Below are 115,343 nucleotides of genomic sequence, written 5' to 3' on the forward strand. Positions count from 1 at the left end.
CTCCGGATGTTTTTTCTCAAGGAGGGCAAACATATTTTGATGGATGTTTGATCGCATACGATTCGTTTGCCAGCAAAATTATTGGACGTTAAAACCGAGGCATAGACGTGGTTGGCTGAATGCTTACGTTAGCGGGGAAGAAATGAGCTTACCCCTGGTGAGAGTTGTTCGTTCTTCTGTTAATGGCTGAATAATATGTCTTACCAATGGTATCAACCAAAGGCAGATTATAGGATGGCTTCTTTATCACACCTGTATTTCGAAGGTCTTCCAACAGGGCTTCAAAATCGTTGAATCTGTTTTTTTCAGTAGGTTTTGATAACTCTTTGGACTTAACTTCAGAAAGCTTTTGAATTAATAATTCCATCAGATGAAATTAAATAAATTTACGAGAATGAAGAAAGACCTCAGAGCCACTTCGTAAGATGTATTGGCAAATCAAATCATTGTACTGTCTTATTAATGGTTTAAGGATCAAGTCGTTAGAGTAATCTTCAATTTCCAGCTTTAAAATGTTTTTTAAGGCAAATAGACCTATTGACCGTCCATGAGAATGCCAGATCTTGTTATTACCTAAATCTCTGGCTATTTCTGTAGCTCGTTTTTCTTTTTCATCCTGGGTTACTGGTTGTCCTTTTTTTAAGGGGTTGGTCCGGTGGAAATTCCAGTTTTTGAATTTGTATTTTACAAGCCATTCTTTTAGTAAGGCTACAGTGAGGTCTCTTGCTTGTTCATGTCGCCTTAACATAGCAAGGTCTTGCTGCGTTAACATAACTAACTCCGCCTGCGATAGTCTGTTATTTATGGATTTTTCAATAAGCTCTTCAACTTTATCAAGATAGCCTAAGGCTGGTACCCAGGTTGTTCCGTTAAACACCTGGGGGTCTATTGGTCCTAATGAGGATGAATAATCCATGAATATTTTATCTCCCGACATACAAAATATGGTCCCCGCAGAATATGCTGAATCTGGAATAATAAAGAAAACCTCCTTATAGTGATGCCTTGTGATTTTTACTAATTTTTCAACAGTTTCTGCACTTCCACCTGGCGTATTTAACATGATGCAAAGTGTGTCATTTTTTATTTCGTCTGACTTTAAGTCTTCGATGAAATCTCTAAATGGCTTTTCTAATGAATCTGCAATTGGTCCATAGTAAAATATTACATCAGCATGTAAGTGTTTTTCTAGTTTGTCAAGTCGCTCATTTAGAATTTCATGTAATGTTGAATCAAATATTGGTTTCATTAGTTCATTTTAATAAAACTAATGAGCTGCTTTATTTTAATCCACCGTGAAAACGCCCTAATTGAATTTGTTTTTTATCCCCTCATTCGCATTAACTTAGTACCTCAACCTGTTCAACTACCTGCATTATGGATATCTTCCTTGAAAAGGATTACAATACACTTTCCACCGCCGCTGCCAAACACTTATTAACCCTGGCGCGCAAGAAGCAAACACCCCTGCTCTGCGTGGCTTCGGGTGATAGTCCGGCCGGATTGTACCGCGAAATCATTGTTCAAAAAAATGGCACTGAAACAGACTCCTGGAACTTTGTCGGACTTGATGAATGGCAGGGCATGAATGCTTCGGATGAAGGTTCCTGCCAATGGCATCTTCACCAGCAATTGTTTCTGCCGCTGAATGTGGAGGCCAGTAGGATCTGCTTTTTCGATGGCAGAGCTGCTTCGCTCGAAGAAGAATGCCAGCGCGTTGATCAGTTTATAGCCGACCACGATGGTATTGATATCGCAGTGATCGGCCTGGGCTCCAATGGACATATCGGGATGAATGAACCGCAGCGTAATCCAACCTTAACCGCACATATTGCTGAACTGGATACTTCCACCATCAAAACTGCGCAGAAGTATTTTTCTACAGAAACAATCATCACGGGCGGACTCACGCTTGGCATCGCCTCCATTCTTTCCGCCAAGCATATTTTTCTGATCGTTTCGGGTACGCATAAAGCTGCTATCATCAAACAGCTGATGGAATCCGAACCCACCCCCGCATTGCCGGTTACCTGGTTGAAGAACCATCCCAATGTGTACCTCTACCTCGATGAAGCCGCAGCCAGTGAATGGAAAAAATAACCCCATGCGCAACCGACAAATTGGAATCGATATTGGTGGTACCGGCATGAAAGCCGGCATCGTGGAAAATGGCCGCCTGCTTCAAAAGATCGAAGAGAAGGTGCTGGCAAATGGCAGCGCAGATGAAGTAGTGGATCAAGTGAAAGGTTTGATTCTTCGGTTAGGCCTGGACGATATATCAGGTATCGGTATTGGAATTCCCGGATTGGTGAATCCTGTTACAGGTGTTGTTTATGATGTGATGAATATTCCGGCCTGGACAGAACTCGATCTCAAAGGCCTGCTTGAAAAAGAACTCGGAAAACCAGTAGCTCTGAACAATGATGCCAACTGTTTTGCTGCCGCGGCCTTTACCCTGCGTACACTCCGGGAGCGGACCTCTTTATTAGGTGTTACCATTGGTACCGGGATGGGCACCGGCATTATTTGGGAAGGCAAACTGATATCCGGACTGCACGGTGGTGCAGGAGAATTCGGACTGATTGAATACCGCGATCAGAATATTGAATACTATGCCAGCGGCCGGTTTTTTGAAAACGTATACGGACTAAACGGCCTGGAGGTTTATCAGAAAGCTATGCAGGGGGATCAGCGTTCACTGGATATGTATGCCGAACTTGGTTTTCATTTTGGCAATGCTGTCAAAACCCTGCTCTACGCACTGGATATAAATTATATTATTTTGGGAGGCTCTGTAAGCGCTGCCTGGCCCTTGTTCCGGGAAGCCACTCTGCAACAGGTGGGCGATTTTGCCTACCGCCAGGCCAGGGAAAGCCTGGTGATTGAAACTGTGCAGGAGATGGATGCCGGTATCATTGGCGCAGCCGCCCTGGTTACTTTATAACATACACATACATGCGAAACGTACTTTTTATTCTGCTCTGCCTGCCTTTCGGCTTACTGGCACAGCAGCCAACCAGCAGTGAATTGTCCCGATGGGAAAAACAGGCTGATAACACCACTATCATCCGCGATAAGATGGGCATTCCGCATATCTATGGAAAGTCGGATGCCGATGCTGTATTTGGATTGCTCTACGCCCAATGCGAAGATGATTTTGCACGGGTGGAAATGAATTATATTGAAAAGCTTGGGCGATTGGCAGAGGTGCAGGGAGAGAGCAAACTCTATGATGATCTGTTAATCCGGCTGGTGATTGATGCCGAAGCAGCGCAACGTGATTATGCGAAAGCACCGGCCTGGTTGAAAAAACTCTGTGTCGCGTTTGCGGATGGGATCAACTATTATCTCTATAAAAACCCCCAGGTAAAACCGGCCCTGCTAACCCGCTTTGAACCCTGGTTCCCCATGCTGTGGACAGATGGCAGTATTGGTGCGATTACTACGGCTGATATCACGCTGAAAGAGCTGGCCAGTTTTTACGGTGATGCATCTCCGTTAGTTGCTGCAAATTCGGAACCCCATCGCGATATAACAGTTAATCAAACCTTCGAACCATTCGAAGAACCCCTTCCCACCGGCTCGAATGGATTTGCTATTGCGCCTGCCAAATCCGCCAGTGGCAAAGCAATGCTCTATATCAATCCGCATGTGAGTTTTTATTTCCGTCCCGAAGTGCATATGGTTTCCGAAGAAGGCTTGAATGCTTATGGGGCGGTTACATGGGGACAGTTTTTCATCTACCAGGGCTTTAATGAATACGCAGGCTGGATGCATACTTCCTGTTATGTGGATGCCGCAGATTCCTATATTGAACAAGTGGAAAAGCGTCCGTATGGATATGCATATCGCTATGAAGGAAAACTTCGTCCTGTCAAAACCAAACCGATTACCATTCGCTATAAAACAGCTGCGGGATCAGCAGAGAAAATTATCACGGCCTACTTCACGCACCATGGTCCTATTATGGCGAAGCGCAACAATCAGCTCCTCAGTATGAAAGCGGATAACCGCCTGCTTGAAGGAGTGATTCAATGCTGGCAACGTACCAAGGTGAAGGGACTGAAAGATTTTACCAAAACACTGGATCTGAAAGGAAATCTCTCCAACAGTACGGTATATGCTGATCGGGAAGGGAATATCGCCTACTGGCATGGGAACCGGATTCCGAAAAGAGATCCTGCTATCGACTGGACAAAACCTGTTGATGGCACAACAAAAGCAACCGAATGGAAAGGATATCATTCCATCAATGAAACCGTGCACATGGTGAATCCTTCGAATGGCTGGCTGCAACACTGCAATAGCACTGCTTTCCAGATTGCGGGTAGCAATAGTCCGGATCCAACACGCTTCCCTGCCTATATGGCCCCTGATGGTGATAATTTTCGTGGAGTCAATGCCGTTAGGGTGCTTTCCAATCTTGACAAACTTGATATGGATGCACTCATCAAAGCAGGTTATGATCCCCGTCTCGCTGCATTTGAGGAATTGATCCCGGAATTGGTGAAGGCATTTGATGCACAACTGAAACCTGCTGATACCTTATATGCCTGGCTGGCCGGACCAATCGCTGTGCTGCGCAACTGGAATTACCAGGTGGATACTGCATCTATTGCTACTACAATGGCCGTGGAATGGGGACAGCGATTGCTGCCTGCCATCATGCGTGCAGGTCCTCAGGATGGCAAACCCCTGGACCTGGTACAAAAGACCCGTGCCTATATTTCGGGTACTCCTCAGCGTGAGATGCTGCAGGCGCTTTACCTGACCCTACAGGATCTTCAGCAGCGATACGGCAAATGGCAGCTCGCCTGGGGGAATATCAATCGCTTCCAGCGCATTTCGCCGGCGATCGATTTACAGTTTGATGATAGCAAAACCAGTTTCCCGGTTGCCTTTGCTTCCGGAACCTGGGGAATGTTGCCATCTTATAACAGCCGGGTTTTCCCAGGCACCCGGAAGCGCTATGGGGTTCATGGCAACAGTTTTATCTGTGCGGTAGAGTTTGGTGAGAAAGTGCGCGCCAAAGCCCTGCTTGCAGGTGGTCAAAGTGGTGATCCGGCCTCCCCGCACTTCAGCGACCAGGTGGAAGCTTACAGCAAGGGCCAGTTCCGGGAAGTGTTGTTCTATAAGGAAGATGTGGAAAGGAACGCTGAAAGGAGCTATAAGCCGGGGAGGAGGTGAGACGTCAGATGTGAGACGTGAGAATGGAAGAATGGAGACGGGAAACAGGAGACGGGAGGCGGGAAGCTGGAGGCAGGAGAAGGGAAGAAAGGAAACAGGAAACGGGAAACTCTGGGCTGAATTCACACCGTTTGGGGGCGACGGAGCGGTGAGAATGGTTAAGGCTAAAAATAAATTTAGGCTCATCTAATTATTCTGGATGATTTCTATTATTTTTATACGCCATGAAGCAACTAGAACAATTCCTAACCGAAATCGGGCCTGTATGGGCGGCCCTTATAGCAACTACTTTTACCTGGCTGGTGACTGCCGCCGGCGCCTCCCTGGTATTCTTTTTCAAAACGATCAAACGCAGTGTATTTGATGCCATGCTCGGCTTTACGGGCGGGGTGATGGTGGCTGCCAGCTTTTGGTCCCTCCTGGCCCCCAGCATTGAATATTCAGAGAAGCTCTACCCCGATTTTCCCTGGATGCCCGCTGCAGTTGGCTTCCTGGCAGGAGCCCTCTTTATCTTTTCGCTCGATAAATTCATGCCCCACCTCCATATCAATTTTGGAGAGGATGAATCAGAGGGGATGAAAACCAAATGGCATAAAACCACCCTGCTGTTATTGGCCATCACCCTACACAATATCCCAGAGGGACTTGCTGTTGGTGTGCTTTTTGGGGCGGCTTCCATAGGAGTTGGAGAACACCTGATTCCTGCTGCCATCGCCCTGGCTTTTGGTATCGGTTTGCAGAACTTCCCGGAAGGCATGGCGGTTGCAATGCCCCTGCGCAGACATGGAGTGAGCAGGGCCAAGAGTTTCTGGTATGGCCAGCTCTCCGCAATCGTTGAACCGGTTGCCGGTGTCCTGGGTGCTGTTGCTGTGATTTATATGCAACCCGTTTTGCCCTTCGCCCTGGCTTTTGCAGCCGGCGCCATGATCTATGTGGTAGTAGAAGAAGTGATCCCTGAAACCCAGCGCGATAAATTCACTGATGTAGCAGTTCTTGGGTTTATCGGTGGCTTTGTGGTGATGATGGTGCTGGATGTGGCCCTTGGGTAACATTTATCACGCAACCGCGACTCCCAATTCCTGAACTTTGGCTAAATTCAGTCGCTATGATCAAATCTTTTATTCAAAGAAACAAGCTGATGTTATTGGGAGTTCTCCTCGGAGGAATCGCAGGATATCTCTACTATCATTTTATCGGGTGTGTGACCGGCACCTGTGCCATCACTTCCAAACCAGTGAACAGCACGGTTTATTTTGCAGTGATGGGAGGGTTGTTGTTTAGTATGCTGAAGAAAAGTGAGAAGTCAGACGTGAGAAGTGAAAAGTGAGACGTCAGATGTGAGACGTGAGACGCATGGAAGGCGAACCACCGGAAGACGAACCACTGGAAGACCAAACACTGGAAGACCAAACACTGGAAGACCAAACACTGAAAGAATAATCACTGAAAGAATAACTAAGTATGAAACAACTCACTATACTGGCATTCCTGCTGCTATCAGTTTTTACTAGTGCCATAGCACAAACAGGAGAGCCGAAGCATAAGCTGGTGATGCAACTAAATACCAGTGATACCCTCATCTGGAAGGGACTTATGAACAACCTCAAAAACCTCAAAGCAGGTTGGGGTGATTCGGTGAAAGTGGAAGTGGTGGTGCACGGTCCGGGTGTGCAGTTTATGATGAAGGATAAAACTACCCAGGCCGATAAGATCGCACAATTCAAAAAAATGGGTATTGACTTCGTAGTGTGCGAAAACACCCTCCGAGAACGCAAGGTTTCCAAAGATCAACTCCTACCCGAAGCAGGGTTTGTAAAAATGGGAGTAGGTGAAATAATTTTGAAACAGGAGGCGGGCTGGAGCTATATAAAGCTGTGAAAGGTGAAAGGTGAAAGGTGAAAAGTGAAAGATCGTGAAACGTGAAAGGTGAGAAGTGAAAGGAGAGACCCTTCTTTCACTTTCTCACCTTTCACAATTTTTCACCTTTCACTTTTCACCTTTCACTTTTCACCTTTCACTTCAAACGAGCATCGTTGAATGTATCCCCCTGCCTGATATCCCCCGACTCATATCCTCTCTTAAACCAATACATGCGTTGCTCCGATGTGCCATGTGTAAAAGACTCGGGAACGATATAACCCTGGGCCTGTTTCTGTAACCGGTCGTCTCCAATTGCATTCGCAGCGCGTATGGCTTCCTCAATATCATCGGCATCCAGCAGATTCTTATTAGCTGTATGATGCGCCCATACCCCCGCCAAAAAATCAGCCTGCAATTCCAGCATCACCGAATACTTGTTGTACTCCTCCTGGCTCACCTGCTGACGAATTTGCGCCAGCTTCTGTGTAGTGCCCAATAAGGTCTGGATATGATGCCCCACTTCATGCGATACCACATAGGCCATCGCAAAATCACCTGGCGCCCCAAAACGCTGGGAGAGTTCATCGTAAAAGGAGAGATCAATGTATAATTTCTGATCACCCGGACAATAAAATGGTCCACTCGCCGCACTCGCAGATCCGCAGGCCGATTGTACGGCACCACTAAAGAGCACCAGGGTCGGCTCCCGGTACTGTGATCCATTTTCAGCAAACACTTTATTCCACACATCCTCGGTTTCTGCCAGCACCACTTTTACAAATCCGGCCAGCTCATCCTCCCGCGCCTTGGCCTCTGCACTCATCGGTGCACTGCTGCCCCCCGGTGCCTGCAATTGTGAAACATCCACATCGCCACCCAAAAACAAGTTGAAAAGCAGAGCAATGATGCCCAGGATTCCACCTCCAATGGCTACCGGTCCGGCCATGCCGCGACGATCTTCTACATTTCCGCTTTCGCGTCTTCCTTGCCAGCGCATAGATTGTTTTTTACGAACAAATTAAGGAGAAATCGCATACGAATTGTGACGAGCTTTGAATATTTTATAACGCATTTCAACGAAGGCGTTTGGTTACAATTGAATATTTTTAGCACTTTTTAGAAAGAACCAACATGAAACAACTGAAATGGTATTTTGCCCTTTCGATGTGCCTGTTTGCATCGATTGCCACTGCCCAGCCCCTTCAACCTGTAGAGTATGTGAACCCGTTGATGGGCACCCAATCGCTGTTTAGCCTCTCCAATGGGAATACCTATCCCGCTATCTCACGCCCCTGGGGCATGAATTTCTGGACCCCTCAAACCGGGAAAATGGGCGATGGATGGGCCTATGTGTACACCGCTGATAAAATTCGTGGCTTCAAACAAACCCATCAGCCTTCTCCCTGGATGAACGACTATGGTCAGTTTGCCATCATGCCGGTTACCGGATCACTGGTCTTTGATCAGAATAAAAGAGCCAGCTGGTTCTCGCATAAAGCAGAAACCGTATCTCCTGATTATTACAGCGTTTACCTGGCTGATTATGATGTGACGACCGAAATCACTGCCACCGAAAGAGCTGCACAGTTTCGGTTCACGTTTCCCAAATCAGATAGCTCTTTCCTCGTGATTGATGCGTTTGATAAAGGCTCCTACGTGAAAATTCTCCCCAACGAAAAAAGAATCATCGGTTATACAACCAAAAATAGCGGGGGAGTGCCCGCTAATTTCAAGAACTACTTTGTACTCGAGTTCGATCAACCCTTCACGTTAGCTTATACCTGGCACGATTCGGTACTGGTGAAAAATCAGTTGGAGATGAAAGCCGATCATGCCGGCGCAGTGGTTGGTTTTAAAACCTTAAAGGGACAAAAAATCAATCTGAAAGTAGCGTCTTCTTTCATCAGTGAGGAGCAGGCCCTGCTCAACCTGCAGCGTGAAGTTGGAAAGGAATCCTTTGATCAAACGCGCCAGGCATCCCGCAAAATCTGGAATGAAACACTTGGTAAAGTGAAAGTTGAAGGTGGTACCGATGAACAACTGCGCACCTTTTATTCCTGCCTCTATCGCACGGTTTGTTTCCCGCAGAAACATTATGAATACGATGCGAACAATAAGATCGTGCATTATAGTCCGTATAATGGAGAAGTGTTGCCCGGCTACATGTATGCCGGTACTGGTTTCTGGGATACGTTCCGCGCACTCTATCCCTTGCTGAATTTGCTCTATCCTTCTATCAATAAGGAAATGCAGGAGGGACTCATCAACGATTTCAAAGAAGGTGGTTTCCTGCCTGAGTGGAGCAGTCCGGGTTTCAGAAATGTAATGGTGGGCAATAACTCTGCTTCTGTTGTTTCCGATGCCTACATGAAAGGACTTCGCGGATACGATATCAATAAATTGTACGAAGCACTTTTGCATGGTGCGAATAATGAAGGTCCGTTGGATGCAGTGGGCAGAAAGGGAGTAAGCTATTACAATGAACTCGGTTATGTTCCCTATGATGTAAAGATCAATGAGAATGCAGCCCGCACGCTGGAATATGCTTACGATGATTTTACTATCTGGCAACTGGCAAAAGCATTGAACCGTCCGAAAGAAGAAATCGCCTTGTATGAAAAGCGTATGCTGAATTATCGCAATCTTTTTGATCCTGAAACCAAACTGATGCGCGGTAAAAACAAGGATGGCAAATTCCAGGCGCCATTCAATCCCTTAAAATGGGGCGATGCGTTCACTGAAGGAAATAGCTGGCATTATAGCTGGAGTGTGTTTCATGATATACAGGGACTCATCAACCTCATGGGAGGCGCCAATACCTTTGTCAACATGCTCGACTCCGTATTTGTGATGCCACCCCTGTTTGATGACAGCTATTATGGATTTCCGATTCATGAAATCCGCGAAATGCAGATAATGAATATGGGACAGTATGCACATGGCAACCAGCCCATCCAGCACATGCCTTATCTCTACAATTATGCCGGTCAGCCCTGGAAAACACAGTATTGGGTGCGCGAAGTAATGAACCGCATGTACAAACCAACTCCGGATGGTTATTGCGGTGATGAAGACAATGGTCAGACTTCCGCCTGGTATGTTTTCTCCGCGATGGGATTTTATCCTGTTTGTCCGGGTACCGATCAGTATGTGTTGGGAACTCCCTTATTTAAAAAGATGACCCTCCAATTGGAAAATGGAAAGCAGTTAACGATACAGGCTCCTGCCAATTCCGCTTCCAACAAATATGTTCGCGAAATCAAATGGAATGGAATCATCAATCCAAATACCTACCTGAAACACGGAGACCTGATGAAAGGTGGATCACTGCAGTTCAGCATGCAGGCAACTCCGGATAAAAAAAGAGGAACAGATAAAAAGACCTTCCCTTATTCTTATTCTTCAAACTAACAAACATGGCAAGCAGAAGAAAATTTATACAACAGAGTGCGGTAGCAGCAGCAGGATGGGCCCTCTTGCCCTCCACCTCCTGGGCGATTGGCAGCAATGGGTTTGAAAGCAAACGGCCACCCCTGGCCGAACGTAAGTTTAGCAGCGAGGCAGTAGAAGCAACGATCCAGCGCGTGAAGAAGCAAATAGCAGATCCGGAACTGGCCTGGTTATTTGAAAACTGTTTCCCTAATACGTTGGACACTACCGTTGAGTTGGAAATCATAAATGGCAAACCTGATACTTATGTGATCACCGGTGATATTGATGCCATGTGGCTGCGCGATAGCACTGCGCAGGTGTGGCCTTATCTGCCTTTAATCAAAGAAGATAAAAAACTGCAGACCCTGATCGCAGGTGTGATCAACCGACAGAAACATTGCATTCAACTTGATCCGTATGCGAATGCTTTTTATAAGGATGTAACCAAGGAGAGTGAGTGGAAATCTGATATCACAGCCATGAAACCGGGTATTCATGAACGTAAGTGGGAGATCGACAGCCTTTGTTATCCCATCCGGCTAGCTTATCATTATTGGAAACTTTCAGGTGATACTTCCGTGCTGGATGCGGAATGGGTGAATATTATTCGCCTCACTGTGAAAACGTTTAAAGAGCAGCAGCGTAAAAATGGGGATGGCCCGTATACCTTCCAGCGTACTACTTCCTGGGCTACGGATGGGGTGCCACTCAGCGGTTATGGATACCCGGTAAAACCAGTCGGACTGATCTGCTCTACGTTTCGTCCCAGTGATGATGCTACTTTATTTCAGTTCCTGATCCCTTCCAATTTCTTTGCAGTGATCAGTTTGAAGCAGGCGGCTGAGATCCTGAACACCTTAAAGCTGAATGCAGCGCTGGCAGCAGAATGCACGGCGCTTGCTGCTGAAGTAGAGAAAGCCTTACAGCAATATGCGGTGGTGAGTCACGCGAAATTTGGAAAAGTTTATGCATTTGAAGTGAATGGATATGGAAGTTTTCATTTGATGGATGATGCCAATGTGCCGAGTCTCTTATCGCTTCCTTACCTGGGTGCAGTGAAGTCGGGTGATCCGGTGTATGCAGCTACCCGCAGGTATATCTTATCAACCGAGAATCCCTTCTTCTTCAAAGGCAAGGCGGCAGAAGGAATTGGCGGTCCGCATGGTGGGAATTATACCATATGGCCGATGAGTATCATCATGCGCGGAATCACTTCCAATGATCCGGCTGAAGTGAAAAAATGTCTGCAGATGTTGAAAGCTACGCATGCGGATACCGGTTTTATGCATGAAGCTTTCCATAAAGATGATCCCACCAAATTCACACGTAGGTGGTTTGCCTGGGCGAATACCTTATTTGGAGAACTGGTATTGCATACGCATAAAAAATATCCGGCTATTCTGGCTGCTAAACTCTAACTCAGCTGTCCAGCAAATCGGGCCTTTTTTGTTCGGTTCGTTGGACAGCCTGTTCATACCTCCATTCATCTACTTTTTTCAGATCACCGCTGAGCAGGATTTCGGGCACTTTCCAGCCCCTGAAATCTGCGGGTCTTGTATATACAGGAGAGGCCAGCAGGTTATCCTGGAAGGAATCTGTGAGGGCGGAGGTTTCATCGTTCAGCACCCCGGGAAGCAATCTTCCAACAGCATCTACCACTACTGCTGCTGCAAGCTCTCCACCACTGAGTACATAATCGCCGATGGAAATTTCCATGGTTACAAAATGATCCCGGATACGCTGGTCGATACCTTTATAATGTCCGCATATGATTATTAGGTTGCCCATCAGGGAAAGGCGATTGGCGATTTTTTGAGAAAATCGTTCACCATCCGGGGTCATGTAGATTACCTGTTCATAGGGGCGTTCGGCTTTTAATTGTTCAATTGCTTTGGCCAGGGGCTCGCACATCATCACCATTCCGGCTCCTCCACCGTATTGATAATCATCCACTTGTCCGTATTCATTCACTGCCCACTGGCGCAGGTGATGCACTTTCACTTCCAGGATGCCCTTGGTTTGGGCCCTTTTCATGATAGAGTGATTCAACGGACTTTCCAGCAATTCCGGCACTACCGATATGATGTCAATTCGCATTTGGCAAAGATATTGGTTACATTTATCAACTTTGCGGCAACGAAGCTGAGGGACCCAAGATTATGCATCGAATACTATTCATTTTATTGTTGGTGGCATGCGGACTGGCTTGTAACAGAGCAGATGATCCGCTGCCCAAAATCAGGCTCACTTACAGTGATTCCTTGTATTTCAAAGTGCCCGGTACGGCACTGTCCACCGATCCTGTTACCAGGCCTGCGGAAGCCGGCTATTTTAAAGCCATTCCATTGGGATTGGATATCGACAGTTTAACCGGTCGTATTAATATCACTGAAAGTGAAGGTGGTATCCGTTATAAAATATTCTATATCAGCGACGACCAGGAAACCGTGCTTGATAGCGCCAAACTGGTAGTTTCGGGTATTGATTACCGGGATAGTATTTACAATCTGTCTACAGCCGGCCTCTTATTTGCAACGCCTATTTACAATGCAGACCCTACGGCTGTTTTGCCTTGTGCGGATGATGACGATGACGATGATGATGATCCAACCAACCCGGATGATGACGATAACGATTGTGAGTTTGATGAAAAAGATACCGATGATGATGGTGATGATGATCTGCCCGGGGTTAATGGAGATGGCTGCAAGGTAGATGTGGACAATGGTGTGATCGACCTGGCAGGCAGTTTTGCTGATGGGTTCCTGGGTAACAACCCAACCAATGGAACCACCCGCGATTTTGAATTCTTCTATCGTATAACGGATGCCAGTAACCGAAACCTGCAGGCTATCACCGTACGCTTTTATTATTACAATACAGCTGCTGATATCCCTGCCAGTCTGAGATCTGAACTGGGTAACAGAGATGCTCAGGCGCGGGATGTACTGATGCGCAATCGGGATCGCTTTATTCAGGCTTCCCTGATGGCCACTACCGGATTTAATAGGAGTGAAGACCTGATGCGCCTGGCCCGCGATATTACGAGTCGCCCTAAAAGACCCCCAATCATTATACTGGTAGGCCGGTAAGCCGGGAGATTTTGTAGTTTCGGGACTCCGAAGAAACATGTCAAGACGTTTCCAGTTATTTGGAGTCCTGTTGTTGTTGCTGCTGATCTGGAAGGGATTTTCCCAGTCGAATCTGCAGGCAGATGAGCCTGCGTACTGGTATAAGGAGGCTGAAAAAAACTATGCAGCCGAAAATCCTACCCGTACTACTGATAGTATCGCATTGGCTGCCTACGAAAAGGCGATTCAGTTGTTCCTGCCAACTGCACCACGCGATGCAAAAACCGGTGATGCCATCATCAAGCGAGGCAATATCTTCCAGGGGCAGCGTGAATATGCCAATGCACAGAAAGAGTATCATCGGGCAATGGACTGGTTCCGCAGTTATGGTGCTGATAGCCTGTTGTTTTACCAGGCCAGTTTACACCTGGGTTCCAATTTTTACTATACCTATACGATTGATAGTGCCCGTTATTACCTGGAGCAGGCAGCACGATTGGCGTTGAATCATGCTGATTACCCCGACCAGGATGTACTCTATAATTCCCTGGGTGCGCTGTATTTTCAAAGTTCCAATTTCCTGCAGGCAGCTAATTATTTTGAAAAAGCCAGGATGCTGCTGGATCCGGCTGCTCCTGAATACCGGGAGACCTTTCATGGGTTCTCCAATAATATCGCCTTCTGTGAGTCGGCATTGGGAAATTATGAAGAAGCACTTTCGATTTACCGGCCCCTGTTGAAAGATGCCTATCTTAAAAACCGGGTTATTCAAAATATCGGGCATCTCTATTATGAGAAGAATGAACCGGATAGCGCACTTAGGTATTTTCAACAGGTGGTTCCCAATGCCACCAATGCCACGGTTCGGATGTACCAGGAGATGGCAAGAATTTACCTGGACAAGAACCAACCTGATCAGAGTCGGGGTTTACTTGATAAAGCGGATAGCCTAAACCGTTTGCTGGGTGAAAGTCCCAGGGAGAAAGCAGTTAACCTGCTGCTCAGAAGCCGGCTTTTGGTAAGCAGGCAAAATTACCCGGAGGCACTGCAGTACCTCGAAAAAGCAGCCGCCGGAATCAATGAAGACCTGGCTCCGCTTGTTTTGTTTGAGATCCAGGAACAAAAAAGCGGGATTTACCTGGTGCGGCATAAGCAGACAAAAACGACAGAAGACCTGAAAGCCGGTGCTCTTGCTTTACTGAAAGCCATTCGCCTAGCTTCCTATATCCGCAGCAACTACGATAATGATGAGGCGAAATTATTTTTTAACCGAAGCAGGGAAGCGATTTACTGGAAAGCAGCTGAAGCTGTGTACAACTGGTATGCACAAACGAAAGAGCAGGAAGCGCTGGAATCTTTTTTCGAACTGGAAGAAGCATACAAAGGTTCTGTTTTGAATGACCAGTTGCGCCAGGCGAGGGAACGTACTGCTATCAATCCGGCGCAATCGCCTCTGCTTGCCAGGGAATTTGAATTGAGGCAAACCCTGGCATATTATTCCTCGCTGCTCAATACCTTGACGGAGCCGGATGAAAAGCAGCGGATTGAGCAAGAGCTGATTTCTACCAAAGTTGCATTATCCCGTGTGCAGCAGGAGTTGAATGCAGGTTTCAATGAAAGGAGCCTGGAGGATTCGGTATATAGTCTTTCTGTTTTTCAAAAGCGATTAGCAGGCAAGCAGGCTGTGCTGAGTTTTCTGCAGACGGATGCTGCTTTATTCCGCTTTTTGATAAGACCTGGCACTATACAATTGGATCGGGTACCGGTAACAGTAGGGCTAAGAGAGAAAGTACAACATTTCATCAGTTCCCTGCATAGCCAGCAGGAAGGAGTGCGTTACCAGGGAAACCAGGATGGTTATTATTTATACCAGGTATTAATGCAGCCACTGGAAGGAGAGCTGAAAAAACTGGAATCCTGTACTATCCTAGCGGATGGCTTTCTGCACCTGGTTCCATTTGAAGCCTTGCCGGTAACGGAGGCGACTAACCACTATTTGTTGCAGGACCTTACCATCAGTTATCATCTTTCCTTTGACCAGGTATATCAACAGCGTAAACCTGCAATAGCGAATGGGAAGGATAGTTCCTGGATGAGTTTTGCGCCCTACGCGGAGGAGGATCCCTTAATCAGAAAAACCGGGTTGGCGGTGCTGCCTTTTTCTGCCAGTGAAACGGGAAAGTCGGACAGTGAATTGACAATTGTAAAATCGGAAGCTACCAAAGCAGCTTTTCTGAACTTGGGAGGCAGTAAAAAGATACTGCATATTGCGAGTCATGCTGCAGCCAACAGGGAAGGCAATGGAGATTCCTGGATCAAGTTTTATCCGGAGCAACCGGATTCAGTTTTAGGGTACACCCTGTTTCTGCCTGAGATCTATCCGTTACCACTCAAAAATACAGAGCTGGTCATCCTGAGTGCCTGTGAATCGGCCAGCGGCATTGCTGCTTCCGGTGAAGGATTGCTGAGTTTGTCGCGGGCCTTTTTATATGCTGGTTCCAATGGAGTAATTGCTTCTCTTTGGAAATCGGAGGACCTGGTAACGGCCTACCTTATCCGAAAATTCAGGGAAGGCATCAGTGCCGGACTACCGGTAGAAAGGGCCCTGCAGGAAGCCAAATTGCAATTGTTATCCGATCCTGAAATACCGGTTCAGTTTAAACAACCCAATTATTGGGCGCACCTGGTTTATATTGGTAATTGTTCTCCTGCTAAATCAATGGCGACCTTTTTCTGGTGGCTGTTGGGAGGAGCAGGAGCAGTTGTGCTATTGGTTTATTTTTTACGCAAAAGAGCTTCCAGGTCTTCCAGCTGAGCTGCCTGCACTTTTTCAAAATACAGGTGTTGCTGATCCTGTTTGATGGCCCTGAACAATTCCAAAGCTTTGTCAGTAGCTCCTGCTTTCAGGTAGGCGAGTGCTCCGTAAAACTGGGCTTCATCGCGAAAAGCAGGTGATGCTGTATTATCCTGGATGCGTTGAAAGCTCAGAGAAGCAGCCGTCCATTTTTTCAGCTCCATATAACTGAGGCCTGCATAAAAATGAGCACTGTTATCAACTGGTTTGGTAGCTTCATAGGCAGTAACTAATTCCTGGTAAGCGCCTTTTTTGTAAAGTGCAGTCAGGTCATCAACACTTTCCTGTGACCGGAAAACCGGTGCCTGGTAAGGCTGATACATATCAGCATAGAGCTGGTCTGCATTCATCGTATTGCCGGACTGCCAGAAATAGATACCCACCGCCAGCAACAGGGAAGCTGCCATACCAATCCATTTGAGCCGGCCCATCCAAATCAGTTTCTTGTCGGCATGAATGGAGTTGTTTTCATTCAGGAACTGCTCGTGCAAGATTCCTACCTGCGCAAGGATAGGGGCCCTTTCAAGAAAGGACTGGGCAGCGCGGTGGAGCTGGATTTCCTTCTCCAGTTCCTGCTCATTTAATGCGGGTACCTGCTTTTGAAGCCAGTCGCGGGTAATGGTACCTGCAGTATACTCATCCAGCAAATGATCTATGTGTAAATCAGGATTCATGGGCATCCAGGTTTTTGAGGTGTTGAATTATGGTTGGGTTTTTTGAGAGCATTTCTTTCAATGCTTTCATGCATTTGGATTTTTTATTTCGTAAAGCCTGCTCACTTGCAAAGGATACTTTATCCAATAACTCGCGCATCGATAGTTTTTCATAATAGAAACCCATCAGGATGGCTTTACATACAGAACCGATTGAATTAAAGAGCTGTAGCCAGGTTTTCTGCATTTCCTTATTGAAGATCCTGGCTTCGGTTGACTCAATGGTAGGGGAAGCCTGGTGAAATACCTGCTGCCGCCTGTTCCTGCGTTCGCTGCTCCGGATCTCCTCCAGCCAGAGGTTTTTGGCTATACCGAACAGGTAGGATTTGATACTGCTATCGCCCTTGAATTTACCTGCCCTTGCCGCCTCTATAAATACCAGGATGGATTCCTGGAAAATATCTGCCGCTTCCTCCTGTGCTGCCCCCTTGGTTCTCAAAAAGGCGGTCAGCATTTCAAAATAGCTGTTATACAGTTCCTTCACCGGCCGGTTGATATCTGCCTGCTGTAAGGCGATCACCAGTTCCATATCTGGTGTTCGCTGTTCATTTCCTCCCGATTTATACGCTATCTGCATCTTGATCCTGCTTTTTAATCTAACAACATGCTTTTACAATGGTTGAAAGAAGAGGCTGACTGTGCCAGCCTCCCGGGTTCTTTATAAGGATATAGGAGCGTGGACTGTTTTATATTGGTTGTTGCAGCCTTGGAAAATGTAACCGCTTTTGGAAAAAAATTATTGCCGTATGATTCTGCCATCCTCCATTTCGATGATCCGGTTGGTCCTTTCCGCAAATTCCGGGTCATGGGTTACGATGAGCAGGCTCTGATTGAACTCCTGGGCCAGCTGCTGAAAAGTGGAGAATACGATTTCGCTATTGCGCTTGTCCAGGTTACCTGTGGGCTCATCTCCCATAATGATGGCAGGCTCATTGATCATGGCGCGCGCGATGGCAACCCGCTGTTTTTCACCTCCTGATAATTGCCGGGGGTTCTTTTCGGCCAGTTTGCTGATATCAAGGGTTTTTAGGAGAAAATGTGCCCGGTCTTTCAATGCTGCTTCCGGCTTTTTGGCCAGCTTCCTGGCTGGCAGTAAAATGTTTTCCAGCACCGTGAATTCATTGAGCAGGTAATGGAACTGGAATACAAAGCCGATTTTTTCATTTCTTACCGCAGCCAGTTCTTTTTCTTTCAGGCCTGTCATCTTTTTTCCGTCGACATACAATTCTCCCTGGTAATCGGTATCCATAGTTGAGAGGATATAAAGCAGGGTGGATTTTCCGCAACCCGACTTGCCAATTACCGATACAAATTCCCCCGCCTTTACCTGGAAATTGATGTCTTTCAGTACATCAAATTTTACCGGGTCGTAAAACTGTTTGTAAATATGTTTTGCTTCTAGTATGACGGAGTTCATGTTATTTGCCTCTGATGATTACAACCGGATCCACTCTGCTGGCTTTTTTCGCAGGAAAGTATCCGGCCAGATACGTAGTGATCAGTGAAAATGCACTGCCTATGAAATAATAGACCGGATTATAATTGATGGGATAGGTTGTTACAGTTGGTAAGGCTGCTGTATTGAAAGGGATCTGATCAATCAGCGAGGATAATAAATAGCCCATGAGCAAGCCCGTTAGTCCGCCAAAAATGCCTATACCTAATGCAATCATGATAAAGATCCGGTTTACATACTTTCCGGAAAATCCGGTTGCTTTCAGTATGGCAATGGAGTCCATCTTTTCATAGATCATCATGTTCAGGATATTGTAAATGCCAAAGCCGGCCACCACCAGCAGCGTGATGCCTACTGCATACGAGATGATATTCCGAACAGAGGTTCCTGTTTCAAATTGCGAATTGGCGGTTTGAATATCTTCTGCGTCGATCTCAAATACTTTATTGAATTCTTTCGCCAGTTTGGGCGCCTGGTTGATATCGTTCAGCTTCACCTGGATATCTGTCACATAGCTATTGGGTTTACCCATGATCTTCTGCACTGTATTGAGGGACGCAAAACTTTGTGTCTTATCCAGCTCCTGCAAACCGGATTGAAAATGTCCTACAACTTTTAAGCGGAACTGTTCTCCCGATGAGGTGGTTAACTGCACCACATCTCCGACATCAGCCAGGAGTTTATCAGCCAGGCCTTTCCCCAGGATAATGCTGTTCGCCACATTTTTCAGATCGGATGCCTGTCCCTTTACAACATAATCAGTAAAGAAAAACAGGCGGGTTTCTGCTTCCACATCAATACCGTACACAACGCCTGTGATTTCAAGGTTGCCTTCATTGAAGAATACCTGGCTGGTTATTTTGGGTGCAATTCCCAATACGCGGGGGTCCTGGGTTATGCGTTGCATGATGGCTCCGCTGTTATAAATTTCCTGGCGACTTTTACCGGACTTTACAGAATGTATGATGTGGTAATGCGACTTATATTCAGCAGCCTGCTGCACGGGTTGTATGCTATCCGGCCGAATCTCATTAAACAGGCGCACATGCGGTGTGCGGTTGAGAACTAGTCCATCCAGTAATTTATTCAGTCCCGTCATAAAACTTAGCAGCGCGATGAACATGGTGATGCTGAAGGTTACGCCAATGGCAGCCACCAGGGTTTGCTTCCATCGCGCCATCAGCAATGCATAGGCAATTTTTATGACGAGTGGCTTACTCATTGTAAGGGATCAACCAGTTTATCAGATGCAGTAATACCTTCCAGTATTTCAACTTTCTTGTAATCTTTCAGTCCGGTTACCACTTTTCTTTTTTCCTTATTTTCCAGTAACACAAAGGAGTCCTGCACCAGGTAATTTCTTGGTATGGTCAGGGTCTTTGCTTTGGTTTGAATTACGATATTCGCTTCGGCCGACAGGTTGGGATAGAGTTGCTCCGGTGCTTTTTCAAATGTTGCTTCTACGAGGAAACTCCGGGTTCTTTCATCCATGATGGGATCAATTCTCGTAAGGGTTGCTTCAAATACGGCTCCTTTGTAACTGTCCAGTGTCACAATTATTTTTTGACCGGTTTTGATTTTGGCAATATCATATTCATCCACCAGTAATTCGAGTATGAAATTGTCTGCATCTCCCATTGTGGCGATGGCCTGCTGCGGGTTGACGGTTTCTCCTTTTTCTTTCAGCAGTTTGTAAACTTTACCGTCCGACTCGCTTTTGATGATATAATCATTCTGCTGGGTGTTGCTGATCTGTACTTGTTTTCTTGCCTGTTGCGCATTGAACCGGATCTGTCTTTCCAGTTCCTCATAACGGCGCCGGGTTGCTTCCAGGTTACTGGCTGAATTTTCCATATTGAGCTCCCGTTGGTCCAGTTCATTCCGGGTGCCAATACCCTGGTTCCACAATTCCTGCTGGCGTTTGTAAAGAGAGGAGTCTGTTTTGAATTTGCTGAGGGCATAATCAAGCGAAGCTTTCAGTTCCTTTAGCCGGTTGCGATTGTTTTCCTCAGCTGAATAATTGGCCGCCAATTGGGCATTTTCTGTGTTGAGTCGTACCAGTTCGTTGTTGATTTTGTAAATGGGACTCCCTTTCTTCACCAGGTCTCCCTCTTTTACAAGCACTTCTTCAATGATTCCACTAACAGTGGAGTACAACTGGTACTGGTTTTGAGTTTTTATGGTGCCGGATGCATACACCGATTCAGTAATACCTTCCTCTGTTGCTTGAATCAGGTTTTCCTGATTGGAGCAACTGGAAAATACTGGTAATAACAGAAGTAGAAGTGCCGGAAAAGGAGTTAGTTTCATGCTATCCGGGAAATTTGTGTCGGATAAAATTAGGTTTCCTTTCTAAATGATCCTTATGTTTTTACCGAATCTCATCCTGTTTAGTGTGTTTTTTTCTGATCCACAGGTAACACAGCAGGTGCTGGACAACAAAATTAATACAGCTGCATATGAACGCGACCTGGCTATTTCTCCGGATGGGCGGGAAGTTTTTTTTACCAGGCAGGGGACTGACTGGAAGGATCAAACGATCTGGCATTTATCGAAGTTGAAAGATGGCAGCTGGACAGAAGCAAAGCCTGCATCCTTTAGTGGGAGGTTTCGTGATTTGGAACCATTTTTCGCACCTGATGGAAAACGCCTGTTTTTTGCTTCGGGGCGCCCAAAGCCTGGTAGAACAGGAGAAGATGTGGATATCTGGATGGTAGAGCGATTAGTAACTGGCTGGTCGGAGCCCATCCATCTTGGACCTGCTATCAATTCTGAAAAAGATGAGTATTATCCTTCCGTAACAAAAGAAGGGCATCTGTATTTTACCTCGGAAAGAGCAGGTGGCCCGGGTAAGGAAGATATATACAGGGCGGAATACAGGAATGGTAATTGGTTACCAGCCAAAGCACTGGATACAGGAGTAAATTCTGCCTATTATGAATTCAATGCCTATGTTTCACCGGATGAGTCCCTGTTGATTTTTACCTCCTATGGAAGAGCCGATGACAAGGGCAGGGGAGATCTCTATATCAGTATCCGGAATGCAGCTGGTTATTGGGAGCCGGCTAAAAATATGAAAGAAGTGAATTCTGCAGACCTGGATTATTGCCCTTTTGTATCCCCGGATGGAAAAACACTCTATTATACGAGTGAAAAAGCAGGCAAAAAAAATGGCAACATTTTCATGTTGCCCTTCGAGACCCTGAAATTTCAACTTATAAACTCTCTGACTGAATCAGGTACTGAGTAGAATACTGCTTTCCACAAGTGAAACGCACTACATATACACCAGCAGCCAGCGTTTTGGTGTTCAGGTCCATCTGAACGCCATTGGAAGTATCGTTAATTTTTTTGATCAGCTCACCTTTCTCGTTGAAGATCTCAACGGAGATCTGCTTTTGCTGCCAGGCCAGGGGAGTCAGCAATACAGTAGAACCTGTTTGAGGATCGATGCTCAGTTCGGTAGGGATAAAATCATCTTTCTTATCCATGGCTACCATCTTAACTGAAGAGTATTCAAAGTTACCCTCCATGTCGCGGGTGCGAAGGCGATAGAATACTGCACCCATGGTAGTAGCAGTTTTGCTTTCATCTTTGAACTGGTACAATCCACCTTTTGGCATGTTAGCACGATTGAAGCGAGAAACTTCACGGAACACTTCACCATCCACACTCTTCTCAATACTGATATCCTGCAGTTTTTCCTGAGTAGGGCAAGACCAGGCCAACTCAATGATATCGGTTTGCATACGAGCCTGGAAACCTACGATATGAGGCATGTAAACAGTAGCCAGATCAGGAGTAGAATTCTTCAGTTCAATTTTGTACTGAGCGCGACCAGCCCACTCATTGTTATTGCGGTTAACACCCAGCTTAACACGAATGGTAGTAATGTTTTTGTTTACGATGCTGATTTTTTCGCTGCTGGTATTTTGCTTACCCCATCTGTTCTCAGCGCGGTAACCACTGTTAGCAGCAGAGATCATCAGGGAAGTGATTTCATTGTCATACACCACTTTGCTTCCATATCCAAGGTAACATTCAGCAAATTCGTGTGCAGCACCGTAGTTATTCAAACCAGAAACGGAAGTAGTGATTTCCGGCATGCTATAACCATTGGGCTGATCCAGGGGTTGGTTGTTATTTACGAAAGTAAAGCTGAACTCGATCCAGGAAGGACCATTGATACCTGCGTATTCAACTTCCGGCTGAAAAATGGAAGAGTTATTATTTGTATTGTGATGCAGTTGCTTCAGCACTACACCTGGAGTGATATTTTCAATCTTAACGATGCAATCCGCTTCTGCTTTTCCGAATGCATTCTTGGTAACAGAAGAAAACCGGTACATGGCTCCACGCTGTCCGGCTGCACCGCTTTCCAGCTTATAATTGGTGAAAGAGATATCCTGTGCGGATACTTCAGTTGTGAAGAGACTTGTCAGGAAAGCCAGCAAAAAAAGGTACGAAGTTTTCATAATTCTACTTTGGGATGATGCTGGTTTTCTTAGGATCTTGATTTTTGTTTGCTAAGTGGTTTTTTGTAGGCATCCTGGATTTTCGATCAACAATACAAAGATCATCACGGACTTCGGAAAATACAAGTGGGCATGGGGTTTTTTCGATAAATGGGCGAAAAACGCAAGTGTTTGTCCTCGAATCACGCTTTTTTGGAAGATATTGTCGTAGAATCCCTATGCGGGTTTAGGAGTTTTCCGGAATTTTGGAACAATATCGCACTCCATAAAAACACTTAGAGGTAAAATTACGGGGTGTATCAGTAAACCACTTAGCAGCTAAGTATTTGCCTTATTTTCGAGTATGTTCAAAGAGAACCCGCTTCCAATTATACTTTTTAGTATCGCCGTAATTGGTGCTACTGCCTTTATGCAGTACCAGCAGCCGGAGTATAGTTTTTTTGATGGCGGATACATCATCGCCATCCTGTTGACTATCTTTTTAAAGGATGATCTGTATACCCGCATCTTTGGTGTTACAGGATTGGTATTTACGATTATCTCAGTTTATTATCCCAATGCAGCAGAGCCGGATGTTCAAATCTGGTTGCAACATATTTTTTCGGCTGTGGTCATTGTGATGACCATGACCCTCGTCATCTATCTGAAGCGCTTATACCGCAGCCTCGAAAGAGAAGAACGCCAGGTGAATGCGCTTTTTGAATATGCTACAGAAGGCATTATTCTTACCAATGGCAAGGGGCATATCATTTTGGTGAATCCGGAAGCGGAACGTTTGTTTGGCTATCAAAAACATGAGTTGCTTGGCCAAACGATTGAATTACTGATACCCAAGCGCCTGCATAGCCGGCACGAACATAGCAGGGCTGAATTCTATAAAAACCCAGGCAACCGGAAAATGGGACAAGGCCGTGATCTTTTTGCCAGGCGGAAAGATGCATCTGAATTTCCGGTGGAAATCAGTCTGAGTCATTTCAGTGATAAAAAAGGACAGTATGTAATTGCTTTTATCATTGATATTACGCAACGTAAAGAGGCAGAGAAAAAATTATTACAGCAAAAAGAGCAACTGGAAAGTATTACCAATGACGTGCGCAAACTGAATACAGAACTGGAAACTAAAGTGGAAGAGCGAACGCTGATTCTTAAAGAAGCTTTACATGAACTGGAACGCTCGCAGTTGGAATTGGAAGAGGCGCTTAACAAAGAAAAAGAGCTGAACGAGATCAAATCCAGGTTTGTATCAATGGCATCACATGAATTCAGAACGCCTCTCAGCACCATTCTTTCATCTGCCACGCTGATCAGTCGCTATCAGCAGGGAGAGGAACAACCGCAAAGAGAAAAACATGTGAAGCGGGTAAAAGATGCCGTAAAACATCTGAACGATCTGCTGGAAGACTTTTTGTCTTTTGGAAAACTGGAAGAAGGAAAAGTGGAAACCAAAATGGAGCCGGTAAAAATGTCCCAATTGCTGGAAGAAGTGGAAGATGAATTGAAGCCTTCCATGAAAGAGGGGCAGGTATTCAACCAGGATATACCGGAAACCATCACCTGCACCACGGATAAACGATTGATGAAACATACCTTGATCAACATCCTGAGTAACGCGATCAAATTTTCTGATCCCGGTAAATCCATTCATGTGCGAATGGTACAGGATAACGGGCGTTTAACCATTTCCGTGAAAGATGAAGGAATTGGTGTGGCCAAAGAAGACCAGGAATATTTGTTTGATAGTTTTTTCCGGGCCAAAAATGCATTCAATATTCAGGGAACCGGTTTAGGCCTTCACATTGTAAAACGGTACATGAACCTGCTCGGTGGTGATATCCGGTTTGAAAGTGAATTGAATCAGGGTACTACTGTTTCTGTTTCTGTACCCTGTGCTACTATTAGTGGCAATCAATAGCGGCGCCCCTGGCTGATTCTAAAACCGGACTGATATAGGGAATACCTAGGTTCAGTCCACGGAGAATTAATAATACACCCATTACAGCAATTACATAAGGTGTGAGTTGTTTCATCCGGTTGCGAAGACTGATGCTGGCAAGGTGTCCAAACCAGTTCAGTGCCAGCAGGGCAGGCAGTGTCCCAAATCCAAATGCTGCCATAAAGAATACACCATCCGTTAATTGGTTGGTACTGAGTGCACCGGCTATGGCCAGGTACACCATGCCACAGGGTAATAATCCGTTTGCCATTCCTAACAGGAAAAAACTGCCTGATCGCTGATCTTTCAACAACCTGCTCATGGTATTCAGGAGCCGGGTCTGTAATCGTGTGATCCAGCCGGGTTGTATCCTGGATTTCTGCTGCATGTATTGGATCAGCAGAAATAAAACCAATACGCCGAGAATGATGGAGAACCATCGCTGAAAACCTGCCAGGTAAACCTGTCTGCCTAACAATCCGAAGATGGCACCGAGTGCACTGTAAGTGGTGATTCTACCCAGGTGATAACTTAATGTTGATCCCATCCGGAGAATGGGAGAGAGGTGTTGTACAGGTAGCGCAAATGCAATAGGACCACACATCCCTACGCAGTGAAAACTGCTGATAAGGCCGAGGCTTAGTGCTCCTATGATCAGTTCCGATGTCATTACTGCAGGTTCATAAAGTTTTCCTGGTAATATCCCGTGTCATTCGCCTGCCATTTGAATTTAAGTTTATAGGCGGCAGGCAGGATGCTTTTACCAATTTCAATTGACTGCTGTCCGGTTGCATCAGGTTGCAGGTCAAGTACGGTGTCTTTATCAGCATCAGCCGGACAATAAAAAATAATCTGTCCGGATTGAACTTTGCCAACCATCTCAGCGGGTAGCTGAATCTTCAACATTTTATCGCGATAGCTTAGCTGAATCGCAGCTGTTAAATTGGCTGCATTGTTTCGTGCATCAATAACCTGCTGATAAGCCAGTTCCTCTTTATAATAATCCTTGGAAACCAGTTCGAATTCTGTTTTCACGCTCATATAAATCAGGGTACCCATGAGCAATCCGAAAGCGATGAAAACAAGTACCAGTTTATGTCCAAAATTGAGTGCCATAGTTTTATTGGGTTACAGGTCCTAAAAAAGTTGTTTTTACCTGGTCGATCCGTTCATTGCCTCTGTACAATCCAAGTTGCAAAACATTTTTACGATCGTGGATAGTAGTGCGCGGTAATATGATGAAGAAGGATCCGGATCCCTGTCCTTCTTTTTTCACCATAATGGGTCCGCCTCCAATGATTTCTACTTTGCCCTGCTGCCCTTCCAGCCTGATGGTAAGTGGCACTTCCTCCATGGTTTTATTCGCTACCTTGATATTATAGAGATTCGAAACACTGTCTGTTCCTCTTTCCTGGAATAACATTCCGGGTGTTCTCATGATGGTGGCATCCACATCTTTTCTCGTAATCAGCAGGGTGGATAAAATTACCACTAATACCAGCAATAAAGCAGTATATAATTTCATCCGGGTGGTGTACTTCAATGGCTCCCGGTTCGCAATTCCATTTTCAGATGCATACCGGATCAGCCCCCTGGGACGGCCAATCTTATCCATGATATTATCACAGGCATCAATACAGGCGGTACAGTTAACACATTCCAATTGAGTGCCATTGCGGATGTCAATACCAGTGGGACAAACCTTCACACATTGCAAACAATCAATACAATCTCCGAGGGACAGTTCTTCCTTGTCTTTCAGTTTTCCCCTGGGTTCACCTCTTTTGTAGTCATAGGCAACAATCATGGAGTTGCGGTCGAGCAAAACGCCCTGGAGTCGGCCATACGGACAAACGACCGTACACACCTGCTCCCTGAAAAATGCATATACACCATAAAAAACAGCGGAGAAGAGCATCAGGGAAAGCAGTCCGAGGAAGTGTTCAGACACCGGTTCGGTAATGATTTTCCAGAGTTCTTTAATACCGATGATATAAGCCAGGAAAAAATTGGCAATGATAAAAGACATCAAAAAGAATACTACATGTTTGGTTGTCTTTTTGACGATTTTTTCTGAAGTCCAGGGGGCTTTTGCGAGCAGGCGCTGCTCAGATGCATCTCCTTCGATCAGGTATTCAATTTTCCGGAATACCATCTCCATGAAAATGGTCTGCGGGCAAATCCATCCGCAAAACAGCCTGCCAAATGCTGCGGTGAAAAGAACAATGAAGATAACAAAGCTCACCATTGTAAGGCCAAAGATGAAAAAGTCCTGCGGCCAGAAAACAACTCCAAACAAAATGAACTTTGCTTCCGGAATATTAAAGAGAATGAGGGGCCGTCCATTCACCTGAATGAAGGGTATGATAAGGAAAACAGCAAAGAATACCCAGCTTACATAGTTTCTCCAACTGGTAAACCTGCCTTTAGGTTTTTGTGCAAAAACCCATTTGCGTTTACCGGATTTATCAACAGTCGCAATTCGGTCGCGAAAACTTTCTTCTTCTTCTTTTTCTTTTATCCCTTTTACCTCACTCATGAATAACGGATTTAGTTTGTTACGCTGGATACGGAAGTAGAATCAACAAGAGTTGCCGGCTTAACGGAGTCTCCGGCTGCCGGAGTTGCTTCCTTATACAATTCACCCTGTTTTTCCTTCGGATTTGGAGGATTGCTTCCATGAATGGATTTGATAAAGCTGCTGATTTGCGCCATCTTAACCGGACTCAGATCTTCCTGCCAGGAGCGCATGCCTTTTTCAGGTACACCATACTTAATAGTTTTGAAAATATCATTGATAGAACCTCCATGCAACCAGTAGTCATCAGTCAGGTTCGGACCTACGGTACCTTCACCCTGTTTACCATGACAGGCAGCGCAATTGGTGATATAAAGTGCCTGTCCTGCAGCAATTCCGGCTGCGTCCATCATCACTACAGAGTTCTCATCAATATTATTGGCTGCTTTTTTCAGGTATTCTTCTTTCTGCTTATCAGCGATAGCCATTGCCCGATTGAACTCTTCCACAGAAGACGGACCTGTATGGGTAACATGGAACCTCCACAGGTAAATGGCTGCAAACAGGATACACAGATAAAAACCGTATAACCACCAGGGTGGAAGCCGGTTGTCCAGTTCCCGGATGCCATCGTAATCGTGCCCCAGGTCTATATCTGCTTCCTGTTCCACAGGTTTGAATTTGTTGAATTTCGACCACCAGCTTTCTTTTGGTTTAGTTGGTGCCACAGCAACTTTGGTAATGCCTGAGTTTGCCAATTCAGCCCGGATCAGTAACCTCAGGTTATAGAGCAGATAGAGAATGGCAATCAGTTCTACAGCGATCACTCCGGTTAAAAAGTAGAAAGCAAGTGAATCCATGCCACCAATTTGACCTGAACCGGCTGCAGCTGCATCCTGGGCACCTGCGCTGTTGGATCCAAGTAAGAAGCCCAGAATCATTGCTGAAACGATACCAGATTTTGCTTTGCGGTAGCGACTGATGAATACATCAGCTGCGCCATTTACTACCCAGGCAAGCAGGATAATGATCAATGCCAGTACTGCAATAATTACCAAAAGGGTTACAGCCAGTGGATTCTCCATACTGCTGACAGGTGGTGGTCCGGCAGCTCCTTTTGCCAGCGCCGGAAGGGAAAAGGCCAGTAAGCCGGATAAGATCAGCAAGATGCTGCCGGCTTTGTGTTTATGTTGACGTATGCTTTGAAAAAAACACATAGTGATTGATTTAGCGGTTAGTCTAGTTTCTGTTATCAAGCGGAATCCGGCTTATTTCGTCGATCATATTTTTATCAGCTTTGATCGACCAGATCAAAACCAGTATAAAGAATACACCAAATATGAGCAGGGAAGCCAGTCCGTATACACTGATCCCTGATATCGACTCTAAATAGTTTATGAATTTCATATTCTTAATTTTTTAAATTTTGCTTCTCACTTCTGACGTCTCAGTTCTGACGTCTGACGTCTCACATCTCACTTCTTAATGTCCGTTCCCAGTCTCTGCAAATAAGCAATCAACGCCACAATCTCATCGTGCTTGCCTACCTCAATCTTTTCCATTTTCAAATTGATACGAATGGCATTGGCCTGGGTGTTGAGTTCCTTGTTGGCGATATTCGCATAATCTTTCTCGTAAGGAACGCCCAGGGTTTGCATGGCTTTGATCATTTTCGGAGTCAATGTGGTATCAATCTTATCCTCAAATAACCAGGGGTAGGCAGGCATGATAGAACCCGGACTCATACTGGTAGGATCCAGCATGTGGTTGTAGTGCCAGCTGTCGGGGTATTTTCCACCTTCACGTGCCAGATCGGGACCGGTCCTTTTTGATCCCCACTGGAAGGGGTGATCATATACAAACTCACCGGCTTTACTGTATTCGCCGTAACGGGCAACTTCATCACGGAAGGGGCGTATCATCTGGCTGTGACAGGTATAACAACCCTCGCGTACATAAATATCACGACCATGAAGTTCAAGTGGTGTATACGGTTTCACGCTGCTGATAGTTGGCACATTTGATTTCACCAGGAAGGCAGGTACAAATTCCAGCACACCACCAATGGCAACTGCTATAAAACTCCATACCAGCATCTGGATAGGGCGTTTTTCAATCCAGCGGTGCCAGTGTTCCTTACCATGAGTTTTAATCTCTTTGGGAAGCGGAGCAGCTTCTGCCGGTTCATTCGCAACAAAACTACCCGCCTTGATGGTTTTGTACAGGTTGTACACCATAATAAATGCCCCGGTCAGATAGAGGGTACCCCCAATACTTCGGGTGATATACATCGGGATAATATGTGTAACAGTTTCAAGGAACTGAAACTTCAGTTGTCCTTCTTCAGTGAATTGCTTCCACATCATGCTCTGTGCAAAACCTGCCCAGTACATTGGGATGGCATACAACACAATACCAATTGTTCCAATCCAGAAGTGAGTTCCCGCCAGTTTCTTGGAATAAAGCGGTGTGTTGTACATTCTGGGGATCAGCCAGTAGAGAACTCCAAAGGTCAGGAAGCCGTTCCAGCCAAGCGCACCTACGTGTACGTGCGCAATAATCCAGTCGCTGAAGTGTGCAATAGCATTTACGTTTTTCAAACTCAGCATGGGACCTTCAAAAGTGGCCATACCATAACAGGTTACTGCTACCACGAGGAACTTCAATACGGGTTCTTCTCTCACTTTATCCCAGGCACCACGAAGGGTAAACAAACCGTTCAGCATACCACCCCAGGAAGGAGCAATCAGCATAACGGAGAAGACTACCCCAAGAGATTGTGCCCAGTCGGGTAAGGCGGTATACAACAGGTGGTGCGGACCCGCCCAGATATAAATAAAGATCAGTGCCCAGAAGTGGATGATGGAAAGCCGGTAAGAGTATACCGGGCGATTCGCAGCTTTAGGCAGGAAGTAATACATGAGTCCGAGATAAGGCGTTGTCAGAAAGAAGGCCACCGCATTGTGACCATACCACCATTGTACCAATGCATCCTGAACACCTGCATACCAGCTATAGCTTTTAAACAGGCTGATGGGTAATTCAAAACTGTTTACAATATGCAGCATCGCAACGGTAACCCAGGTAGCGATATAAAACCAGATGGCTACGTAAAGATGACTTTCTCTTCTTTTAAGAATAGTACCGAACATGTTGATACCGAACACCACCCAAATCAGGGTAATGGCGATATCCATGGGCCATTCCAGCTCCGCATATTCCTTACCGGTAGTATAACCGGCCCAGAGTGTTAAAGCTCCAGCAAGGATAATACCCTGCCAGCCCCAGAAATGGATCTTGCTGAGCAGATCGCTGAACATTCTGGCCTTTACAAGGCGTTGTAAAGAATAATAAACACCCATAAAAATACCGTTGCCCACAAAGGCGAAAATCACGGCATTCGTGTGTACAGGGCGCATTCTTCCAAATGTGGTTGGTGCATAGTCAAGGTTGATGGCCGGATAATAAAGGGCAATGGCGGCCCATAATCCCGCCAGCATGCCTACAAGACCCCATGTAATGGTTGCAAAAGCAAACCATTTCACGATTTTGTTGTCGTAACTGAATTGTTCAATCTGCATACAGGTTGCTGTTTTTCGGTTTATTGTTCGGAACTTTTTTTAGCGGGTTTGTCATCAAATAAAATGCGCATGGGAGGCGAGTATTCATCTTCGTACTGTCCATTTTTCACACTCCAGATAAAGCCAAACAGAAAGAGCGCAGCTACTGCGATGCTTGCTATCAGGAGTAATATGATTACAGCCATTTGTAAAATTTTGGTAAAAGTAGCAGGTGACATTGCGGGTGATTATGATCACCCTCAGCGTTTTTTATGATTTTGATCACTATAACTTCAGTTTATGGGCATACAGGTTAGATGCACCGTAGGTCAGGAGTATAATACTGATAGAGCTGGAGGGCATGAGGATGGCGGCAATTAAAGGCGACAAATCCCCCTGCACGGCAAAATAGAGCCCTATTATATTATAGATGATACTCATAACAAAGCTTGCCATCACCACCTGCCTGTTTCCTTTGGCCAGTTGTAAAAACCGGTCAAGTTTTCCCAGGGAGGCAGCATCCAGGATTCCATCGCTGGCAGGGGTAAAGCTGTTGGAGTTTTCAGCTATCGCAATCCCCATATTGCTTTCCTGCAGGGCGATGGCATCATTCAGCCCGTCGCCCACCATCATCAGCTTTTTACCTTTTTCCTTTTCGATTTCTATATAGCGCAGTTTGTCCTGTGGCTGCTGGTTAAAAAGGAGGATGGTTTTCTTTCCGGCCATTCTTTCCAGTTCCGGTCTTTCTGCATCGTTATCGCCTGAAATGACTGCCAGTTCATAATCGGGCCGGATGCGCGCCAGTAAAGCATTTACTTCTTCCCGGTAGAAATTATGAAACTGGAAATAACCTTTTACCTGGTTATCCACGGATACATAAACCCGCGTTCCGGAACTCAGGTTTTTCATTCCGGTAATAAAGGACTGCGAACCAAGGGCGTATCGGGTTCCATAGATCCAGCCTTCCAGTCCCTTTCCAATTCTCTCCCTGAACTGATCAACCGGTTTACGATGTTGACCCAGGTGTTGTACCAGGGCCCTGCTCAGGGGATGGCGGCTACCATTGGCGAGGGAAGCCAGGGCAATGAGGTCGCTATCGCTTAAAGGATCTCCCTCATATTCCACCGCATGCCGGGTGGTGGTGGTGAGGGTACCTGTTTTATCAAAAACAATTTGGTCGATCGCCGCCATTTCTTCAATCGCCTGGGCATTGCGCAGGTAGAGCCCATTGCGTGAAAATATCCGCAAAATGGTTCCGTTGGTAAAGGTATTGGAGAGCAATAACGCACAGGGACAAGCGATAATTAAAATAGCTGTTACAGCCGGCCAGATTTTAGAGGGGTCCTGTACCCACCAGTAAAGGCCGGTAAGGATGGCAATCGTAAAAACGATATAAGTAAAATACCGGCTCAGCAGGTGCACAAAGGATACGCCTTTTTCTTCCGGCTGTTTTTCAGCCTGGTTCCAGAGTCGGGTGAGGTAACTCTGGGCTACTTCCTTGATAGTTAGCAGTTCAATAGTGCCGGCTGTCTGCTTTCCGCCGGCATAAATAATTTCGCCTACTTCCTTCAGTACAGGAATGGATTCACCGGTTACAAAGCTGTAATCGATATAGGCCCGGCCTCTTGTAAGGATACCATCAGCCGGAATCAATTCATCCTGGTGGATGAGCAGGGTATCGCCCGGTTTGATTTGAGGAAGTGCAGTCGGAACTTCCTTGTCTTCTTTTAAAACTGTTACCGCGATGGGGAAATAGGAAGTATAATCGCGCTCAAAGGAAAGCGACTGGTAGGTTTTGTCCTGCAGCACCCGTCCAATCAGCATGAAAAAAACAATGCCGGCAAAGGAGTCAAAATAACCTCCGCCAGTATCGGTCAATACTTCCACCACGCTCCGGAAGAAGGTTACCCAAATGGCGAGTACAATCGGTGCATCAATATTCAGGAACCGGTGCTTCAGGCTTTTCCAGGCGCTGTTGTAAAAGGGCTGGGCACTAAAAAGCAATATCGGCAGTGCGAGGATCAGGTTGAGATAGCGGAATGCATATTGCAGGTTTTTTTCTGCGTGTTCGAGTCCCAGGTACTCCGGGAAACTCATAAGCATGATATTGGCAAAACAAAAACCTGCCACACCCAATTGGTAGATCATGGTGCGCGGTATACGAGGCTTTGCCTTATTGAGTTGTTGCAGGGAAATATAGGGCTCGTAACCAATACTGGTCAGCAGTTCGGCTACCCCTCTCAGTGAAATCTTTGTATGGTCAAATATAACATCCACCTCTTTTCGGGTGAACTGCACCGTTACCTTGATTACACCAGTGTTTATTTTGTGCAGATTTTCCAGCAAGTACAGGCAGGAACTGCAATGGATATGCGGGAGATAGAAATTGACATGCGTATTGGTGGCATCCTTGAAATGGATCAGTTGCTGCTCAATACCCGGATCTTCCAGGAAGGCGAACTTGTCTTTGCGCACCTTGATACGCTGGCTCAGCCCGGGATTCTTGTTCAGATCATAGTACTCACAGAGTTCATGCTGGTTCAGCAACTGGTACACCATTTTGCAGCCTTCGCAGCAAAAGCTTTTGTCTTCAAAAGGGATAATGGTTTCAGCGCAGGTTTCACCACAGTGGTAACAGCTGATTTGTTCCTGTAATTTGGTAGCCAATTCTTTTCAGGTTTTGTGCGCTAAACTAATCCTGTCCAAACGGCCGGGAGTTGAGGTGGCTCACAATGGGAACTGATTTTTCTCAATGCCCGCATTTTCGTTTATTTGGGGAATCAACCAATGCTGGCATGAAACATATCTTAATCATTGATGATCATACCGAAATCAGGGAAAACATAGCAGAAATCCTGATGCTTGGGGGTTATAAAACCACCACTGCCGAAAATGGTAAAAAAGGGGTGGAGCTGGCGCTTCAGCTTAAGCCTGACCTGGTGGTATGTGATATCATGATGCCGGAACTGGATGGCTATGGAGTGCTGCACCTGCTGCGCAAAAACCCTGATACAGAGCATATTCCCTTCATTTTCCTGACTGCCAAGGTGGAAAGAAGTGATTTTCGTAAGGGTATGGAAATGGGCGCCGATGATTTTATCACCAAACCCTTTGATGATATTGAACTGTTGAATGCCATTGAAGTCAGGCTGAAAAAACAGGATATCCTGCACCAGAAATACGCAGGTGGTGAAGAAGGCGTGAATGAGCTGATGCAGGATCTGCAGGAGTCGGGCATGATCAAACTCGATCCCGCTGATTATGAAACGGTTCATTTTGCCAAACGCCAGCAGATCTATGCAGAAGGAAAGCGGCCCAAATACCTGTATTATGTGAAATCAGGAAAAGTAAAAGCTTACCGGCTGCATGAAGACGGTAAAGAATACATCACCAATCTATATAGTGCAGGTGATTTTTTTGGATACATCGCTTTGCTGGAAAATGGTTCCTATGAAGATCATGCGGAAGTGCTGGAAGATGCAGAGCTTGCCCTGATCCCAAAGGAAGATTTTATCCAGGCTGTTTATAATGATATGACCATTGCAGGAAAATTCATCCGGCTCATTTCACAAAATGTAAAAGAGAAAGAAGACCGGCTGCTGCACCTGGCTTATGATTCCCTGCGTAAGCGGGTAGCTAAAGCGCTGGTGGATATCCATCATAAATTCAATGGGGAAGAAGTCCCGACTCCGCTGGATATTCCCCGGGAAGATATTGCCCAATATGTGGGAACCGCTACAGAATCACTGATTCGCACCTTGAGTGATTTCAAGTCGGAGAAACTGATTGAAATAAAAGAAGGCAAGATCCGGATTACGGACCTTGCCAAATTGAGTAATCTATTGTACTGATTAATCCTCGCCGCGACTTAATTCAAAATCGGGTGTAGGGGACTTCGTACCGTTTTCAGAGGGCGTCGAGATTTCCCGTCCGTGTTCATTTTGTTGTCCCAGCGACCATTGGTCGGTCATGGTAGTTTCAAGCCACAGGTTTCCTGATTTCCTGAATACCTGGGCAGCGATTCCAAACCGGTTCATCAGAGTTTGCTCAAATGCTGCAACAGTCATGGATGGCTGAATCTCCAGCTGGCCTTCCTCCCGGATGTTTAACTCTTCCAGTAGCTGGCCGTTCTTGATCATTTTGCTGGCAGAAGAACCTTCTTCCACAGCATGGCCACGTTTGAAGAATTCAATTTTAAGAAAGGGGAACAGGGAGTTAAAGTCCTGCTGTAGTTCCTTAAAGCTTCGGGTTTTATTAATCCGGATGGTCATTGGGGTGATTTATTTAATTTCTTAATAGATGAACACATCTACTTCCCCGCTGTCGATGGCAGCTGTATTTCGGGGAATGTGTAAAACGAGTTCACCGTTTACATAACTGGCCTGGGCTAGAGCAGTGTCTGCATCTTCTGGTAATCCAAAGGTTCTTTCCCAGGCAGAGTAATTGTATTCATAGTCGGATTTTCCTGCTGCTTCCCGGGTTTCTTCTTTCTTTCCGCTAATAATCAGTTCTTTACCACTGGCATGAATCTGGAAGCAGGGGCGATCCATTCCAGGCACGGCCAGCCGGATTACATATTCCTCCGCATTTTCTGATACGTTGGCGGCGGGAACCCAACTGGTGGTTTTTCTTCTGCGCTCAGTTGTATTTTCCAGCGCAAAGAGAGGCCTGCTCAGGCGATGATTTCTTTTTGAGGTAGCTGCTGTCATAAACTGTGGTTTTTGATATGAGCGGAAATTATCATGCCACAAATCTAGCAGCTCAGATAAGTTTAGTTTATGACCTGTATTGGAGGAGAATATGACTTTGCTCAGTTGGGGTTGGTTTACTCACCCGTAAACTCATCCAGATCGCGGCGGTCTTTTTTGGTTGGACGGCCTGTTTTGCTCAGTCGTTTGCCAGTATAAAAACTGGCCGCCTGGAACTGGATTCTTTCCAGTTCCTCCGGCGGTGTCAGATCTTCATAATGTTTGATGGCTTCCGGGTAGGCAACCCGGTTTTCCAGCAGTGCAGTTACTTTTATTACCCATTTACGGGCTTCCGTCCGGATTTCATATTCATCACCCACAACTACTGAGCGTGAAGCTTTTACAGCTACTCCATTCAGTTTCACCCGCCCCTTGTCGAGCGCTTCAGCAGCAAGTCCGCGGGTCTTGAATAGCCGGATGGCCCAGAGGTATTTATCAATTCGAACCTTCATTGCTTACTTCAGACAAATACTGGTGGAAATAGGGAATGGTTTCAATGCCTTTGTAAAAATTCGCGAGATCGTATTTCTCATTGGGGGAGTGCAGATTATCACTGTCCAGCCCAAATCCCAGGAAAATAATTTTGAGTCCCAGTTCCTTTTCAAACAGGGCACAGATGGGAATACTTCCCCCACCGCGCACCGGGATCGGTGATTTGCCAAAAGTAGTTTCAATCGCTTTTGCTGCAGCCCGGTATTCCTTTGAATCAATCGGGGTCATATAAGGCTCACCTCCGTGGTGCAAACTCGCTTTTACGGTTACATAGGGTGGTGCAATAGTCTGCAGGTGGTTGATCAGCAGATCGGTTATTTTATTGGACTCCTGGTTGGGCACCAGGCGACAGGAGATTTTCGCAAAGGCTTTGGAAGGTAACACCGTTTTAGCTCCTTCACCAATATAACCTCCCCAGATGCCATTGAGTTCCAGGGTGGGACGAATACCCGTGCGTTCATTGGTGGTGAATCCTTTCTCGCCCCACACTTCAGCAATACCCAGGTCTTGTTTGAACTCCTGCTCATCAAAAGGAGCTTCAGCCATCAGGTTGCGCTCTGCAGGAGTAGCTTCTACCACATCATTGTAAAATCCGGGTATGGTGATATGATTGTTCTCATCATGCAGAGAGGCAATTATTTTTGCCAGGATGGTAATCGGATTGGCAACCGCACCGCCATAAACACCACTGTGCAGATCGCGATTCGGTCCGGTTACTTCTACTTCAATATAGGAGAGTCCGCGTACTCCAATATCAATGGAAGGTGTATCAAGACTGATCATGGCGGTATCAGAGATCAGGATCACATCCGCTTTTAACAGCTCTTTGTTTTCTTTTACAAAATTGGCGAGGTTGGGGGAGCCTACTTCCTCTTCGCCTTCAATCAGAAATTTGACATTGGTAGGAAGGGTGCCGGACTGAACCATCACTTCCAATGCTTTCACATGCATATAAAACTGGCCTTTATCATCGCAGGCACCACGTGCATAGATTTTTCCATCTTTGATAACCGGCTCAAAGGGACCGCTATGCCAAAGCTCCAGAGGATCGGGTGGCTGTACATCATAGTGGCCATATACCAGGACAGTAGGTTTTGAAGGATCCGTTATGAGCTCACCATACACAATGGGATGCCCATTGGTGGGATAGAGCTCCGCCCGCGAAGCGCCGGCTGCCAGCAAACTGGCTTTCACTGCTTCGGCGCAGGTAACCATATCTGCTTTGTTTTCTGAACGCGCACTGATACTGGGGATTCTCAACAGATCAAGCAGTTCCTGTAAAAAACGCTCTTTATGCTGGTCCTGGTAGTTTTTCCAATCTTTCATATGCTCCAATTTGCGCCACGAATTTAGGCGGTTTTGGGCAAAGCATCAGAACCCGTGGAAAGCTGGTGTTTTTGGTTGGAAAGGATATTACCCAGGGTCCACTCAACTTTTCGCTCAAAAGCATGCTTCCGAACCGGGCAATCGGTTTTGGTGCAGATGGGACAAGAGAAATCAAGGCAACCATCCGAGTGAACAAACAGTTCAATGCTGTCTCCCAATTCCATCCTGATTTTTTCACTGAGCGCGTCCACCTCCTTGTGTGCTTCATGCACATTGAGGTACCAGGGAACAGTAAGATGGCAATCCACATGCAGGATACTACCGTACTTGATCACACGAAGATTATGCAGATCAACCCAATTGGGCTGGCGGTGCTGGTTGAGATGGGTCACCATGGTGTTCAATAATGCCCTGTCTGCTTCGTCCATGATGCCTGCCAGGGAAGCCCGCAAAATTTTATAACCGGTATAGATGATAAAAAAACTGAACAGTAAGGCAACGATAGTATCCAGCAACTGCCAACCGGTAATCCAGATAAGCAGTATGCCCAACAGAATACCAATAGTTGAAAACGTATCGGATTGCAAATGTTTGCCACTTGCGATCAATGCAAGGGAATTGTTTTTCTTTCCCTTTTTTATGGCGATGGCCCCCATGAGAAAATTAACAGCGCCAGCAATGGCAACCAGCACCATACCCTTATCAAGGGAGTGCAGAGATGTAGGTTCGATAAACTGCTGAATACATTCGTAAATGATAAACAGGCCGGCTACCAGGATCAGGGTTCCTTCTACGGCTGCCGAAATAAACTCTGCTTTGCCATGGCCATAGGGATGATCCAGGTCCCGGGGTTTGGCTGCAACATAGAGACTGTACAATCCGATGAAACCGGAAATTACATTCACGGTGCTTTCCAGCGCATCTGTGAGGATGGCCACAGAATGGGTGATATAATAAGCAGTCATTTTTAGGCCGAAGAGGATCACTGCCACCAGTACCACCCACTGCTGAATCCGGAAATTTTCTTTTTGAAGCTGCATCCTGCGGTGTTTGATTGAATTCAGTCGCGATAAAGATAGACTTATTAATTCGGGACTTTCAGGCGGTTACATTTTTTTGATCAGGAACACGGGTTAGGGAATTATATGTAATTTGTTAAGCTAAATGATTGCGCCATGCCAGTTCTGAACTTTCCTTCTCTGGACAATGAAATACCTGTTGCTGCTGAGGATATTCTTTCTTTTCGCAAAAATGGACACCTGCATGTGAAAGGATTGCTGAATGCCGATGAACTCTCTGTTTACAGAACTGCTATCAATGATGCGGCCTATCGGTATAATACTGAAACAAGGGAAATGAAAGACCGGGATACCTATGGAAAGGCATTTCTCCAGATCATGAATTTATGGGAGGTGGATGAGGCCGTTAAAAGATTTACCCTGGCAAGGAGATTTGCAAAAATGGCGGCCAGTTTGTTGGGAGTAGAACGTGTTCGTATCTACCACGACCAGGCACTATATAAAGAAGCAGGAGGCGGACATACGCCCTGGCACCAGGATCAGTATTACTGGCCACTGGATACAACCAATACCATCACCATGTGGATGCCTTTGATTCCGATTTCAGAAGAGATGGGAATGCTCACATTTGCATCTGGTTCTCATACAGCCGGCGAAGTTGAAAACCTGGCGATCTCTGATGAATCTGACAAAGTACTTCAATCCTACATCAACGAAAAGAACTATCCGGTAACCAGGCCCTCCTTCATGGAAGGGGGTGATGCCAGCTGGCACTATGGCTGGACATTACATGCTGCTCCGGGAAATAATTCTGACGCAACCCGAGAAGTTATGACCATCATTTATTTCGCTGATGGAGCTACTGTTACTGCTCCCAAAAATCAGCACCAGGAAAATGACCGCCAACGATGGTTAGGGGGTATTGAGCCTGGAGAATTAGCCGCGTCTCCTTTGAATCCTGTCATACATTAACCCCATTATAACTAATTTGAAATGACCTTAAAACACTGGTTCAGTAGCCTGATCGGAATTGTATTTTTTTTAGTCGCAGCCGCGCAAGAGTCCTGGAAGCCGGCCGGTACCAAAATTAAAACTGACTGGTCGGAGAAAATAGCTGTTACTAATTCGCATGCTGAGTATCCCCGTCCTCAACTGGTTCGGAGCAACTGGACCAATTTGAATGGATTCTGGAACTATGCGCTGCAGGACAGAACAAAAGAGGCAAAACCAAGTTCCTTTGATGGAAAAATCCTTGTACCATTTGCCATTGAATCCAGTTTGTCGGGCGTTGGTAAAACAGTTGGAAAAGACAACCTGCTTTGGTATGAAAGAAGTTTTACACTCCCATCCTCTTTTAAAGGGAAAAAGGTGCTGCTTCATTTTGGAGCTGTTGACTGGCAATGCGAAGTTTTTGTAAACGATGTTAGTGTTGGTACACACCAGGGTGGATACGATCCCTTTAGTTTTGATATCTCAAAAGCATTGGCAAAAAAAGGAAATCAGCGCATCCTGGTAAAGGTGTGGGATCCAACTGATGATGGCCCTCAGCCAAGAGGTAAGCAGGTTAAAGTCCCGGAAGGCATCTGGTATACACCGGTAACAGGAATCTGGCAGACGGTTTGGCTGGAGGCAGTGCCGGAAACCTATATAACAGGAACCCGTCAAACCCCTGATATTGATGCCAAACAGGTTAAGGTAGAAACTTCGGTTGCAAATGCCCGTGCCGGAGATCAGGTCTTGGTTACTGCGTATGATGGTCAGACAAAACTGGCAGAACAACTCACAAATGCAGGTGGTGCTGTAACGCTTACTATTGAGAACCCACGTTTATGGTCACCCGAAAATCCGGTTCTGTATGATTTAAAGATATCACTGTTAAGAAAGGGCAAGCCGGTGGATGCTGTTAGCTCTTATTTTGCCATGCGTAAAATATCAATGGAAAAAGATGCAAGGGGCATTCAACGGATGTTGCTGAACAATGAGTTTGTATTTCAATACGGACCGCTTGACCAGGGCTGGTGGCCGGATGGTTTATATACTGCACCAACAGATGAGGCATTGAAATTTGATATCGTCAAAACCAAAGAGATGGGCTTCAACATGATCCGTAAACATGTGAAAGTGGAGCCTGCCCGCTGGTACTATCATTGTGATCAGCTAGGTATGCTGGTTTGGCAGGATATGCCCAGCGGCGATATGGGAAACAGTTGGGAAATGCGTCCGGGTATCTATGGAAAAGCAACTGATAAAAACAGGACACCCGAATCAGAAGCCATCTTTAAAACCGAGTGGAAGGAAATTATGCAGGACTTCTACAATTTTCCTTCCATTGTGGTATGGGTGCCATTTAACGAAGCATGGGGACAATTTAAGACTGCTGAAATTGTTAACTGGACCATGAAAGAAGATCCCTCTCGCCTGGTAAATACGGCAAGCGGTGGAAATTTCGAACCCGTTGGACATATTATTGATTTGCACAACTACCCCGAGCCCCTGATGCCGGAACCCTCCTTATTTGGGGCGGACAGAATTCTGGTATTGGGTGAATTTGGTGGCCTTGGCTTGCCGGTGGAAGGGCACACCTGGCAGGAAAAAAACAATTGGGGATATCAAAGCTTTAAGAATAAGGAAGACTTATATAAACGCTATGCGGAATTTATCTCTGTGATACCTCATTATATTGAAAAAGGACTTTCCGCTGCTGTTTATACCCAAACAACAGATGTGGAAATTGAAACGAACGGATTGATGACCTATGATCGGAAAATCATGAAGTTCTCACCAGAAGCATTGAAGAAACTTCATCAGCAACTGTATAATAAATCACTCGTAAGAATGAAATAATAAAAAAGGCCGGTTTTCAATAACCGGCCTTTTTTATTTATTTCATAGCTGTTTCGTATCGGGTTGCTACATAGTCCCAGTTCACCAGGCTCCACCAGTTGTCGACATAATCGGCACGTTTGTTCTGGTATTTCAGGTAATAGGCATGTTCCCAAACATCAAGGCCCAATAAGGGAGTTCCCTGGGTGCCTGCTACCGGCATCAATGGATTGTCCTGGTTCGGCGTGGATGTTACAATCAGTTGTTTGTCCTTCATGAGTATCAGCCATGCCCAACCGCTACCAAAGCGGGTTTTGGCAGCATCTGAAAACACCGATTTAAAGTTGGCGAAAGAATTGAATTTGCTTTCCAGTGCAGTCAGCAGCGCACCCTCCGGTTTGTTATCGGTTCTTGCAGCACGCATGGATTTCCAGAACAGTTCATGGTTATAATGCCCGCCGGCATTGTTGCGCATTTTTTCAGAATATTTTTTAATATTCATCAATACATCTTCAACCGGTTTACCTCTGTCTACTCCTTCTGCAACAGCTGCATCATTCAGATTTTTCGCATATCCGGCTGCGTGTTTTGTATGGTGAATCTCCATGGTGCGGGCATCAATGGCCGGCTCCAGTGCACTGTAGGAATAGGGGAGTGGAGCCTGCTCAAATCCGGTGCGGAAAGGATTGTTTCCATTGCTTTGGGAAGTTTTGCAGGAGCTCAATAATCCACTTCCAATGAAACTGCCACCAATGCCTAAAGCGAGAGAAGCTTTTGAAGTGGTGGTCAAAAATTCTCGGCGTGATTGGGAAATCTTTTTCATACCAGTGTTGTTTAATTTATTGCGGCTGGACAGCTCCGCTTTTTTTGTTGAACCGGCTGAGCAGGGGGCGCAACCGGCGAAATGTCCTGTAATAAAATTCTTTGTTGAACAATTGTGAATCCCGCATAGCCTTATACGTTAGAAACACTCCAATAGGCACCAGCACAAAGGTTGCCAGCCAGATACCCCATATGGGTGCCATCACATCTTCTTTCACAAACTTCTTACCGAAATTATTCAGCAGAAAGAAAACCACGAAAAATATAACCGCGAATACCAGCGGCGTACCGATTCCTCCTTTACGAATAATGGATCCAAGCGGGGCGCCGATCAGGAATAAGACAAAGCAGGCGATCGACATGGCAAATTTTTCATGCCAGGCCATTTTGTGCAACCGCAAACTCTTCATCCGGTTCTGGTAATCGGTTTTAGTGATTTCAAGTGAGCTTTTTACAATCGAGAGCTGAGATAAAACCCGGTCGTTCATGGAAGAATGCAGGCTGTCGGGGATGATATCCCGTAGGGAATCGGCAGTGGCTTTTGTAGTGAGTGGAGTATAGGCCGTATCCATGTATTTGTAAAACTGCACATAGGTGCCAATTTCATCCGATACCTTCTTTCTGAAAATCGTATGTACCTTACTGAGAGAATCTATGGCTCCGTCCAGTTGCCTTACACTCAGCATCTGGTAATTATCCTTGAACAGGCTGTCTTCGGTTTTATTAAAGGATAGGGAACTTAAATCAAACACTTTCTTAAATTCCTTAAAGCCCAAACGGATATATTCTGTATTCGTGTTTACCCTGCTTCCTCTTTCTGTATATCTCCATCCATCCATCAGTTTGAATTCCAGGAAACGTTTGTCATCAGACACCCGCATAATTCCTTTATTCGCAATGATGATATTATCCTGCAGGTTGTAGTCCTTTTCAAAGATGATGATTTCCCGAAGGGTACTATCATCTTTCTCCTTCTTGCCAACCTTAATGGAATAACCGGGAATATTGGTATAAAAAGAGCCTTCCCTTAAATCGAAAGCTGGTTTCTTATTGATGATATCATATTTCAACCGGTTCAGTTTCAGGTTGGATACCGGCAAGAGGTAGTTGTTAAACAGGAAGGCCACTCCACTCAGAATCAAGGCTACCACCATGATCGGACGCATAAAACGCAGGAGGGGAATACCGGCCGACTTGATGGCCACCAGTTCAAAGGTTTCACCCAGGTTGCCAAACGTCATAATAGAGGATAACAGAACAGCCAGTGGCAGCGCCAGGGGCACAACAGTTGCAGCTACGTAAAGAATAGCTTCCCCGATGGTTACAAGATCCAGTCCCTTTCCTACAAAATCATCAATGTACAACCAGAAAAACTGAAGTACGAGCACAAAAAGGGTGATAAAAAAAGTGGCAATAAAAGGCCCTACAAATGCCTTCAAAATGAGTTTATCTAGTTTTTTTATCACAGTTCTCCGGAAGATTTCTGACTACCTTTATTTTCTATGGACCGCGTAAAATTACAGTTTTCCAAAGAGGAATCGGTGCTGCTGACTGATCCTTCATTTATTTTAACGAAGAATAGGATCCTGGCCAGGATTTCAGAAATGATGGGAGCCATCAGTGAAGAAGAGGTGAAGATGGCTGGCTTGCTGCGGGAACAACTGCCTCCGGAAGTATTTCAGTTTCCGCCTAAGTTATCACGTGGGGAACAATATCAGCAACTGCCCTGGCTGATGCTGGATTTTCCGAGAGTTTTCCAGGAGCCTGATCAATTGGCGATCCGGCAGTTCTTCTGGTGGGGAAAACTGTTTTCTTCAACGCTGGTGGTTAGCGGCCGCCATAAGGAAGCGGTGCTTCATTCGGATCTGAAGCAATGGCCTGATCTGTATATCTGCGTACATGCATCTCCGTGGGAACATCATTTTGAAGCAGATAATGCACAACTGATAAGTTCCCTTTCAGATGAAAAATACCGGTCAATATGTAAAAAGGAATTCCTCAAGCTGGCCTTTCAACTTCCCGTGGAAAATTGGGAGCAGGCGCCTGAATTTTTTATCCAGTCTTATTCCAGGTGGATGCAGTTATTGGTTCGGTCTTAGTTACCCAGGCGGTGAAACAGGTCTTTTACCTGGTACCCCCAAAGCTGGCTTTGGTCTTTAATGTCCTTCTTCTCGGCAAAATCATTGATGACCAGTATTGTTTGGTTGGTTACTTCTGATTTCTCAATCCGAAATTCAAAAAACTCCTCCTTGGGTGCATGCAGCCAGTGAAAACGGATGAAACTATTCTCCTCACTTTCCAACACTTCAGCTTTATCTATGGAACCATTCCAAGAAAAACTGAATACCTGATCCCTTTCATCCACTTTATCCGCAAACCATTCCTGCAATCCGGCCGGGGTGCTCAAAAACTCATACAATATGGAAGGTGAACACCTGACAGGATATTCTAACGTATACATTTGTTTCTTACTCATCTCCAATTCAAATCTGTCTTTAGGAATACAATCACTGCAATGTTAGAAAATTAAATGACACAGTAAAATAATCCGCCAAGTATTTTTTGTTAAAGAGGAAGGGGGTTAAAATTGAACAGGCTACCCGTGAAAACACTGGGATTCAGCAATTTAACCTCCGGAATTTTGGAAATCGTATACCTCCACCCTAATTTCAGTCGTTCCAATAGTGAACGCAAGCTGAATTTTAATACAAGAAAATTCCTATTTGTACGTTTCTCTATTGCACTAAACCTCTTAACCTCTAGAAAAAAACCTAAAACCACACCTATGAGTATGCGGCAATTAAAGATTTCCAAGTCGATCACGAACAGGGAATCTCAGAGTCTGGAAAAATACCTCCAGGAGATTGGTAAGGTGGAACTTATCGGTCCTGAAGAAGAAGTACGGCTCGCCCGGCTTATCAAACAGGGTGATCAGCGCGCACTTGACCGCCTAACCAGGGCAAACCTGCGTTTCGTGGTTTCGGTATCCAAACAATACCAAAACCAGGGACTTTCCCTTCCAGACCTTATCAATGAAGGAAACCTGGGACTGATCAAAGCTGCCCAGCGTTTCGATGAAACACGTGGTTTTAAGTTTATTTCCTACGCGGTTTGGTGGATTCGTCAAAGTATTCTGCAGGCATTGGCTGAACAAAGCCGGATTGTACGTCTGCCGCTCAATAAGGTTGGACTGACCAATCGGATCCAGAAAGCCTTCTCTCACCTGGAGCAGGAATTCGAAAGAGAGCCTTCTGCTGAAGAGGTTGCTACTTTCCTGGAAATGGATACCGATGAAGTAGCTGCCAGTCTCAGTATGTCATCCCGCCATGTAAGCATGGATACCCCTCTCTCCGATGGGGAGGACAATACCATGATTGATGTGATGGAGAACCCCAATGCTGAGCGTACTGATAAATCCGTAGAGCACGATGAGAGCCTCCGGATGGAACTGGATCGCTCTATGCAGGTGCTGACCGAACGTCAGAAAGAGGTGATCTGTTATTTCTTTGGTATCGGGGTGGATCATCCCATGAGCCTGGAAGATATTGGCGAAAAATTTAATCTTACCCGCGAACGGGTTCGCCAGATCAAGGATAAAGCCATTACCAAACTCAAAACCAACTCCAGATCGCAACAGTTGCGCACTTACCTGGGCGCTTAATCAATTGCATCCAATATATTTGCATTCCGATTTAAGGTGAACAATATGTTCACCTTAATTTTTTGGGTGAAAATTGACCAATATGTTTGAATCATTAAGCGAACGGCTCGAATCAGCCTTTAAACAGATCAAAGGCGAAGGACGGATTACCGAACTCAATGTTGCGGCCACAGTGAAAGATATTCGCCGTGCCCTGGTGGATGCCGACGTAAACTATAAAATCGCCAAGGAATTTACTGATAAGATCAAGGATAAAGCCATGGGGGAAAAGGTACTCACAGCTGTGAGTCCTGGTCAACTCATGGTGAAAATCGTGAAGGATGAGCTGGCTGAACTGATGGGCGGTACAGAAGCTGAACTGAATGCAAAGGGTAATCCGGCAGTGATTCTGATTGCCGGTCTGCAGGGTTCCGGTAAAACCACGTTCAGTGGTAAACTGGCCAATTACCTGAAATCGAAGAAATTTTCTCCCCTCCTGGTGGCGGCAGATATCTACCGTCCGGCTGCGATTGACCAGTTAAAAGTGCTGGGTGGCCAAATCGGGGTGGAGGTGTTCAGCGAACCGGAGAACAAAGATGCGGTGGACATTGCCCGCAAGGCAGTTGCCCAGGCACGCACCCTCAATAAAAATGTAGTAATCATCGATACCGCCGGCCGTTTGGCTGTGGACGAGGCGATGATGACGGAGGTTAGTAATATCAAAGCGGCAGTGAATCCCCAGGAAATTCTTTTTGTGGTGGATTCCATGACCGGTCAGGATGCAGTTAATACTGCCAAGGCCTTCAATGATCGCCTGGATTTCTCGGGCGTGGTGCTCACCAAATTGGATGGTGATACCCGCGGTGGTGCTGCACTTTCGATCAAGTACACGGTTAACAAGCCGATTAAATTTATCTCCTCGGGAGAAAAACTGGATACCCTGGATGTCTTCTATCCCGAACGGATGGCCCAGCGAATCCTGGGGATGGGTGATATTACCACCCTGGTGGAACGTGCCCAGGCCCAGTTTGATGAAGCCGAAGCCAAAAAGCTGGAGAAGAAAATCCGGAAGAATCAGTTTGATTTTGAGGACTTTAAGCAGCAACTGGAGCAGATCAAGAAGATGGGTAATATCAAAGACCTGTTGGGCATGATCCCCGGTGTTGGAAAGGCCATTAAGGATATTGATATCAGCGATGATGCATTTAAAGGCATTGAAGCCATGATCAACTCGATGACTCCCTTCGAACGCGCTAACCCGGATGTGATTGATGGTAGCCGCCGCAAGCGCATAGCCAAAGGCAGTGGCAAGGACCTGACCGAAGTAAATGCCTTCATGAAGCAATTTGAGCAGATGAAGGAAATGATGAAGATGATGAATAAGATGCCCATGGGGCGGATGCCGGGATTGGGAGGTTTCGGTCGTCGTTAATCTTTTACAATTGCTTAATTATTATTAAGTTTGTTCATATCGTTCGGATTGTTAATTTTGCAGTCCGTTTATTTTTTGAAACCCTATTTGTTCACGCATTTAAATGTCTATTTACGATGCCAGTTAAAATGAGATTGCAGCGTCACGGCTCCAAGAAAAGACCCTTCTACTTTATAGTAGTGGCGGACGCCCGTGCACCAAGAGATGGTAAATTCATCCAGAAAATCGGTACTTACAATCCCCTCACTGTTCCTGCTACGATCCAGTTGGACCGTCAGCGTGCGCTTGATTGGTTGCACAAGGGAGCTGAGCCTACGGATACTGTACGCCGAATCCTGTCTTTCAAAGGAGTTCTGTACCTGAAGCACCTGCTGCGTGGAGTTAAACTGGGCTTGTTCGATGACGTGACTGCTATGCAGAAATTTGAAGTTTGGCATAAGGAGCACGAAGCACAATTGAAGAAGCGCAGTGACGAACACCGCAAGCAACGCCAGGTGCGTCGTTTCCCTAACCAGGGAGCACGCCGCCCACAGCCTCGTCAGCAGGAAGGTGGAGAATAATTGATTATTCCAGCTCATTCATATAAATCCCGGTAGTACCCCTACCGGGATTTTTTAAATTTTCACGTCTCACATCTGACGTCTCACGTCTCACATCTGACTATGAAATATAATTCCATCGGCAAACTCGTGGCCGCTCATGGCATCTCCGGCGAACTCATCCTCAAACACGCCCTGGGTAAAAAGACTTCCTTAAAGGGACTTGAAACAGTTTTTATTGAGTTGCGCAAGGGGGAATTACTGCCTTATTTTATTGTGACTGCCAAAGCCAAAAATGAGCAGGAGATAGTGCTGCAACTGGAAGGGATTAGTACCCGCGAAGCTGCACAAAAACTGGTGAGTAAGGAATGCTGGTTAACAGAAGAAACCTTTCAGGAATATGCGGCGGCGCATGCCTCCATCTCCTTCCTGGGCTTTACTATTTTCAATGGAAACGAAAACCTGGGTGAAGTGCTTGAGGTTATTGAGCAGCCACACCAGGTACTCTGTCGAATTGATTTAAATGGAAAGGAAGCCCTGCTGCCGGTGCATCAGGACAGCCTCCTGGAGGTAGATCCCCGGAAAAAAATCCTTCGTGTCCAGCTCCCGGATGGGCTCCTTGATATTTATCGTTGATTTTTATCCAATGGCAACTGGCAGTCGCCCCAGCAATTGCTCTATTTGAACCCAGTGGCGCTGGTTGTGGGCAGTGATGAACATCAGTACATCACCCAAACGCAACCGGATAAAGGATGCAATACTGATGGGGACCCGAATTGCCTGGATATCCTTCTGACGGGCTTTCTCCAGCATCAACAAAAACTTCCGTTGCCACTGTAAAAACTCACCTACCACTTTTTCTTTGTCAAGTTCGGCAGTTGGTGAATGTGCCTTCATCGCCTTCATTTTGTTTTTTACCTGTCCCTGTTGAGGTAACATAGTTTTGGTAAAATAACCACCCAGCCATCCTGGTTGAAAATGTGTGCGTGCAGGATCGGTTGATTTTTCCAGCAGCCTGTCAATCAGTGGAATATAATACCGGTAATAGGTGTTGAGGTGCTCCAGCACCTGCAGGGTGTTCCAACGCCCTGCGCCATCAGTTGCTTCCAGTAATTCAAGTGGTGTATGATTGCCAATGGCTTCCACTTCGTTCAGGAGATAAAGTCCCTCTTCTTTCAATGTCTGCAACAGTTCTGCTGCTATCAATGCTTTCATGTAGATTAATTTTTCACAAAACTATCTGCCTGCCATCACCTGAATCTTTGCCTGGACCAAGATTTTAGCCCAATCGGATCGTCCCCAGTAATTTACTGAATGTAGTGGCATCAATTCCAAGATAGGAAGCGAGGTATTTATGCGGAACCAGTTGTAAAATATGCGGACTCCTTTTTAGCAGGGTCCTGAATTTCTCTTCTGCAGAATACACCATTAGCTCAATCTGCCTTTCCAAAATGCCACTTGTGGTAAAGGCCAAGGCTTTGTACATCAGTTCTGCGATGGATGGATGTTGCAGCCGGCATTCTTCCACCTGCCGATAGGAGGCTCGTAAAAAATGACTGCTGGTGAGCGTTTCCAGGTAATAGCGGGAGGGTTGCTGCAGCAAAAAAGAATCAATGATACCAGAAAAGGATCCGGGGTACGTAAAGACTACTGTTGCTTCTTTCTGATCGTGCAGATGAAAGCCACGTTGTACACCTTCAACCACCCAATATAAATATCGTTCCACTTCTCCTGCAGCTGTTACTACTTCTTTTCGTTTATACGAAGCCGTTGTCCAGATTCCCTGAAAATCCTTCCAGGCAGTTTCCTCAATGGGATGGATAGCCGAAAGCTGCTGGTACATTTTTTCGAGTGCTGTAGCTGAATCTTTCATTTCATTTCAGATTGAATAAAGTCTGCAGCCAGTTTCAGGCGATAATATAAATTACTTAACATGAGTGCCGTATTGTTCCTAAGCTGACTTACGGTTCCTCCATTCATTTTTTGCAGGGTTCTTAATTCCTCCAGCTTTTCATCAATCTTGTCAAACAGTTGATCGAGGGTCCAGCCGATATATCGTTTGTTACGATCTTCTTTTACATGATAAGGTTCGATTTTGCCAGCTTTGAGCTTGCTGAATTTAAAATTTGCTTTGATAGCAGCTTTGATGGCTTCGTTGTTCAGGTACTGGATGATGGTATCTTCCGGAAACTGATTCATGTATCCATTTTTAAACACGTTGAGATTGTGCTGCAATTCACGCAACAACTCTCTCTTTTGTACATCATTTGTTTTGGATCGTGCCTGTAAAAAACTGATTAATTTCTCTAAAGGCCCGAGTCCGGCTTTTAACCATTCCATCATTTGTTATTTCAGGATGAATTCCACTGAAGCTATGTAAAAATAGTTTTTTGCGGGCAGGTGATTTTAATCCTTATTTTTCAATGGTAAAACCGGATATGAAAAGAAGTATCATCACATTCCTGATCAGTTGCTGCATGCTGGCAGCTTGTAAATCCCCAAAGCAGCAGGCAACTGGTGCTGCAAACCAGCTGGTGGTGTTAAGTTATAATATTCATCATGCCAATCCTCCCAGCCGGCCTGCTGGATTTATTGATCTTGATACCATTGCTACTACCATTCGGTCTTCCGGTGCAGAGCTGGTTGCCATACAGGAGCTGGACAGTATGACTAACCGAAGTAACCGGGAGTTCCAGTTGCAACTGCTTGCAGAAAAGCTGGGTATGCACTACCGGTTTGAACGCACGATTCCTTTTGGGGGAGGTGCCTATGGTATCGGGATTTTATCGCGTTACCCTATAATGGAAACGATGGCTTTTGCATTACCCAATTTGGAGGGACTTCCAACTGAGCCCCGTAAAATACTGCTCGCCAAACTGGATGTAAAAGGTAAAACCATTTTATTCGGCAGTACGCATCTGGATTTTACAAATGCTGAACTAACACTTGCACAGGCCCGTGAGATGCTTGATAAGTTGCAGCAATACCGTACCTATCCCATAATCATTGCAGGTGATTTCAATGCAGTTCCAGAAGACCCGGCAATCCGCCTGATTGAAGCAAGCCTGGCTTCCACAGGAAAAGCTACTGACTATACCATCCCTGTACTGGAACCCCGCAAAAAGATTGATTTTATTTTCTATGAAAGCAAACACTTTAAACCGGTCAGCGATAGTGTAATGCGATCACATAACTATGGCTCTGATCACCTGCCCATTAGCGCCACCTTCCATCTGATCAGATAACCCTTTCCTGCATTGCCCATTCTTCCTTTTTTCCTTTCCTCCATACAAGCTTCCTTCCGCCTTCGGCGAAAGGAAGCTTGTATCTTTGCCCCATGCCTTCTCCCGCCCGCCGAATCGCACATTTTGACCTGGATGCATTTTTTGTATCCGTTGAATGTCTGCTGAACCCGGCATTAAAAGGAATCCCCCTGGTTGTAGGTGTGAGAGGAGATCGCTCCGTGGTGGCGGCCTGTAGTTATGAAGCCCGCAAATTTGGTATACACTCAGCCATGCCCATGCGAAAGGCTGAACAACTCTGCCCAAACCTTACCATCGTAAATGGCACCAGGGGGGAATACAGTCGTTATTCCAGGATTGTTACAGATATCATCAGTGAAGCCGCCCCGATATTTGAAAAAGCCTCCATCGACGAGTTCTACATCGATCTTACAGGAATGGACCGGTTTTTCAATCCACTTCAATGGACATTGGATTTGAGGCAAAAAATTACAGATACTACCGGTTTGCCGATTTCATTCGGACTGGCTCCCAATAAAATGCTGGCCAAAATGGCTACCAATGCAGCCAAACCCAATGGCTGGAAAAAACTGGAGCTGGAAGAAGTCCAGGCCTTCCTGGACCCCATGCGGGTGGATGCCATTCCAGGTGTGGGAGATCAGACCTTTCGAACCCTGCTCCAGTTGGGAATAGAATCCATCCACGAACTCCGGAATGCCAACCTCCAACTACTCCAGAAATACCTGGGTAAACATGGGGCCGATCTCTGGCAAAAAGCACAGGGTATACATACCAGCGAGGTGGCTCCCTGGCAGGAAGCAAAATCCATCTCCACAGAAACAACCTACGACCAGGATGTGCTGGATCCGGCTTTCCTCAAGCAGGAACTGATTCGCATGACCGAAAAACTGGGCTTCGAACTTCGGCAGGATAATAAAATGGCCGGATGCCTCACTGTCAAAATACGCTATCCCGATTTTGAAACTACATCCAGGCAGGCCAGCATGGATTATACTTTTTACGATGATGAACTGATCCGGCAGGCCAATTCCCTTTTTGAACTGTTGTACCGGAAAGGACAGCCGGTCCGGCTGCTGGGCCTGCGCGTCAGCGAACTGACAGAAGAAGCCCGGCAGACCAATCTTTTCCAGGATACCCAGCGCAAAGCCGAGCTCTACAAAGCCATCGATGCGGTTAAAAACAAATTCGGAAAAACAGCCCTTTTTAAAGCAGGAAGCACAAAAAATAACAAGTAACTCCTATAAAACTTGTAGGAATTTACTATTTTAGCCTTCCATTGAATCTTAAAATTCCAAAATATGAGTCTACGTTTAGGCGATACGGCGCCCAATTTCAAAGCCGTAACCACAGAAGGTGAAATCGATTTTTATGAGTACCTGGGTAATAGCTGGGGGGTATTGTTTTCCCACCCTGCTGATTATACACCCGTATGTACCACCGAACTGGGTAAGACTGCCTTGCTGAAGCAGGAGTTTGAAAAACGTGGGGTAAAAGTGCTGGCTGTAAGTGTGGATCCGCTTGATAAACACCTTGGCTGGCGCAATGATATCAATGAAACCCAGCATTGCACGGTGGATTTTCCCATCATCGCTGATGAAAATAAAGAAGTAGCTAACCTGTATGGAATGATCCATCCGAATGCTTCTGAAACCTTTACGGTTCGCTCCCTGTTCATTATTGGCCCAGATAAAAAAGTAAAACTCATGATTACCTACCCGGCTTCAACCGGACGAAATTTTTATGAAGTATTACGCGTGATCGACTCCCTGCAGCTGACGGCTAATTACAGTGTGGCAACTCCTGCCGACTGGAAAAGCGGTGAAGATGTAATTGTAGTTCCTGCAGTTAGTACAGAAGATGCAATCAAAAAATTCCCGAAAGGTGTTAAAGTGGTGAAGCCTTACCTGCGCTATACACCACAACCCAATAAGGATTAATTGTTTTTTATAGTTGTGGAATCCGGTCCGCTTAAGGCGGACCGGATTTTTTTTGTGCAATTCCTTCCCCATGCTGTTGAGTTATGTCTCGCTAAATGCAATGTTCCATTCCACATAAGCAGTTATCAAAACTGGTATCATTTTGGGCCTCTTTCTGTAAACTCTTAGCTATGCAAATCAAATGGAAATGGATGAGTCTGTTGTCATTGCTTGGTGTACTTCTATTCAGTAGTTGCACAAAAGAGGAGGATAGTCCGGCCCTTCAAACCGCCAGTTTTGCACTCTTTAATCAATCCAGCGGTTCTTCTCAACCAGCCGGAACCTTTCGGATCCTTGAACAACGAAATGGAAATGCTGCTGTGGAAATCAATCTTTCAGAAGCCTATCGTGTCAATGGCGCCCGATTTACAGCAGTAATTGTAACTTTTGATGAAGCTTCCGACAGTGAATTGGTATATGCCAACCTGGGAGAGATCAATGGTGGTTCTGCCAGGGTCACCATTAACCCCGTCATCCAGTTGAGCAATAACCTGCCGGTTTCCTATTCGGATCTGATAGGACGAACCGGTTATACGCTTAAGGTTCTCAATGGTGCTAATGTGCAGGCATCCGGACAAATTCAGTAATGGTTTAAAAAAGGTAGTATATTCATGTACTATCCTTTTTTTATGCGATTACTCAGCTTATTTGCCATCAGCCTCTTCTGTTCCATTGCCGCCTTTGCTCAAAAGACCCTGTTGCACTGCGGACAATTGATTGATGTAAAATCAGGTAAAATACTGTCGGCCATGACAGTGACTATTGAAAAAAATAAAATTACGGATGTCCGTAACGGTTACCTGCAGCCGAATAAGGGAGATGAAGTAATCGACCTCAAGAATAAAACCGTGATGCCCGGCCTCATTGATATGCATGTGCACCTGGAGTCGGAAACCCGAAAAGGAAATGTGGCCGATAAGTTCATCCTGAATCCTGCAGATATTGCATTTGAATCGCTGCGATATGCCAAATCAACCTTACACGCAGGTTTCACCACCGTACGGGACCTGGGTGGATCAGGAGTAAACGTCGCACTTAAAAATGCGATCGCGAGAGGACAGGTGGAAGGTCCGCGGGTATTTACAGCAGGTAAATCGATCGCTACTACAGGCGGACATGCAGATCCAACCAATGGTTATCGCAAGGACCTGATGGGTGATCCCGGTCCGCGTGAAGGAGTTATTAATAGTCCCTCAGATGCCTACCAGGCAGTGCGGCAACGTTATAAAGATGGTTCTGATGTGATCAAAATAACTGCTACCGGTGGTGTACTCAGCCAGGCGAAAGATGGAGCCAATGCACAGTTTACAATCGAAGAAGTGAAAGCCATTGTAGCTGCGGCAAAGGACTATGGGTACAAGGTTGCTGCACATGCCCATGGAGCAGAAGGCATCAAGCGCGCTGTTATCGGTGGGGTGAATTCCATTGAACACGGCACTTTTATGGATGATGAAGCCATTCAATTGATGAAGCAGATGGGCACCTGGTATGTACCCACTATCACAGCAGGTAAATCGGTTGCCGACAGTGCCAAAATCACAGGTTATTATACCGATATCGTTACTCCTAAAGCATTGGCAACCGGACCACAGATTCAGTCCACTTTTGCGAAAGCTTACAAAGCCGGTGTGAAAATTGCATTTGGTACCGATGCAGGTGTGTTTGCACATGGCAAAAACTGGATGGAGTTTGTGTACATGACAGAAGCCGGTATGCCTGCAATAGAAGCGATTCAATCAGCCACCATCAAAGCAGCCGAACTACTTGGCTCAGATCAGCTCGGCGTAATTGAATCCGGTAAACTGGCAGATATTATTGCAGTTGACGGCGATCCAACCAACGACATAAATGCGATGGGCAGAGTGCAATTTGTAATGAAGGATGGAAAGATTTTCAGAAGAAACTAAGTAATGACGGTACTCTTACTCTTATCCTGGTTCCTGATCCTGACGGTGGTATTACCGTTTGTGAAAAATGATTACTGGATTTTCAGAATCTGTGAGTATCCGCGTTTTCAGAAACTGATGCTGTGCAGCATCCTGCTGGTTGTTTGGATCGTGCTGGGCGACTATGGGCAGTTGTTTCAGCACATTACGTTTGTGCTGCTGATTCTGTCAGTAGCGTACCTGCTTTACCTGGTCTGGCCTTATCTGCCCCTGGCAAAACGGGAAGTAAAAACAGTTGCAACTTCAGATACAGCTAACCAGCTTAGTATTTATACCTGTAATGTTTTTCAGGATAACAAAGACTTTTCGCGACTGATCAACCAGGTTAAACAAATCAATCCTGATCTGATCTTTTTACTCGAAACCGATACAGCCTGGCAGACAGCAATGGATGAAGCTTTCGGTCACGACTATCCGAACCAGCTCAAACAACCACTAGCCAATACCTATGGTCTATTGCTGTACAGCCGACTGCCTTTCAAAGAAGCGAAAATTCACTTTCTGGTAGAAGAAGATGTGCCATCCGCGCAGGTTCAACTCAAGCTTCCTTCCGGTCATCCTGTTACCATTTGGGGCTTGCATCCCAAACCTCCTGTTCCGGGTGAAGATGACCGGTCTACAGCTAAAGACAAGGAGCTTATGAAGGTAGCGCTCAAAGTGAAGGAAGCCAGTCAATCCACCATCGTTATGGGTGATCTGAATGATGTTGCCTGGAGTTATGTCACTGATCTGTTCCGCAAAACCAGTGGCCTCCTGGATCCCCGCCGGGGCCGGGGTTTTTACAGCACCTTCTCTTCCAATTACTGGTTCATGCGATTTCCGCTTGATTATATTTTCAGCTCAGCAGATTTCGGCCTGGTACAAATGAAACGAATGCCACATGTAGGATCGGATCATTTTCCCATGTTTGTACAACTCCAGTTTAATCCCTCGCTGGAACATATTCATGAAAAACCAGTTGCGACATCCGAAGAAAAAGCTGAAGCAAAAGAGAAAGCAACAAACGCAATCGATTGATCTGGAATTTTTACCCTGTTTTTTTGCAATTGCTAATACTTCATTCTTGTGCATTACTTAACTTGTAAGCATGAAATACACTGCAGTTTTATTAATAGCCCTTTGCCTCAGCGGCTCGATTGTGGCCCAAAAATCAAAATCCCTCTTTAATGGTAAAAATCTCAAAGGCTGGACCATTCACGGTACTGAAAAATGGTACGTGGAGAATGGTGAGCTGGTTTGTGAAAGTGGCCCCGATAAACAATACGGGTATCTGTCCACCAACAAAACCTACAAGAACTTTGAATTGACGCTTCAATTTAAACTGGAAGCCAATGGCAACAGCGGAGTCTTCATCCGTTCCGGAATTGAAGGCACCAAGATCAGTGGCTGGCAGGTGGAAGTGGATCCCGAGGGAAAACACACCGGCGGGATCTACGAATCTTATGGCCGTGGCTGGTTGATCAAACCAAAGTCGGAAGATGAAAGCAAACTGAATCCAACTGGCTGGAATGAAATGCGCATCCTCGTGCAGGGCGATCGCGTTACCAGTTTCCTGAATGGTACCCAAATGGTTGATATCACCGATGCCAAAATTGGTGCAGGCAATGGTTTTATTGCCTTACAGATCCACGATGGCGGCGGCATTAAAGTGCGTTGGAAAAATATCCGAATCAAAGAACTCTAACTCAGATTATAGTAGCATGAACAAAAAAGAACAAGCTTCCCGCAGAGGGTTTCTTCGCTCCATGGCGGCTGCAACAGCCGGACTTGCAATTGGTCAAACAGCCATGGCTGCAGAAGAAAAAAATGTTTTTATTCAATCCATTCGCAGTCGAACTGGTTTTGAAGCCAATGATCAAATCAACATCGCCCTGATTGGTGCTGGTGGTATGGGTGTTCAGGATACCATTACTGCCTTGCAGGTACCAGGTGTTAAACTGGTAGCTGTTTGTGATTTGTACGATGGTCGTTTGAAAGAAGCAAAACAGAGATGGGGCGCAAACATCGCTACCACCCGCAGTTATAAGGAAATCCTGAATCGCAAGGATGTGGATGCCGTGATTATTGCAACACCTGATCACTGGCACCAGCAGATTTCAATCGATAGCCTGAAAGCCGGCAAACATGTGTATTGTGAAAAACCGATGGTGCACTCCATTGGTGAAGGTCCGGCTGTAATTAAAGCACAGCAGGAGTCCGGCAAAATTTTCCAGGTTGGCAGCCAGGGAGTATCCTCTCTTGGAAATGAAAAAGCAAAGGAATTATTGAAAGATGGCGCGATTGGCGAACTCAATTATGCAGAAGGTTTCTGGGCCCGTCATTCTCCTGTGGGAGCCTGGCAATACCCAATTCCGGAGGATGCATCTCCCTCCACGGTAGATTGGGAAACCTTTATCAGCAATACCAACAAACGTCCCTTTGATAAAACACGTTTCTTCCGCTGGAGAAATTATACGGATTATGGTACCGGCATGTCGGGTGATTTGTTCGTACACCTTTTTTCCAGTTTGCACTTTATCACCGACTCATTCGGACCGAATAAAGTTTATTCTTCCGGGGGCCTGCGGTACTGGAAAGATGGTCGCGAAGTGCCCGATGTATTGTTAGGTACATTTGATTATGGCGTTTCCAAAGCACATCCTGCATTCAATCTTTCCCTGCGATGCAATTTCGTGGATGGAACCAGTGGTACCACCTTCTTGAAACTGGTCGGCAGTGAAGGATCAATGGATATCACCTGGGATGATGTAACCGTAAAACGCAACAAGGAAGTGTCTTCCGATGATCCCTTCTTCATTGAACAAATGCGCAAAGCCGGCAAGGAAGTGGGAGGTAGAAAACGCATTCTTCCTCCGCAGGAATTCACCTTCCGTGCAGAGAATGGATACAAGGGAGGACCCTATGATCATTTCGCTAACTTCTTTGAAGCGATTCGCAAAAATGGCAAAGTAGCAGAGGATGCGGTCTTTGGTTATCGCGCTGCTGCTCCTGCTTTATTGTGTAACGACAGTTATCGCCAGGACAAAGCCATTCTCTGGAATCCGGAGAAAATGGAACTGGTGAAAAAATAATCAACCCTGCTTCTCCAATTGCTGAAGGCATGCCCGTAAGTCCTTCGGCAATGGAGCATGCAGTTCAATTGCTTTTCCATCCCGGTCTGTAAACTGCAGCGAACTTGCATGCAGCCCCAGTCGGTTTAACAAAGGCTTTTCTTCCAGCACATCTTTTCCCAACTTGAATTTTTTCTTGATGTTTGACAGCAGGAAGGGTTTGCCATCTCCATAATAGGGATCACACACAATCGGATGACCCATGTGCTGCATATGCACCCGAATCTGGTGGGTGCGTCCTGTGAGAATGGTGAACTCCATCCAGGAATAAAGCGGAAAGGCTTCCAGTGTTTTAAATAAAGTTATTGAAGGCTTCCCTTTTCTGACAACTGTCATTTGTCCCGGTTTGCCAGGATGCGGCCCAATCGGCACATCAATGATACCTTCTTCTTCATACACTTTGCCCAGGACCAGTCCATTGTATTTTTTTACCGTTGAGCGCTCTTCAAACTGCTTGGACAAAAACTGGTGACTGCTTTCATTTTTGGCAAACAGAATCACTCCACTGGTTTCGCGGTCTAAGCGATGTACAGTGAAGATGGTTCCATAAGCCGCTATCAACAGATCTTTCAGTGAAGGCGCAGATTGTTCCCGATCGGGTATAGAGAGTAAGCCAGCTTCTTTGTTGATGGCTACCCAGTCTTCCGTTTCCTGTAGTATCGCGCTTTTGATCGATTTCATCTTATTGTCCGGATTTTTTGGGAGCCTTGATTGTTTTCTTCACGGGCCTGTTTGGTTTACTGGCTTCAGCCCTGGAGCTTTTTTCTCTTGCTCTGAAACCGGCGGATGCTGCTTTACTGGACGAGGATCCTTTTTCGAAAGCCGGCTCTTCTGCTTTATCTGCTTTTTTCTTCAGGTCTTTGTTGAAATGTTTCAAGGTGCGGATTTCTTTTTCCGTGAGTAACCGAAATTTTCCGCGGTTCACATTCTTCTTGGTGAGGCCTGCATAACTCACACGATCCAATCCCTTAACATCATATTTCAGGTGTTCAAAGATTCTGCGCACGATGCGGTTCCGGCCACTGTGAATTTCTATACCGATGATGGATTTATCGCGGGGATCTGCATAACCAATGGCATCGGGTTGAATGAAACCATCTTCCAACGTGATACCATGAGCGATACTTTCAAAGTCTGCTTTGCTCACCGGGCGATCCAGTTTTACCTCATAGATTTTTTTCACCTGGTTTTTCGGGTGCGATAAGGTTTGCGCCAGTTCGCCATCATTGGTAAGCAATAACACACCACTGGTGTTACGGTCCAGTCTGCCTATCGGATAAACGCGTTCTGCAGTTGCTGTTTTGATCAGGTCCAGCACGGTTTTACGGCCTTGCGGATCTTCTGTGGTGGTAATATAATCCTTGGGCTTGTTCAGCAGGATATAAACCAGGTTCTTCGTCAGGTGAATTTTTTTACCCTTGACTTTAACTTCGTCCTTATCGGTGACTTTAAATCCTGGTTCGATGATGGATTGACCATTTACGGTAACTACACCAGATTTCACCAGTTCTGCTGCATCGCGGCGGGCACAGATGCCTGCATGTGCGATGTATTTGTTGAGGGGCATGGGACCACCAGGAGTTTCGGTTCCTGATTTTTCAAAAGCGCTGCCTGGTTTTCCCTGGGAGGGTTGATTTCTTTTTTCCAGTTTCAGCTTTCGCTTTTCTTCAAAGGACTGATCAATGGCTTGTTCTCTTTCCTTCTTCTCTACTCTTCTTTCCTGGCGGTATTGTTCTTTGACAGTACCCGCTTTTTTCTTGTTGACGAATTTCTCGAATCCGGTCGATTTTTTCATGTTGTTGTATTTACTGTTTTTCAACAGGAAGTGCAAAAATACAAAAGACAGCCGGGATGGCTGTCTTTTTGTCGTTTCCAGGGTTTGTTTTATCGGGCCGGACCGTCCATAGTTCTTTGGGATCGTTGTTTTAACTGCTCTAATTGTTCAGGAGTAAGCAGTTTGCGCATGTTTTCTCTGTTGGCTTCCTGTAGCGCCTTCAGTTTTGTTTTTTTCTCTGCATCAGATAAGGCAGTATTGGCCTTGATCAGCGCTGCTTCTTCGCGTTGCTGTTGATGCATCGTGCGCATACTGATTTTCTGCTCATTGGTTAAATTGGAAACCATGGGGCGATTGCGATGTTTACCTTGTTTCATACGCTCTCCTCGGTTTTTCCGGAGTTGCTCCAGTTTGGCTTTCTGTTCGGGCGTGTAAACCGCCATGCGTTTTTGCTGGTATTCTTCCTGCAAGGCTTTCAATTGCAACTTCTGTGCATCCGTCAGTTGCAGAATGGAATCCATGCGCGCTCCGCGCTGGTGCATCATACCGCCTTTACGATGAGATAGATGCTGATTTCTTTTATAAGGTTGCTTTTGCGCTGTACTATCCTGTGCGGTTACACTCAGGAAACCCAATCCCAGCATGCCTAGTAGAAGTATTTTTTTCATTTTCCTGTCTGTTTATTAAATAGACCGGAAATGAAACCCCGCGTTTAATGCTTATTGGTAGAATCTTTTGTTATAACAACTGCTTAACAATTCTGCCTCCCGCCTCCTTTGCCTCCTTTGTCTCCCGTCTCCTCTGTTTCCTCTTCCATGCCCTCTTCCTTTCTCACATCTGACGTCTGACATCTCACTTATTCGCAAGCTGCCCACAAGCCGCATCAATATCCTTTCCCCTGCTTCTTCTCAGCCTTACATTCACCCGATGTTTCTCGAGGTATTGCATGAACTGCATGGTTTTGTCTTCATCGGGTTTTTCAAACAGTGCCAGGTCAATGGGATTGTATTCGATGATATTGATCAGATCGGCCGGCACCCGGCGATAGAGTTTAACCAATTCTGCCGCATCTTCCAGGCTGTCATTGAAATCCTTAAAAAGTATGTATTCAAAGGTGATTTCATTGCCGGTTTTCTGGTAGAAATAATTCAGGGCTTCCACCAGCGACTGAATATCATTGGTATCATTGATGGGCATGATCTCATGGCGCTTCGCATCAGTTGCAGCATGCAGGGAGAGCGCCAGTTTGAATCGTACCTGGTCATCGCCCAGTTGTTTGATCATCTTGGCAACGCCGGCGGTGGATACAGTAATCCTTCTCGGACTCATGCCCAATCCTTCCGGTGAAGAGATCTTTTCAATGGCTTTGAGTACATTTTTATAGTTAAGCAGGGGTTCACCCATACCCATGAATACGATATTGGTGAGTTTCTTGCCATAACTGGCTTCGCTTTGCTGGTTGATCAGCGCCACTTCATCAAAAATTTCGTCAAATTCCAGGTTGCGTTTGCGATCCATATAACCGGTTGCGCAGAATTTACAACTCAGCGAACAGCCGATCTGGCTGGATACACAGGCTGTTTTGCGATCATCAGTAGGGATGAGTACACCCTCCACCAGGTGACCATCCACCGTGCGGAAACGACTTTTAATAGTGCCATCACTGCTGTGCTGGGTCAGATCCCCGGTTAAGGCAGGCAGGCTGAAGTTCTCGGCCAGTTTAGCGCGCAGTTCCTTGCTGAGATTGGTCATGTCCTCAAAACTCCGGGCCTGTTTGGTCCAGATCCACTCATACACCTGTTTGGCCCGGAAGGCTTTTTCACCCATCTCCCGGAAATACTGCTCCATCTCCTCCTTTGATAACTGCCGTATATTCGGCTTTGCCAGCTTTAACATCCTGCAAAGATAAGCAGGGAAGGGGGACAAAGGAAGAAAGGAGGAATGGAGGAGGGACATGGGAAGATGGAGGAATGGAAGAGGGAACAAAGGAGACGGGAGGCATGGAATGGGAGACAGAGGAGATGGGAGGCATGGAAGATGGAGGAAAGGAAGAAAGGAGGAATGGAGGAGGGGACAAGGAAGGCAGGAAGCAAAGGGGAGGGAGGAGGCCTTCGAATAGGAAATCTGGCGGAAGGAGTATAAATTGTACAGTACATGTAAAATGTAAAATTTTTTAATGCATCCCGCAATCAGCTTATCTATTAGTACCAAAACTGCCATAAATAGATCCCAGGAAATAGTTGCCTTGTTAAATGCCAGGTTTTCTTATATCGTTTTTTATCCCGAATTGGCCGACTCAACCGATCTGCAGGCAAAACAATATTGTTCACATATTCAGTCAATCAAGAAATATGCTTCGAACCTGAATTTTTATAAAGACTTAAATGAGCTGATTAATAGTTATTATACAGATATACCTGATTTTCAGGAATCAGATTTTGAATTCGAGCTGTATCAAGTGCCCTCATTTATTTATTATCTGATTTTGCCAATAGGAATCCTCTGTTGGATTATTCGATATAATAAACTTTGCAGGGTTCGTGATAAATTAGGTTTAGCCCTTTCTAAAATGAATACCGCAGACTTTTATCTAAAAGGAGTGGAAGAAGATGGAGGAAGATAGTAATGCATCAGGGAAGAATGGAAGAAATATGGGTACCGATTTCTGATGATTTTTATGGTAAGCTATAAGTGACATTATCCGGGGATAATGTTAGCTAAATGTTACAATAAAAATCCAGCACCAACCCTATATGGATTGGGAAGCGAAAATCAAGTATAAACATTCCAGGCCATAGCACAGTCCGGGGACAGGATTGAGCCAGCAGCGGAAGCCTCTTTTCCACTTCAATATATAGGTGAGGTGAGCTGATTTGATGCGATAGACGGGTTGGATTCCTTCTCACGTCTGACATCTGACGTTTCACTTTTCTTTCCATTCGACCACTTTTCTCTATCCAGTCAGTCAATCACAACCACTCCCGCACTACTGTTTCACTATTATTGAAGCACTAATGAACCGCCAGTGAACTATTCTGCAACCGCTCAGGGATACTCCCCAGGAAGCTGAGTGAGTCCTTCCCTTCCTCCATCTTCCTATGTTCCTCTTCCATTCCTCCTTTCTTCCCTTCCTCCCTCTTCCGTGCCTCCCGTCTCCCTTCTCCTTTGTCTCCGGTCCATGCTTATCTTCGCCCCATGAATAACGTGTATGTAATTGACGCAGTGCGCACCCCGATTGGTAAATATGGGGGAGCGCTGAGCACCGTGCGTCCCGACGATTTGCTGGCCCATACGATTAAAGCCCTTTTGGAAAGAAACCCTTCCATTGACCCCAACGCCATTGAAGAAGTAATTGCCGGTGCCGCCAACCAGGCCGGTGAAGATAACCGCAATGTTGCCCGGATGGCTGCCCTGCTGGCAGGATTACCGGTGACTGTTGCAGGCTCCACTGTGAACCGCCTCTGCGCTTCGGGCCTGCAGGCTATCATGGATGCAGCCAGAGCCCTTCAGTGCGGGGATGGCGAACTGATGATCGCCTGTGGTGTGGAAAGCATGACCCGCGCGCCTTTTGTGATGGCCAAACAGGGACAACCCTGGTCGCGCCAGGCAGAAGTCTATGATACTACCATCGGCTGGCGCTTTACCAACCCAGCCTTATCTGCTTTATATCATCCCTATTCCATGGGAGAAACTGCCGAAAATGTGGCTGCCCAATGGAAGATTTCAAGAGCAGAGCAGGATCAGTTTGCCTATGAAAGTCAGCTTAAATACCAAGAAGCAGCTGCGGCCGGAAAATTTAAAGATGAAATCATTCCGGTTACAATTCCTGGTAAAAAAGAAGCCATCACTTTTGATACGGATGAACACCCGCGACTCACACCTGTTGAGAAACTCGCTACGCTTTCTCCTGCATTTGTAAAAGAGGGAACTGTTACTGCCGCCAATGCGAGTGGCATCAATGATGGTGCTGCAGCCATGTTACTCGCAACAGAAGCAGCGGTGCAGAAATACAACCTGAAACCATTGGCACGCATTCGGGCAATGGCTGTTGCTGGAGTAGATCCCTCCATCATGGGAATTGGTCCGGTGCCCGCTGTTAAGAAACTGTTGCAACGGGCAGGTATAACCGAAAAGCAAATTGACCTGGTAGAATTGAATGAAGCATTTGCTTCACAGTCGCTGGCCTGTATCCGCGAGTTGAAGCTGGATCCTGCAAAGGTCAATGTCAATGGTGGTGCTATCGCACTTGGTCATCCCTTAGGATGCAGTGGCGTTCGCATTTCTACCACGTTGCTGCATGAGATGAAAAAACGGGGTGCCAAAACCGGAATCGCCACCATGTGTGTTGGCGTTGGACAGGGGGCTGCCATTTTATTTGAAGCATAAATTATCAAGTGTAACGCATTCATCCCATTTTCACTTTCTTCTGCTGTTTACGCATAGTAATTTACTGGTTCACCAACACCTTGTACTATGTTTAAGCAAACCATTTTTCGCAGCCTGTTGCTTTTTGCAACAATTGCTGCCGGTTCCTCCTGCAGAACCGCTATGCAGACAGACAAAGTTGAATATGCTTTTGCGGAAGGTTATGATAATCGCAAGCTCGTATTGACTATTCCAAAAGGCTATGAATCCGAAACGCATTTCAGAGATGATGCAGGTGTTCTTGTTCGCACCTTCCATTATAAAAATGGAGCAGAGTTTTTCATCGCCTGTAAAGACAAAGAGCTGAGTCCGGTGATTTCGGTTGAACGTACGGAAGCCACTACCCAGGAGCTCAAAAAATCAGTAGGAGAAGAGGGTACAGGTAAAAATGCGAATGGCACCAGCTGGCGCAGGTCTCTGCGCGACTGCTTCATTGTCGGTTACGACTTTGTTGATCCCCGCGAAGCCAAAGCGTTCGATGAGGCCATCCAGAGCCTGAAAGTACGCAGATCCTGATTCGGAGAACTATACTTCTCTGATGTCATCTACCTCGCGCTGCTCACCGGTGAGCAGGTTCTTGATGGTCAAAGTTCCCGATGCGAGTTCATTGCTGCCAATGAAAATAGCATTGGGAATTTTTTTCTGATCCGCGTATTTGAATTGCTTGGGCAACTTCACTGCTTCCGGATACAATTCGCAACGCTTGCCCAATGCGCGCAGCTCCTGCATTAATTGGAAAGCCCTCCGGCTCTCAGCTTCACCGAGGTTGAAAAAGATATATTCTGTTCCTACCGCAATGGTTTCGGGGAAGAGTCCCAGTTCTTCCAGCACATCATAAATCCGATCAACACCAAAGCTAATACCCACGCCCGGCAGATCCGGAACACCAAACAAACCGGTCAGGTCATCATAGCGACCACCACCTCCAATACTTCCCATCTTCACACCAATTGCCCGCACTTCAAAAATGATTCCGGTATAATAATTCAGTCCGCGTGCCAGGGTAAAATCACAAACCAGTTGCGCCTTACCGTTAGGACTAACCGAAGTTGCTCCCGCCAGCTCCAGCACAAAGCGAAGTTCCTGCAATCCCTGTTGCGCAGATTCTATATGTCCGAGCAACTGCTCCACAGCTGCCAGTTTTTCTTCATTCGAACCTTCAATCTTCAGATAAGCTTCAATGCTGTTCACCTGGTCTGCAGACAAACCACGTTCCAGCAATTCTTCCTTCACTTTCTCCATGCCGATTTTATCCAGCTTGTCAATGGCAATCGTGATGTCCATCATCTTCTCCGCACCACCACAATGTTCTGCCAAAGCGGCCAGGATCTTACGATTGTTCAACCGGATTTCCACAGGTATGCCTAAACGCTGAAAAACTTCCGCATAGATGGCGGTCAGTTCAACTTCATTGTAGAGGCTTTTACTGCCTACCACATCTGCATCACATTGATAAAATTCGCGATAGCGTCCCTTCTGCGGACGATCAGCCCTCCAAACCGGCTGCACCTGGTAACGCCGGAAAGGCAATGCCAGTTGTCCGTGGTTCATGGCCACATAACGTGCAAAAGGAATTGTGAGATCATAACGCAGAGCGCGTTCGGTCAGGTTTTTATCATTTTTACCTGCCATCACCTGCTCAAAAGCCGCACGAGCCTTGTCGATGTTTTTAGGATCATTCAATCCATTGTTCAGGATCTTGAAAATAAGTTTATCACCTTCATCACCATATTTACCCATCAGGGTATCCAGGTTTTCCATGGCAGGAGTTTCCAGTGGTTGAAAACCATAAACTTCAAACACCGCTTTGATGGTGTTCAGAATATAACTGCGTTTACGCACGGTATCCGGACCAAAATCACGTGTGCCGGAGGGCAGGGAGGGTTTTGACATCTAAATGTTATTGGTGGTTTTCAATCAGTTTATCACAAGCCTGGCTGATCATGGCAAATACATCATGGTAACCGGGTTCGGTTCCATACCAGGGATCAGGTACATCCAGGTTTTTTCCCGGCTGTAGTACATTCATTAAAAGATCAACTTTGGCCGAATCAAATCGATGACGGGCAATGGACTTCATTTCATCAATTACATCCTCCGCCATTGCGAAGATCAGATCAAACTCCTCAAAGTCGGCAGCCCGGAACCGCCTGGCCCGCTGCATGCTGATATCAATTCCATTGATCTTTGCAACTTTCTGCGATAGGGGATGAGGCGATTCACCTACATGATACCCATTGGTACCGGCACTGTCGATCTGCCAATTCAAGCCGGCTGCTGCTGCTTTCGCCTGTAAAATTCCTTCTGCCAAAGGGCTTCTGCAAATATTCCCCAGGCAGACCATCAAAATCTTCATGGCGGCAAAAATAGGACAGTTTACCGTATGGAATCGGGTAGCCCCTGCATCTTAGTTTCAACACAGCGCTGCGTTCCTATTTATCCACACAAAACTTATCAGTATGGAACCTTCTACCATTCTTCGCAGCGATGCGCTTGACATCCTTTTCGAAAATCGCAACAAACAATACGGTGCCTACACGCTTCGGAGGGATTATCCCAGGCGGTTGTTAACAGCAATGGCTGCTATGACCGGGCTTGTATTGCTGGCATTTGGATTCATTTTTCCAAGGGGGAATAAGCCAACAAAAATGGTGAATCCTTTTTTGGGGCCTGATAGTGTTACACTGGTTATTCTTCCTCCACCCCCTCCTCCGGCCCCCATTCCTCCTCTTCCCCCTGCTCCAACTCCTCCTGCTGCAACGGAGCAATATGTAAAACCGGAAATTGTTCCTGATAACCAGCATACAGATCCACTACCCGAAATGAAAGACCTGGAAGACAAAATCATTTCCACCGAAACCATTGAGGGTCCAGTTTCAGATGGCCTTACCCGCCCGCCTCAACCTGAAAACACCGGGACCGGTACAGCCCCCATCCAGCCTGCTAAAGAAGAAGCCCCGCCTATCCTCGAGAAAGCTGCAGTGATGCCCAGCTTCCCGGGCGGATTGGGAGCTTTGCAACGCTGGCTGTCCAAAAACCTGCGCCCCCAGGATGGCATCGAACCCGGCCAGCGGGTGAAAGTAATCGCCCGTTTTGTGGTAGACGTCAATGGAAATATTACCGGTATCCGGCTTACCCAGTCGGGGGGTGATCCCTACGACCAGGAAGTGCTTCGCGTCATGAATAAAATGCCGAAATGGAATCCAGGCCAGCAAAATGGGGAAACCGTGGCCGTTTGGTACAATATCCCCATAATTTTCACCAGCCCGGAAGAGTAGTAAAAGCGATACACCATATTTTTCCTAAATTGCCCAACGCTAAGCAAGCAGATTACCATGGCATACGACTCACAAAATAAAAGAAGAAAGCAGTACAGCCAGATGAGATCCATCCTGGATTATGGAATGGGCGGACTCATCCTGTTGTTTGGTTTCTTCTTTTTGTTTTCCGAAAAACTGGGCTTTGAATTTGAAATGGAACCCTTTTTCAAGTACTTCTTTTCCGGACTCTGTATTGTATATGGTGCCTGGCGTATTTACCGGGGCTATCAGAAAAATTATTATTCCGAATAAGAATCAAGCGAACGTGTATGTATAGGTATTGGAAAATAGGTTTCCTGGTTATAACCACAATGGTTGCATTCATTCGTTGTAACAACCAGCCCGTAGTATACAGGGGAGATACTGCCAGTTCAGGAACTATCCATATAAGTGTGGATGAGTCTTTCAAACCGGTGATTGATTCCCAGATCAAAGTATTTGAATCTTCTTTTCCCCAGGCGAAAATCATTGCGCATTACAAACCGGAAGCGGAATGCCTGAAAGACCTGCTGGTGGACAGTATCCGGATGGTAATTGTTACCCGCCCCCTTTTAAAAGTGGAAGAACAGCGCCTGAAAGATACCCTTCGCTTTATTCCCGTGCAGGGCAAAATGGCATTTGATGCGGTTACTGTTATTGTTAACCCGGCTAATAAAGATTCTCTCCTGGATCGCAGTGATCTCCGATCTATTCTGAATGGCACCAGTGGCTACAAGTTCCGCCCGGTGATGGATGGCCGAACTGCCACCAGTACCGTACGCTTTGCCATCGACTCTATTTTAGCAGGTGATAAACTCAGTAATGAAGTAACCGCCGCCGACAGCAGCACGGGTGTAATTGACTATGTATCCAAAAACAAGGATGCCATCGGTTTCATCGGGGTTAGCTGGATTGGTAATAATGATGATCCTGTGCAGCTGAGTTTCCAGAACAAGGTGACCATCGCCTCCATCAAATGTGAAATTTGTCCAAATGAGGCCTATGTAAAACCCTACCAGGCCAATATTGCTACGCGCCGTTACCCATTGGTACGGGGATTGCATTATATTTTAAAAGAAAATTATGAAGGATTGGGCAGTGGGTTCGCGAATTTTCTCATCTACGAAAGAGGACAACTGATTTTCCGCAGGGCTTATCTCTGGCCGGCCAAAATGGCCTTTGAGGTAAGAAATGCAGGAATCGACGAGTAATTCCATTATTTTAATATTTTTATCATCCGACTAAAAACAGCAACGAATGAAGAAATACCTCTACAGTCTGGTATTGTCCGCAGTAACTTGTGGTAATGCCCTGTTCGCGCAGAGTGTGGATCAGGGTAAGAAGTTTTTTTATTATGAGCGCTATAACAGCGCGAAAGAGGAATTAGGCAAAGTGCTCGCTGCCAATCCCAACAATATTGAGGCTACTTACTGGTTAGGCCAGACCTTACTGGAAATGAAAGATTCCGTAGCAGCCCGCGATCTCTATCAGAAAGCACTGGCTACTAATGGAAATGCACCCCTTCTGCTGGCTGGTATGGGTCAGATCGAACTGATGGATGGTAAAAAAGAGGAAGCGCGTCAGCGTTTTGAAACTGCTATCAGCCTTACCAAAGGAAGGGATGTTGAAATTTTTAATGCCATCGGAAGAGCCAATGTGCAGGCTAAAGATGGTGATGCAGATTATGCCATCGAAAAGCTGAACCAGGCTACCCAGGTAAAGAAATTCAACGATGCCAATACCTACCTCCTGATGGGAGATGCTTATCGCAAAAAGGTAGATGGTGGTAGCGCTGTACAAAACTACCAGCGTGCACTGGAGATGAATCCCACCCTGGCAGCTGCCAAGCACCGCATCGGCCGGATTTACCTGACTCAAAAGAACACCGATATCTTCCTGCCTGCTTTTGAAGATGCAGTTAGAATTGATCCGAATTACGCTCCTGCTATCTACGACCTCTATTATTATTATTTCAGTCGCGATATCAACAAGGCCAAGGATTACTACGACAAATACCTGGCTGTTTCTGATCCCAATCCTGAAAACGATTACGAGAAGACTGCCATTCTTTACGCTTCCCGCAGGTATGATGAAGCCATCAGCACAGCCAATGGATTTATCGCCAAGTTGGGTGACCAGGCAGATCCCAAATACTACAAACTCATCGCATATTCGTATGATGAGAAAAAAGATAGTTTGAATGCCCGCAAATTCCTGGAGCAGTATTTCGTCAAGCAGAAGCCGGAAGGATTCCTGCCCAAGGACTATGAATTCCTCGCCAATACCCTGGCTAAATTCCCGGGTAATGAGGCGCAGGCCATGGAGAACTACGACAAGGCAATTGCTATGGATACAGCTATGGAGTCCAAACTGGAACTCATGACCAATGCAGCTGCACTGGCTAAAAAGACCGGTAATCGGGCTGGAGAGGCGAAATACCTGGGGCAATTATATGCCACCAAAAAAGATCCCAATAACGTTGATCTTTATAACTGGGGCTTCGCTAATTACCAGGCAGCCCAATACCCTGCAGCAGATTCCATCTTTGCCATGTACAGTGAGAAGTATCCCAATGAAATCTTCGGATACCTCTGGAGAGCGCGTGCTAACCAGGCTATGGATACTACCATGGAGCAGGGTTTAGCAGTTCCTCATTATGAGAAACTGGGTGAAATGGCACTGAGCATTGATGCGGCAAAATTCAAAGGCCAGGCAATTTCTTCTTATTTCTACCTGGTACAGTATTATAATGATATCAAGAAGGATCCGGCTAAGGCGCTGGAGTACATAAATAAAGTACTGGAAATTGATCCGGCAAATGAAACTGCTGTTAAGATCAAGGACATCCTGAGTAAGGCGGTGAATAAAAAAGCTGTGATCCGAAAAAAGCGGGAAGCATTCCTGCTAAGTTGACGATCAAATTAATTTAATTCTAATAAGAAGGCCTCCGGATGCGCTCCGGAGGCCTTTTTTCATCGATAAACGGACATAAATCAGGCACAATGAACTTATTTTCAATGTTCCGCGTTTTATTTGGCAGGCTATCTTATTTTTGCCCCACAACAGCAAAAGCATGAATCTTTTTTTCTTACAAACTGCGGTTGCATCCAATACCACAATCAACTATTTGCCCATCGCAATCCAATTGTTATTTGCGCTGGGATTTGTTGCCCTGACCCTTGGCGGCACCCATTTACTGGGCCCTTCGCGCAAAACAAGTGACAAGCTGGAGAATTTTGAAAGTGGTATCGAAGCAGTAGGAAATGCCCGTCAACCTGTAGCAATCAAGTATTTCCTGGTTGCCATCCTCTTCGTACTGTTTGACGTGGAAGTGATCTTTTTCTATCCCTATGCAGTGAATTTCAAAGAATTAGGTTGGAGTGGATTCCTCGCTGTACTGATGTTTGTGGGATTCTTTTTATGTGGATTCTATTACATCATCAAAAAAGGAGCCCTCCGTTGGGAGGATTAATCTAAAAACAAAAGATTATGGCACGTCCGGTACAATACAATGTAAAAAATGAAGGCGGCAAGATTGTAACCATGGGAGAACTTCCTGATGGTCACATGGGTGAAGGTTTTTTTGCATCCAAGCTCAGCGATATCGTTGGGTTGGCCAGGAAGAATTCCATCTGGCCCCTGCCATTCGCAACTTCCTGCTGCGGTATCGAGTTCATGGCTACCATGGCATCTCATTATGACCTGGCAAGATTTGGTTCTGAACGCGTAGGTTTCTCTCCGCGTCAGTGCGACCTGCTGATGGTCATGGGAACCATCGCAAAGAAAATGGCCCCGGTTGTAAAGCAGGTGTACCTGCAGATGGCTGAGCCCCGTTGGGTAATTGCAGTTGGCGCCTGTGCTTCTTCAGGTGGTATTTTCGACAGCTACTCTGTATTGCAGGGAATCGACCAGGTGGTACCGGTAGATGTATATGTGCCCGGTTGTCCGCCCCGCCCTGAAGCTATTATCGACGGTGTGATGAAGATCCAGGAACTGGTGGGCAATGAAAGCCTCCGTCGCAGAAACAGTGATCGATACAAAGCATTGCTTGAATCCTACGGCATACAATAATATAAATCAGCAACACCATCATGGTATTGACGAATGAATTTATTACGCAGAAACTGACTGAGAAATTTGGTGAAGCCATCACCAATATCGAAGAACCTTATGGCCTGCTGACCTTTGAAGTACCAAAGGAGATGAACCTGAAAGTAATGCAGTTCCTGCATGATGATCCGGACCTTCAATTCCGTTTCCTGACAGATCTTTGCGGTGTTCATTATCCTGATCAGACCGGTCGTGAGCTGGGGGTGGTTTATCACCTGCACAACATGCCGGAAAATGTTCGGGTACGTTTGAAAGTGTTTACAAACATTCAGCAGCCGGATGTTTTCACTGCTACCAAACTGTATGAATCAGCCAACTGGCAGGAGCGTGAAACCTATGATTTCTATGGTATCAATTTCGTGGGACATCCTAACCTGAAGCGCATTCTGAATGTGGATGAAATGGATTATTTCCCACTGAGAAAAGAGTACCCGCTGGAAGACCAGACCCGGATTGACAAGGATGATGAGATGTTCGGAAGAGGAGGAAGCATCTGATCAAAAGAGGAAAACCTAGAAGCAACACCTTAAACAATTAGACAGCAATGTCAGAACTCATACAACAAGAACAGCACCATGTTAAGCTTCCGGAAGGCTCGATCGGAAAGCAAACTACCACGCTGAACCTTGGTCCCACACACCCCGCCACGCACGGTGTATTCCAGAATATCCTGGAAGTAGACGGAGAAAGAATTGTGTCTGCGGAACAAACGGTTGGGTATATCCACCGGGCTTTTGAAAAGATTGCTGAACGCAGACCTTTATACCAGATTACGCCACTCACCGACCGACTGAACTATTGTTCGGCTCCTATCAACAACATGGGCTGGCACCTGACCTGCGAAAAATTGCTGGGCGTGAAAACTCCCAAGCGCGTGGATTACCTGCGCGTGATCATCATGGAGCTCTCCCGGATTTCGGATCACCTGATCTGTAACTCCATCGTTGGGGTGGATACCGGTGCCTTCACCGGCTTCCTGTATGTGATGCAGTACCGCGAACTCATTTATGAAATTTATGAAGAGATCTGCGGTAGCCGTCTCACTACGAATATTGGTCGCATTGGTGGTTTCGAGCGCGATTTCTCCAATACAGCTTTTGAAAAAATTGAACGTTTCCTCAAAGAATACCCGGTTGTACTGAAAGAGTTTGAAAATCTCTTCCAGCGGAACCGCATCTTCATGGAGCGCACCATGGGAACCGGTGGTATCAGTGCAGAAAGAGCATTGAACTATGGATTTACTGGTCCGAATTTGCGTGCTGCAGGTGTTGATTACGATGTTCGTGTCACAGCACCTTATTCTTCTTACGAAGATTTTGAATTTGAAATACCTGTAGGAACCACTGGTGATAACTACGATCGCTGGTTGGTACGTAACCAGGAAATGTGGCAGAGCCTGCGCATCATTGAACAGGCTTATCGCAAGATCCAGGAGTTCAAAGGTGAAGAAGCAACCGTGTACCATGCTGATGTTCCTGAATACTATCTCCCTAAAAAAGAGGATGTATATACGAAGATGGAAGCCCTGATCTGGCATTTCAAAATCATCATGGGTGAAATTGATATGCCGAAAGGAGAAGTGTACCACGCAGTAGAAGGAGGTAATGGAGAACTGGGCTTCTATCTGATCAGTGATGGTGGTCGTGCGCCGTTCCGCCTGCATTTCAGAAGACCCTGTTTCATTTATTACCAGGCTTATTCTGAACTGACCAAAGGCGCCATGCTGAGTGACGCCATCATTACGCTGAGTAGTCTGAATTTGATTGCGGGAGAGATGGACGCGTAAGGAGAATTATGAAGTAGGAATTGTGAATTATGAATTGGAGCCTGAAATTGCAGGCAAGTTGAGGAAGGGCGGGCACCCGATGGAAGAATAGTAAAATTAATAAAATAAAAGGCGTTGAGGGATGAGGTCGTCTCACATCTCACGTCTCACATCTCACTTTTTATGGTACCATTTTCAGAGGAAAAACTGGCCAAAGTACAGGAAATCATTGCAAGGTATCCGGAAGGAAAGCAGAAGTCTGCCTTGCTGCCTGTATTACACCTTGCGCAGGAAGTGCATGGCTGGCTGAGTGCGGAAACCATGGATTACGTGGCTTCCCTGTTGCAGATTGAACCGATTGAAGTGTATGAAGTGGCTACATTCTACTCCATGTACAACCTCAAGCCGGTTGGTAAATACATGTTTGAAGTATGCCAGACAGGGCCCTGTATGATCAATGGCAGCGATGATATCGTGGACTATATCAAACAGCGGTTAGGCATTGGTGTTGGTGAAACTACACCAGACGGACTCTTTACCCTGAAAACAGTGGAGTGCCTGGGCGCTTGTGGGTATGCACCCATGATGCAGCTGGGCAAACATTATAAAGAACACCTGACCCGCGAGAAAGTGGATCAGATTATCGAGGAGTGTCGGAAGCAGGCAGGACAATTAAACTAGTGAATGCGTTACGTGTTCTCACGTCTCACATCTCACGTCTCACTTTTTAAATGACGAATTTTCCATATGGGCGTTAAACTACTTTTAGAGAAAGCACATGTTGAAGGCATCCGCTCTTACGAGGTATATCGCAGAGAGGGTGGCTATCGTGCCGTGGAGAAAGCATTGAAGACAATGAGTCCGGATGCGGTTACCGAGGAAGTAAAGAAAAGCGGACTGCGGGGTAGAGGTGGTGCCGGATTCCCTTCCGGTATGAAGTGGAGTTTCCTTGCCAAACCGGAAGGCGTTCCCCGTCACCTGGTTTGTAATGCAGATGAATCGGAGCCCGGTACCTTCAAAGACCGCTACCTGATGGAGTTCCTGCCGCACCTGTTGATTGAAGGCCTGATCGTATCCTCTTTCGCCCTGGGTTCTAATGCAACCTATATTTATATCCGTGGCGAATATGCATGGATTCCCGATATCCTGGAGCAGGCAATTGCTGAAGCAAAAGCCAATGGATGGTTGGGAAAAAATATTTTGGGTTCCGGCTTTGATTGTGAGATCTATGTACAGCGCGGAGCAGGTGCTTATATCTGTGGAGAAGAAACCGCCCTCATTGAATCTCTTGAAGGCAAGAGAGGTAACCCACGTATCAAACCTCCCTTCCCGGCAGTGAAAGGTGTATGGGATCGCCCAACTGTGGTGAACAATGTGGAAACCCTGGCAGCAGTTGTACCCATCATCAATATGGGTGGTGAAGAATATGCGAAGATTGGTGTGGGACGTTCAACCGGTACCAAACTGATTTCTGCCTGCGGTAATATCAACAAACCGGGAGTATACGAAATTGATATGACCATCTCCGTGGAAGAATTCATCTACAGTGATGAATACTGCGGTGGTATTAAAAATGGCAAACGCCTGAAAGCCTGTATCCCGGGCGGATCTTCAGTTCCCATTCTGCCGGCTAACCTGCTGCTGAAAACAGCCAAAGGTGAAACCCGCTACATGAATTACGAGAGCCTGAGTGATGGTGGTTTTGCCACAGGTTCCATGATGGGCTCCGGTGGTTTCATTGTGCTGGATGAAGATCAGTGTGTGGTGAAGAATACCTATACCCTGGCCCGCTTCTATCGCCATGAAAGCTGCGGACAATGTTCTCCCTGCAGGGAAGGAACCGGCTGGATGGAAAAGATCCTCAAGAATATTGATATGGGTAAAGGCAAGATGAGTGATATCGATCTGCTTTGGGATATCCAGCGCAAGATTGAGGGTAACACAATTTGTCCTTTGGGTGATGCGGCTGCCTGGCCGGTTGCTGCTGCCATCCGCCATTTCCGCGATGAGTTTGAATGGCATGTGAAGAACCCGCAGGAGTGTTTGACGAGGAATTATGGATTAGCGCATTATGCTGATCCGCTGGTGATTCCGGCGTAGCAAAGTGAGACGTCAGACGTCAGACGTGAGAAGAAGAATACTATAATGAAGTTGACTATATAACTATGTCAGAAGAGAAAAAACTATTCAAAGTAACCATCGATAATATCACGGTGGACGTAGAACCAGGAACTACCATCCTGAATGCTGCCCGGATGATTGGTGGTGAAGTGACACCACCCGCGATGTGTTACTACAGCAAGCTGAAAAACAGCGGTGGTAAATGTCGTACCTGCCTGGTGGAAGTGGCTGCAGGTTCTACTGCGGATCCCCGCCCCATGCCCAAGCTCGTGGCCAGCTGTCGTACTACCGTAATGGATGGTATGATCGTTAAGAACATTACCAGTGAACGTGTGCTGGATGCCCGCGCAGGTGTGGTGGAATTTCTTCTCTTAAACCATCCGCTGGATTGCCCTATCTGCGACCAGGCCGGTGAATGTCACCTGCAGGATCTCAGCTATGAGCATGGCAAGGAAGGTACCCGGTATGAGTTCAAGCGTCGTACCTTCAAGAAACACGACCTGGGTGAATATATCCAGTTGCACATGACCCGCTGTATCCTATGCTATCGTTGTGTGTTCACAGCAGATCAGCTGACCAATAAACGCGTACATGGTGTTCTGGACAGAGGAGATCATGCTGAGATCGCTACCTATATTGAAAAATCTCTCGATAATGATTTCATCGGCAACGTGATTGATGTTTGTCCGGTTGGCGCATTGACTGATAAAACCTTCCGATTCAAAAACCGCGTATGGTTTACCAAGCCGGTAGATGCACATCGCGATTGCAGCAAGTGTTGTGGTGAAGTACAATTGTGGATGCGCGGTGATGAAGTATTTCGTGTTACTGCCCGCAAAGATGAATGGGGTGAAGTTAAAGATTCCACCAAGGGTGGTCCCGGCTGGATTTGTAATGAATGTCGCTTTGAGAAAAAAGATGCGAAAGACTGGACAATTGATGGTCCGACTCAGGTAAACCGTCACTCGGTGATTTCACAAGGTCACTATGTTAACGTAGTGAAACCCAAGGAAACACTGCCGGATGTGATGGGTGGCCGCGGACCCAAATTGCTGATGAATATTCATACGGTCAGTGAAGTGAACCGCCCGGAGATTGAACTGAGTAAGATTCAGGGCCCGGCTCACAGCGATGATTTCAAGAACAGCCTCGATAACGGTAAATAGATTAGGACAATGATACAACTTGCAATAGACCTGGCCTTTGTACTGGAGAAAGCTATCCTCATTGGTGGCATTATCTCCGTATCGCTGCTGGTGGCCATGTATTCTACCTGGGCAGAACGTAAGGTAGCCGGTTTCATGCAGGACCGCCTGGGTCCGAACCGCGCGGGTCCCTTTGGTTTGTTCCAGCCCCTGGCAGATGGTTTGAAACTCTTCATGAAGGAAGAGATCATCCCCAATGCTTCCAACAAATTCCTGTTCATCCTGGGACCTGGGCTGGCTATGATGACCGCCATGATGACCAGTGCAGTGATTCCCTGGGGAAAGCAGATTGAAATTTTCGGTCGCACTGTAGACCTGCAAATAGCTGATATCAATATTGGTATCCTTTACATCTTTGCTGTATTAAGTATGGGTGTATATGGTATCATGATTGGTGGATGGGCTTCCAATAATAAATTCTCCCTGCTGGCTGCGCTTCGTGGTGCATCGCAGATGATATCTTATGAACTGGCCATGGGCTTGTCTATTATCGCCCTTTTAATGTTAACCGGTTCGCTGAGTTTAAAAACCATTGTGGAATTACAAAGTGCCTCCGGTGGTTGGTGGAATATTGCGTATCAACCTTTAGGTTTTCTGATCTTCATTGTTTGTGCGTTTGCTGAGTGTAACCGTACACCCTTTGATTTACCGGAAGCAGAGAACGAATTAAACTTTGGTTATCATCAGGAATATTCTTCCATGAAACTTGGGTTCTATCTCTTCGCAGAGTATATCAATATGTTCATGAGCAGTGTGCTGATGGCAACGCTGTACTTCGGTGGATACGATATACCATTTGTAAATGACGCCAGTCTGATTGAAAGCATGGGGATGAATCTGGTAGCTGTGCTGCAGGGCTTGTCGCTCTTCCTGAAAGCTGCCTTCTTCATATTTGTGTTCATGTGGGTGCGCTGGACCATCCCGCGCTTCCGTTATGATCAGTTGATGCACCTTGGATGGAAAGTGATGATTCCGCTGGCGCTGTTCAACATGCTGATAACAGCCATCGTAGTATTGATCCGCGAAAATGGATGGCCCTTTTAACTTGAATCAAACTTGGCCTGTAACCAGTTTAAAAATATTTTTACGCCCGAATTATGCAAATGCTCACCAATAGATCCAAAGCAGTAGATCGTCATCCAATGACGGTGTGGGAGAAAATGTACCTGCCTGCGATTGCCAAAGGAATGAGTATCACTCTGTCGCATTTCTTTAAGAAGAAACCAACCATCAATTTTCCGGAGGAGACAAGACCCTTCAGCCCAGTTTTCCGTGGCTTGCATATTCTCAACCGCGATGAGGAAGGCAGAGAGAATTGTACCGCCTGTGGTTTGTGTGCAGTTGCCTGTCCGGCTGAAGCCATCACCATGGAAGCAGCTGAACGCAAGGAGGGTGAAGAGCATCTGTATCGCGAAGAAAAGTATGCAGCCAAATACGAGATCAATATGTTGCGTTGCATCTTCTGCGGATTGTGTGAGGAAGCCTGTCCGAAAGATGCGATTTACCTGAGTGAAACCTTTGCTCCATCCAATTATAAGAGAGAAGGATTTATTTATGGTAAGAATGACCTCCTGATTCCGGATCCGAAAAAAGAACCGGAACTCTACCAGAAAGCGGTAGGGGAGAGAGCCAGAAAAAAGTAACAGACATCTTTACAAGTAACTGCGAACAACAAACATGAACATCACAGAAATATTATTTTGGTTGCTGACTGCGGTCGCCCTGGGAGGTGCCCTGTTGGTGGTTACCAGTAAGAATCCGGTTTACAGTGTGCTGGCACTCATCGCCACTTTCTTTGCATTATCCGGACATTATATCCTGCTCAACGCACAATTCCTGGCAGTAGTGAACCTGATCGTATATGCAGGTGCCATCATGGTACTGTTTCTGTTCGTGATCATGCTCATGAACCTGAACACGGAAACAGAACCACAGAAAAACAAATGGCTGAAACTGGCGGGAACCATCGCCGGTGGCTGTTTCCTGCTGGTATTGGTGGCGGCCCTCAGAGAAGCTGACAGCAAATCCACTATGGCATTGGTAGGAGAGGGTGATACGGGATTGATTCAAAACCTGGGTAAGGCACTGTTCAATGAGTATGTGATCCCGTTTGAGATCAGTAGTGTGCTGTTTTTGAGTGCGATGGTGGGGGCAGTGGTACTCGGGAAGAAGTGAGACGTCAGACGTGAGACGTGAGAAGATAAATCGAAGAACCTAAAAGACAACATAAGATGCCTATAAATCTCTACATATTCCTGGCGCTGGCCCTGTTTTCGATCGGGGTGATTGGCGTGCTTACGAGGCGAAATGCCATCATCATTTTCATGTGTATTGAATTGATGTTAAATGCCGTTAACCTGTTGCTGGTTGCCTTTTCCAAAATGCACCTGGCTGATAGCATGGCTGCTGGCGCGGCGCCCACCCTTACCAATGGGATCGACGCACAGTTATTTGTATTCTTTATCATGGTTGTGGCAGCAGCAGAAGTGACAGTGGGATTAGCCATTATTGTTATGATGTACCGTAATATCCATTCGGTGGATGTGAATTTCCTGAACAGACTGAAAAACTGATATGAACAATATTATCGATTACGTTTGGCTGGTTCCCCTCTTTCCGTTGGTAGGTTTCCTGCTGAACGGTTTGCTGAGAAATTATTTGTCTAAGTCGTTGAGTGGAATCATCGGCTCCGGTGTTATCCTGGCTTCCTTTGTGGTAAGTATCCTGCTCTTCATGCAAGTGAAGGGTGGCTCAACCGGAGTGGTAACCCTGTTCAACTTTATTGAGTTTGGAAAAACCTCTATTCCTTTTGCTTTCCAGGTAGATCAGTTAAGCAGTCTGTTCCTGCTGATCATTACCGGAATCGGTTTCCTGATTCACCTGTATTCTACGGCTTACATGCATGAAGAATCAGCTCCTCATTTTGCCCGCTACTTCGCCTACCTGAACCTCTTTGTGTTCTCGATGTTGCTGCTGGTGCTGGGTTCCAACTATGTGATCATGTTCATCGGTTGGGAAGGTGTAGGACTCTGTTCCTACTTACTGATCGGTTACTGGTTTAAAAATATTGAGTTCACCGGCGCGGCGAAAAAAGCCTTCGTGATGAACCGTATAGGTGATGCAGGCTTCCTGTTGGCGGTGTTTTATCTGCTCAGCAAACTGGGTACGGTTGGTTATGCCGATGTATTCAGCAAAGTGGATCAGTTATCCGGACAAGACCTCACGATTATTACGTTGTTGTTATTTGTTGGTGCAACCGGTAAGAGTGCACAGATTCCTTTGTACACCTGGTTGCCGGATGCGATGGCGGGTCCGACTCCCGTATCTGCCCTGATCCACGCGGCTACCATGGTTACAGCAGGTATCTACATGATCGCGAGAAGTAATATTTTGTATACGCTGGCACCTGTTACACAAACAGCGGTAGCCGTAATTGGTATTGCTACTGCATTGCTGGCGGCAAGTATCGCGCTCAAACAAAACGATATCAAAAAAGTGCTGGCCTATTCTACGGTTAGCCAGTTGGGTTATATGTTCCTGGCCCTCGGTGTGGGTGCTTATACCGGAGCAGTATTCCATGTGATGACACATGCTTTCTTCAAGGCCTTGTTGTTCCTTGGTGCCGGTTCTGTTATTCATGCCATGCATCATGAGCAGGACATCCGCAACATGGGTGGCTTGAAAAAATACATGCCTACTACGCATATCACTTTCCTGATTGCCTGTTTCGCGATTGCCGGTATTATTCCTTTCTCCGGTTTCTTCTCCAAAGATGAGATCCTGGCGGCTGCCTTTGCCAACAACCCCGTGTATTATGTACTGGGCGCGATTGGTGCACTGATGACCGCTTTCTATATGTTCCGTTTGTACAGCATGACCTTCCAGGGAAGCTTCAGAGGAACCCATGAACAGGAACATCACCTGCATGAATCTCCTGCAGCGATGACCATTCCATTAGTGATCCTGGCGATCTTCAGTTTTGCAGGTGGATTGGTAGGTATTCCGGAAGTGCTGATGCAGGGCGGTCACCAGTTGAATGAATTCCTGGCTCCGGTGTTTGCAGAATCTACCCGCAGAATGACTCCTCATCCGATTGATCATACAAAGGAGTTGATTCTGATGTTTGGATTGATGGCGGTTATCCTGGTGATTATCATTTTCGCCTGGAAAAAATTCAGTGGCTATCAGAAAACCGATGCAGAAGAAACGGGATTGGGTAAAGTATTGCAGAACAAATGGTATGTGGATGAACTCTACGAAGCGGTTATAACCAAACCGGTGAATGCATTTGGAAAAGGACTGGAAAAGCTGGATCGCTTTGGCATCGACTGGGTAGTGAATGGTGTAGGCAGGAGTGTGCAGTATGCGAGTCGCCAGTTCCGCTTATTGCAAAGTGGACAGGTTGGCAGTTATATCCTGCTGATGGTGCTGGGTATGATCCTGTTGTTTGTGTTGCAGGTGTTCCTGAAGAAATAATTGATCAATTGAAAGAAACGAGATTCAAATAATGGTACCAGTTTTACTGATTTTGATTCCCCTGCTGACCGGTGTCGCACTCTTTGCGATCCGTCAGGAAGCAACCGCTAAATCGATCGCCCTATTCTCCACACTTGTTTCGCTGGCCGTGATGCTGGCAGGCATGAGTGTATGGAATGATGCGGCCCATCTCAGCTTCAATCAACCCTGGATCGGCGCACTGAACAGTCGCTTCCATTTTGAACTGGATGGTATGAGCCAGCTGCTTTGCCTATTGACAACATTTGCCTTTCCGCTGATCATCTACAGCACCTGGAATAACAGTTATGTTGATGGCAATCGTTTCTTTGGATTGATGCTTTTATCGCAGGCCGGTTTATTAGGTGTGTTCATGGCGATGGATGCTATGCTTTTCTACTTCTTCTGGGAACTGGCATTGATACCTTTATATTTTCTCTGCTCCCGCTGGGGTGGTGAAAAAAGAGTCCAGGTTACGATCAAGTTTTTCATATATACGTTTGTAGGATCACTCTTCATGTTAATCGGACTGATCCTCCTGTATTTCAAATCAGGCGGTTCTTTTGCCTGGGCGGATTATGTAAAGTTGACCTTATCAGCCCGCGAGGAAATGACCATCTTCATATTACTGGTGGTTGCATTCGCGGTGAAAATGCCGTTGTTCCCTTTCCATACCTGGCAGCCCGATACGTATGAACAATCACCTACGGCGGTGACTATGATCCTGAGTGCGATCATGGCGAAAATGGGGGTATTTGGTTTGCTGCGCTGGCTGGCTCCGGTGGTACCGGCTGCTACTTACCAGTGGGGTGATAATTTCGCAACCCTGGCTGTGGTAGGTATGCTGTATGCCTCTTTTGTTGCCATCAAACAGGATGACTTAAAGCGACTGGTAGCCTGGTCTTCCATTGCGCACATCGGTTTAATGATACTGGCTTTGTTTGCACCCAGCTACAGTGGTATCCAGGGCATCATGATCCAGATGTTCAACCACGGGATCAATATCCTGGGTATGTGGATCGTGGTGAATGTAATAGAGCAACAATTTGGCACCAGGAAGATTTCTGAATTGGGCGGCCTTGCACAAAAGGCACCTGTGCTGACTATATTGATGTTGATCGTGGCACTGGCTAATATCGCGATGCCATTGACCAATGCCTTCATTGGTGAGTTTATGATGTTCAATGGTATCTGGGGATCCACTGCTACCAAGTTCGGAATGATCTATGCATTGGCGGGTATCATCACGATTATCTTAAGTGCGGTATATACCCTGCGCATGGTGCAGAATGTATTTTACGGACCAACCAATGAGCGTACTGCCAATGCAACCGATATCCGTTTGAATGTGCAGATCGCACTCGCCATATTGGTAGTTGGTATTGTGCTGATCGGTATCTATCCTAAACCCATTTTGTCGATGACCACCGAAATCTCTCAGCAGATTCTGGACAGGATGAATTTAAAATAAACAGCAAACGACCTGAAATAGTATGAACGCAATTATTCTTTCCGCCATATTGGGTGTAGTGCTGATGTTCACCGGCATTTTTACCACCAATAAATCCACTATCCGTGCCGTTGCTGTTGGTGGTATGCTGCTGCTCCTGCTGGCTAATATCGCTGAATTGAGAGGGATGCAGTTCTTTGATATCAATACCCGCGGCATGCTGGTATTTTCCAAACTCGGACTGCTTTTCAATTCCATCGCATTTGGTGCAACGCTCTTGTATTTTCTCTTATCTGCCCGCGATGTGCTGGAAGTAGGAGAGAATGGCGCTGATTATTTTGCACTGATCTTCTTTATTCTCTGTGGTGTTTCCATCGTTTCTTCTTTCAATAGCTTGTTGTTGCTCTTCCTCGGAATTGAGATTATTTCTATTCCCTTGTACATACTAACAGGTAGCGATAAACGCAACCTGAAAAGCAATGAAGCGTCTCTGAAGTATTTCCTGATGGGAGCATTCTCTACCGGTATCATGCTGATGGGTATTGTACTGATGTATGGTGCGAGAGCAACTTTCAGCATTGATCCAACTTTGCAGATTGCCAATGCAGGCAGAGATGTTTGGTACACTTCAGGCTTGATGCTGTTGTTCATCAGCATGGCCTTTAAAGTATCTGCTGCTCCTTTCCATTTCTGGACGCCGGATGTATATGATGGTGCGCCCACCGTATTCACTTCCTTCATGGCAACCATTGTGAAAGCGGCTGTGTTCATCGCTTTTGTGCGCCTGTTTGAATTCAGCTACAGCAATTCCGGATACGATTGGAGACTGATTGTATCGGTGGTGATTGCTGCTACCTTGCTGATCGGTAATATTACTGCCATCTTCCAGCAAAGTGTAAAACGCATGCTGGCTTATTCCTCCATTGCGCAGGCAGGTTTTATGCTGTTCGCGTTGTTCAGCTATAATGCCCTATCCAAAGAAGGTATCATCCTCTATTCGTTGGGATATAGCCTGGCTACTATCGGAGTGTTTGCAGTGCTGATCAAGATGAAGGATTATACCTTTGAAGGCTTTAATGGCCTGGCTCGTACCCAACCGGTCCTGGCTGCCACAACTACTATTTTCCTGTTGTCGCTGGCTGGTATCCCCATGACCATCGGCTTCTTTGCCAAATATTTCATGCTGGCTTCTGCAGTGAAGACCGGGACTTATTTGTGGCTGGTGATCCTGGCTATTATTTGTGCCGCGATCAGCGTCTACTACTATTTCCGCGTGATCCAGGCCATGTATTTCAAGGAGGGAGCTGGTGAAACTGTAGCCATCAGTAGTGTTTTCCGCTGGTTGCTGATCCTGGTAGCCGGACTTATCATCCTCTTCGGCATCTTCCCGAACATGATTCTGAACTATTTGTACTTCTAATAAATTTTACCGGTCGGGTGCCACCGGTCGGGTGCCACCCGACCGGTGAAATGATTTTAGCTCCGTACATCTCACATCTGACGTCTGACGTCTCACTTTTTCTTACTTTCATGGCATGAACATTGCCGACACGCTAAGCCTATCCATACGCACCATCCGGTCGAATAAACTTCGCACAGGAATTACAGTATCGATTATTGCCCTGGGAATTGCAGCCCTTATTGGGATTAACACTGCGATCCAGGCCATCTCGCAAAAGTTCATGGAAAGCTTCTCCAGCATGGGTGCCAATGGCTTTACGATCCGCTACCGGTCGGCGTTTCGGTTCGACAGGGGAGAAATGAAAAAAGAAGAGAAAGGCGGAAAGAAACTAAAGAAATCCAACACGAATAAGCCCATCACACGTGACCAGGCAGAGGCTTTTAAAGAGCGCTATAAATTCCCTTCCAAAGTATCCTTGTCTCTTAGTGGTGGTAATACTAATGCGGCTTCCTTTGGCAATAAAAAAACCAACCCTACGGTATGGGTAAATGGAGGGGATGAGAACTACCTCGACATGAATGGCTTTGAAATAGCCGCGGGCCGCAATATCAATGAACTGGATGTCAGTACCGGCCGAAATGTCTGCCTGATCGGAAAGGATGTGGCGGACAAACTCTTTGGAACCAGCAACCCCGAAGCGCCGGTAGAAAAGATCATTCACGTCAATAATATTCCTTTCCGGGTGATTGGCACCCTGGAACCCAAAGGCTCCACTTTTGGCCGAAGCCTGGATAATAATATCATCACCACCTATAATTCGGTGCGTCGTTTTTTCACTAGCAGTGCTTCCTCCACCTTTACCATTGGAGTGAAAACCGATGATATCAGCCTGATTGAAACAGCTATTGGCGAGGCAGAAGGCATTTTCCGGGTGATACGCAAAAACGAGATTAAGGAAGAGAGTAATTTTCTGGTTGATAAAAGTGATGCCTTTGTTGAACTCGCGATGCGCCAGATCGGCTGGCTCACAGGTTCTGCAGTGGTGATTGGTTTCATCACCCTGATGGGGGCCGCGATTGGCCTCATGAATATCATGCTGGTGGCAGTAACTGAAAGAACCAAGGAAGTGGGATTGATAAAAGCCATTGGGGGCAAGCAGCGCAATGTGCGCTGGCAGTTCCTGCTGGAAGCCATCCTGATCAGTTTGCTGGGTGCCGTCATTGGCATCTTCATTGGTGTTTTACTCGGCAATATTGTGAGCATGCTGATGAGCACGGGTTTTGTAGTCCCCTGGCTCTGGGTATTCCTTGGCGTGCTTATTTGTTCTATTGTGGGCCTTGCTGCCGGAGCTTATCCCGCCTATAAAGCCAGCCGGTTAAATCCTATTGAGGCACTGCGGTACGAGTAGGTGGTAATTACCTTTCGGAAGTTAGCCTGGCTTAGCAAACAAGGTGGTATACTGTTTTAGCTGGATTTATAATGTAACATATAGATGACATTTTGTGGGTCTAATGTTAGTTAAATGTGACCATAAAAAACATCACCTTTTGAGTATACTAATCCCATAGGTGCTAATCAGCAATTATTCCATCACGTAGTTGTATTGCTTAATCCCATTGATTTCCTGTGTGGTGATAACACAACCTAAAGAAACGGTTTTAACACCAGGGTAGTCTTCTAATTTATGGATGGCACTATCTGTTGTTGGCAGTAATGGCTCCCCGTATTCAATGAGTTGAATTTTTCCAGCATGCACATCTCTAATTGCTGTAAAATAATTGTACGGAGTAAATAACCCAAACTGAAAAGCTGTGAGTAATGTGAGGGCTACTAATAAAAAAGCCGGCTCAATCGAGCCGGCTTTTTTTATGTTAGGTGACGCTTATCTTACTTCGCAGTCAGCCCATCATTAATCCTGTCCAGTAAGTCCTGGAGGTGATAACGGGTAGCTGTATCAGTGTAAGAAGGCAGTGCGGTGCGAATCTCGGTTTGCAGGCTGCGCAGGGTGCCGCGTGCATAGGAGAGGGCATCGCTGTTGCGGGAGATCGTCGGACCAAAGCTGATCGTGATACCACCACCCAGTGATGCGGGCGCAGTAGCAGGTTTCAGGAAGGTCAGCAAACGCTCTACCATATTCTTCTGCAGATTGCGACGATAGATATCAATCGGTTTGCGGGTTGGCAACTCGGTGAAGATAGAACGACGCAAATCTGTCATCATATCATTCAGCGTATAGGTCTTGGTACCCATTGTGGCTTCTGCATTCAGCAACTTGTTGATGGTTCCTGCACTCAGTAAACGTCCAAGGGCTGCATCCTGCAAACGATTCACTACTGCTGTTCCGGTATTACCTGTTTTCGCGAAGATCTGCTGATCCAGCAACCAGGTTGGTGTGGTGAATACCTGCTTGTTCAGGAAGTCCATCGCTTCTTTCTGCTGCTCGCGGGAAACGATTTCATAGACAGCACCAGCCTGCTCTACAGTTTTCGGAGTTTCCATCACGCCACCAATATTCTTACTCACATGGCCTACATACCGGTTAAACTGGGTTACTACTTCATTGTACAAGGTGCTCAGCGTTTCGTAATTCTCATTCGGCTCCTTGGTCCAGGCCTGCAGATTCGGAATGATGCGCTGCAGGTTCTTGATACCATAGGTACTTGCCTTCATGCTGTTATCACCCAGATCTTCATTCTGAGAACGAGGATCATCGGGGTTGGTTTCGCGACCAAACCACAGGCGTTTATCTTTCAAACGCTCAATGGTCAATGCATTCAGGATGGGTTTTTCCTCCTCAGCAGATTTTGCCTGCGGATACCATTTGTAACCCCACTCAATTGCCCACTTGTCGTAATCACCAATGCGGGGGAACAATCCTTTTTCACCAACATTGTCTTCCGGCTGTGCTACATAGTTGAAACGCGCATAGTCCATGATGGAAGGAGTGTGACCATTCTCTTCCAGCCATTTTTTATCACGCAGTTTTTCAACCGGTGTAGAAGAAGAAGAACCAAAGTTGTGACGCAGCCCAAGCGTATGTCCTACTTCGTGAGAAGATACAAAGCGGATCAGTTCACCCATCAGTTTATCATCAAACTGCGGAGCACGTGCACGCGGATCATTCGGTGATGCCTGAACGAAATACCAGTTGCGCAGGAGTTGCATCACATTGTGATACCAGTTGATATGGCTTTCGAGGATCTCACCACTGCGAGGGTCATGCTCATGCGGACCACTTGCATTCGGAACATCAGAAGGTTTGTACACGATCGCAGAGTAACGGGCATCTTCCAGGCTCCATTCAGGATCATTTACGGGAGCTTCTTTCGCAAAGATGGCATTCTTGAAACCAGCTTTTTCGAAAGCAGCCTGCCAGTCGTTCACACCCTGGATCAGGTAAGGAACCCATTTTTTCGGAGTAGCCGGATCAATGTAAAAAATGATGGGCTTCTTAGGCTCAACCAGCTCACCACGTTTGTATTTTTCAACATCTTCCTCTTTAGGTTCCAGTCTCCAGCGGGTTACCATGCTAACGGATTCTACGCCCTGGGGATTTTTTTCAAAATCAACATAACGACGGGTGAAGAAACCAACACGCTCATCGTAATAACGTGGCTGCATAGGCTTCTCAGGAAGCAGCATCATAGAACTGTTGATCTCTACAGTATAGGAACCACTCGGAGGAGCCATAGCTGGAGGTGCTCCGGGTGTTGCACCGGCAGAGCGACCATAGGTCTTGACAGTTTTAATCTCCGTATTGATCGGGAAAGACTTTACGGAGCTGATATAAGACTTATCCGCCTGGTAGTTACCAATCCGGAACGTGCGCTTGGCACTGCCTTCAAAATTCAGGATTTCGTTATCGCTATTCAGGAAGCTGGTCACATCCAGCACTACACCCGTAGAGTCGGCACCAAAGGCTGCGATATCAAAAGACTGTGCGATGGGCTGGATATTGGAATTGGCAACTGCCTTGTACATGGAAGCAGTTGAGTCGCCTGCCATTTCATCAAAAGAGATCAGGCGCAGGAAAACTTTGTTATTGGGGCCTTTTTCAAAGCGGATGACATTGTCGCCGATTTTGTCACCTGCATAACCAAAGAAAAAGTTCCGCATACCGGCAGCTGCTTTGGAGAGGCGATTCACTACCAGGATATCGCGACCCAATACTTTGTCCGGAATTTCAAAGTAGTATTTGTCCTCTACTTTGTGAACGGTAAGTAACCCTTCGTCGCTTACTGCCTTGGAAGTGATAACATCCTTGTAAGGCTTGGGACCACTGGGTTTGGGAGGAGTGGGGGTGGCAGCTGTAGCCGGAGCCGTACCAGGTTTGGCATTAGCTGGATTGGGACGTTGCTGGGCATCCGCACCCAGGCTACCCATCAGGGCCAAAACCACTACCGGGATCCATTTTCCCGGTCTGATCTGTTGAACCATGTGTTGTGTGTTTTAATTGCTGGAAATAGGTGATTAACAATAAAATAATGGCCCATTATAACACAAATCTTCAAGAAAGGATGAGCCGCTCGTAAAAAAGACAGAAAAATCAATAAAATGGGCTAAAAACCGCACGGGAAGCATTTTTTTTTAATTTGTACCGTATTCGGATATTTATTGTGTTAATTTGACTTTTTTAAATTTTTTTTATTTAGACTTGTGTCCCCAATAACGCGTTGGGTCCATTCAAGAACATTTTTACCTGTTTACAAAAAAAACTAAAAACAAACGATTATGGCAGAGACTAAACCAACTGCAACAGCGAAAGCGACCACATCTGTTCAAGCGAAAAAAAGAAGCAACGCGATTTCATGGATTGCTCCAGTAATGTGTATCCTGGGTGGATATATGATCTGGAGATTTGGCATGGGCGCAGCAAGCGGTTTTACAAACCCCGATCCGGCAGGTGGATTCTGGCCTAAGCACGTAGGACCCATTAACGCATTCCACAGCATCTTTGAAGGTGGTATCGTTGTACCTGTATTGATTGCAAACTTCCTGATTGTAATTGTATTTGCGCTGGAGCGTCTGTTGACTATCACCAAAGCAACTGGTGCTGGAAACATTGATGAGTTTGTACGTAAAGTGCAGTATCACCTGGCTAACAAAAATGTTGATGCTGCTCTGACTGAGTGCGACAAGCAAAAAGGTTCTGTAGGAAACGTAATGAAAGCTGGTCTGCGCAAGTACAAAGAAATGATCACTGAAACTGAACTGGACACTGAGCAGAAAGTACTGTCTATCCAGAAAGAAGTAGAAGAAGCTACTGCACTGGAACTGCCAATGCTGGAAAAGAACCTCGTATTCCTGTCAACTATCGCTTCAGTAGCTACCCTGTTGGGTCTGTTTGGAACGGTATTGGGTATGATTCGTTCCTTCTCTAAACTGGGTGATGAAGGTGGTGGTGATGCTGCCCGTGAACTTTCCCGCGGTATCTCAGAAGCTCTTTATAACACTGCCCTGGGTATCGGTACTTCCGCCCTGGCGATCATCATGTATAACATTTTCACTACCAAGATCGATGGTATCACTTACGGTATCGACGAGTCTGGTTTCACATTGACTCAGAGCTTTGCTTCCCTGTACAAGTAAGAAGCAGCCAGCCCAGGCGATTTCCCAGATTTTTCGTAACTTTTATGGAAAATGGGGAATCCGGAATCTAAATGTGGAATACAATAACTAATTAAACATGCCAAAAGCAAAATTACCAAGGAAGAGTACGCATATTGACATGACGGCGATGTGTGATGTGGCATTCCTGCTTTTGTCCTTCTTCATCCTGACCACCAAGTTCAAGCCTTCTGAGGCATTGGCGGTACAAACTCCGAGTTCGGTGGCATCCAAGGTAGCACCTCAGAAAGATGTTACCCAGATCACCATCGACAAGGACGGAAAGGTGTTTCTTTCTTTCTCGGAAGATGCTCCCCGGAAGGAAATTGTAGAAGCGCTGAATGCCTCCCGTAATCTCGGTTTGTCTGAAGCGGAAGTTACTGCCCTGGCAACTGGTCCTTTTATCGGAGTACCTATTGCACAGCTTAAATCCCTGGCAGCCCAGCCGAAGGAAAACTGGCCTAAAATGCAGGTTCCCGGTATTCCTGTACTGGACACCATTAATAACGAACTCGTTGACTGGATGCGTGCTGTAAAAACAGGATTCACCGGAACTAAAATGAACCTGCTCGTGAAAGGTGACAACGCTTCAAAATATCCTTCCTTCAAAGGCGTAATCGATGCCTTTAAGAAAGTGGATGAAATGAAGTTCCAGATGGTTACCAATCCGGAAGGTGTGGAAGAAGGCACTGAACTGTACCGTGAGAATATGAGTCGTGGTAAGGGTGGTGCAGAAGCCGCTGAAGAATAAATTATCTAACAAAAAAATTTTTGCATCATGGCAGAAATGGATACCTCGTCCCAGGGCGGGGGACATAAAAAAGGCCCAGGCGTAAAAAAGAGTAAAAAGCTCTCTACCCGTGTAGATCTTACCCCGATGGTGGATCTTGGGTTCCTGCTGATTACCTTCTTTATCTTTACGACCACGATGAGCCAGCCCACGGCGATGCGGTTGTTCCTTCCAAAGGATACCGAGAAGCCGGAAGAACAGAACAAAGCCAAGGAATCCGGCGCTCTTACCATCATGATGTCCAAGGACGATAACGTATACTATTACGAAGGAATCCTGTCTCCCGATGGAGCTAATTTCAAGAGCACCAATTTCAAGGAGATCCGGGATGTAATTCTGAACAAGAAGAAAAACACGGATCCCAAGGACTTTGTGGTAGTAATCAAACCCGGAAAGGAAGCCACCTATAAGAATGTGGTGAACATGCTGGACGAGATGCAGATCAATGTGGTGAAGCGTTATGCACTGGTTGACATTGCAGAAGCAGAAGCCATGCTGATTGCAGCAACTGAAGGCGGTCCGGCTCCGGCACCCGCTCCACAACAATAAGTTTGTGGAAATTGAATAAACACGCATCTATTAAAAAAGCGAATCATGGACGTTAATAAAATTTTGAGTGCGGATGTGCTGGACATCATTTTTGATGGCCGGAACAAAGCATACGGCGCTTACGATCTTCGTAGGACCTATGCCAAACGCATGACTATCGCATTGATAGCTACCGCAGCGCTCCTGGTATTGTTTTTTGTTGGAACTGTTTTGGCGAACAAGCTGAAAGGTGACAAAGACAAAACCGAGATGGTAGTGCAGGACGTGGAGCTGGAAGCGATCAAGCAGGAAGAACCCAAAAATGAACCCCCACCACCACCGCCGCCACCACCACCTGTAGAACCACCGAAAGTGGAAATGGCTAAGTTTACGCCTCCCAAAATCGTGAAAGACGAAGAGGTGAAGGAAGACGAAAAGCCACCAGAAGTGGAGAAACTGGAAGAAACCAAGATCGGTACCATCAACCAGGAAGGTATCAAGGATGAGGGTATTGTTGCACCACCTGTATCTGATGAAGGTAAGGGTGTAGTGGAAGCTCCTAAGAAGGTAGAAGAAGACTGGGACAAAACCTTTACCAAGGTGGAAATCGAGTCTGAGTATCCCGGTGGAGCAAGTGCCTGGCAGCGTTACCTAAACAAGAGCCTTCGTTACCCTCAGGATGCGATCGACAATGAGATCCAGGGTACAGTTGTGGTTCAGTTCATCGTGGACAAAGAAGGTAATGTGAGTGAAGTGCAGGCAATCAGCGGTCCGAATGAACTGCGTGATGAAGCTGCCCGCGTAATCAAGAAGTCTGGTAAATGGACACCTGCCGTTCAGAACGGTCGCCAGGTAAAATCTTACAAGAAGCAGCCTATTACCTTCCGTTTGGAAATTGAATAAGCTTCCTTAAGGAATAATTTTTCAAATCCCTCTGCAGCTCGCAGGGGGATTTTTTGTTACCTACCTTTGCCGCATGAAATACAGCAATCCTCAGTGGGATGATACTATTGTTGCATTGGCTACGCCTCCGGGCGTGGGTGCCATAGGCGTGATACGACTAAGCGGACCTTCGGCATTTGGAATCGTGAACCAGTTGTTTCCCTCCAAGGACCTGGAGCAACAGGCCACCCATACCGCGCATGTAGGATTGCTGAAAGAAAAAGGAGAAGCCCTGGATGAAGTGGTGGTGACTCTGTTTAAAGGCCCGCGGTCGTATACAGGGGAGGATGTGGTTGAGATCTCCGGGCATGGTTCGCCTTATGTATTGCAGCGCATATTGGATGCCTGTATGCGTGGGGGAGCCCGACTGGCGAGGCCAGGAGAGTTCACCCAGCGGGCCTTTCTGCATGGCAAGCTGGATCTTGCCCAGGCAGAGGCAGTTGCTGACCTGATAGCAGCCAATACGGCGGCTACCCAACGCAATGCCTTACACAATATCAGGGGTGGCTTTTCAGCCGAATTAAAGCAGCTCAGAGAGCAACTGATCAGTTTCTCGGCTTTGATAGAACTGGAGCTGGATTTTTCCCAGGAAGATGTGGAGTTTGCGGATCGTTCGCAGTTGTATGCATTGGTAACAGGAGCACATGAACGCGTGAGCAAACTGGCGGCCTCTTTCCAGTTGGGCAACGTGATGAAGAATGGGGTGAGTGTGGCGATCATAGGCAAGCCCAATGCTGGCAAATCAACCTTGTTGAACACCCTGTTGAATGAAAACCGTGCGATTGTAAGTGAGATAGCCGGCACCACCAGGGATACCATAGAAGAAGTGCTGAATATTGACGGGATATTATTCCGCTTCATAGATACTGCCGGCATCCGCGAGCATACAGCCGACCAGATCGAGCAGATCGGGGTGGAGAAGAGTCGCGAGAAAATGCAGCAGGCGGATATCGTGATCTATCTCTTTGATGTAAACACCATGGCACCTGTCGACCTGGAGCAGGTGCAAAGGGAATTTGATGCCGCGGGGTATAAGTATCTTCTTGTGGGAAATCAAATTGACAAAGGGGAAGAAACTGCACTGCGCACCAAATTTGACCGCTCGGCGGGACAGGGAGTAGACAGCAGTCGCCTCTTGTTGATCTCCGCCAAACAGGGCCTTCATGTGGAACTATTAAAAGAGCGCCTGGTGGACCTGGTCCTTGGGGGCCAGGTAAGTGGCGATACCACCATCGTCACCAATGCGCGACATTATCATGCCCTCCAGGAAATCCTGCGTTCGTTGATGGATATCCGTAATGGCCTGGATAATCACCTGCCCGGTGATTTGCTGGCACTGGATATCCGGCGTTGTCTGCAATATGTGGGAGAGATAACAGGAGAGGTGAGCAATGAGGATTTACTGGATTATATTTTTAGCAAGTTTTGTATTGGGAAGTAGGTGTGGATCTTTTTTTACCGTGAAAACACCCGTATGAATCTGTTTTAGAATATTATAACTTACAGAATCTGTTATCTAAAATAGATTTACTTTTGCGGTGAAAATTACTTTTGCAGATAAGAAGCTAGAGAAACTTGTTAATGATGACCGGAGAATGCTTAAAGAGTTAGGCAAGCAACGGGCTACCATTCTCAGGCGGAGGCTTACCCAATTAGAGGATGCTACTAACCTGGAGGAAGTCAGGAACTTGCCCGGAAACTACCATGAGCTTAAGAACGATAGGAAGGGGCAATGGGGTTGCGACTTAGACCAACCGTATAGGCTGGTTTTCAAACCTCATGAAAAACCTATACCAACAAACGTTGATGGTCAGTATATCTGGCTAGAAATTTCCGGTGTAGAAGTAATTGAGATTATAAACTATCACAAGGAAAAATAAACATGTCCAGCCAAAGTCAATACTTTCCGCAATCAAGACCACATCCGGGTGAAACCTTAACCGAGAAGCTGGAGGAAATGGAAATGGGTCCAAAAGAGTTTGCCCTTCGTACAGGTAAGCCGGAGAAAACAATCATTGCTGTAATGAAAGGTGAAAGTTCCATTACTCCAGATATGGCAGTGCAGTTTGAGAATGTAACAAGGATTCCTGCAAACTTCTGGATGAACCACCAGAGATCCTACGATGAATACATCGCCAGAGAAAAACGTAAAGCTACAATTGATGAAGCAGTAGCATGGGCAAAAAAATTTCCTTTAGCCGACATGATAAAAAGTGGGTGGTTGCCACCAGCTGCCACCATTCAGGAAAAAACAATGGAAATGCTTGCTTTCTTTGGTTTCTCCAATCACGCAGCATGGGAAGATTATTATTTCAAACAGCAGCTGAAAGTAGCTTTTCGTATTTCGTTAGCTCAAACAAAAGAACCCTATTCCATATCTGCATGGCTGCGAAAAGGAGAATTACAGGCTGCTGAATTGGATGCAAACGACTATTCAGAAAAGAAGTTCAGAGATGCGCTTTCGAAGATTAAGTCGATAATGGCCAGGCATCCGAAAGATTTCTTCAGTAAGTTACAAACCAGCTGTCTCCAAGCTGGTGTAAAATTGGTACATACTCCCTGCATTAATAAAGCTCCTATTAATGGTGCTACTCGTTGGTTGAATGATACTCCCTTAATTCAACTATCGGGGCGCTATAAACGAAATGACAGTTTCTGGTTCACGTTTTTTCATGAAGCAGGACATATTCTCCTGCATGGTAAAAAAGATATCTTTCTTGAGAATCTTGAGTACTCGGATAAGGATACGGAGAAAGAACAGGAAGCAGATGAATTTGCTATTAAATGGACATTGACTAAAGACGAAGAAAAAGAGATAATAGAAGCCTGTCCATTGACCGATGCAGGGATAAGAAAATTTGCAAAAAAGTTTACTACTCACCCTGCGATCATTATTGGCAGGTTGCAGCATAAGAAATTAATTCCTTACTCATTTGGAAGGGAATACATTGAGCCAATTATTTTTGTAGAATAGATCACTTTCAACTACAAACTCATTGTTTTAAATTTTCTTCATTTTCCCTATCCCCTAAACTGCTCCTTATATTGTGCTCCAATTGGAATAACCGCAGCGCCGATTTCAATTTCAGCTGCAGTATAGGAGCTTATCTTGTTTTTATTTACGAGGAATGATTTGTGCACGCGTATAAAGCTGTCGGACAGTTCCTGGTCCAACTGACTAATTTTATATTTCAGGAGCAGGTTGCTGCCATCCACTTTGTGTAGTTTAACATAGTCGCGGATGCTTTCAACATATAAGATTTCACTTTCTGCCAGTTGATAGGTCTTAGCGCCGGATTTTATGGATACCGTTTTCTCTTTGGTTGGATCCTGTAGTATACTTTCTCTTTTTCTCTGCAATCTGAAATACTTATCTATTGCCTGGGAAAAGCGAATAAATGTAATTGGCTTTAATAAATAATCGATCACGTCTAAATCGTAACCTTCCATTGCATATTCACGATAGGCAGTGGTTATTATTACCGCAGGTGGATTTTTCATTGCCTTTAGCATTTCGAGTCCCGTTAGTTTAGGCATTTGTATATCCAGGAAGAGCAAATCAACCGAATATTGTTGCAGGAAGGCCATCGCTTCTACCGCATTGGTACAGCTGCCTGCCAATTGAAGGGTATCAAATTCCTGCACATGTTTTTGCAGCAACTGGATAGCCAGTGGCTCATCGTCTACCAGTAAACAGCTTGCTTTCATGTTAAATCAATCGATAGATTTGTACTAAAGATACCATTGTCTGCCTTCATGTCAAATGTATATCGACCAGGATACAGCAAGTCCAGTTGCTTTTGTAAATTTGTTAACCCAATTCCCTGGCCTTCCGGTGAGCTTTTATCAAAAGAATTTTCTGCTACTAGTTCCAGGCGATTGTTTGCTGCTTTAATGTCTACCAAAAAATGGATCTGTCCGTTTACGCCGCCTGCACTGTGTTTCAGCATATTTTCCACAATGGTCAATAATAGGAGGGGTGCTATCGTATAGGAATTGTCTGTACTATGGGTAAAGTAAGGTTTCAATCGGTTGCCATATCGTATTTCACCCAGCTCCATATAGTTTCCTATTAATTCAATTTCTTTTTGCAGTGATACATATTTGTCCGTGCACCTGTATAACACATAATCCAAAATAAAGGATAGCTTTTCAATGCATACTGCTGCCAGTGGAGATTGCTGTAAGGACAGCGAGTAAATATTATTCAGCGTGTTGAACAGGAAGTGTGGATTCAACTGAGATTTTAATGCAATCAGTTCTGCCTCTTTTTTCTGTTGTTCGGTTTCAACCTGTTTACGCAATACCATTTGTCGATCCAGTATCAGGTAGAATATGATAAAGGGTAAGGCATCTGCTATATTCCCAATGATATAATGCTGGATCAATACCGGGATGTCGGTAGCAATTTCAAATAGTGATTCCTTTTCTTTGTGAATACCCAGCAAAGGTTCCAGCAGGTAGATGACCGCTATTCGGTTGATCACCCCAATCAGGTATACCGATACCAGCAAATAAAGAGATCCGGTCAGCCAGTTCTTTTTTTCCAGTAATAAGGGCAGGACTTTTAAACAGATTACATAACTGGTTAGGCCAACAGCCAGTAAGTGAACGAATAGTTTCAGCAGTAGATCAGGTGAAATGGACTGAGCTATTCCGTCTTCCTCCACCATAAAGATGCGCTGCGCTATATAGATGAAATAGATCGTGATCCAGAACAGGACATGTAATATCCATTTATGGCTGTTTCCCGATACCATTGCGTTTTATTTAAAAATATACAAAATGCAGTAGCGGATGGCCACCAACATACAAACAAGTTCATTCCTGGTTCAAACAAGCCTTTTCCGGATACAAACTATAAAATCGTCTGTTTGTCTGTGCTATTCATTGGTACGCCGAATAGTCCGTATTGCGGATTCCTGACAAAATATATTGCACGAAAAAAATGAAACGTACAATTATTTTGAGCTTTGCATTTCTGCTGCTTCTTTCTAATAAAGCGGATGCACAGTCCGACAAGCAACAAATTCAGGAGCTGCTGCAGACCTTTATGAAGGCCCTTAAGGATAAAGACAGCCTTACCATGTATTCCTTGTTTATTAATAGTCCGGTTACCTGGGTTCGGGTCTGGAAGCCCACTACCTTAGAAGCGAGGAGGAAACAAAATCCAAATGAAAAGGAACTGGCTGAATCTGATCATAAATCCTGGTTTAGACGGGTAATGCAGGGTGGTATAAAGGAAGAACATTTTCTAAACCCGGTTATAGCCGAAGACGGAAGTATTGGTTCGGTAACCTTTGATTACAGTTTTTGGAGTAATGGAGTTAAAGGGAATTGGGGTAAAGAAAGCTGGGCGCTTGTTAAAGAAAATGGTGTATGGAAGATCGCCAGTGTGATTTTTTCGGTTGAGCTGGAGGCAATAGTACCTCAAAAAGAGGGAGTGCATTACGATAAGCCAATACTTCATCCCAAAATGGAAGCCTATTTGAAAACCCAGGCGGATACTGGTCGTTTTCAGGGTGTGGTGCTGGTAGCAAAAGGAGACAGCCTCTTACATCACCAGGCCTATGGAAAATTTGATTGGTCTACCGGCTCATCTAACAAGTTGGGAACACAATTTTTGATAGGCTCTCTTACCAAATCGGTGGTGGCGGTTGCCATCATGCAATTAGTGGAGCAGGGAAAGATTGATTTATCCGCACCCATAAAGAAATACATTCCTGAACTTTCGAGCAGTATAGCTGATGGCGTTACCGTGCATCACCTGTTAAAGCAGCAATCCGGACTCAATCAATTCATTGAAGATTGCACTGAAATTGAGGTGATGGATATTAGCTCACCAGAGCTGATTGACATCATCAATAAGGCGCGCAGGGCATTTGAACCCGGTAAAAAATTCGCCTATTCCAACCTGAATTATAATTTGTTGGGCATCCTTATTGAAAGAGTAACCGGATTGTCCTATTCCGATTACATGCAGCAAAAAGTCTTTGCACCATTGGGCTTGCAGGCTACAGGAATTGAACGACTTTCCAATATCCCCACGAATAAGGCAGTCGGTTATCGTACCATGAATGGAATTTTCAGACCCATTCAGAATGTTACTTCCTATGCGCTGGGTACCGGAGATATTTATTCAACAGCAGCTGATCTCTTCAAATGGGGACAAGCATTGCATAAAGGATCACTGGTTAGCAAAGAAAGCAGGAGGTTACTCTTTGATGGCGGAAAGGAAGACTGGGGTTACTATGGATATGGTTTCAGAATCCAGCCTTATAAGCGTTCATCCGGGTATATTAATACCGGTACCTTAATTCGGCATGGTGGAACCATGAATGGCTATATTTCAAACTATCATTACTATAAGGAAGATGATCTGACAGTGATCCTCTTATGCAACAACAGGGATATTCCTATTCGCAGAATTACGGATATCCTTAAAGACCTAGCTCTTTGACCCAGTAAATAGTCATTCAGATTTCCACCATTGGGAGATAGTAGCGTGTATGTCTAAGTTTTCCGGTTTTTTTCAGGGCTCCAAGAGCCACCATTTCCGAAAGATCTCTGGTTGCTGTAGCGGGGGAAGTTTTGCTAATGCGTATATAGTTCTCTGCACTTAGTCCACCTTTAAAACCCTCCGGACCTTCCCGAAACAACCGCAGTGCCACTTTGGTCTGCCGCTCATTTAATTTGTTCCTGAAGTCCTCCAAGTAACGCGCCTTATCCACAATAAACTGAATCATTTTCCGGACATTAATTTGGGCCTTCAATACTTCTCCGGAAAAATAAACCAACCAATCTGTCACCTCCAAAGAATCATTTGCGCGCTCTAAAGCCTGGTAATATGCCTTTTTATTTTGCTCTAAAGTACTGGACAGTGAAGTGATTAAAGGATGCCTTGCTCCCATGGCCAACGCTTTTTCTGCAATAGCGCGTCCGATTCTCCCATTTCCGTCTTCAAAAGGGTGAATTAATTCAAAAAACAAATGTGCCAAGCCAGCATGAATCAACGTAGGCATTCCTTCGCTGAATGCACGGTTGAACCAAAGAAGATAATTTTCCATCTCTGCTGGCACCTTATGAGAGGGTGGAGCCTCATAGAAAACCTGAGACGAATCCAACCTTCCCGATACTATCTGCATTGGTTCTTCGTGAACCCGGTATCCTCCTATAATTTCCAAATCTATCCTTCCATTCATCAACATTTGATGCCAGGAGAACAGGCGCTCCTGGTTCAGGGGCTCACTATAACTTCTGTAGAGATCCACCATCATTCTGGAAACACCTGTTTCTTTGGGACCAGACCTTCTTCCATCTGTCGGCATGCCTAGCTGTCCGCGGATAGATGATTGAACAGAATCTCTGTCCAAAATCTCCCCTTCAATTTTTGATGTATCCATGGCTTCATTGCTCAAAAGGGTCACCTGTAATTCATCAGCATCCTGGGATGACACAGAATTAAGTGAACCTACAATCAAACCCGTATTCCGATGAAATTCGCGTTCTGATTGTATGAATGTAGCCGCGTCAAAGCTGAAATTTGGCCATTCCGGTCTCTCCCAGATCCACTTCATGAGCTATAAAAATTATTCTATAGCTCAAAAATAAGAAAATCATGAGTTATAGAATGATTTTCTATCCTGGCTCTTTCATCCAATATTCCAGTGGTGTTTGATAACCTTTATGCCCCTTGCTCGTATGTAGCCAACCCATAAATATATCTTCATACTTCGTAGTGTCAATATCATCATAACTAAAATACCGATAATTATAGCTGGTTACCTGATAGACCATCTGGTTGATATGGGCCAGCATTGATTTATTGCTAGTTTTACTGATGACATAATCTGAGCCATGGCTCATTTCGGTTTCTATAAAATTCGATGGAAAATTATGGCGGTGTAATAGCTGCTCTAATTGGTGACGAAAAGCAGCTATTGTTGTAGCAATCGTTTTTCCCTTTACGACCACCGTTAACAAGGAGGGTTCATGAACATATAACAAGAGCATTTTACCCGAGAAGCCACTTCCGCACATAACAACATACCAATTATGCATACGTTGATCCGGAGCTGCCTGGCTGATATGCAGCACGGGTTTTATGCGGCTGGTGTTTAATAGCTTTTGTGTTGCGTGAAAATGGAACATAGGTAGTAGTCAAAAATCCAGCGTAATTTACTGGAAAACTCCTTAGTCAGATTACAGGGTTGGAACTGGATCCTTCAGTTGCAGTGTTTACTCCCTTGTACATCAATTATGGCCGCAATACCCAAATTGGTAAAAATGTATTTATCAATTTTGATTGCGTTTTCCTGGACCTGGGTGGAATTACCATTGAAGACAACGTGATGCTCGCTCCAAGAGTTAGTCTGCTTTCGGAAGGGCACCCGGTTTCTCCTGCAGAGCGGCATTCCCTGGTACCCGGGAAAATACATATCCGCAAAAACGTCTGGATCGGAGCCAATGCCACCATTTTACCAGGAGTAACAATTGGTGAAAACTCCATCGTAGCCGCTGGTGCGGTGGTCAAAAAAGATGTTCCTGATAATGTCGTGGTGGCAGGAATTCCGGCTAAGGTGATTAAATCTATCTAGTAATCCTTCGATTAAGTCTGGTCCTGGTATAGTGTAGGATGGTCCCCGAACGCTCCTGGGACGGTCTTGGGCTATAGCTGGGCTGGTTCAAAGACGTAGGATAACGAAGGATGGCGGAGGATTAGGGAGGATCAAATATTTTTCTTATATTAGAAAAAACTCATACAATGGCACATCTTCCTAAAAACCACCTCCTGAACGGAAGCCAGGGAGCTATCGGTAAAGATGTAGTGTTGAAAACCATCGGTGGCAAGACCTTCGCCTGTAAGTACCCCGATATGTCCCGGGTTCAATTCAACGAAAACCAAAAAAAATGTCAGTCCGTTTTTGGGCAGGCTGTTAAATATGCCCAGGCTGTTTTGATGGATGCTGACAAACTAAGGGAGTATCAGCAAAAGCAAAGAGATCGTAAAGAGCTACGCCCCAAAAGCATTTACCACCTTGCATTACAGGATTTCATTGATAAGAACAGCTCGAAAAAATCAAAGAGGAAAACGAAAGAACTGCTTCGTCGGTATCAGCAGACCTACAACCTGACGGAACGGCAATACATTGCGTTGCAACAGCTGATTGAAACGGGCTCCCTGACCAACTCCATCTATCAGCAAATCAACCAGGTTTCGAAAGCTACCGCTACCCGTGATTTGCAAGACCTGGTGCAACAGGGAATACTTACAATTCACTCCAAAGGCGCCGGTTCTACCTATGCATTAATTGGCTCATCAGCTGCAATAATTGGCTCATAAATCCCCGGAATTGGCTCATAGAACCCAATAATTGGCTCATAAACTCCTGAATTTGGCTCATGGCAATCTGAACGAATTGTCTCCCTGCTCAATGAATCGCATCTGGAATGATAGCATCCCTAATCCTGTAAGTGTTCGCTATGGATTTCACAGTTGGGCAGAAGCCAGTCTCTTTAATACCGTAGGATTATCTGCTTCTTCTTTTCGTACAGACAACTGGAGCTTCCAATAAAAGGATTTCGCGGGCAGCTGTGTCGGAAACCAATTCCGGCCTTCCTGCGAGAGAATCAGCAGGCCCGTCTCATCTCCAATGGCTGCGAAATTCTCCAGCACCGGTTGCTTGACAAAGGGTAGCATTCCATGTTCGGTTTCTAGTTTTTCCACCAGGGTTGGCACATGCGCTGTTACGATGCCCAATTCACTTACGCGCAACAATTGTTGTGCATCAAATGGATCACTTGCTTCTTCATTCCTGTCGTGCCGCACAATACATTCCAGCAAATTCCCGGTGGTATCAAAAAAATAAAAAGACTCCGCATTCCAGTTGGCAAAATTCATGATCCTTCCACCATCCGGCAAGGGCAATACTTCCAGGCGAGCAGCAAACCAGTCCAATGCTTCCTGCAATTTGTTTTTTGGAATATCAAAGGCCATATGATATACCGGCTCAATGGTTGAATCCTCCAAAAATTCCAGCCGGGTTTCACCCAACTGAAAGGCTGCTTTACCAGGGCCCGCTTCCAGCATTTCCAATCCTAAGAGATCGGCATAAAATCCAATGGTTTGCTTCAAATCCGGACTCACTAATTCTATTAATGTTATCATTGTTTCTGTTTTAATAAAGTTAACTGCATTGTGTAATTTCATAGTTATGTCAGCGCTCCTGCTTCAATCCATTCGATCCCTGGTTCCGGTTTCCGACGACCAGTGGCTGCGCATTGAAGCTGCCACACAGCATCGCTCCTTTAAAAAGGATGAGTTTATTAGTCGCGATGGCGAAATCAACCGTTTTACCAATTTCATAGAGTCCGGCAGCCTGCGCGTGTTTCATATCGACCGCGATGGCCAGGAGAGCGTGATCCAGCTTGGTGTCAGGGGCTGGTGGGCCAGTGATTTTGCCAGCTTCACCAACCAGCAACCCGGCTTGCTGCATGTGCAGGCACTGGAGTCTACGGAACTCCGGTCTTTCTCCTATGAGGCAGTGCATCGGTTGTTTGAGGAACTGCCTGTTTTTGAACGCTTCTATCGCCTGCTGGTTCAACGTGCGTATGCAGCTTTCCAAAACCGCATGCTGCAAAACCTGAGCATGGATGCTGAACAGCGTTACCTTCAATTCCGGCAACTCTATCCTGAGTTGAATGAGCAGATTTTTCAGAAACATGTTGCATCCTACCTGGGAATGTCGGCCGAATTACTCAGCAAGATCAAAAAACGGGTGTATGAATCCGATAAGCAACAAAAACGCGCTACCAAACCCTCCTGAAGTACAAGCCGAAATTGCTGTAAACGCGCTTGTCTTTTCCGAATTCATCCAGTGTAATACCTGCACCCAGCTGGTTTTTTTTCACCTGCATGCCTATGCGAAATGCCTGGTAACTGCGATTGTGTCCTTTTAGTCCCACGCTGCTCATGCCCTGGTATCGCACTACAACCGGCATTTTTTTATCAGCCCCAATTTTATATTCCACCAGGCTGAACAGTTCATAGGCCTGTACCCGGGAAAGATTGGCTCTCGGTGATAAAAGCAGTATCCCCTTTTTCAGTTTCCATTTGAATTGCAAAGCTACCGATGGATGATACCCGCCTACATTGGTATAAAACAAACCGGATTTCAGAGCAACTTTCTCTGATAAATTATATACTAGATAACTTTGGTTCATCAGTTCATCTTTTGGCAGGTTCTTTCCGGATCCCTTATCATAGTATTTTATAATGGTTCCCAGTTGCTGCCAACTGAATTTGCGGGATGCATTCAAGGGAAATTCTACTGAATGCATTTGATGGAAGTATCGGTTGCCCGGCATCAGTTCTACATTGCCGGTTTGCGCGTAAGCAGCTACTGAAAGCAATAACAGCGCAAGTGAAATTTTTATCATGGTCATGATTTGAGGATCCAAAAATGATGCACCTGTGCGCGCTGAAAAATGAACTGGTTCAAGTTCTTCCCGGCAACAACTTGAACCAGTTCATGTTTTTGCCTTTTGAATCCATTCAGTTTTGTGTTTCAAAAATTAAAAACATGAAACAGTTATCTCTTTTATTACTTAGAATCACGTTTGCCGTGGTTGTTTTGCCGCACGGTTGTCAGATGGTATTCGGCTGGTTTGGCGGTTATGGTTTTTCCGGTACCATGCAGTACTTCACGCAAACGGAAGGACTTCCTCGGCTGGTTGGCTTTGCTGTGATTTTGCTTCAGTTTGCCGGCAGTCTGGCTATTCTGGCAGGTGCTGCTACCCGCTTTATTTCTCTCGGTATGATTGGTCTCTTTATTGGCATGATTGTTACCAGTCACTGGAACCACGGCTTCTTCATGAACTGGTATGGTACCCAGGCAGGAGAGGGATTTGAATATCATATTTTGGTAATCGGAATTTCTGTTGCTTTGCTGCTCGAAGGTGCAGGCCAGTGGTCGGTGGATGCCATCCTTCCAAAAAAACAACAACATGCATTCCAATAAGGAAATTATTCAGCGTTTATACCAGTTCTTTAAGCAAAAAGAGTTTGATCAGCTTCGCCTGCTGCTTAAAGAAGATATCCGGTGGGAACAAATGAAGGGCTTCCCCAATGGGGGTATCCATACCGGAAGAGAACAAGTCATCTCCCTTGTGCTGGCAGGTTTTGATACCAATTGGGAGGGCTGGAAGGCGGTGGTGGAGGAATTTATAGAAGCAGGTGATTCAGTATTGGTGACCGGCTACTATGAAGGCACCTATCGCAAAACAGGTAAGTATATGAAGGCTGATTTCCTTCATCATTACCAATTGGCAGATGCACAGGTTGCAGCTTTTAAACAGTATACGGATACCTTTGAAATCTATGCTGCCACACAGCCGGGCTGAGCAGCTTATATTTGAAAGACTAAACTTTGTCGCCATGCCGATTACTTCCATCAATCCTGCAACGGGTCAGCCGATTCAATCCTACACAGAGCATAGTCCGCAGCAGGTGCAGGAGAAAATAGCACAAACGCAGGAAGCCTGGAAAGCATGGCGACTAACATCTATGTCTACCCGCACTGCAAAGCTTCGGCAACTGGCAACGGTACTGCGCAACCGAAAACAGCAGTTGGCAGCATTGATGGCGTTGGAAATGGGAAAGCCTGTCAAACAGGGATTGGCAGAAGTAGAAAAATGCGCGCGTTGTAGTGAGTACTATGCGGAACATGCAGGCGCGCATTTACAAGATCAGTTGATCCCTACGGAAGCCAGCAAATCCTATGTGAGTTTTCAGCCCCTTGGTATTGTATTTGCCATCATGCCCTGGAACTTCCCGCTCTGGCAGGTGATCCGTTTTTTGGCACCAGCCCTGGCTGCAGGCAATGCGGCCCTGCTCAAACATGCCTCCAATGTGCCGGGCTGTGCTATTGCGATTGAAGAAATGGTATTGGAAGCCGGTTTTCCACAGTTTATCTTTCAAACCCTGCTCATCAGCAGCAAACAGGTAAATGCCGTGCTGGAACATCCCTACGTGATGGCTGCTACCCTAACCGGCAGTTCGCCGGCAGGTAAGGAGGTGGCGCAAAAAGCGGGCTCTTTGCTCAAGAAAGTAGTACTTGAATTGGGAGGCAGTGATCCCTATACCATTCTTGCAGATGCCGACCTCGAAGCAGCTGCTGAAGCCTGTGTAAACAGTCGCCTTATTAACAGCGGGCAGTCCTGCATTGCCGCCAAACGATTTATTGTGGAGGCGCCCATCGTGGAAGCATTCACCGGGTTGATGCTTCAAAAAATGAAAGCCAAAAATATGGGTGACCCCTTGGACGAAACAACTGATATTGGTCCGCAGGCCCGTGCGGATCTCAGAGAGGAGCTGCATGAGCAGGTGCAGCAATCCATTGCAAAGGGCGCTGTTTGTTTATTGGGTGGTGAAATCCCTCCTGGCAAGCATGCTTTCTATCCGCCAACCCTGCTTACCAATGTGCGGCCCGGTATGCCGGCGTATGAGGAGGAATTGTTTGGTCCGGTTGCTGCCATCATCAGGGCAAGTGATGAAGCCGAGGCCATTGCAATCGCCAATGATACCGAGTTTGGTTTAGGTTCCGCCATTTTCACCAGGGATCTTGAAAAAGGAGAGCGCATCGCCCGAAATGAATTGCAATCCGGCTCCAGTTTTGTGAACCAGCTGGTGCAGTCTGATTCCCGGCTTCCTTTTGGCGGGATTAAAACTTCAGGTTTTGGAAGAGAACTCGGTATGTTTGGCATTCATGAATTCGTGAATATCAAAACGATCTCTATTAAGTAATTTTAGCACTAATTACCATGGCAGAAGATAAAGAAGTCACGATTTACGATATTGCCAAACACCTGAATCTCTCCGCGGCTACAGTTAGTCGGGGTTTGAAAGGCAGTTCGCTGATTAATAAGAATACCCGGAAAAAAATCCAGGATGCTGCCAAGGCGCTGGGTTATCGCTCCAATACTTTTGCCAGTAACCTGCGCAGTAAACAGAGTCTGACATTGGGGGTGCTTACTCCCCGGTTGAACAGTCATTTTGTATCTGCTGCGCTTGCCGGCATGGAGGATGTAGCCAGTAAGGAAGGCTATCGCCTGATCATTTCCCAATCGCTTGAAGAGGTGGAGAAGGAGAAGCTGAATGCGCAGAACATGTTCAATAACCGGGTAGACGGACTCCTGGTTTCACTGGCTGCCAACACCGAGAGCCTGGAACATTTCGAACCTTTTTTCAACAGACGGATTCCGGTTGTATTTTTTGACCGGGTGGCCAATCACCCGGATAGTATTTCTGTTGTAATTGATAATTATACTGCGGCCTATAATGTTACCAAACACCTGATAGAGCAGGGCTGCACCCGGATTATGCACCTCGGCGGCAACCTGTTGCGCAATGTGTACAGTGATCGCCTGAGAGGGTTTAAAGATGCGCTGAAGGAGCACGATCTGCCCCTGCCGGCGAAATTCCACCAGGTGAGTAATCTCTCCAGTGAAGCGGGCACCCAGGCTGCTGAATGGATTCTTTCTTTGCCTCCGGATAAACGTCCCGATGCGGTATTCTCAGCCAATGATACTGCCGCGGTTTTCTGCATGCTGCGGTTAAAAGCAGCCGGCATAAAAATTCCGGAACAGATCGCATTTGCGGGCTTTAATAATGATCCGATCAGCCTGGTGATTGAACCAAATCTGACGACGGTGGATTATTCCGGTTATAATATCGGGCAAACAGCTGCCAAGAACCTGATCAATCACCTGAAGGGGGTGATTGATATTTTTATGACGGATGCGATTTCTTTGCGGGCAGAACTTATTGTTCGGGCGTCGTCGATGAGGAAAACGTCAGACGTCAGACGTGAGAAGTGAGAAAGGAGAATGGAGGCGGGAGACGGGAGACGGGAGGAGGGAAGCCAGAAAAAAACATTTTCAGTAGAAAGTACCGGGAAAAATATAAATTCGACAAACTCGTTAAAGAGTTGGCTCCGGATTAGTTTATATGAAACCTGGTTTTGTTTTCCATAAAGGGTACCTGCTGTTAGTAGGCTCCATCATCCTGATCGCTTTGGGAGCCAATATCTATTTCAAGAACCGGCAAAACCAACCGGCTATTAGCCGGCAGTTGGTTGCCAATGAACAAAAGTCCAGGGCGCTGCTGGAACTGGATATGCTCCAGTTAAAAGCGTTAAGAGATAAGCGCGGTTTCCAGATCAATCAGGCAGATTACATGCTGTCTTCTTACCAGGAGATAAAAAAAGAATCTTTTACTTTAATCGGCCAAATTGAAGATCAATTTCAGGAAGACACGCTGCTTGGCAGGGTGAATGAGCTCCTGCAGGTAACCAAAAAGCGATTTGAAGATTGGGATCAGCAATTGAATGCAATTGCCAACTTGTCTCCGGAGGCAGCGCAAAAAAAACTTGCTGAAAATTACCAGGCCAACAAACATCTGGCTGAGCAATGGGAGGCACAATTTGGCACCATTCAAACTATGTTAACGGATAGAAATAAGGAACTATCCAAACGTTTCGAGGAGTTGATCAGTGAGAATAACAGGAGCTTTATCCTCCTGTTATTGTTGGCTGTGGGTTTACTTAGCCTGTCTTTCTTTGCCATCCGAAAACAGGATAGCCTCCAACAAGAGCATGAAGCCACACTAAAGATCAATAAAGCAGTGCGTGCCAGCCAGCAGGAGTTCAGTTCCGCCTTTGAATATGCTTCTATTGGTATGGCACTGGTAAGCCTGGATGGAAAATTTACAAGAGTCAACAGTAGCTTGTGTAAACTATTGGGGTATACTGCGGAGGAACTTAAAGGAATGACCTTCCAGGAAATCACCCATCCGGATGATTTGGATACGGATCTGGAATATGTGAAGCAGATGTTATCCGGGGAAATTGATTCCTATTCTATGGAAAAGCGTTATTTCCATAAAGACGGCAGCATTATCTGGATCAATTTGAGTGGATCAAAAGTAAAGGATGCAGAAGGCAAGCCTTTGTATTTTATTGCCCAGATTGAAAACATCACCGAGTGGAAAAAAGTACAAACAGAACTGGTTCAGCAAAAGGATCGCATTTCCAATATTCTCGAAGGAACACATGCGGGTACCTGGGAGTGGAATGTTAAAACTGGCGAGACTCGCTTTAATGAAGTGTGGGCAGAGCTCATTGGTTATACACTGGAAGAATTACAGCCCATCAATATTGATACCTGGTCAAAATATGTGCACCCGGATGACCTGGCTGAATCAGATAGAAGATTAAAGGCCTGCTTCAATCGGGAGGTGGATTTTTATGAGTGCGAGGGCAGAATGAAACATAAAGACGGACACTATGTATGGGTGTTGGATAGAGGAAAAGTGATGAGCTGGACAGCAGATGGAAAACCGCTCTGGATGTCTGGTACTCACCTGGATATCTCCCAATCCAAGCAACTGGAACTTCAACTCGCCGAAAATGAAGCCAAGATCCGCGGTATTTTCAATTCCACCTTTCAATTTATTGGATTCCTGAAACTGGATGGCGAACTCATGGAAGCCAATCAGACCGCACTTGATTTTGCCGGAATCACTGTTAATGATGTAAAGGGAAAGAAGTTCTGGGATTGCTACTGGTGGCAGAAGGATGAGCAGACAAAAATTGACCTGCAGCATGCCATCACCAGGGCTGCAGCAGGAGAAACGGTGGTATACGAAGTGGAAGTGCTTGGCCTTAATAAGCAAATCAGTACGATCCTGTTTAGCCTGAAACCACTTTTTGATGCAAGCGGTAAAGTGGTGGCTATTATTCCCGAGGGGCGCCCTATTGATGAAATTGTGCAGGCCCGCCATCTACTGGAACAGAAGAATGAAGAGTTGGAACAGTTTGCATCCATCGCAGCACATGATTTGAAAGAGCCCTTACGCATGGTGGGTAATTTTATGAGTTTGCTAAAGGCAAAGCATTCTTCGCAATTGGATAGCACGGCACTCAAATATGTTGATTTTGCCATTAATGGTTCGCAGCGAATGAGCCAACTGATTAATGATTTGCTGGATTACGCAAAAGTGGGAAGTGAACAGGTACCCTTTGACTCCATTGATCCGGAACCCATGCTGCTGGATATTCTCTCCTTAAATGACTCTTTAATTACGGAGAAAGGAGTTAAAATCAGCTGGTCTAATCTGCCCAATTTCAGGGGACAACAAACAGCCATCAAATTATTGTTCCAGAATCTGATCATGAATGGCATCAAATACCAGGAACCGGATAATGCGCCTGTTATTCATATCACAGGAAAAGAATTGGCAGATTGCTGGTTGTTCAGCGTCGAAGACAATGGCATCGGTATTCCGGCACAATACCATGAAAAGATTTTCCAGGTATTCAGTCGATTGCATTCAAAGGACAAATACGGCGGAACCGGAATGGGGCTTGCTACCTGTAAAAAAATTGTTACCATTCATGGTGGCAGAATATGGGTAGAATCAAAAGAAGGAGAGGGCAGTTGTTTTCATTTTACGATAAGTAAATCGGTATAAACAAAAGCTGTATTTTCATCCCGGAAAATTCAACGGATATGAAAACCACAGATCTCCAAACTTATCTGGAAGACCTGGAGCATCCGCTCAAACAGGAAATACTGGAATTGCGTGAAATTATTCTGGAAGCGAATAAAAATCTCACGGAGCATATCAAATGGAATGCGCCCAGTTATTGCATCAACGGTGAAGACCGGGTAACCTTCAATCTCCGCGCTAAGGATAAGGTCCGGCTGGTATTTCATTGTGGTGTAAAAATCAAAGCCCGCAAATTAAAAGGCAAAATCAGTTCAGATACCCAGCAGTGGCTGGAATGGGCTGCTGAGGATCGGGCATTGCTTTCCTTTAGCGATATGATTGAAATTATGCAGAAAAAAAAGACCATTCAGCAGATCATCAACGAGTGGATCAAACTAACTTCCTGATACCAGCCTATGAAACAGACTCCTCTGATCAGCAATGATGCGGTTGTTTTTGGCATTTTGATGGGCCTGCTGGCACTGGTTTTTTATACTTCCAAATTGGAGCATAAAGGCTTTAAGAAGTTTTACAGTGTGGTTCCGGCTTTACTGCTCTGTTATTTTATTCCGGCTTTGCTGAATACGTTTGGAGTTATTTCCGGAGAACAATCAGCCTTGTATCCAATGGCTTCAAGGTACCTGCTGCCGGCCAGCCTGGTGCTGCTTACCATTGGTATTGATATTAAAAGTTTGCGTCGGCTCGGAGGCAAATCTATCCTGATCTTTTTTGCCGGCACAATAGGTGTAATCCTGGGCGGACCGATTGCCATGGCTATTACAGGAGTTCTCTTTCCGGATTCACTCTATTTTGAAGGGGAGGAAACCTGGCGCGGATTGGCCACTATTGCAGGCAGCTGGATCGGCGGAGGAGCCAACCAGGCGGCGATGCTGGAAGTATTTGGTTCCGGTAAATCCTTATTCGGACAAATGATTGCAGTAGATGTGCTGATCGGAAATATCTGGACCGGTGTGCTGCTTTTTGGAATCACGAGGAATAAAGCAATCAACAAATGGCTGAGTGCGGATGATAGTTCAATCGTAGAATTGGAGCAGCGCGTGGAGCAAATAAAACTGGAACAGGGAGCCATGAAATCTGGTGTGAGTCCCTGGATCCAGGTGCTGGGAGTTGCTTTTGCCTTTACTGCGATTTCACACCTGGGAGGTGATTGGCTGGCCCCCTGGTTTGCTGCCAATTATCCTGCCTCTGCGAGTTACAGTCTCACCAGTACCTTTTTCTGGATTGTAATCATTGCCACTACGCTGGGTATGGTTGCTTCGTTTACCCCACTCCGTAAGCTGGAAAATTCAGGCGCTTCTGATATCGGAACTGTTTTTCTGTATGTGCTCGTTGCTACCATTGGTATGAATATGAACCTGAAGGCATTGGTAAACAGTCCGGTTTTCTTCCTAACCGGTATCATCTGGATGCTGGTTCATATCACGGTCCTGTTGTTGGTTGCCCGCTGGATTAAAGCACCCTATTTCTTTGTGGCCGTTGGAAGCCAGGCCAATATCGGGGGCGCTGCTTCTGCACCCGTGGTAGCCGGTTTTTTCAATAAGTTCCTGGCACCGGTAGGGGTGTTGCTGGCGGTTCTGGGATATGCGGTGGGTACCTATGGTGCTTATATCTGCGGCTTATTGATGCAGGCAGTTTTTCATTTTCTGCGATAGTATCTGTTGCGGATCCATTTCTCCAATTCCACTGCATGAAAGATAATCGCGGCAAGACCGATACAGATCAGTAAATCCTGCAGGCTCAATGGCGCGGTTTTGAAAATCTTGTTCGCAAAAGGCAGATAGATCACTCCCAGCTGAATGATAAAGGTTCCTACTACTGCAATTGCCAGGGAAGGATTCGAGAACAATCCTTTTTTGTAAATGAAAGTATGATCACTTCGGATGGCGAGTACATGTCCCAATTGGGCAAGTGATAAAACAGTAAACACCATCGTCTGCCAGTTTTCGTGATTGGTATTAATAGCCCAGGCCTGTGTGCCAAGGGTTACTACAGCCATTAAGAGTCCCACCCACACGATATGATAACCTGTTCCTTCGGAGAATAATCCTTCATCTGTTCTCCGGGGTGGACGTTGCATGATATCATCCTCGGCTTTTTCGGCACTCAGTGCAAGTCCGGGTAATCCATCTGTTACAAGATTGATCCACAAAATATGAATGGGAAGCAGAGGGATTGGCATCCCTAATAAAGGCGCCATAAAGATGGTCCAGATTTCCGCCCCATTACAGGTCATAATGTACTTAACGAATTTCCGGATATTGTCATAAATACGCCGGCCTTCTTTTACTGCTTTTACAATGGTGGTGAAATTATCATCCAGCAGGATCATATGAGCAGCTTCCTTGCTTACATCTGTACCTGTGATGCCCATGGCCACTCCAATATTGGAGGATTTCAGAGAGGGCGCATCATTGACGCCATCACCGGTCATCGCAACAAAATGATGTTTGCGCTGGAGTGATTGAACAATGTTTAATTTTTGTTCTGGTGAAACCCTTGCATACACTTTAATTCGTTCCACTTTCTGATCCAGTTCTGCTTCTGTTAATGCTGCCAGTTCTCTTCCATTCACCACCAATTCATCTTTTTCCAGCAAACCAATTTCACGGGCGATGGCTGCAGCTGTTTCGGGATGATCTCCCGTAATCATAACAGGCTGTATGCCGGCGGTTTTACAGGCTTTGATTGCATCTTTTACTTCTTCCCTTGGAGGATCAATCATGCCTGCCATGCCTGCTGGATGCAATTCGGTTTCCACCTGATCGTAATCGAATGGTTCCGGTAACTGATCAACTAACCGGTATGCATAGGCGATTACTCGTTTGCCTTCTTTGGCCATGCGACTGGCTTCCTGCAGCCAGGGGCCTGGATCATAGGATTTCTCCAGTCTTTGTGCAATGGATTCCGAAGCGCCTTTTGAAATCAGGAGGTATTGATTTTCCCACCTGTGTACCGTGGTCATACATTTGCGATCTGAATCAAAGGGCAATTCAGCAACCCTGGGCAGTATTTCCTGCAATTGATGATAAAGCGCTTCTCCTTTGTTTTTATAAATGTATTCAACGAGTGCGATTTCTGTAGGATCCCCAATCCAGTTATTATCAGCTGCTTTTTTTACATCCTGATTAACGGCCATACAGGTTTCGAGTAAGCCTGCTGGTAAGTTCGGTTCTTCCTTACCGTTATAGGGCACTGTTTCCACTACCGTCATCTTGTTCTGGGTAAGGGTTCCGGTTTTATCGGAACAGATGAACGTAACAGAGCCCAGGGTTTCTACAGCTGGCAGTTTGCGGATCAGCGCATTTTTGGCAACCAGTCGTTTGGCGCCTCTTGCCAGGGCAATAGTGATCAGGGCTGGCAATGCTTCCGGAATAGCAGCTACTGCCAGGGAGATGGCAACCAGCAACATGGATACAGGTTCTTCGCCGCGGAGTAAGCCAACAACAAACAGGGCAACACAGATGAGCAGAATCAGATAGGAGAGTTTTTTGCCGAATTCATTCATGCGTTTCTGCAGCGGTGTTAATGCATCTCCTGTTTGCAGCATCCCGGCAATTTTTCCGATTTCTGTCTGCATACCGGTAGCCACTGCTATACCTACACCACGCCCCGCACTCACCTGGGTTCCTTTATACGCCATATTGACCCGGTCGCCCAGGCTGCTATCGGCTTCCTCCAGGGGTTTATGGATCTTATCAATTGGAATCGATTCTCCGGTAAGAGAGGATTCCTCAATCCGGAGACTGTGTACTTCCAGCAGGCGCATATCCGCCGGCACCAGGTTACCTGCTTCGAGTACAACCAGGTCGCCGGGTACGATTTCTTTGGAAGAAAGCTGTTCCGGTTTTCGGTTGCGGATTACTGTTGCCTGCGGAGTGGCGAGCTGGCTTAATGCGTCCATGGCTTTTTCTGCCCGGTATTCCTGAACAAATCCCATGATCGCATTCAGCAGTACGATGATCAGGATGATGATGGTATCGGTGAGATCACCAGCAATTCCTGATATAATCGCAGCGGCTATCAGTACCAGGATCATGAAATCATTGAATTGATTCAGGAAAAGCAACCAGGCCGGCTTCTTCTTTTTCTCCTGCAGGAGATTCCATCCAAACTGCGCCCTTTTTTGCTCAACAGCTGAATTGTCCAGTCCAGCTTCCGAGCTGTTTAACTCAGCGAGAACTGTTTCAATTGATTTGGTATGCCAGTTCATTGTAATTACTTATTCAGATGATACAATAGAATTAGATTCAGGATGTACACAAAGAAAATCAGCAAAGCATCCCAGCCCAGTTTATATCGTTTCCCGGCAGGTCGTACACTCAATCCAATTACAACAATTGCGGACATGATAATTGTTGCCAGTACCGATAACAGATGACTATCCGACGCTTCCTTTAGTAATGGACCACCGGGATAAAAAATATCATCCAGTGAAAGTATCAGGATATTAAAAATATTACTGCCAAGCAGTCCCCCTACAGCCATGTCCAATGCACCCATACGAACAGCAGCAATCGAAACTGCAATTTCAGGTAAGGAAGTGCTGGCAGCGAGGAATAAAGTTCCTACAAAGGATTTATTGAGTCCGGCTGTTTCTGCTAAATGATCTGCAAAGTAGGGAAGTGCGAGTGCTGCCAATATTATAATGAAAGCAAAAATGATATAATTACGAACAACTGTAGCAAATGGAATAGTGGGTTTGATATGAACTTCCTCTACCACAACTACTGCGGCTTTTACTTTTTGTTCCTGTAAAAAAATGATACGAATGGAAACCAGGTAGACAACAATAAAAATAATACTGAATACACCAAGGATCGAACTTACCAATATGTCCTCCGGGAGAAATAAACCCGCGCCTGCAAGTGTCAGTAGTATAATTCCAAGAGCAGCACTTACAATATGACTTGGGGATGCCTCACTGAAAATTGGTCTTCGCCTGGGTACAAATGCATCCAATACAGCCAGTATGCCCAGGTTAAAAGCACAACTTCCCAATATATCACCAACTGCCAGATCTGGTGATTTTACAATAACAACAGAGCTGATACCTACCATCAGTTCTGGCAGGGATGTGATGGATGCCATCAGAATCAGCCCTACCCAGGCTTTTCCCCAACCGGTATGTTCAGCTAACAGGTCGCCATATTTTGATAATTGCCTGCCAGCAAAGAAAATGATGAGGGCGCATGAAAGAAATCCTGCGATATACAGCATACTAAACTCATTTTGTGATTTTAATAGGCATCCTGCGAAAGTCTGTCAATTGCGAAGCGCAATACTTGATTCTTGTCAAGTTACACAATGATCCTGCTTAATTGACAATAAATGCGGCGCTGAGTTTGCTTATTCACACATTTTGTTGTATTTTTTAAAAAAAATCCATCCTGGTATGAAAAAACACATTTCCCGCTCAGGGGGAATGAAGGATCGTTTTACTGGATTGCTGCAATCCGTACGCCAATGGTGGAATTCCCTCTTTAGTGAGGGTGTCAGAGAAAAAATCAACAATTCAAAATTAAGTTGGGAAGAGCGGCTCCTGCTGATGGGGTTGGTAATCGTTACCGGTATTTTATTGCTGGGCATTAAATTATATGAAAACAACCGGTCTAACCAGCAGGCCTATGCGCAATTGGAGGAGTCAAGGACTGTGCTGATGGCAACCAT

Annotated in this window: 115 protein-coding genes (1 of these 115 running past the window's edge); 70 read left to right on the top strand and 45 right to left on the bottom strand. The window is 45.9% G+C overall.

What is annotated here, in order from left to right; translation table 11 throughout:
- Positions 1–148: 148 nt before the first annotated feature.
- On the bottom strand, positions 149–367 hold the full coding sequence (locus L0U88_RS06115; protein ID WP_234864730.1) for a hypothetical protein: 219 nt from the start codon (positions 365–367) through the stop codon (positions 149–151).
- A 9-nt stretch (positions 368–376) separates the two neighbouring features.
- Positions 377–1,249: an SDH family Clp fold serine proteinase gene (locus L0U88_RS06120; RefSeq protein WP_234864731.1), complete on the bottom strand. Its 873-nt coding sequence runs from the start codon at positions 1,247–1,249 to the stop codon at positions 377–379.
- 128 nt (positions 1,250–1,377) lie between these two features.
- Here L0U88_RS06120 and L0U88_RS06125 point away from each other — a divergent pair, with 128 nt between their 5' ends.
- The 6 genes from L0U88_RS06125 (at position 1,378) to L0U88_RS06150 (ending at position 7,065) form a co-directional block, all read left to right on the top strand.
- On the top strand, positions 1,378–2,100 hold the full coding sequence (locus tag L0U88_RS06125) for a glucosamine-6-phosphate deaminase (RefSeq protein WP_234864732.1): 723 nt from the start codon (positions 1,378–1,380) through the stop codon (positions 2,098–2,100).
- Positions 2,101–2,104: 4 nt separating this feature from the next.
- The gene (locus L0U88_RS06130; protein WP_234864733.1) at positions 2,105–2,944 is read left to right on the top strand and encodes an ROK family protein; all 840 of its coding nucleotides are present in this window, start codon (positions 2,105–2,107) and stop codon (positions 2,942–2,944) included.
- An 11-nt stretch (positions 2,945–2,955) separates the two neighbouring features.
- Positions 2,956–5,187 (top strand): penicillin acylase family protein, encoded by a 2,232-nt coding sequence (locus L0U88_RS06135; RefSeq protein ID WP_234864734.1) that lies wholly within the window; start codon positions 2,956–2,958, stop codon positions 5,185–5,187.
- A 224-nt stretch (positions 5,188–5,411) separates the two neighbouring features.
- On the top strand, positions 5,412–6,236 hold the full coding sequence (locus L0U88_RS06140; RefSeq protein ID WP_234864735.1) for a ZIP family metal transporter: 825 nt from the start codon (positions 5,412–5,414) through the stop codon (positions 6,234–6,236).
- A 56-nt stretch (positions 6,237–6,292) separates the two neighbouring features.
- Complete coding sequence (locus L0U88_RS06145; protein WP_234864736.1) at positions 6,293–6,514, top strand: hypothetical protein; 222 nt, start codon at positions 6,293–6,295, stop codon at positions 6,512–6,514.
- 134 nt (positions 6,515–6,648) lie between these two features.
- A complete protein-coding gene (locus L0U88_RS06150) occupies positions 6,649–7,065 on the top strand; it encodes a DsrE family protein (RefSeq protein WP_234864737.1) in 417 nt (138 codons plus the stop codon).
- Positions 7,066–7,201: 136 nt separating this feature from the next.
- On the opposite strand, the gene ypfJ is transcribed toward L0U88_RS06150, so the two are convergent.
- Positions 7,202–8,044 carry a KPN_02809 family neutral zinc metallopeptidase gene (ypfJ, locus tag L0U88_RS06155; protein WP_234864738.1) on the bottom strand — a complete coding sequence of 281 codons (843 nt, stop codon included), beginning with the start codon at positions 8,042–8,044 and terminating at the stop codon, positions 7,202–7,204.
- 134 nt (positions 8,045–8,178) lie between these two features.
- Here ypfJ and L0U88_RS06160 point away from each other — a divergent pair, with 134 nt between their 5' ends.
- A complete protein-coding gene (locus L0U88_RS06160) occupies positions 8,179–10,458 on the top strand; it encodes a GH92 family glycosyl hydrolase (RefSeq protein ID WP_234864739.1) in 2,280 nt (759 codons plus the stop codon).
- A 5-nt stretch (positions 10,459–10,463) separates the two neighbouring features.
- Positions 10,464–11,897, top strand: a complete 1,434-nt coding sequence (locus tag L0U88_RS06165; RefSeq protein WP_234864740.1) for a glycoside hydrolase family 125 protein — start codon at positions 10,464–10,466, stop codon at positions 11,895–11,897.
- 1 nt (position 11,898) lies between these two features.
- Here the strand turns inward: L0U88_RS06165 and trmD are convergent, their stop codons facing one another.
- The gene (gene trmD, locus L0U88_RS06170; protein WP_234864741.1) at positions 11,899–12,576 is read right to left on the bottom strand and encodes a tRNA (guanosine(37)-N1)-methyltransferase TrmD; all 678 of its coding nucleotides are present in this window, start codon (positions 12,574–12,576) and stop codon (positions 11,899–11,901) included.
- Between the two features lie 62 nt (positions 12,577–12,638).
- Here trmD and L0U88_RS06175 point away from each other — a divergent pair, with 62 nt between their 5' ends.
- Complete coding sequence (locus tag L0U88_RS06175; protein WP_234864742.1) at positions 12,639–13,571, top strand: hypothetical protein; 933 nt, start codon at positions 12,639–12,641, stop codon at positions 13,569–13,571.
- Between the two features lie 37 nt (positions 13,572–13,608).
- On the top strand, positions 13,609–16,365 hold the full coding sequence (locus L0U88_RS06180; RefSeq protein WP_234864743.1) for a CHAT domain-containing tetratricopeptide repeat protein: 2,757 nt from the start codon (positions 13,609–13,611) through the stop codon (positions 16,363–16,365).
- On the opposite strand, the gene L0U88_RS06185 is transcribed toward L0U88_RS06180, so the two are convergent.
- The 5 genes from L0U88_RS06185 to L0U88_RS06205 all read right to left on the bottom strand — a co-directional run bounded on the left by L0U88_RS06185 (position 16,326) and on the right by L0U88_RS06205 (position 20,883).
- A complete protein-coding gene (locus L0U88_RS06185) occupies positions 16,326–17,078 on the bottom strand; it encodes a tetratricopeptide repeat protein (protein WP_234864744.1) in 753 nt (250 codons plus the stop codon). The genes L0U88_RS06180 and L0U88_RS06185 overlap by 40 nt on opposite strands.
- On the bottom strand, positions 17,068–17,694 hold the full coding sequence (locus L0U88_RS06190) for an RNA polymerase sigma factor (RefSeq protein WP_234864745.1): 627 nt from the start codon (positions 17,692–17,694) through the stop codon (positions 17,068–17,070). The genes L0U88_RS06185 and L0U88_RS06190 overlap by 11 nt, the downstream gene beginning before the upstream one ends.
- 159 nt (positions 17,695–17,853) lie before the next feature.
- Complete coding sequence (locus L0U88_RS06195) at positions 17,854–18,534, bottom strand: ABC transporter ATP-binding protein (RefSeq protein WP_234864746.1); 681 nt, start codon at positions 18,532–18,534, stop codon at positions 17,854–17,856.
- 1 nt (position 18,535) lies between these two features.
- Positions 18,536–19,795 carry an ABC transporter permease gene (locus L0U88_RS06200; RefSeq protein WP_234864747.1) on the bottom strand — a complete coding sequence of 420 codons (1,260 nt, stop codon included), beginning with the start codon at positions 19,793–19,795 and terminating at the stop codon, positions 18,536–18,538.
- Complete coding sequence (locus L0U88_RS06205; protein WP_234864748.1) at positions 19,792–20,883, bottom strand: efflux RND transporter periplasmic adaptor subunit; 1,092 nt, start codon at positions 20,881–20,883, stop codon at positions 19,792–19,794. The genes L0U88_RS06200 and L0U88_RS06205 overlap by 4 nt, the downstream gene beginning before the upstream one ends.
- Before the next feature lie 55 nt (positions 20,884–20,938).
- On the opposite strand from L0U88_RS06205, the gene L0U88_RS06210 reads away from it, so the two are divergent.
- Positions 20,939–21,823 carry a TolB family protein gene (locus L0U88_RS06210; protein WP_234864749.1) on the top strand — a complete coding sequence of 295 codons (885 nt, stop codon included), beginning with the start codon at positions 20,939–20,941 and terminating at the stop codon, positions 21,821–21,823.
- Here the strand turns inward: L0U88_RS06210 and L0U88_RS06215 are convergent.
- Complete coding sequence (locus L0U88_RS06215; protein ID WP_234864750.1) at positions 21,789–23,048, bottom strand: T9SS type A sorting domain-containing protein; 1,260 nt, start codon at positions 23,046–23,048, stop codon at positions 21,789–21,791. The genes L0U88_RS06210 and L0U88_RS06215 overlap by 35 nt on opposite strands.
- A gap of 343 nt (positions 23,049–23,391) precedes the next feature.
- On the opposite strand from L0U88_RS06215, the gene L0U88_RS06220 reads away from it, so the two are divergent.
- The gene (locus L0U88_RS06220; RefSeq protein WP_234864751.1) at positions 23,392–24,960 is read left to right on the top strand and encodes a sensor histidine kinase; all 1,569 of its coding nucleotides are present in this window, start codon (positions 23,392–23,394) and stop codon (positions 24,958–24,960) included.
- On the opposite strand, the gene L0U88_RS06225 is transcribed toward L0U88_RS06220, so the two are convergent.
- From L0U88_RS06225 to L0U88_RS06260, 8 genes are all read right to left on the bottom strand, one after another.
- Positions 24,944–25,651, bottom strand: coding sequence for a sulfite exporter TauE/SafE family protein (locus L0U88_RS06225; protein ID WP_234864752.1), 708 nt, complete (start codon positions 25,649–25,651; stop codon positions 24,944–24,946). The genes L0U88_RS06220 and L0U88_RS06225 overlap by 17 nt on opposite strands.
- Positions 25,651–26,097 carry a FixH family protein gene (locus L0U88_RS06230; RefSeq protein WP_234864753.1) on the bottom strand — a complete coding sequence of 149 codons (447 nt, stop codon included), beginning with the start codon at positions 26,095–26,097 and terminating at the stop codon, positions 25,651–25,653. Before L0U88_RS06230 ends, L0U88_RS06225 begins: the two co-directional genes overlap by 1 nt.
- Positions 26,098–26,101: 4 nt before the next feature.
- Positions 26,102–27,520: a cytochrome c oxidase accessory protein CcoG gene (gene ccoG, locus L0U88_RS06235; protein WP_234864754.1), complete on the bottom strand. Its 1,419-nt coding sequence runs from the start codon at positions 27,518–27,520 to the stop codon at positions 26,102–26,104.
- Between the two features lie 11 nt (positions 27,521–27,531).
- Entirely contained in the window at positions 27,532–28,716 is a 1,185-nt protein-coding gene (locus L0U88_RS06240) for a cbb3-type cytochrome c oxidase N-terminal domain-containing protein (protein WP_234864755.1), read from the bottom strand.
- A 22-nt stretch (positions 28,717–28,738) separates the two neighbouring features.
- Positions 28,739–28,906, bottom strand: coding sequence for a CcoQ/FixQ family Cbb3-type cytochrome c oxidase assembly chaperone (locus L0U88_RS06245; protein ID WP_234864756.1), 168 nt, complete (start codon positions 28,904–28,906; stop codon positions 28,739–28,741).
- Between the two features lie 68 nt (positions 28,907–28,974).
- Positions 28,975–31,080, bottom strand: coding sequence for a cytochrome-c oxidase, cbb3-type subunit I (gene ccoN / locus L0U88_RS06250; RefSeq protein WP_234864757.1), 2,106 nt, complete (start codon positions 31,078–31,080; stop codon positions 28,975–28,977).
- 20 nt (positions 31,081–31,100) lie between these two features.
- Positions 31,101–31,265 carry a cbb3-type cytochrome oxidase assembly protein CcoS gene (ccoS, locus tag L0U88_RS06255; protein ID WP_234864758.1) on the bottom strand — a complete coding sequence of 55 codons (165 nt, stop codon included), beginning with the start codon at positions 31,263–31,265 and terminating at the stop codon, positions 31,101–31,103.
- A gap of 79 nt (positions 31,266–31,344) precedes the next feature.
- Entirely contained in the window at positions 31,345–33,726 is a 2,382-nt protein-coding gene (locus L0U88_RS06260; protein WP_234864759.1) for a heavy metal translocating P-type ATPase, read from the bottom strand.
- A gap of 128 nt (positions 33,727–33,854) precedes the next feature.
- On the opposite strand from L0U88_RS06260, the gene L0U88_RS06265 reads away from it, so the two are divergent.
- The gene (locus tag L0U88_RS06265; protein WP_234864760.1) at positions 33,855–34,910 is read left to right on the top strand and encodes a response regulator; all 1,056 of its coding nucleotides are present in this window, start codon (positions 33,855–33,857) and stop codon (positions 34,908–34,910) included.
- Here the strand turns inward: L0U88_RS06265 and L0U88_RS06270 are convergent, their stop codons facing one another.
- The 5 genes from L0U88_RS06270 to L0U88_RS06290 form a co-directional block, all read right to left on the bottom strand.
- Positions 34,911–35,330, bottom strand: coding sequence for a hypothetical protein (locus tag L0U88_RS06270; protein ID WP_234864761.1), 420 nt, complete (start codon positions 35,328–35,330; stop codon positions 34,911–34,913).
- A gap of 21 nt (positions 35,331–35,351) precedes the next feature.
- Positions 35,352–35,768, bottom strand: a complete 417-nt coding sequence (locus L0U88_RS06275) for an Hsp20/alpha crystallin family protein (protein ID WP_234864762.1) — start codon at positions 35,766–35,768, stop codon at positions 35,352–35,354.
- Between the two features lie 116 nt (positions 35,769–35,884).
- Positions 35,885–36,259, bottom strand: a complete 375-nt coding sequence (locus tag L0U88_RS06280) for an RNA-binding S4 domain-containing protein (protein ID WP_234864763.1) — start codon at positions 36,257–36,259, stop codon at positions 35,885–35,887.
- A complete protein-coding gene (locus tag L0U88_RS06285) occupies positions 36,243–37,625 on the bottom strand; it encodes a dipeptidase (RefSeq protein ID WP_234864764.1) in 1,383 nt (460 codons plus the stop codon). Before L0U88_RS06285 ends, L0U88_RS06280 begins: the two co-directional genes overlap by 17 nt.
- 23 nt (positions 37,626–37,648) lie before the next feature.
- Complete coding sequence (locus L0U88_RS06290; protein WP_234864765.1) at positions 37,649–38,665, bottom strand: cation diffusion facilitator family transporter; 1,017 nt, start codon at positions 38,663–38,665, stop codon at positions 37,649–37,651.
- Between the two features lie 135 nt (positions 38,666–38,800).
- Between L0U88_RS06290 and L0U88_RS06295 the strand changes: the two genes are divergently transcribed.
- Positions 38,801–39,616: a phytanoyl-CoA dioxygenase family protein gene (locus tag L0U88_RS06295; protein ID WP_234864766.1), complete on the top strand. Its 816-nt coding sequence runs from the start codon at positions 38,801–38,803 to the stop codon at positions 39,614–39,616.
- Positions 39,617–39,637: 21 nt separating this feature from the next.
- Positions 39,638–41,488, top strand: coding sequence for a glycoside hydrolase family 2 protein (locus L0U88_RS06300; RefSeq protein ID WP_234864767.1), 1,851 nt, complete (start codon positions 39,638–39,640; stop codon positions 41,486–41,488).
- Between the two features lie 37 nt (positions 41,489–41,525).
- On the opposite strand, the gene L0U88_RS06305 is transcribed toward L0U88_RS06300, so the two are convergent.
- On the bottom strand, positions 41,526–42,290 hold the full coding sequence (locus tag L0U88_RS06305; protein ID WP_234864768.1) for a superoxide dismutase: 765 nt from the start codon (positions 42,288–42,290) through the stop codon (positions 41,526–41,528).
- 16 nt (positions 42,291–42,306) lie between these two features.
- The gene (locus L0U88_RS06310) at positions 42,307–43,755 is read right to left on the bottom strand and encodes an LptF/LptG family permease (RefSeq protein WP_234864769.1); all 1,449 of its coding nucleotides are present in this window, start codon (positions 43,753–43,755) and stop codon (positions 42,307–42,309) included.
- 36 nt (positions 43,756–43,791) lie between these two features.
- Here L0U88_RS06310 and L0U88_RS06315 point away from each other — a divergent pair, with 36 nt between their 5' ends.
- Complete coding sequence (locus L0U88_RS06315; protein ID WP_234864770.1) at positions 43,792–44,388, top strand: hypothetical protein; 597 nt, start codon at positions 43,792–43,794, stop codon at positions 44,386–44,388.
- Here L0U88_RS06315 and L0U88_RS06320 read toward each other — a convergent pair.
- Positions 44,385–44,765, bottom strand: coding sequence for an START-like domain-containing protein (locus L0U88_RS06320; protein ID WP_234864771.1), 381 nt, complete (start codon positions 44,763–44,765; stop codon positions 44,385–44,387). The two genes, L0U88_RS06315 and L0U88_RS06320, sit on opposite strands and share 4 nt — an antisense overlap.
- Positions 44,766–45,080: 315 nt before the next feature.
- Here L0U88_RS06320 and L0U88_RS06325 point away from each other — a divergent pair, with 315 nt between their 5' ends.
- The 4 genes from L0U88_RS06325 to rimM all read left to right on the top strand — a co-directional run bounded on the left by L0U88_RS06325 (position 45,081) and on the right by rimM (position 48,536).
- Positions 45,081–45,950, top strand: a complete 870-nt coding sequence (locus tag L0U88_RS06325) for a sigma-70 family RNA polymerase sigma factor (RefSeq protein WP_234864772.1) — start codon at positions 45,081–45,083, stop codon at positions 45,948–45,950.
- 82 nt (positions 45,951–46,032) lie between these two features.
- On the top strand, positions 46,033–47,361 hold the full coding sequence (gene ffh / locus L0U88_RS06330) for a signal recognition particle protein (protein ID WP_234864773.1): 1,329 nt from the start codon (positions 46,033–46,035) through the stop codon (positions 47,359–47,361).
- A gap of 116 nt (positions 47,362–47,477) precedes the next feature.
- Positions 47,478–47,921, top strand: coding sequence for a 30S ribosomal protein S16 (gene rpsP, locus L0U88_RS20990; RefSeq protein WP_289623302.1), 444 nt, complete (start codon positions 47,478–47,480; stop codon positions 47,919–47,921).
- A gap of 102 nt (positions 47,922–48,023) precedes the next feature.
- Positions 48,024–48,536, top strand: coding sequence for a ribosome maturation factor RimM (gene rimM / locus L0U88_RS06340; RefSeq protein ID WP_234864774.1), 513 nt, complete (start codon positions 48,024–48,026; stop codon positions 48,534–48,536).
- Positions 48,537–48,539: 3 nt separating this feature from the next.
- On the opposite strand, the gene L0U88_RS06345 is transcribed toward rimM, so the two are convergent.
- The 3 genes from L0U88_RS06345 to L0U88_RS06355 form a co-directional block, all read right to left on the bottom strand.
- The gene (locus tag L0U88_RS06345) at positions 48,540–49,115 is read right to left on the bottom strand and encodes a DinB family protein (RefSeq protein WP_234864775.1); all 576 of its coding nucleotides are present in this window, start codon (positions 49,113–49,115) and stop codon (positions 48,540–48,542) included.
- A 64-nt stretch (positions 49,116–49,179) separates the two neighbouring features.
- Positions 49,180–49,773: a Crp/Fnr family transcriptional regulator gene (locus L0U88_RS06350; protein ID WP_234864776.1), complete on the bottom strand. Its 594-nt coding sequence runs from the start codon at positions 49,771–49,773 to the stop codon at positions 49,180–49,182.
- The gene (locus L0U88_RS06355) at positions 49,770–50,240 is read right to left on the bottom strand and encodes a hypothetical protein (RefSeq protein WP_234864777.1); all 471 of its coding nucleotides are present in this window, start codon (positions 50,238–50,240) and stop codon (positions 49,770–49,772) included. Before L0U88_RS06355 ends, L0U88_RS06350 begins: the two co-directional genes overlap by 4 nt.
- 98 nt (positions 50,241–50,338) lie before the next feature.
- On the opposite strand from L0U88_RS06355, the gene L0U88_RS06360 reads away from it, so the two are divergent.
- From L0U88_RS06360 to L0U88_RS06395, 8 genes are all read left to right on the top strand, one after another.
- Positions 50,339–51,145 (top strand): endonuclease/exonuclease/phosphatase family protein, encoded by an 807-nt coding sequence (locus L0U88_RS06360; protein WP_234864778.1) that lies wholly within the window; start codon positions 50,339–50,341, stop codon positions 51,143–51,145.
- 92 nt (positions 51,146–51,237) lie between these two features.
- Positions 51,238–52,398 (top strand): DNA polymerase IV, encoded by a 1,161-nt coding sequence (gene dinB, locus L0U88_RS06365; protein WP_234864779.1) that lies wholly within the window; start codon positions 51,238–51,240, stop codon positions 52,396–52,398.
- Positions 52,399–52,461: 63 nt separating this feature from the next.
- Entirely contained in the window at positions 52,462–53,100 is a 639-nt protein-coding gene (locus tag L0U88_RS06370; RefSeq protein ID WP_234864780.1) for a peroxiredoxin, read from the top strand.
- Positions 53,101–53,270: 170 nt separating this feature from the next.
- Positions 53,271–53,726: a hypothetical protein gene (locus tag L0U88_RS06375; RefSeq protein ID WP_234864781.1), complete on the top strand. Its 456-nt coding sequence runs from the start codon at positions 53,271–53,273 to the stop codon at positions 53,724–53,726.
- 42 nt (positions 53,727–53,768) lie between these two features.
- Entirely contained in the window at positions 53,769–55,046 is a 1,278-nt protein-coding gene (locus L0U88_RS06380) for a metal-dependent hydrolase family protein (protein ID WP_234864782.1), read from the top strand.
- A 3-nt stretch (positions 55,047–55,049) separates the two neighbouring features.
- A complete protein-coding gene (locus tag L0U88_RS06385; RefSeq protein ID WP_234864783.1) occupies positions 55,050–56,102 on the top strand; it encodes an endonuclease/exonuclease/phosphatase family protein in 1,053 nt (350 codons plus the stop codon).
- A 70-nt stretch (positions 56,103–56,172) separates the two neighbouring features.
- Positions 56,173–56,769, top strand: coding sequence for a 3-keto-disaccharide hydrolase (locus L0U88_RS06390; RefSeq protein WP_234864784.1), 597 nt, complete (start codon positions 56,173–56,175; stop codon positions 56,767–56,769).
- A gap of 16 nt (positions 56,770–56,785) precedes the next feature.
- The gene (locus tag L0U88_RS06395) at positions 56,786–58,156 is read left to right on the top strand and encodes a Gfo/Idh/MocA family protein (protein ID WP_234864785.1); all 1,371 of its coding nucleotides are present in this window, start codon (positions 56,786–56,788) and stop codon (positions 58,154–58,156) included.
- Here L0U88_RS06395 and L0U88_RS06400 read toward each other — a convergent pair whose 3' ends face one another.
- The 4 genes from L0U88_RS06400 to rlmN form a co-directional block, all read right to left on the bottom strand.
- Positions 58,157–58,876, bottom strand: coding sequence for an RluA family pseudouridine synthase (locus L0U88_RS06400; protein WP_234864786.1), 720 nt, complete (start codon positions 58,874–58,876; stop codon positions 58,157–58,159). It abuts the gene before it with no gap.
- Between the two features lies 1 nt (position 58,877).
- A complete protein-coding gene (locus tag L0U88_RS06405; protein ID WP_234864787.1) occupies positions 58,878–59,990 on the bottom strand; it encodes a pseudouridine synthase in 1,113 nt (370 codons plus the stop codon).
- An 89-nt stretch (positions 59,991–60,079) separates the two neighbouring features.
- Positions 60,080–60,637, bottom strand: a complete 558-nt coding sequence (locus tag L0U88_RS06410) for a hypothetical protein (protein ID WP_234864788.1) — start codon at positions 60,635–60,637, stop codon at positions 60,080–60,082.
- A 184-nt stretch (positions 60,638–60,821) separates the two neighbouring features.
- A complete protein-coding gene (gene rlmN / locus L0U88_RS06415; protein WP_234864789.1) occupies positions 60,822–61,865 on the bottom strand; it encodes a dual-specificity RNA methyltransferase RlmN in 1,044 nt (347 codons plus the stop codon).
- Here rlmN and L0U88_RS06420 point away from each other — a divergent pair.
- The 4 genes from L0U88_RS06420 (at position 61,850) to L0U88_RS06435 (ending at position 64,910) form a co-directional block, all read left to right on the top strand.
- Entirely contained in the window at positions 61,850–62,146 is a 297-nt protein-coding gene (locus L0U88_RS06420; RefSeq protein WP_234864790.1) for a hypothetical protein, read from the top strand. The two genes, rlmN and L0U88_RS06420, sit on opposite strands and share 16 nt — an antisense overlap.
- Complete coding sequence (locus tag L0U88_RS06425) at positions 62,146–62,592, top strand: hypothetical protein (RefSeq protein WP_234864791.1); 447 nt, start codon at positions 62,146–62,148, stop codon at positions 62,590–62,592. Before L0U88_RS06420 ends, L0U88_RS06425 begins: the two co-directional genes overlap by 1 nt.
- A 572-nt stretch (positions 62,593–63,164) precedes the next feature.
- The gene (locus tag L0U88_RS06430) at positions 63,165–64,355 is read left to right on the top strand and encodes a thiolase family protein (RefSeq protein ID WP_234864792.1); all 1,191 of its coding nucleotides are present in this window, start codon (positions 63,165–63,167) and stop codon (positions 64,353–64,355) included.
- Between the two features lie 87 nt (positions 64,356–64,442).
- Positions 64,443–64,910 carry a hypothetical protein gene (locus L0U88_RS06435; protein WP_234864793.1) on the top strand — a complete coding sequence of 156 codons (468 nt, stop codon included), beginning with the start codon at positions 64,443–64,445 and terminating at the stop codon, positions 64,908–64,910.
- Positions 64,911–64,919: 9 nt separating this feature from the next.
- On the opposite strand, the gene hisS is transcribed toward L0U88_RS06435, so the two are convergent.
- Both hisS and L0U88_RS06445 read right to left on the bottom strand, forming a co-directional pair.
- A complete protein-coding gene (gene hisS / locus L0U88_RS06440) occupies positions 64,920–66,287 on the bottom strand; it encodes a histidine--tRNA ligase (protein WP_234864794.1) in 1,368 nt (455 codons plus the stop codon).
- A gap of 7 nt (positions 66,288–66,294) precedes the next feature.
- The gene (locus tag L0U88_RS06445; protein WP_234864795.1) at positions 66,295–66,750 is read right to left on the bottom strand and encodes a low molecular weight protein-tyrosine-phosphatase; all 456 of its coding nucleotides are present in this window, start codon (positions 66,748–66,750) and stop codon (positions 66,295–66,297) included.
- A 103-nt stretch (positions 66,751–66,853) separates the two neighbouring features.
- Between L0U88_RS06445 and L0U88_RS06450 the strand changes: the two genes are divergently transcribed.
- The 19 genes from L0U88_RS06450 to L0U88_RS06540 all read left to right on the top strand — a co-directional run bounded on the left by L0U88_RS06450 (position 66,854) and on the right by L0U88_RS06540 (position 85,648).
- Entirely contained in the window at positions 66,854–67,672 is an 819-nt protein-coding gene (locus L0U88_RS06450) for an energy transducer TonB (protein ID WP_234864796.1), read from the top strand.
- A 57-nt stretch (positions 67,673–67,729) separates the two neighbouring features.
- The gene (locus tag L0U88_RS06455) at positions 67,730–67,966 is read left to right on the top strand and encodes a hypothetical protein (protein ID WP_234864797.1); all 237 of its coding nucleotides are present in this window, start codon (positions 67,730–67,732) and stop codon (positions 67,964–67,966) included.
- Positions 67,967–67,983: 17 nt separating this feature from the next.
- Complete coding sequence (locus L0U88_RS06460; protein ID WP_234864798.1) at positions 67,984–68,904, top strand: PstS family phosphate ABC transporter substrate-binding protein; 921 nt, start codon at positions 67,984–67,986, stop codon at positions 68,902–68,904.
- Positions 68,905–68,950: 46 nt separating this feature from the next.
- A complete protein-coding gene (locus tag L0U88_RS06465; protein ID WP_234864799.1) occupies positions 68,951–70,606 on the top strand; it encodes a tetratricopeptide repeat protein in 1,656 nt (551 codons plus the stop codon).
- A gap of 160 nt (positions 70,607–70,766) precedes the next feature.
- The gene (locus tag L0U88_RS06470) at positions 70,767–71,165 is read left to right on the top strand and encodes an NADH-quinone oxidoreductase subunit A (RefSeq protein WP_234864800.1); all 399 of its coding nucleotides are present in this window, start codon (positions 70,767–70,769) and stop codon (positions 71,163–71,165) included.
- A gap of 17 nt (positions 71,166–71,182) precedes the next feature.
- Positions 71,183–71,764, top strand: a complete 582-nt coding sequence (locus tag L0U88_RS06475) for an NADH-quinone oxidoreductase subunit B (RefSeq protein ID WP_234864801.1) — start codon at positions 71,183–71,185, stop codon at positions 71,762–71,764.
- A 20-nt stretch (positions 71,765–71,784) separates the two neighbouring features.
- Entirely contained in the window at positions 71,785–72,300 is a 516-nt protein-coding gene (locus L0U88_RS06480) for an NADH-quinone oxidoreductase subunit C (RefSeq protein WP_234864802.1), read from the top strand.
- 47 nt (positions 72,301–72,347) lie between these two features.
- Positions 72,348–73,589: an NADH-quinone oxidoreductase subunit D gene (locus tag L0U88_RS06485; protein ID WP_234864803.1), complete on the top strand. Its 1,242-nt coding sequence runs from the start codon at positions 72,348–72,350 to the stop codon at positions 73,587–73,589.
- A gap of 162 nt (positions 73,590–73,751) precedes the next feature.
- Positions 73,752–74,249 carry an NADH-quinone oxidoreductase subunit NuoE gene (gene nuoE / locus L0U88_RS06490; RefSeq protein ID WP_234864804.1) on the top strand — a complete coding sequence of 166 codons (498 nt, stop codon included), beginning with the start codon at positions 73,752–73,754 and terminating at the stop codon, positions 74,247–74,249.
- Positions 74,250–74,315: 66 nt separating this feature from the next.
- Positions 74,316–75,668 (top strand): NADH-quinone oxidoreductase subunit NuoF, encoded by a 1,353-nt coding sequence (gene nuoF, locus L0U88_RS06495; RefSeq protein WP_234864805.1) that lies wholly within the window; start codon positions 74,316–74,318, stop codon positions 75,666–75,668.
- A gap of 65 nt (positions 75,669–75,733) precedes the next feature.
- Positions 75,734–76,855 carry an NADH-quinone oxidoreductase subunit G gene (locus L0U88_RS06500; RefSeq protein ID WP_234864806.1) on the top strand — a complete coding sequence of 374 codons (1,122 nt, stop codon included), beginning with the start codon at positions 75,734–75,736 and terminating at the stop codon, positions 76,853–76,855.
- Positions 76,856–76,864: 9 nt separating this feature from the next.
- A complete protein-coding gene (nuoH, locus tag L0U88_RS06505) occupies positions 76,865–77,938 on the top strand; it encodes an NADH-quinone oxidoreductase subunit NuoH (protein WP_234864807.1) in 1,074 nt (357 codons plus the stop codon).
- Positions 77,939–77,997: 59 nt separating this feature from the next.
- Complete coding sequence (gene nuoI, locus L0U88_RS06510) at positions 77,998–78,537, top strand: NADH-quinone oxidoreductase subunit NuoI (protein WP_234864808.1); 540 nt, start codon at positions 77,998–78,000, stop codon at positions 78,535–78,537.
- Positions 78,538–78,571: 34 nt separating this feature from the next.
- Positions 78,572–79,069, top strand: coding sequence for an NADH-quinone oxidoreductase subunit J family protein (locus L0U88_RS06515; protein ID WP_234864809.1), 498 nt, complete (start codon positions 78,572–78,574; stop codon positions 79,067–79,069).
- A 56-nt stretch (positions 79,070–79,125) separates the two neighbouring features.
- Complete coding sequence (gene nuoK / locus L0U88_RS06520) at positions 79,126–79,467, top strand: NADH-quinone oxidoreductase subunit NuoK (protein ID WP_234864810.1); 342 nt, start codon at positions 79,126–79,128, stop codon at positions 79,465–79,467.
- 1 nt (position 79,468) lies between these two features.
- The gene (gene nuoL, locus L0U88_RS06525) at positions 79,469–81,370 is read left to right on the top strand and encodes an NADH-quinone oxidoreductase subunit L (protein ID WP_234864811.1); all 1,902 of its coding nucleotides are present in this window, start codon (positions 79,469–79,471) and stop codon (positions 81,368–81,370) included.
- Positions 81,371–81,401: 31 nt separating this feature from the next.
- Entirely contained in the window at positions 81,402–82,859 is a 1,458-nt protein-coding gene (locus tag L0U88_RS06530) for a complex I subunit 4 family protein (protein WP_234864812.1), read from the top strand.
- A gap of 22 nt (positions 82,860–82,881) precedes the next feature.
- On the top strand, positions 82,882–84,258 hold the full coding sequence (locus tag L0U88_RS06535; protein WP_234864813.1) for an NADH-quinone oxidoreductase subunit N: 1,377 nt from the start codon (positions 82,882–82,884) through the stop codon (positions 84,256–84,258).
- A gap of 115 nt (positions 84,259–84,373) precedes the next feature.
- Positions 84,374–85,648, top strand: a complete 1,275-nt coding sequence (locus L0U88_RS06540; RefSeq protein WP_234864814.1) for an ABC transporter permease — start codon at positions 84,374–84,376, stop codon at positions 85,646–85,648.
- A 174-nt stretch (positions 85,649–85,822) separates the two neighbouring features.
- On the opposite strand, the gene L0U88_RS06545 is transcribed toward L0U88_RS06540, so the two are convergent.
- Entirely contained in the window at positions 85,823–85,996 is a 174-nt protein-coding gene (locus L0U88_RS06545) for a hypothetical protein (protein ID WP_234864815.1), read from the bottom strand.
- Positions 85,997–86,127: 131 nt separating this feature from the next.
- The gene (locus L0U88_RS06550; RefSeq protein WP_234864816.1) at positions 86,128–88,677 is read right to left on the bottom strand and encodes a zinc-dependent metalloprotease; all 2,550 of its coding nucleotides are present in this window, start codon (positions 88,675–88,677) and stop codon (positions 86,128–86,130) included.
- A 294-nt stretch (positions 88,678–88,971) separates the two neighbouring features.
- Here L0U88_RS06550 and L0U88_RS06555 point away from each other — a divergent pair, with 294 nt between their 5' ends.
- From L0U88_RS06555 to L0U88_RS06585, 7 genes are all read left to right on the top strand, one after another.
- Positions 88,972–89,829 (top strand): MotA/TolQ/ExbB proton channel family protein, encoded by an 858-nt coding sequence (locus tag L0U88_RS06555; protein WP_234864817.1) that lies wholly within the window; start codon positions 88,972–88,974, stop codon positions 89,827–89,829.
- Positions 89,830–89,926: 97 nt separating this feature from the next.
- Positions 89,927–90,598, top strand: coding sequence for an ExbD/TolR family protein (locus L0U88_RS06560; RefSeq protein ID WP_234864818.1), 672 nt, complete (start codon positions 89,927–89,929; stop codon positions 90,596–90,598).
- A gap of 27 nt (positions 90,599–90,625) precedes the next feature.
- Complete coding sequence (locus L0U88_RS06565) at positions 90,626–91,186, top strand: ExbD/TolR family protein (protein WP_234864819.1); 561 nt, start codon at positions 90,626–90,628, stop codon at positions 91,184–91,186.
- A 45-nt stretch (positions 91,187–91,231) separates the two neighbouring features.
- Positions 91,232–92,068, top strand: coding sequence for an energy transducer TonB (locus tag L0U88_RS06570; protein WP_234864820.1), 837 nt, complete (start codon positions 91,232–91,234; stop codon positions 92,066–92,068).
- A gap of 73 nt (positions 92,069–92,141) precedes the next feature.
- The gene (gene mnmE, locus L0U88_RS06575) at positions 92,142–93,548 is read left to right on the top strand and encodes a tRNA uridine-5-carboxymethylaminomethyl(34) synthesis GTPase MnmE (protein ID WP_234864821.1); all 1,407 of its coding nucleotides are present in this window, start codon (positions 92,142–92,144) and stop codon (positions 93,546–93,548) included.
- Positions 93,549–93,645: 97 nt separating this feature from the next.
- Positions 93,646–93,987, top strand: a complete 342-nt coding sequence (locus tag L0U88_RS06580; RefSeq protein ID WP_234864822.1) for a type II toxin-antitoxin system RelE/ParE family toxin — start codon at positions 93,646–93,648, stop codon at positions 93,985–93,987.
- Positions 93,988–93,989: 2 nt separating this feature from the next.
- A complete protein-coding gene (locus L0U88_RS06585) occupies positions 93,990–95,081 on the top strand; it encodes a HigA family addiction module antitoxin (RefSeq protein ID WP_234864823.1) in 1,092 nt (363 codons plus the stop codon).
- 47 nt (positions 95,082–95,128) lie between these two features.
- Here L0U88_RS06585 and L0U88_RS06590 read toward each other — a convergent pair whose 3' ends face one another.
- Both L0U88_RS06590 and L0U88_RS06595 read right to left on the bottom strand, forming a co-directional pair.
- A complete protein-coding gene (locus L0U88_RS06590; protein ID WP_234864824.1) occupies positions 95,129–95,815 on the bottom strand; it encodes a LytR/AlgR family response regulator transcription factor in 687 nt (228 codons plus the stop codon).
- A complete protein-coding gene (locus L0U88_RS06595; protein ID WP_234864825.1) occupies positions 95,812–96,867 on the bottom strand; it encodes a sensor histidine kinase in 1,056 nt (351 codons plus the stop codon). Before L0U88_RS06595 ends, L0U88_RS06590 begins: the two co-directional genes overlap by 4 nt.
- A gap of 188 nt (positions 96,868–97,055) precedes the next feature.
- On the opposite strand from L0U88_RS06595, the gene L0U88_RS06600 reads away from it, so the two are divergent.
- Complete coding sequence (locus L0U88_RS06600; RefSeq protein WP_234864826.1) at positions 97,056–98,567, top strand: serine hydrolase domain-containing protein; 1,512 nt, start codon at positions 97,056–97,058, stop codon at positions 98,565–98,567.
- Between the two features lie 16 nt (positions 98,568–98,583).
- Here L0U88_RS06600 and L0U88_RS06605 read toward each other — a convergent pair whose 3' ends face one another.
- Both L0U88_RS06605 and L0U88_RS06610 read right to left on the bottom strand, forming a co-directional pair.
- Complete coding sequence (locus L0U88_RS06605; protein WP_234864838.1) at positions 98,584–99,684, bottom strand: Fic family protein; 1,101 nt, start codon at positions 99,682–99,684, stop codon at positions 98,584–98,586.
- A gap of 61 nt (positions 99,685–99,745) precedes the next feature.
- The gene (locus L0U88_RS06610) at positions 99,746–100,258 is read right to left on the bottom strand and encodes a DUF6933 domain-containing protein (protein ID WP_234864840.1); all 513 of its coding nucleotides are present in this window, start codon (positions 100,256–100,258) and stop codon (positions 99,746–99,748) included.
- A 59-nt stretch (positions 100,259–100,317) separates the two neighbouring features.
- Here L0U88_RS06610 and L0U88_RS06615 point away from each other — a divergent pair, with 59 nt between their 5' ends.
- Together L0U88_RS06615 and L0U88_RS06620 are read left to right on the top strand one after the other, a co-directional pair.
- Positions 100,318–100,704: a sugar O-acetyltransferase gene (locus L0U88_RS06615; RefSeq protein WP_234864843.1), complete on the top strand. Its 387-nt coding sequence runs from the start codon at positions 100,318–100,320 to the stop codon at positions 100,702–100,704.
- 167 nt (positions 100,705–100,871) lie between these two features.
- Positions 100,872–101,450 (top strand): hypothetical protein, encoded by a 579-nt coding sequence (locus tag L0U88_RS06620; RefSeq protein ID WP_234864845.1) that lies wholly within the window; start codon positions 100,872–100,874, stop codon positions 101,448–101,450.
- Positions 101,451–101,597: 147 nt separating this feature from the next.
- Here L0U88_RS06620 and L0U88_RS06625 read toward each other — a convergent pair whose 3' ends face one another.
- Complete coding sequence (locus tag L0U88_RS06625; RefSeq protein ID WP_234864847.1) at positions 101,598–102,275, bottom strand: VOC family protein; 678 nt, start codon at positions 102,273–102,275, stop codon at positions 101,598–101,600.
- Between the two features lie 46 nt (positions 102,276–102,321).
- Between L0U88_RS06625 and L0U88_RS06630 the strand changes: the two genes are divergently transcribed.
- Positions 102,322–102,933 (top strand): Crp/Fnr family transcriptional regulator, encoded by a 612-nt coding sequence (locus L0U88_RS06630; RefSeq protein WP_234864849.1) that lies wholly within the window; start codon positions 102,322–102,324, stop codon positions 102,931–102,933.
- On the opposite strand, the gene L0U88_RS06635 is transcribed toward L0U88_RS06630, so the two are convergent.
- The gene (locus tag L0U88_RS06635; RefSeq protein WP_234864851.1) at positions 102,917–103,546 is read right to left on the bottom strand and encodes a hypothetical protein; all 630 of its coding nucleotides are present in this window, start codon (positions 103,544–103,546) and stop codon (positions 102,917–102,919) included. The genes L0U88_RS06630 and L0U88_RS06635 overlap by 17 nt on opposite strands.
- A gap of 143 nt (positions 103,547–103,689) precedes the next feature.
- Between L0U88_RS06635 and L0U88_RS06640 the strand changes: the two genes are divergently transcribed.
- The 7 genes from L0U88_RS06640 (at position 103,690) to L0U88_RS06670 (ending at position 111,328) form a co-directional block, all read left to right on the top strand.
- Entirely contained in the window at positions 103,690–104,127 is a 438-nt protein-coding gene (locus L0U88_RS06640; RefSeq protein WP_234864853.1) for a DoxX family protein, read from the top strand.
- Positions 104,114–104,509, top strand: a complete 396-nt coding sequence (locus L0U88_RS06645) for a nuclear transport factor 2 family protein (protein ID WP_234864855.1) — start codon at positions 104,114–104,116, stop codon at positions 104,507–104,509. The genes L0U88_RS06640 and L0U88_RS06645 overlap by 14 nt, the downstream gene beginning before the upstream one ends.
- A 34-nt stretch (positions 104,510–104,543) precedes the next feature.
- On the top strand, positions 104,544–105,911 hold the full coding sequence (locus tag L0U88_RS06650; RefSeq protein ID WP_234864857.1) for an NAD-dependent succinate-semialdehyde dehydrogenase: 1,368 nt from the start codon (positions 104,544–104,546) through the stop codon (positions 105,909–105,911).
- Positions 105,912–105,928: 17 nt separating this feature from the next.
- Entirely contained in the window at positions 105,929–106,984 is a 1,056-nt protein-coding gene (locus L0U88_RS06655) for a LacI family DNA-binding transcriptional regulator (RefSeq protein ID WP_234864859.1), read from the top strand.
- Positions 106,985–107,114: 130 nt separating this feature from the next.
- Positions 107,115–109,637, top strand: a complete 2,523-nt coding sequence (locus tag L0U88_RS06660) for a PAS domain S-box protein (RefSeq protein WP_234864861.1) — start codon at positions 107,115–107,117, stop codon at positions 109,635–109,637.
- 38 nt (positions 109,638–109,675) lie between these two features.
- Complete coding sequence (locus tag L0U88_RS06665; RefSeq protein ID WP_234864863.1) at positions 109,676–110,062, top strand: DUF1801 domain-containing protein; 387 nt, start codon at positions 109,676–109,678, stop codon at positions 110,060–110,062.
- 9 nt (positions 110,063–110,071) lie between these two features.
- Positions 110,072–111,328, top strand: coding sequence for a DUF819 family protein (locus L0U88_RS06670; protein WP_234864865.1), 1,257 nt, complete (start codon positions 110,072–110,074; stop codon positions 111,326–111,328).
- Here L0U88_RS06670 and L0U88_RS06675 read toward each other — a convergent pair.
- The gene (locus L0U88_RS06675; protein WP_234864867.1) at positions 111,313–113,886 is read right to left on the bottom strand and encodes a cation-translocating P-type ATPase; all 2,574 of its coding nucleotides are present in this window, start codon (positions 113,884–113,886) and stop codon (positions 111,313–111,315) included. The two genes, L0U88_RS06670 and L0U88_RS06675, sit on opposite strands and share 16 nt — an antisense overlap.
- 5 nt (positions 113,887–113,891) lie before the next feature.
- The gene (locus tag L0U88_RS06680) at positions 113,892–114,893 is read right to left on the bottom strand and encodes a sodium:calcium antiporter (RefSeq protein WP_234864869.1); all 1,002 of its coding nucleotides are present in this window, start codon (positions 114,891–114,893) and stop codon (positions 113,892–113,894) included.
- A 175-nt stretch (positions 114,894–115,068) separates the two neighbouring features.
- Between L0U88_RS06680 and L0U88_RS06685 the strand changes: the two genes are divergently transcribed.
- On the top strand, positions 115,069–115,343 hold the 5' end (the start) of the coding sequence (locus L0U88_RS06685) for a sensor histidine kinase (protein ID WP_234864871.1). It continues 1,354 nt past the right edge of the window; the window shows 275 of its 1,629 coding nt (coding positions 1–275); the start codon lies at positions 115,069–115,071; its stop codon lies beyond the right edge, outside the window.

The sequence above is a fragment of the Flavihumibacter fluminis genome, assembly GCF_021491375.1.
Classification (GTDB): Bacteria; Bacteroidota; Bacteroidia; order Chitinophagales; family Chitinophagaceae; genus Flavihumibacter; species Flavihumibacter fluminis.

Coding starts and splice junctions, on each gene's coding strand:
- L0U88_RS06115 (WP_234864730.1), bottom strand. CDS start 367: ATGGAATTATTAATTCAAAAGCTTTCTGAAGTTAAGTCCAAAGAGTTA.
- L0U88_RS06120 (WP_234864731.1), bottom strand. CDS start 1,249: ATGAAACCAATATTTGATTCAACATTACATGAAATTCTAAATGAGCGA.
- L0U88_RS06125 (WP_234864732.1), top strand. CDS start 1,378: ATGGATATCTTCCTTGAAAAGGATTACAATACACTTTCCACCGCCGCT.
- L0U88_RS06130 (WP_234864733.1), top strand. CDS start 2,105: ATGCGCAACCGACAAATTGGAATCGATATTGGTGGTACCGGCATGAAA.
- L0U88_RS06135 (WP_234864734.1), top strand. CDS start 2,956: ATGCGAAACGTACTTTTTATTCTGCTCTGCCTGCCTTTCGGCTTACTG.
- L0U88_RS06140 (WP_234864735.1), top strand. CDS start 5,412: ATGAAGCAACTAGAACAATTCCTAACCGAAATCGGGCCTGTATGGGCG.
- L0U88_RS06145 (WP_234864736.1), top strand. CDS start 6,293: ATGATCAAATCTTTTATTCAAAGAAACAAGCTGATGTTATTGGGAGTT.
- L0U88_RS06150 (WP_234864737.1), top strand. CDS start 6,649: ATGAAACAACTCACTATACTGGCATTCCTGCTGCTATCAGTTTTTACT.
- ypfJ (WP_234864738.1), bottom strand. CDS start 8,044: ATGCGCTGGCAAGGAAGACGCGAAAGCGGAAATGTAGAAGATCGTCGC.
- L0U88_RS06160 (WP_234864739.1), top strand. CDS start 8,179: ATGAAACAACTGAAATGGTATTTTGCCCTTTCGATGTGCCTGTTTGCA.
- L0U88_RS06165 (WP_234864740.1), top strand. CDS start 10,464: ATGGCAAGCAGAAGAAAATTTATACAACAGAGTGCGGTAGCAGCAGCA.
- trmD (WP_234864741.1), bottom strand. CDS start 12,576: ATGCGAATTGACATCATATCGGTAGTGCCGGAATTGCTGGAAAGTCCG.
- L0U88_RS06175 (WP_234864742.1), top strand. CDS start 12,639: ATGCATCGAATACTATTCATTTTATTGTTGGTGGCATGCGGACTGGCT.
- L0U88_RS06180 (WP_234864743.1), top strand. CDS start 13,609: ATGTCAAGACGTTTCCAGTTATTTGGAGTCCTGTTGTTGTTGCTGCTG.
- L0U88_RS06185 (WP_234864744.1), bottom strand. CDS start 17,078: ATGAATCCTGATTTACACATAGATCATTTGCTGGATGAGTATACTGCA.
- L0U88_RS06190 (WP_234864745.1), bottom strand. CDS start 17,694: ATGCAGATAGCGTATAAATCGGGAGGAAATGAACAGCGAACACCAGAT.
- L0U88_RS06195 (WP_234864746.1), bottom strand. CDS start 18,534: ATGAACTCCGTCATACTAGAAGCAAAACATATTTACAAACAGTTTTAC.
- L0U88_RS06200 (WP_234864747.1), bottom strand. CDS start 19,795: ATGAGTAAGCCACTCGTCATAAAAATTGCCTATGCATTGCTGATGGCG.
- L0U88_RS06205 (WP_234864748.1), bottom strand. CDS start 20,883: ATGAAACTAACTCCTTTTCCGGCACTTCTACTTCTGTTATTACCAGTA.
- L0U88_RS06210 (WP_234864749.1), top strand. CDS start 20,939: ATGTTTTTACCGAATCTCATCCTGTTTAGTGTGTTTTTTTCTGATCCA.
- L0U88_RS06215 (WP_234864750.1), bottom strand. CDS start 23,048: ATGAAAACTTCGTACCTTTTTTTGCTGGCTTTCCTGACAAGTCTCTTC.
- L0U88_RS06220 (WP_234864751.1), top strand. CDS start 23,392: ATGTTCAAAGAGAACCCGCTTCCAATTATACTTTTTAGTATCGCCGTA.
- L0U88_RS06225 (WP_234864752.1), bottom strand. CDS start 25,651: ATGACATCGGAACTGATCATAGGAGCACTAAGCCTCGGCCTTATCAGC.
- L0U88_RS06230 (WP_234864753.1), bottom strand. CDS start 26,097: ATGGCACTCAATTTTGGACATAAACTGGTACTTGTTTTCATCGCTTTC.
- ccoG (WP_234864754.1), bottom strand. CDS start 27,520: ATGAGTGAGGTAAAAGGGATAAAAGAAAAAGAAGAAGAAGAAAGTTTT.
- L0U88_RS06240 (WP_234864755.1), bottom strand. CDS start 28,716: ATGTGTTTTTTTCAAAGCATACGTCAACATAAACACAAAGCCGGCAGC.
- L0U88_RS06245 (WP_234864756.1), bottom strand. CDS start 28,906: ATGAAATTCATAAACTATTTAGAGTCGATATCAGGGATCAGTGTATAC.
- ccoN (WP_234864757.1), bottom strand. CDS start 31,080: ATGCAGATTGAACAATTCAGTTACGACAACAAAATCGTGAAATGGTTT.
- ccoS (WP_234864758.1), bottom strand. CDS start 31,265: ATGGCTGTAATCATATTACTCCTGATAGCAAGCATCGCAGTAGCTGCG.
- L0U88_RS06265 (WP_234864760.1), top strand. CDS start 33,855: ATGAAACATATCTTAATCATTGATGATCATACCGAAATCAGGGAAAAC.
- L0U88_RS06270 (WP_234864761.1), bottom strand. CDS start 35,330: ATGACCATCCGGATTAATAAAACCCGAAGCTTTAAGGAACTACAGCAG.
- L0U88_RS06275 (WP_234864762.1), bottom strand. CDS start 35,768: ATGACAGCAGCTACCTCAAAAAGAAATCATCGCCTGAGCAGGCCTCTC.
- L0U88_RS06280 (WP_234864763.1), bottom strand. CDS start 36,259: ATGAAGGTTCGAATTGATAAATACCTCTGGGCCATCCGGCTATTCAAG.
- L0U88_RS06285 (WP_234864764.1), bottom strand. CDS start 37,625: ATGAAAGATTGGAAAAACTACCAGGACCAGCATAAAGAGCGTTTTTTA.
- L0U88_RS06290 (WP_234864765.1), bottom strand. CDS start 38,665: ATGCAGCTTCAAAAAGAAAATTTCCGGATTCAGCAGTGGGTGGTACTG.
- L0U88_RS06295 (WP_234864766.1), top strand. CDS start 38,801: ATGCCAGTTCTGAACTTTCCTTCTCTGGACAATGAAATACCTGTTGCT.
- L0U88_RS06300 (WP_234864767.1), top strand. CDS start 39,638: ATGACCTTAAAACACTGGTTCAGTAGCCTGATCGGAATTGTATTTTTT.
- L0U88_RS06305 (WP_234864768.1), bottom strand. CDS start 42,290: ATGAAAAAGATTTCCCAATCACGCCGAGAATTTTTGACCACCACTTCA.
- L0U88_RS06315 (WP_234864770.1), top strand. CDS start 43,792: ATGGACCGCGTAAAATTACAGTTTTCCAAAGAGGAATCGGTGCTGCTG.
- L0U88_RS06320 (WP_234864771.1), bottom strand. CDS start 44,765: ATGAGTAAGAAACAAATGTATACGTTAGAATATCCTGTCAGGTGTTCA.
- L0U88_RS06325 (WP_234864772.1), top strand. CDS start 45,081: ATGCGGCAATTAAAGATTTCCAAGTCGATCACGAACAGGGAATCTCAG.
- ffh (WP_234864773.1), top strand. CDS start 46,033: ATGTTTGAATCATTAAGCGAACGGCTCGAATCAGCCTTTAAACAGATC.
- rpsP (WP_289623302.1), top strand. CDS start 47,478: ATGCCAGTTAAAATGAGATTGCAGCGTCACGGCTCCAAGAAAAGACCC.
- rimM (WP_234864774.1), top strand. CDS start 48,024: ATGAAATATAATTCCATCGGCAAACTCGTGGCCGCTCATGGCATCTCC.
- L0U88_RS06345 (WP_234864775.1), bottom strand. CDS start 49,115: ATGAAAGCATTGATAGCAGCAGAACTGTTGCAGACATTGAAAGAAGAG.
- L0U88_RS06350 (WP_234864776.1), bottom strand. CDS start 49,773: ATGAAAGATTCAGCTACAGCACTCGAAAAAATGTACCAGCAGCTTTCG.
- L0U88_RS06355 (WP_234864777.1), bottom strand. CDS start 50,240: ATGGAATGGTTAAAAGCCGGACTCGGGCCTTTAGAGAAATTAATCAGT.
- L0U88_RS06360 (WP_234864778.1), top strand. CDS start 50,339: ATGAAAAGAAGTATCATCACATTCCTGATCAGTTGCTGCATGCTGGCA.
- dinB (WP_234864779.1), top strand. CDS start 51,238: ATGCCTTCTCCCGCCCGCCGAATCGCACATTTTGACCTGGATGCATTT.
- L0U88_RS06370 (WP_234864780.1), top strand. CDS start 52,462: ATGAGTCTACGTTTAGGCGATACGGCGCCCAATTTCAAAGCCGTAACC.
- L0U88_RS06375 (WP_234864781.1), top strand. CDS start 53,271: ATGCAAATCAAATGGAAATGGATGAGTCTGTTGTCATTGCTTGGTGTA.
- L0U88_RS06380 (WP_234864782.1), top strand. CDS start 53,769: ATGCGATTACTCAGCTTATTTGCCATCAGCCTCTTCTGTTCCATTGCC.
- L0U88_RS06385 (WP_234864783.1), top strand. CDS start 55,050: ATGACGGTACTCTTACTCTTATCCTGGTTCCTGATCCTGACGGTGGTA.
- L0U88_RS06390 (WP_234864784.1), top strand. CDS start 56,173: ATGAAATACACTGCAGTTTTATTAATAGCCCTTTGCCTCAGCGGCTCG.
- L0U88_RS06395 (WP_234864785.1), top strand. CDS start 56,786: ATGAACAAAAAAGAACAAGCTTCCCGCAGAGGGTTTCTTCGCTCCATG.
- L0U88_RS06400 (WP_234864786.1), bottom strand. CDS start 58,876: ATGAAATCGATCAAAAGCGCGATACTACAGGAAACGGAAGACTGGGTA.
- L0U88_RS06405 (WP_234864787.1), bottom strand. CDS start 59,990: ATGAAAAAATCGACCGGATTCGAGAAATTCGTCAACAAGAAAAAAGCG.
- L0U88_RS06410 (WP_234864788.1), bottom strand. CDS start 60,637: ATGAAAAAAATACTTCTACTAGGCATGCTGGGATTGGGTTTCCTGAGT.
- rlmN (WP_234864789.1), bottom strand. CDS start 61,865: ATGTTAAAGCTGGCAAAGCCGAATATACGGCAGTTATCAAAGGAGGAG.
- L0U88_RS06425 (WP_234864791.1), top strand. CDS start 62,146: ATGCATCCCGCAATCAGCTTATCTATTAGTACCAAAACTGCCATAAAT.
- L0U88_RS06430 (WP_234864792.1), top strand. CDS start 63,165: ATGAATAACGTGTATGTAATTGACGCAGTGCGCACCCCGATTGGTAAA.
- L0U88_RS06435 (WP_234864793.1), top strand. CDS start 64,443: ATGTTTAAGCAAACCATTTTTCGCAGCCTGTTGCTTTTTGCAACAATT.
- hisS (WP_234864794.1), bottom strand. CDS start 66,287: ATGTCAAAACCCTCCCTGCCCTCCGGCACACGTGATTTTGGTCCGGAT.
- L0U88_RS06445 (WP_234864795.1), bottom strand. CDS start 66,750: ATGAAGATTTTGATGGTCTGCCTGGGGAATATTTGCAGAAGCCCTTTG.
- L0U88_RS06450 (WP_234864796.1), top strand. CDS start 66,854: ATGGAACCTTCTACCATTCTTCGCAGCGATGCGCTTGACATCCTTTTC.
- L0U88_RS06455 (WP_234864797.1), top strand. CDS start 67,730: ATGGCATACGACTCACAAAATAAAAGAAGAAAGCAGTACAGCCAGATG.
- L0U88_RS06460 (WP_234864798.1), top strand. CDS start 67,984: ATGTATAGGTATTGGAAAATAGGTTTCCTGGTTATAACCACAATGGTT.
- L0U88_RS06465 (WP_234864799.1), top strand. CDS start 68,951: ATGAAGAAATACCTCTACAGTCTGGTATTGTCCGCAGTAACTTGTGGT.
- L0U88_RS06470 (WP_234864800.1), top strand. CDS start 70,767: ATGAATCTTTTTTTCTTACAAACTGCGGTTGCATCCAATACCACAATC.
- L0U88_RS06475 (WP_234864801.1), top strand. CDS start 71,183: ATGGCACGTCCGGTACAATACAATGTAAAAAATGAAGGCGGCAAGATT.
- L0U88_RS06480 (WP_234864802.1), top strand. CDS start 71,785: ATGGTATTGACGAATGAATTTATTACGCAGAAACTGACTGAGAAATTT.
- L0U88_RS06485 (WP_234864803.1), top strand. CDS start 72,348: ATGTCAGAACTCATACAACAAGAACAGCACCATGTTAAGCTTCCGGAA.
- nuoE (WP_234864804.1), top strand. CDS start 73,752: ATGGTACCATTTTCAGAGGAAAAACTGGCCAAAGTACAGGAAATCATT.
- nuoF (WP_234864805.1), top strand. CDS start 74,316: ATGGGCGTTAAACTACTTTTAGAGAAAGCACATGTTGAAGGCATCCGC.
- L0U88_RS06500 (WP_234864806.1), top strand. CDS start 75,734: ATGTCAGAAGAGAAAAAACTATTCAAAGTAACCATCGATAATATCACG.
- nuoH (WP_234864807.1), top strand. CDS start 76,865: ATGATACAACTTGCAATAGACCTGGCCTTTGTACTGGAGAAAGCTATC.
- nuoI (WP_234864808.1), top strand. CDS start 77,998: ATGCTCACCAATAGATCCAAAGCAGTAGATCGTCATCCAATGACGGTG.
- L0U88_RS06515 (WP_234864809.1), top strand. CDS start 78,572: ATGAACATCACAGAAATATTATTTTGGTTGCTGACTGCGGTCGCCCTG.
- nuoK (WP_234864810.1), top strand. CDS start 79,126: ATGCCTATAAATCTCTACATATTCCTGGCGCTGGCCCTGTTTTCGATC.
- nuoL (WP_234864811.1), top strand. CDS start 79,469: ATGAACAATATTATCGATTACGTTTGGCTGGTTCCCCTCTTTCCGTTG.
- L0U88_RS06530 (WP_234864812.1), top strand. CDS start 81,402: ATGGTACCAGTTTTACTGATTTTGATTCCCCTGCTGACCGGTGTCGCA.
- L0U88_RS06535 (WP_234864813.1), top strand. CDS start 82,882: ATGAACGCAATTATTCTTTCCGCCATATTGGGTGTAGTGCTGATGTTC.
- L0U88_RS06540 (WP_234864814.1), top strand. CDS start 84,374: ATGAACATTGCCGACACGCTAAGCCTATCCATACGCACCATCCGGTCG.
- L0U88_RS06550 (WP_234864816.1), bottom strand. CDS start 88,677: ATGGTTCAACAGATCAGACCGGGAAAATGGATCCCGGTAGTGGTTTTG.
- L0U88_RS06555 (WP_234864817.1), top strand. CDS start 88,972: ATGGCAGAGACTAAACCAACTGCAACAGCGAAAGCGACCACATCTGTT.
- L0U88_RS06560 (WP_234864818.1), top strand. CDS start 89,927: ATGCCAAAAGCAAAATTACCAAGGAAGAGTACGCATATTGACATGACG.
- L0U88_RS06565 (WP_234864819.1), top strand. CDS start 90,626: ATGGCAGAAATGGATACCTCGTCCCAGGGCGGGGGACATAAAAAAGGC.
- L0U88_RS06570 (WP_234864820.1), top strand. CDS start 91,232: ATGGACGTTAATAAAATTTTGAGTGCGGATGTGCTGGACATCATTTTT.
- mnmE (WP_234864821.1), top strand. CDS start 92,142: ATGAAATACAGCAATCCTCAGTGGGATGATACTATTGTTGCATTGGCT.
- L0U88_RS06585 (WP_234864823.1), top strand. CDS start 93,990: ATGTCCAGCCAAAGTCAATACTTTCCGCAATCAAGACCACATCCGGGT.
- L0U88_RS06590 (WP_234864824.1), bottom strand. CDS start 95,815: ATGAAAGCAAGCTGTTTACTGGTAGACGATGAGCCACTGGCTATCCAG.
- L0U88_RS06595 (WP_234864825.1), bottom strand. CDS start 96,867: ATGGTATCGGGAAACAGCCATAAATGGATATTACATGTCCTGTTCTGG.
- L0U88_RS06600 (WP_234864826.1), top strand. CDS start 97,056: ATGAAACGTACAATTATTTTGAGCTTTGCATTTCTGCTGCTTCTTTCT.
- L0U88_RS06605 (WP_234864838.1), bottom strand. CDS start 99,684: ATGAAGTGGATCTGGGAGAGACCGGAATGGCCAAATTTCAGCTTTGAC.
- L0U88_RS06610 (WP_234864840.1), bottom strand. CDS start 100,258: ATGTTCCATTTTCACGCAACACAAAAGCTATTAAACACCAGCCGCATA.
- L0U88_RS06620 (WP_234864845.1), top strand. CDS start 100,872: ATGGCACATCTTCCTAAAAACCACCTCCTGAACGGAAGCCAGGGAGCT.
- L0U88_RS06625 (WP_234864847.1), bottom strand. CDS start 102,275: ATGATAACATTAATAGAATTAGTGAGTCCGGATTTGAAGCAAACCATT.
- L0U88_RS06630 (WP_234864849.1), top strand. CDS start 102,322: ATGTCAGCGCTCCTGCTTCAATCCATTCGATCCCTGGTTCCGGTTTCC.
- L0U88_RS06635 (WP_234864851.1), bottom strand. CDS start 103,546: ATGATAAAAATTTCACTTGCGCTGTTATTGCTTTCAGTAGCTGCTTAC.
- L0U88_RS06640 (WP_234864853.1), top strand. CDS start 103,690: ATGAAACAGTTATCTCTTTTATTACTTAGAATCACGTTTGCCGTGGTT.
- L0U88_RS06645 (WP_234864855.1), top strand. CDS start 104,114: ATGCATTCCAATAAGGAAATTATTCAGCGTTTATACCAGTTCTTTAAG.
- L0U88_RS06650 (WP_234864857.1), top strand. CDS start 104,544: ATGCCGATTACTTCCATCAATCCTGCAACGGGTCAGCCGATTCAATCC.
- L0U88_RS06655 (WP_234864859.1), top strand. CDS start 105,929: ATGGCAGAAGATAAAGAAGTCACGATTTACGATATTGCCAAACACCTG.
- L0U88_RS06660 (WP_234864861.1), top strand. CDS start 107,115: ATGAAACCTGGTTTTGTTTTCCATAAAGGGTACCTGCTGTTAGTAGGC.
- L0U88_RS06665 (WP_234864863.1), top strand. CDS start 109,676: ATGAAAACCACAGATCTCCAAACTTATCTGGAAGACCTGGAGCATCCG.
- L0U88_RS06670 (WP_234864865.1), top strand. CDS start 110,072: ATGAAACAGACTCCTCTGATCAGCAATGATGCGGTTGTTTTTGGCATT.
- L0U88_RS06675 (WP_234864867.1), bottom strand. CDS start 113,886: ATGAACTGGCATACCAAATCAATTGAAACAGTTCTCGCTGAGTTAAAC.
- L0U88_RS06680 (WP_234864869.1), bottom strand. CDS start 114,893: ATGCTGTATATCGCAGGATTTCTTTCATGCGCCCTCATCATTTTCTTT.